The sequence below is a fragment of the Phreatobacter sp. genome, from assembly GCF_016793595.1.
Classification (GTDB): Bacteria; Pseudomonadota; Alphaproteobacteria; order Rhizobiales; family Phreatobacteraceae; genus Phreatobacter.
Map to the genome: position 1 here is coordinate 1 of NZ_JAEULY010000013.1, position 112,432 is coordinate 112,432.

At 67.5% G+C, this 112,432-nt stretch carries 100 protein-coding genes and 1 tRNA gene (1 of these 101 cut by a window edge); 49 read left to right on the forward strand and 52 right to left on the reverse strand.

Annotation, left to right across the window (positions count from 1 at the left end; all coding sequences use genetic code 11):
* Positions 1–183: 183 nt before the first annotated feature.
* Positions 184–1,530 carry a hydrolase gene (locus JNK84_RS13770; RefSeq protein WP_293424967.1) on the reverse strand — a complete coding sequence of 449 codons (1,347 nt, stop codon included), beginning with the start codon at positions 1,528–1,530 and terminating at the stop codon, positions 184–186.
* Positions 1,531–1,767: 237 nt separating this feature from the next.
* Here JNK84_RS13770 and JNK84_RS13775 point away from each other — a divergent pair, with 237 nt between their 5' ends.
* Positions 1,768–3,633 (forward strand): ABC transporter ATP-binding protein, encoded by a 1,866-nt coding sequence (locus tag JNK84_RS13775; RefSeq protein ID WP_293424968.1) that lies wholly within the window; start codon positions 1,768–1,770, stop codon positions 3,631–3,633.
* Positions 3,634–3,642: 9 nt separating this feature from the next.
* Here the strand turns inward: JNK84_RS13775 and JNK84_RS13780 are convergent, their stop codons facing one another.
* The 4 genes from JNK84_RS13780 to JNK84_RS13795 form a co-directional block, all read right to left on the reverse strand.
* Positions 3,643–4,965: a S1 family peptidase gene (locus tag JNK84_RS13780; protein WP_293424969.1), complete on the reverse strand. Its 1,323-nt coding sequence runs from the start codon at positions 4,963–4,965 to the stop codon at positions 3,643–3,645.
* Positions 4,966–5,058: 93 nt separating this feature from the next.
* Complete coding sequence (locus tag JNK84_RS13785; RefSeq protein ID WP_293424970.1) at positions 5,059–5,583, reverse strand: hypothetical protein; 525 nt, start codon at positions 5,581–5,583, stop codon at positions 5,059–5,061.
* A 62-nt stretch (positions 5,584–5,645) separates the two neighbouring features.
* Positions 5,646–5,861 carry a hypothetical protein gene (locus JNK84_RS13790; protein ID WP_293424971.1) on the reverse strand — a complete coding sequence of 72 codons (216 nt, stop codon included), beginning with the start codon at positions 5,859–5,861 and terminating at the stop codon, positions 5,646–5,648.
* Positions 5,862–6,067: 206 nt separating this feature from the next.
* The gene (locus JNK84_RS13795; protein WP_293424972.1) at positions 6,068–6,994 is read right to left on the reverse strand and encodes a hypothetical protein; all 927 of its coding nucleotides are present in this window, start codon (positions 6,992–6,994) and stop codon (positions 6,068–6,070) included.
* Positions 6,995–7,189: 195 nt separating this feature from the next.
* Here JNK84_RS13795 and JNK84_RS13800 point away from each other — a divergent pair, with 195 nt between their 5' ends.
* Positions 7,190–8,266 (forward strand): caspase family protein, encoded by a 1,077-nt coding sequence (locus tag JNK84_RS13800; protein WP_293424973.1) that lies wholly within the window; start codon positions 7,190–7,192, stop codon positions 8,264–8,266.
* A 64-nt stretch (positions 8,267–8,330) separates the two neighbouring features.
* On the opposite strand, the gene JNK84_RS13805 is transcribed toward JNK84_RS13800, so the two are convergent.
* Both JNK84_RS13805 and JNK84_RS13810 read right to left on the reverse strand, forming a co-directional pair.
* The gene (locus tag JNK84_RS13805) at positions 8,331–10,049 is read right to left on the reverse strand and encodes a caspase family protein (protein ID WP_293424974.1); all 1,719 of its coding nucleotides are present in this window, start codon (positions 10,047–10,049) and stop codon (positions 8,331–8,333) included.
* A gap of 96 nt (positions 10,050–10,145) precedes the next feature.
* Positions 10,146–10,439, reverse strand: coding sequence for a hypothetical protein (locus JNK84_RS13810; protein WP_293424975.1), 294 nt, complete (start codon positions 10,437–10,439; stop codon positions 10,146–10,148).
* Positions 10,440–10,727: 288 nt separating this feature from the next.
* On the opposite strand from JNK84_RS13810, the gene JNK84_RS13815 reads away from it, so the two are divergent.
* From JNK84_RS13815 to JNK84_RS13825, 3 genes are read left to right on the forward strand one after another with little or no spacing between them, the layout of a single operon-like run.
* Positions 10,728–12,515: a peptide ABC transporter substrate-binding protein gene (locus JNK84_RS13815; RefSeq protein WP_293424976.1), complete on the forward strand. Its 1,788-nt coding sequence runs from the start codon at positions 10,728–10,730 to the stop codon at positions 12,513–12,515.
* 53 nt (positions 12,516–12,568) lie between these two features.
* Positions 12,569–13,528, forward strand: a complete 960-nt coding sequence (locus tag JNK84_RS13820) for an ABC transporter permease (protein ID WP_293424977.1) — start codon at positions 12,569–12,571, stop codon at positions 13,526–13,528.
* Positions 13,494–14,438, forward strand: coding sequence for an ABC transporter permease (locus tag JNK84_RS13825; protein WP_293424978.1), 945 nt, complete (start codon positions 13,494–13,496; stop codon positions 14,436–14,438). The genes JNK84_RS13820 and JNK84_RS13825 overlap by 35 nt, the downstream gene beginning before the upstream one ends.
* Before the next feature lie 54 nt (positions 14,439–14,492).
* Here the strand turns inward: JNK84_RS13825 and JNK84_RS13830 are convergent, their stop codons facing one another.
* Positions 14,493–15,446 (reverse strand): SMP-30/gluconolactonase/LRE family protein, encoded by a 954-nt coding sequence (locus tag JNK84_RS13830; protein WP_293424979.1) that lies wholly within the window; start codon positions 15,444–15,446, stop codon positions 14,493–14,495.
* 148 nt (positions 15,447–15,594) lie between these two features.
* Positions 15,595–16,023, reverse strand: a complete 429-nt coding sequence (locus JNK84_RS13835; RefSeq protein ID WP_293424980.1) for a DUF1236 domain-containing protein — start codon at positions 16,021–16,023, stop codon at positions 15,595–15,597.
* A gap of 287 nt (positions 16,024–16,310) precedes the next feature.
* On the opposite strand from JNK84_RS13835, the gene JNK84_RS13840 reads away from it, so the two are divergent.
* From JNK84_RS13840 to JNK84_RS13865, 6 genes are all read left to right on the forward strand, one after another.
* Positions 16,311–17,075, forward strand: a complete 765-nt coding sequence (locus JNK84_RS13840) for an ABC transporter ATP-binding protein (protein ID WP_293424981.1) — start codon at positions 16,311–16,313, stop codon at positions 17,073–17,075.
* Positions 17,068–17,811 carry an ABC transporter ATP-binding protein gene (locus JNK84_RS13845; protein WP_293424982.1) on the forward strand — a complete coding sequence of 248 codons (744 nt, stop codon included), beginning with the start codon at positions 17,068–17,070 and terminating at the stop codon, positions 17,809–17,811. Before JNK84_RS13840 ends, JNK84_RS13845 begins: the two co-directional genes overlap by 8 nt.
* A 53-nt stretch (positions 17,812–17,864) precedes the next feature.
* Positions 17,865–19,091, forward strand: coding sequence for an ABC transporter substrate-binding protein (locus JNK84_RS13850; protein ID WP_441343246.1), 1,227 nt, complete (start codon positions 17,865–17,867; stop codon positions 19,089–19,091).
* A gap of 62 nt (positions 19,092–19,153) precedes the next feature.
* Complete coding sequence (locus JNK84_RS13855; protein ID WP_293424983.1) at positions 19,154–20,041, forward strand: branched-chain amino acid ABC transporter permease; 888 nt, start codon at positions 19,154–19,156, stop codon at positions 20,039–20,041.
* Positions 20,041–21,039, forward strand: coding sequence for a branched-chain amino acid ABC transporter permease (locus JNK84_RS13860; RefSeq protein WP_293424984.1), 999 nt, complete (start codon positions 20,041–20,043; stop codon positions 21,037–21,039). Before JNK84_RS13855 ends, JNK84_RS13860 begins: the two co-directional genes overlap by 1 nt.
* A gap of 198 nt (positions 21,040–21,237) precedes the next feature.
* Positions 21,238–23,586 (forward strand): OmpA family protein, encoded by a 2,349-nt coding sequence (locus JNK84_RS13865; protein ID WP_367272349.1) that lies wholly within the window; start codon positions 21,238–21,240, stop codon positions 23,584–23,586.
* A 51-nt stretch (positions 23,587–23,637) separates the two neighbouring features.
* On the opposite strand, the gene JNK84_RS13870 is transcribed toward JNK84_RS13865, so the two are convergent.
* The 5 genes from JNK84_RS13870 to JNK84_RS13890 all read right to left on the reverse strand — a co-directional run bounded on the left by JNK84_RS13870 (position 23,638) and on the right by JNK84_RS13890 (position 29,155).
* Positions 23,638–24,414: a hypothetical protein gene (locus JNK84_RS13870; protein WP_293424985.1), complete on the reverse strand. Its 777-nt coding sequence runs from the start codon at positions 24,412–24,414 to the stop codon at positions 23,638–23,640.
* 1 nt (position 24,415) lies between these two features.
* Positions 24,416–25,675, reverse strand: a complete 1,260-nt coding sequence (locus tag JNK84_RS13875; protein ID WP_293424986.1) for a glycosyltransferase family 2 protein — start codon at positions 25,673–25,675, stop codon at positions 24,416–24,418.
* Between the two features lie 15 nt (positions 25,676–25,690).
* Positions 25,691–27,892, reverse strand: a complete 2,202-nt coding sequence (locus JNK84_RS13880; RefSeq protein WP_293424987.1) for a bifunctional SDR family oxidoreductase/aminotransferase class I/II-fold pyridoxal phosphate-dependent enzyme — start codon at positions 27,890–27,892, stop codon at positions 25,691–25,693.
* A gap of 7 nt (positions 27,893–27,899) precedes the next feature.
* The gene (gene rfbF, locus JNK84_RS13885) at positions 27,900–28,706 is read right to left on the reverse strand and encodes a glucose-1-phosphate cytidylyltransferase (protein ID WP_293424988.1); all 807 of its coding nucleotides are present in this window, start codon (positions 28,704–28,706) and stop codon (positions 27,900–27,902) included.
* A gap of 83 nt (positions 28,707–28,789) precedes the next feature.
* Positions 28,790–29,155: a flagellar biosynthesis repressor FlbT gene (locus JNK84_RS13890; protein WP_293424989.1), complete on the reverse strand. Its 366-nt coding sequence runs from the start codon at positions 29,153–29,155 to the stop codon at positions 28,790–28,792.
* Between the two features lie 254 nt (positions 29,156–29,409).
* Here JNK84_RS13890 and JNK84_RS13895 point away from each other — a divergent pair, with 254 nt between their 5' ends.
* The 3 genes from JNK84_RS13895 to JNK84_RS13905 all read left to right on the forward strand — a co-directional run bounded on the left by JNK84_RS13895 (position 29,410) and on the right by JNK84_RS13905 (position 34,408).
* Entirely contained in the window at positions 29,410–30,513 is a 1,104-nt protein-coding gene (locus JNK84_RS13895; protein ID WP_293424990.1) for a flagellin N-terminal helical domain-containing protein, read from the forward strand.
* A 278-nt stretch (positions 30,514–30,791) separates the two neighbouring features.
* The gene (locus tag JNK84_RS13900; protein ID WP_293424991.1) at positions 30,792–31,895 is read left to right on the forward strand and encodes a flagellin N-terminal helical domain-containing protein; all 1,104 of its coding nucleotides are present in this window, start codon (positions 30,792–30,794) and stop codon (positions 31,893–31,895) included.
* A gap of 164 nt (positions 31,896–32,059) precedes the next feature.
* Positions 32,060–34,408, forward strand: coding sequence for an O-linked N-acetylglucosamine transferase, SPINDLY family protein (locus tag JNK84_RS13905; protein ID WP_293424992.1), 2,349 nt, complete (start codon positions 32,060–32,062; stop codon positions 34,406–34,408).
* Between the two features lie 71 nt (positions 34,409–34,479).
* On the opposite strand, the gene JNK84_RS13910 is transcribed toward JNK84_RS13905, so the two are convergent.
* The 4 genes from JNK84_RS13910 to JNK84_RS13925 form a co-directional block, all read right to left on the reverse strand.
* Positions 34,480–37,884 carry an error-prone DNA polymerase gene (locus JNK84_RS13910; protein WP_293424993.1) on the reverse strand — a complete coding sequence of 1,135 codons (3,405 nt, stop codon included), beginning with the start codon at positions 37,882–37,884 and terminating at the stop codon, positions 34,480–34,482.
* Between the two features lie 7 nt (positions 37,885–37,891).
* Positions 37,892–39,448, reverse strand: a complete 1,557-nt coding sequence (locus JNK84_RS13915) for a DUF6504 family protein (protein WP_293425069.1) — start codon at positions 39,446–39,448, stop codon at positions 37,892–37,894.
* Positions 39,336–40,151 carry a hypothetical protein gene (locus JNK84_RS13920; protein ID WP_293424994.1) on the reverse strand — a complete coding sequence of 272 codons (816 nt, stop codon included), beginning with the start codon at positions 40,149–40,151 and terminating at the stop codon, positions 39,336–39,338. The genes JNK84_RS13915 and JNK84_RS13920 overlap by 113 nt, the downstream gene beginning before the upstream one ends.
* Positions 40,152–40,286: 135 nt before the next feature.
* Positions 40,287–40,793, reverse strand: a complete 507-nt coding sequence (locus JNK84_RS13925; protein ID WP_293424995.1) for a winged helix-turn-helix transcriptional regulator — start codon at positions 40,791–40,793, stop codon at positions 40,287–40,289.
* Positions 40,794–40,901: 108 nt separating this feature from the next.
* Here JNK84_RS13925 and JNK84_RS13930 point away from each other — a divergent pair, with 108 nt between their 5' ends.
* On the forward strand, positions 40,902–41,474 hold the full coding sequence (locus JNK84_RS13930; protein ID WP_293424996.1) for a dihydrofolate reductase family protein: 573 nt from the start codon (positions 40,902–40,904) through the stop codon (positions 41,472–41,474).
* Between the two features lie 4 nt (positions 41,475–41,478).
* Complete coding sequence (locus JNK84_RS13935) at positions 41,479–42,138, forward strand: glutathione S-transferase family protein (protein ID WP_293424997.1); 660 nt, start codon at positions 41,479–41,481, stop codon at positions 42,136–42,138.
* On the opposite strand, the gene JNK84_RS13940 is transcribed toward JNK84_RS13935, so the two are convergent.
* Genes JNK84_RS13940 through JNK84_RS13950 form a run of 3 tightly spaced genes read right to left on the reverse strand, consistent with a single transcriptional unit; the run spans position 42,096 to position 48,827 of the window.
* The gene (locus JNK84_RS13940; RefSeq protein ID WP_293424998.1) at positions 42,096–42,551 is read right to left on the reverse strand and encodes an NUDIX hydrolase; all 456 of its coding nucleotides are present in this window, start codon (positions 42,549–42,551) and stop codon (positions 42,096–42,098) included. The two genes, JNK84_RS13935 and JNK84_RS13940, sit on opposite strands and share 43 nt — an antisense overlap.
* Before the next feature lie 52 nt (positions 42,552–42,603).
* Entirely contained in the window at positions 42,604–46,899 is a 4,296-nt protein-coding gene (locus JNK84_RS13945) for a translocation/assembly module TamB domain-containing protein (protein WP_293424999.1), read from the reverse strand.
* Positions 46,899–48,827, reverse strand: coding sequence for an autotransporter assembly complex protein TamA (locus JNK84_RS13950; RefSeq protein ID WP_293425000.1), 1,929 nt, complete (start codon positions 48,825–48,827; stop codon positions 46,899–46,901). The genes JNK84_RS13945 and JNK84_RS13950 overlap by 1 nt, the downstream gene beginning before the upstream one ends.
* A 244-nt stretch (positions 48,828–49,071) precedes the next feature.
* Between JNK84_RS13950 and JNK84_RS13955 the strand changes: the two genes are divergently transcribed.
* From JNK84_RS13955 to JNK84_RS13980, 6 genes are all read left to right on the forward strand, one after another.
* On the forward strand, positions 49,072–49,998 hold the full coding sequence (locus JNK84_RS13955) for an ABC transporter ATP-binding protein (protein WP_293425001.1): 927 nt from the start codon (positions 49,072–49,074) through the stop codon (positions 49,996–49,998).
* A 7-nt stretch (positions 49,999–50,005) separates the two neighbouring features.
* Positions 50,006–50,767: an ABC transporter permease gene (locus JNK84_RS13960; RefSeq protein ID WP_293425002.1), complete on the forward strand. Its 762-nt coding sequence runs from the start codon at positions 50,006–50,008 to the stop codon at positions 50,765–50,767.
* Positions 50,768–50,928: 161 nt separating this feature from the next.
* Positions 50,929–52,770: a S8 family peptidase gene (locus tag JNK84_RS13965; RefSeq protein ID WP_293425003.1), complete on the forward strand. Its 1,842-nt coding sequence runs from the start codon at positions 50,929–50,931 to the stop codon at positions 52,768–52,770.
* A 96-nt stretch (positions 52,771–52,866) separates the two neighbouring features.
* Positions 52,867–54,000, forward strand: coding sequence for a metallophosphoesterase family protein (locus tag JNK84_RS13970; RefSeq protein ID WP_293425004.1), 1,134 nt, complete (start codon positions 52,867–52,869; stop codon positions 53,998–54,000).
* On the forward strand, positions 53,997–56,621 hold the full coding sequence (locus JNK84_RS13975; RefSeq protein WP_293425005.1) for an AAA family ATPase: 2,625 nt from the start codon (positions 53,997–53,999) through the stop codon (positions 56,619–56,621). The genes JNK84_RS13970 and JNK84_RS13975 overlap by 4 nt, the downstream gene beginning before the upstream one ends.
* Before the next feature lie 127 nt (positions 56,622–56,748).
* Positions 56,749–59,001 (forward strand): heavy metal translocating P-type ATPase, encoded by a 2,253-nt coding sequence (locus JNK84_RS13980; protein ID WP_293425006.1) that lies wholly within the window; start codon positions 56,749–56,751, stop codon positions 58,999–59,001.
* A 15-nt stretch (positions 59,002–59,016) separates the two neighbouring features.
* Here JNK84_RS13980 and JNK84_RS13985 read toward each other — a convergent pair whose 3' ends face one another.
* Positions 59,017–59,844, reverse strand: a complete 828-nt coding sequence (locus JNK84_RS13985; protein ID WP_293425007.1) for a phosphodiesterase — start codon at positions 59,842–59,844, stop codon at positions 59,017–59,019.
* A 180-nt stretch (positions 59,845–60,024) separates the two neighbouring features.
* Here JNK84_RS13985 and JNK84_RS13990 point away from each other — a divergent pair, with 180 nt between their 5' ends.
* From JNK84_RS13990 to JNK84_RS14010, 5 genes are all read left to right on the forward strand, one after another.
* Positions 60,025–61,203: an ABC transporter ATP-binding protein gene (locus tag JNK84_RS13990; RefSeq protein ID WP_293425008.1), complete on the forward strand. Its 1,179-nt coding sequence runs from the start codon at positions 60,025–60,027 to the stop codon at positions 61,201–61,203.
* Positions 61,196–62,125: a carbohydrate ABC transporter permease gene (locus JNK84_RS13995; protein WP_293425009.1), complete on the forward strand. Its 930-nt coding sequence runs from the start codon at positions 61,196–61,198 to the stop codon at positions 62,123–62,125. Before JNK84_RS13990 ends, JNK84_RS13995 begins: the two co-directional genes overlap by 8 nt.
* Before the next feature lie 7 nt (positions 62,126–62,132).
* Positions 62,133–62,996, forward strand: a complete 864-nt coding sequence (locus JNK84_RS14000; RefSeq protein WP_293425010.1) for a carbohydrate ABC transporter permease — start codon at positions 62,133–62,135, stop codon at positions 62,994–62,996.
* 38 nt (positions 62,997–63,034) lie between these two features.
* Positions 63,035–64,309, forward strand: coding sequence for an ABC transporter substrate-binding protein (locus JNK84_RS14005; protein WP_293425011.1), 1,275 nt, complete (start codon positions 63,035–63,037; stop codon positions 64,307–64,309).
* 81 nt (positions 64,310–64,390) lie between these two features.
* Positions 64,391–65,692, forward strand: a complete 1,302-nt coding sequence (locus JNK84_RS14010) for an ABC transporter substrate-binding protein (protein ID WP_293425012.1) — start codon at positions 64,391–64,393, stop codon at positions 65,690–65,692.
* A 117-nt stretch (positions 65,693–65,809) separates the two neighbouring features.
* Here JNK84_RS14010 and hpaH read toward each other — a convergent pair whose 3' ends face one another.
* From hpaH to JNK84_RS14025, 3 genes are read right to left on the reverse strand one after another with little or no spacing between them, the layout of a single operon-like run.
* The gene (gene hpaH, locus JNK84_RS14015) at positions 65,810–66,592 is read right to left on the reverse strand and encodes a 2-oxo-hept-4-ene-1,7-dioate hydratase (RefSeq protein WP_293425013.1); all 783 of its coding nucleotides are present in this window, start codon (positions 66,590–66,592) and stop codon (positions 65,810–65,812) included.
* A gap of 31 nt (positions 66,593–66,623) precedes the next feature.
* Entirely contained in the window at positions 66,624–67,007 is a 384-nt protein-coding gene (locus JNK84_RS14020) for a carboxymuconolactone decarboxylase family protein (protein ID WP_293425014.1), read from the reverse strand.
* Between the two features lie 40 nt (positions 67,008–67,047).
* Positions 67,048–68,013 carry a Bug family tripartite tricarboxylate transporter substrate binding protein gene (locus JNK84_RS14025; protein ID WP_293425015.1) on the reverse strand — a complete coding sequence of 322 codons (966 nt, stop codon included), beginning with the start codon at positions 68,011–68,013 and terminating at the stop codon, positions 67,048–67,050.
* A 233-nt stretch (positions 68,014–68,246) separates the two neighbouring features.
* Here JNK84_RS14025 and JNK84_RS14030 point away from each other — a divergent pair, with 233 nt between their 5' ends.
* The 9 genes from JNK84_RS14030 to cnbZ all read left to right on the forward strand — a co-directional run bounded on the left by JNK84_RS14030 (position 68,247) and on the right by cnbZ (position 76,808).
* Complete coding sequence (locus tag JNK84_RS14030) at positions 68,247–69,071, forward strand: amidohydrolase family protein (protein WP_293425016.1); 825 nt, start codon at positions 68,247–68,249, stop codon at positions 69,069–69,071.
* Between the two features lie 13 nt (positions 69,072–69,084).
* Positions 69,085–69,771, forward strand: a complete 687-nt coding sequence (locus JNK84_RS14035; protein WP_293425017.1) for a GntR family transcriptional regulator — start codon at positions 69,085–69,087, stop codon at positions 69,769–69,771.
* 244 nt (positions 69,772–70,015) lie between these two features.
* Positions 70,016–71,218: an amino acid ABC transporter substrate-binding protein gene (locus JNK84_RS14040; RefSeq protein WP_293425018.1), complete on the forward strand. Its 1,203-nt coding sequence runs from the start codon at positions 70,016–70,018 to the stop codon at positions 71,216–71,218.
* A 12-nt stretch (positions 71,219–71,230) separates the two neighbouring features.
* Positions 71,231–72,103: a branched-chain amino acid ABC transporter permease gene (locus JNK84_RS14045; RefSeq protein ID WP_293425019.1), complete on the forward strand. Its 873-nt coding sequence runs from the start codon at positions 71,231–71,233 to the stop codon at positions 72,101–72,103.
* Positions 72,104–72,110: 7 nt separating this feature from the next.
* A complete protein-coding gene (locus JNK84_RS14050; protein ID WP_293425020.1) occupies positions 72,111–73,058 on the forward strand; it encodes a branched-chain amino acid ABC transporter permease in 948 nt (315 codons plus the stop codon).
* Positions 73,055–73,810, forward strand: coding sequence for an ABC transporter ATP-binding protein (locus JNK84_RS14055; RefSeq protein WP_293425021.1), 756 nt, complete (start codon positions 73,055–73,057; stop codon positions 73,808–73,810). Before JNK84_RS14050 ends, JNK84_RS14055 begins: the two co-directional genes overlap by 4 nt.
* A complete protein-coding gene (locus JNK84_RS14060; protein ID WP_293425022.1) occupies positions 73,807–74,523 on the forward strand; it encodes an ABC transporter ATP-binding protein in 717 nt (238 codons plus the stop codon). Before JNK84_RS14055 ends, JNK84_RS14060 begins: the two co-directional genes overlap by 4 nt.
* A gap of 17 nt (positions 74,524–74,540) precedes the next feature.
* Positions 74,541–76,004, forward strand: coding sequence for an aldehyde dehydrogenase family protein (locus JNK84_RS14065; protein WP_293425023.1), 1,464 nt, complete (start codon positions 74,541–74,543; stop codon positions 76,002–76,004).
* 54 nt (positions 76,005–76,058) lie between these two features.
* On the forward strand, positions 76,059–76,808 hold the full coding sequence (cnbZ, locus tag JNK84_RS14070) for a 2-amino-5-chloromuconate deaminase CnbZ (protein WP_293425024.1): 750 nt from the start codon (positions 76,059–76,061) through the stop codon (positions 76,806–76,808).
* Positions 76,809–76,814: 6 nt separating this feature from the next.
* Here the strand turns inward: cnbZ and JNK84_RS14075 are convergent, their stop codons facing one another.
* The 9 genes from JNK84_RS14075 to JNK84_RS14115 form a co-directional block, all read right to left on the reverse strand.
* The gene (locus JNK84_RS14075) at positions 76,815–77,720 is read right to left on the reverse strand and encodes a LysR family transcriptional regulator (protein WP_293425025.1); all 906 of its coding nucleotides are present in this window, start codon (positions 77,718–77,720) and stop codon (positions 76,815–76,817) included.
* 174 nt (positions 77,721–77,894) lie between these two features.
* Positions 77,895–79,286: an amidohydrolase family protein gene (locus JNK84_RS14080; RefSeq protein ID WP_293425026.1), complete on the reverse strand. Its 1,392-nt coding sequence runs from the start codon at positions 79,284–79,286 to the stop codon at positions 77,895–77,897.
* 59 nt (positions 79,287–79,345) lie between these two features.
* Positions 79,346–80,191, reverse strand: a complete 846-nt coding sequence (locus tag JNK84_RS14085; protein WP_293425027.1) for an ABC transporter substrate-binding protein — start codon at positions 80,189–80,191, stop codon at positions 79,346–79,348.
* Positions 80,192–80,272: 81 nt separating this feature from the next.
* The gene (locus tag JNK84_RS14090; protein ID WP_293425028.1) at positions 80,273–81,163 is read right to left on the reverse strand and encodes a polysaccharide deacetylase family protein; all 891 of its coding nucleotides are present in this window, start codon (positions 81,161–81,163) and stop codon (positions 80,273–80,275) included.
* Complete coding sequence (locus JNK84_RS14095) at positions 81,150–81,974, reverse strand: ABC transporter substrate-binding protein (RefSeq protein WP_293425029.1); 825 nt, start codon at positions 81,972–81,974, stop codon at positions 81,150–81,152. Before JNK84_RS14095 ends, JNK84_RS14090 begins: the two co-directional genes overlap by 14 nt.
* Before the next feature lie 61 nt (positions 81,975–82,035).
* The gene (locus JNK84_RS14100; RefSeq protein WP_293425030.1) at positions 82,036–82,827 is read right to left on the reverse strand and encodes an amino acid ABC transporter ATP-binding protein; all 792 of its coding nucleotides are present in this window, start codon (positions 82,825–82,827) and stop codon (positions 82,036–82,038) included.
* Positions 82,824–83,678, reverse strand: a complete 855-nt coding sequence (locus tag JNK84_RS14105; RefSeq protein WP_293425031.1) for an amino acid ABC transporter permease — start codon at positions 83,676–83,678, stop codon at positions 82,824–82,826. The genes JNK84_RS14100 and JNK84_RS14105 overlap by 4 nt, the downstream gene beginning before the upstream one ends.
* On the reverse strand, positions 83,675–84,649 hold the full coding sequence (locus JNK84_RS14110; RefSeq protein ID WP_293425032.1) for an N-carbamoyl-D-amino-acid hydrolase: 975 nt from the start codon (positions 84,647–84,649) through the stop codon (positions 83,675–83,677). Before JNK84_RS14110 ends, JNK84_RS14105 begins: the two co-directional genes overlap by 4 nt.
* A 264-nt stretch (positions 84,650–84,913) precedes the next feature.
* The gene (locus JNK84_RS14115; protein WP_293425033.1) at positions 84,914–85,798 is read right to left on the reverse strand and encodes a LysR family transcriptional regulator; all 885 of its coding nucleotides are present in this window, start codon (positions 85,796–85,798) and stop codon (positions 84,914–84,916) included.
* A 204-nt stretch (positions 85,799–86,002) separates the two neighbouring features.
* Here JNK84_RS14115 and JNK84_RS14120 point away from each other — a divergent pair, with 204 nt between their 5' ends.
* The 8 genes from JNK84_RS14120 (at position 86,003) to JNK84_RS14145 (ending at position 94,139) form a co-directional block, all read left to right on the forward strand.
* The gene (locus tag JNK84_RS14120; protein WP_293425034.1) at positions 86,003–87,589 is read left to right on the forward strand and encodes an ABC transporter substrate-binding protein; all 1,587 of its coding nucleotides are present in this window, start codon (positions 86,003–86,005) and stop codon (positions 87,587–87,589) included.
* 222 nt (positions 87,590–87,811) lie between these two features.
* Complete coding sequence (locus JNK84_RS23480) at positions 87,812–88,057, forward strand: YbaY family lipoprotein (RefSeq protein ID WP_367272350.1); 246 nt, start codon at positions 87,812–87,814, stop codon at positions 88,055–88,057.
* Positions 87,943–88,566, forward strand: a complete 624-nt coding sequence (locus JNK84_RS14125) for an META domain-containing protein (RefSeq protein WP_367272353.1) — start codon at positions 87,943–87,945, stop codon at positions 88,564–88,566. The genes JNK84_RS23480 and JNK84_RS14125 overlap by 115 nt, the downstream gene beginning before the upstream one ends.
* Positions 88,567–89,030: 464 nt before the next feature.
* The gene (locus JNK84_RS14130) at positions 89,031–89,447 is read left to right on the forward strand and encodes a hypothetical protein (RefSeq protein ID WP_293425036.1); all 417 of its coding nucleotides are present in this window, start codon (positions 89,031–89,033) and stop codon (positions 89,445–89,447) included.
* A gap of 455 nt (positions 89,448–89,902) precedes the next feature.
* The gene (locus tag JNK84_RS14135; RefSeq protein ID WP_293425037.1) at positions 89,903–90,190 is read left to right on the forward strand and encodes a hypothetical protein; all 288 of its coding nucleotides are present in this window, start codon (positions 89,903–89,905) and stop codon (positions 90,188–90,190) included.
* Positions 90,190–90,417, forward strand: coding sequence for a helix-turn-helix domain-containing protein (locus JNK84_RS23485; protein WP_367272351.1), 228 nt, complete (start codon positions 90,190–90,192; stop codon positions 90,415–90,417). Before JNK84_RS14135 ends, JNK84_RS23485 begins: the two co-directional genes overlap by 1 nt.
* A gap of 246 nt (positions 90,418–90,663) precedes the next feature.
* Positions 90,664–92,085: a terminase large subunit gene (locus tag JNK84_RS14140; protein WP_441343247.1), complete on the forward strand. Its 1,422-nt coding sequence runs from the start codon at positions 90,664–90,666 to the stop codon at positions 92,083–92,085.
* Positions 92,085–94,139, forward strand: coding sequence for a hypothetical protein (locus tag JNK84_RS14145; protein ID WP_293425039.1), 2,055 nt, complete (start codon positions 92,085–92,087; stop codon positions 94,137–94,139). The genes JNK84_RS14140 and JNK84_RS14145 overlap by 1 nt, the downstream gene beginning before the upstream one ends.
* 8 nt (positions 94,140–94,147) lie before the next feature.
* On the opposite strand, the gene JNK84_RS14150 is transcribed toward JNK84_RS14145, so the two are convergent.
* The 6 genes from JNK84_RS14150 to JNK84_RS23490 form a co-directional block, all read right to left on the reverse strand.
* A complete protein-coding gene (locus tag JNK84_RS14150; protein ID WP_293425040.1) occupies positions 94,148–94,504 on the reverse strand; it encodes a type II toxin-antitoxin system HicB family antitoxin in 357 nt (118 codons plus the stop codon).
* A 13-nt stretch (positions 94,505–94,517) separates the two neighbouring features.
* Positions 94,518–94,907: a type II toxin-antitoxin system death-on-curing family toxin gene (locus JNK84_RS14155; RefSeq protein WP_293425041.1), complete on the reverse strand. Its 390-nt coding sequence runs from the start codon at positions 94,905–94,907 to the stop codon at positions 94,518–94,520.
* On the reverse strand, positions 94,908–95,132 hold the full coding sequence (locus JNK84_RS14160; RefSeq protein ID WP_293425042.1) for an AbrB/MazE/SpoVT family DNA-binding domain-containing protein: 225 nt from the start codon (positions 95,130–95,132) through the stop codon (positions 94,908–94,910).
* Between the two features lie 167 nt (positions 95,133–95,299).
* The gene (locus JNK84_RS14165) at positions 95,300–95,887 is read right to left on the reverse strand and encodes a hypothetical protein (protein ID WP_293425043.1); all 588 of its coding nucleotides are present in this window, start codon (positions 95,885–95,887) and stop codon (positions 95,300–95,302) included.
* 4 nt (positions 95,888–95,891) lie between these two features.
* Positions 95,892–96,791, reverse strand: coding sequence for an AbiTii domain-containing protein (locus JNK84_RS14170; RefSeq protein WP_293425044.1), 900 nt, complete (start codon positions 96,789–96,791; stop codon positions 95,892–95,894).
* Between the two features lie 235 nt (positions 96,792–97,026).
* On the reverse strand, positions 97,027–97,419 hold the full coding sequence (locus tag JNK84_RS23490; protein ID WP_367272352.1) for a helix-turn-helix transcriptional regulator: 393 nt from the start codon (positions 97,417–97,419) through the stop codon (positions 97,027–97,029).
* A 362-nt stretch (positions 97,420–97,781) separates the two neighbouring features.
* Between JNK84_RS23490 and JNK84_RS14180 the strand changes: the two genes are divergently transcribed.
* Positions 97,782–98,399 (forward strand): hypothetical protein, encoded by a 618-nt coding sequence (locus JNK84_RS14180; protein WP_293425045.1) that lies wholly within the window; start codon positions 97,782–97,784, stop codon positions 98,397–98,399.
* 199 nt (positions 98,400–98,598) lie between these two features.
* The gene (locus JNK84_RS14185; RefSeq protein WP_293425046.1) at positions 98,599–99,684 is read left to right on the forward strand and encodes a tyrosine-type recombinase/integrase; all 1,086 of its coding nucleotides are present in this window, start codon (positions 98,599–98,601) and stop codon (positions 99,682–99,684) included.
* 10 nt (positions 99,685–99,694) lie between these two features.
* Here the strand turns inward: JNK84_RS14185 and JNK84_RS14190 are convergent.
* From JNK84_RS14190 to JNK84_RS14200, 3 genes are all read right to left on the reverse strand, one after another.
* Positions 99,695–99,771 (reverse strand) — tRNA-Arg (locus tag JNK84_RS14190).
* Positions 99,772–99,966: 195 nt separating this feature from the next.
* Positions 99,967–101,445 carry a sensor histidine kinase gene (locus JNK84_RS14195; protein ID WP_293425070.1) on the reverse strand — a complete coding sequence of 493 codons (1,479 nt, stop codon included), beginning with the start codon at positions 101,443–101,445 and terminating at the stop codon, positions 99,967–99,969.
* Positions 101,446–101,520: 75 nt separating this feature from the next.
* Positions 101,521–102,912, reverse strand: coding sequence for an FAD-dependent oxidoreductase (locus JNK84_RS14200; protein ID WP_293425047.1), 1,392 nt, complete (start codon positions 102,910–102,912; stop codon positions 101,521–101,523).
* A 191-nt stretch (positions 102,913–103,103) separates the two neighbouring features.
* Between JNK84_RS14200 and JNK84_RS14205 the strand changes: the two genes are divergently transcribed.
* Both JNK84_RS14205 and JNK84_RS14210 read left to right on the forward strand, forming a co-directional pair.
* The gene (locus tag JNK84_RS14205; protein ID WP_293425048.1) at positions 103,104–104,441 is read left to right on the forward strand and encodes an esterase-like activity of phytase family protein; all 1,338 of its coding nucleotides are present in this window, start codon (positions 103,104–103,106) and stop codon (positions 104,439–104,441) included.
* A gap of 153 nt (positions 104,442–104,594) precedes the next feature.
* Positions 104,595–104,885 (forward strand): DUF1330 domain-containing protein, encoded by a 291-nt coding sequence (locus JNK84_RS14210; protein ID WP_293425049.1) that lies wholly within the window; start codon positions 104,595–104,597, stop codon positions 104,883–104,885.
* An 18-nt stretch (positions 104,886–104,903) separates the two neighbouring features.
* On the opposite strand, the gene JNK84_RS14215 is transcribed toward JNK84_RS14210, so the two are convergent.
* The 9 genes from JNK84_RS14215 to phnG all read right to left on the reverse strand — a co-directional run bounded on the left by JNK84_RS14215 (position 104,904) and on the right by phnG (position 112,074).
* Positions 104,904–105,632, reverse strand: a complete 729-nt coding sequence (locus tag JNK84_RS14215; protein ID WP_293425050.1) for an FkbM family methyltransferase — start codon at positions 105,630–105,632, stop codon at positions 104,904–104,906.
* A 68-nt stretch (positions 105,633–105,700) separates the two neighbouring features.
* Positions 105,701–106,297, reverse strand: a complete 597-nt coding sequence (gene phnN, locus JNK84_RS14220) for a phosphonate metabolism protein/1,5-bisphosphokinase (PRPP-forming) PhnN (protein WP_293425051.1) — start codon at positions 106,295–106,297, stop codon at positions 105,701–105,703.
* 1 nt (position 106,298) lies between these two features.
* Positions 106,299–107,465, reverse strand: coding sequence for an alpha-D-ribose 1-methylphosphonate 5-triphosphate diphosphatase (locus JNK84_RS14225; RefSeq protein ID WP_293425052.1), 1,167 nt, complete (start codon positions 107,463–107,465; stop codon positions 106,299–106,301).
* Positions 107,466–107,485: 20 nt separating this feature from the next.
* Positions 107,486–108,208, reverse strand: coding sequence for a phosphonate C-P lyase system protein PhnL (phnL, locus tag JNK84_RS14230; RefSeq protein WP_293425053.1), 723 nt, complete (start codon positions 108,206–108,208; stop codon positions 107,486–107,488).
* An 8-nt stretch (positions 108,209–108,216) separates the two neighbouring features.
* Positions 108,217–108,993, reverse strand: coding sequence for a phosphonate C-P lyase system protein PhnK (gene phnK, locus JNK84_RS14235; RefSeq protein ID WP_293425054.1), 777 nt, complete (start codon positions 108,991–108,993; stop codon positions 108,217–108,219).
* Positions 108,990–109,895 carry an alpha-D-ribose 1-methylphosphonate 5-phosphate C-P-lyase PhnJ gene (locus JNK84_RS14240; RefSeq protein ID WP_293425055.1) on the reverse strand — a complete coding sequence of 302 codons (906 nt, stop codon included), beginning with the start codon at positions 109,893–109,895 and terminating at the stop codon, positions 108,990–108,992. Before JNK84_RS14240 ends, phnK begins: the two co-directional genes overlap by 4 nt.
* Before the next feature lie 5 nt (positions 109,896–109,900).
* A complete protein-coding gene (locus tag JNK84_RS14245; RefSeq protein ID WP_293425056.1) occupies positions 109,901–111,019 on the reverse strand; it encodes a carbon-phosphorus lyase complex subunit PhnI in 1,119 nt (372 codons plus the stop codon).
* A gap of 3 nt (positions 111,020–111,022) precedes the next feature.
* On the reverse strand, positions 111,023–111,613 hold the full coding sequence (gene phnH, locus JNK84_RS14250; RefSeq protein WP_293425057.1) for a phosphonate C-P lyase system protein PhnH: 591 nt from the start codon (positions 111,611–111,613) through the stop codon (positions 111,023–111,025).
* A complete protein-coding gene (gene phnG / locus JNK84_RS14255; protein WP_293425058.1) occupies positions 111,613–112,074 on the reverse strand; it encodes a phosphonate C-P lyase system protein PhnG in 462 nt (153 codons plus the stop codon). Before phnG ends, phnH begins: the two co-directional genes overlap by 1 nt.
* A 131-nt stretch (positions 112,075–112,205) precedes the next feature.
* On the opposite strand from phnG, the gene phnF reads away from it, so the two are divergent.
* On the forward strand, positions 112,206–112,432 hold the 5' portion of the coding sequence (phnF, locus tag JNK84_RS14260; RefSeq protein ID WP_293425059.1) for a phosphonate metabolism transcriptional regulator PhnF. The gene runs 493 nt beyond the window's last position; 227 of the gene's 720 nt are visible here — the first part of the coding sequence; the start codon lies at positions 112,206–112,208; the stop codon falls past the right edge of the window.

Consider the following 112,432-nt stretch of genomic DNA (forward strand, 5'->3'; position numbering starts at 1 on the left):
GCCTATGCCTCGGACTGCTACCTGACCCGCCGCTGGGTCGACGGCCCCTACGGCCCGGAGCGCCGCACCGTCCGCGTCTGCGAGTAATCGCTGACCACCGCCTCTCTCTCCTGACCTCCCGACTTCAAAGCCCCGGCCTCACCGCCGGGGCTCTTGTTTGGCCGGGCCGTTCTCGGCGGGCGCCTACCAGGTCAGTTCGGCGACCGCGATGCGGTTCTCGGCCGTCGGCACCGCGCGGGCCACCACGCGCTCCTCGTTGAACAAGCCTACGACTGCGCGGCCGATCTCCGCCGCGGGCAGGCGCAGCGTCGTCGTGGCGTCGGTCGCCACGCCGCGCGTCACGTCGCCTGCCTCCTTGCCGCCAAGCAGGACCACGTCGCGGGGAATGCCGAAATAGCCGCGCGGCCGGGTCATCAGGACCACGGCGCCAGCAGCGCGGTCGGCATCGCTGAGCGGCCGGGCCGGCCGCAGGTGGACGACCTCCGACGAGCGCGGAAAAGGCGAGCGGAAGATATGTGTGCGCGGGTGACCGGGCGCTTCCACCACGAATTCGAGCCAGTCCGTGGCTGAGACCGATACAGGCCCCCAGCGGCCATCCGGTCCGGTCGTCCGGCGGAGCAACGCCTCGCCCTGGCGGCCCGCCGTGTCCGGATGGACGCGGAAAACCTCGATCACGGCGTCGCCCAGCGGCCGGTTCGAGGGAATGCCGCCGGCATTACCGGTGACGAGACCGTCGAGCGCGACGATGCTTTCGGGCGCGACGGCGAGCGTCGCAGGCTCCGCGCCGACGATGAAGCGGTAGATTTCCCGGAAGGCGCGGGGGTGGAAGGCGACCTCCCTGTGGTCGAGCGGGCCGAGGCCGATATTGGTCGCGCCGCGCAGCGTCGGCCCCTCGGTGGTGATGCCTGTCGGCGTTCCCGGCCGGCCGACATAGCGTCCGTCGGCTTGCGCGAACTTGTCATTGCCCTCGCTGTAGAGCGTCAGGAAGGCGGTGCCCGGCACGATATCGGTGTCGCGACCGTTCAGCCGGCGCAGGAACGGCCCGCGCCCGTTGAACTCGCTGCCGGGATTGAACTCCCAGTCGAACACGCCGCGGTTGGGCGTCCCGCAGAGCACGGCGTGGCTCACCTGCCCCGCGCCGTCGCCAGTGACGAAATTGCGGATCGCATAGCCCCCGCGCGACGAGCCGACCAGCGCCACCTTCCCGGCGCCGGTGCGAGCAAGCGTCGAGCGAACGACGGCGGCCAGTTCGCGGAGCTGGTCCTCCGTGCCGGATCGTCCGGCCATGGGCACGGCGTCGTCGTTGCGGGACAGCGGATCGGTGAAGTTGAAGGCGACGAGCCGGTCGCGTGGCCAGCCATTGGCCTCGAAGCGCCAGAGCGTGGTCATCCAGAGCGCGGCATGGTCGCCGTTGCCGTGGACGAAGATGACCGGCGGAGGCCCGTCTGTCTGTGCCGCAGCCCGTCCGAACAGGGGCAGGGCGGGCAGTGCGGCGGCATATTGCAGTAGGCGGCGGCGGCTGACAGTCATCTGCGGCTCTTTCCCGGCCGGTTTCTTCCCGAAACGGATGGTCTGCCTCCCGGACCCGGCGGTCAAGGCGGCCATCGCGGCCAGATTCCGGCAGCAGGTGGTCGTGCCGCGCCGCAATGGGGTCGACGCGCGACCGCTATGGCGTCACATTGGCCGTCTAAACCGTCGCCATCCTGAGTCTTATTTCAGCCCAGCCGGAGTGCGCATGCGCCCCGGCCCTTTTTCCGTCCGGTCGCCATGTATCGCTATGTCGAAACCCGCCTCGATCCTGTCGCCCTGCCGCCTGCCGGCGGCCCGCCGCCGGGCCTGATCGCGTTTTACTGGTATTTCATCCGGCAGGCGAAATGGCTGTTCGCCGCCCTCTTCGTCATCGGCATGGTCGCGGCCGTGCTGGAAACGGCGATCCCCTATTTCATCGGCCGGCTGATGGCGATCCTGACGGAAACGCCCCGCGAGACGCTGTTCGCGACCGTCTGGCCGACCTTCGCCGCCATGCTGTTCGTGGTGCTGATCGCGCGCCCCTTCGTGCTGTTCCTCCAGCGGCTCGTGTCGAACCACGGCATATCAGCGCCGCTCAACACGCTGACGCGCTGGCAGAGCCACCATCACGTGGTGCGCCAGTCGCTGTCCTTCTTCCAGAACGACTTCGCCGGACGCATCGCCAACCACGTCATGCAGGCCGGCAGCGCGGTGCGCGAGACGGCGCTCGCCTCGATGCGTTCGGTGCTGCACATCCTGTTCTATGGCGTCGCGGCGACCGGGCTGATGATGGCGCAGGACTGGCGGCTGGCGCTGCCGATCTTCGCCTGGTTCTGCCTCTACGTGGTGCTGCTGACAGCCATGGTTCCGCGCATGCGCGAGCGCGCGCGCCACGCGTCGGCCAAGCGCTCGGCCGTCACCGGCAAGGTGGTCGACAGCTACACCAACATCCTCACCGTCAAGCTGTTCGCGCGGACCTCGGACGAGGACGGCTATGTGCGCGACAGCATGATGGAGCAGCACGCGGCCTTCATCGCCCAGCATCGGTTGAACACGCTGTTCACCGTCCTCCTGAACTCGCTCAACGCGGTGCTGCTGGCGACGACCGGCAGTCTCGCCGTGATCCTCTGGCAGGCCGGCACGGTGGAGATCGCGGCGGTCGCCATGGTGCTGCCGCTGACCATCCAGATCATCGCCATGTCGGGCTGGGTGGCGGCAGAGATCCAGGGCATTTTCGAGAATGTCGGCACCGTGCAGGAAAGCATGATGTCGATCGCCCGGCCGCTGACCATGCAGGACGAACCGGGGGCACGGCCTCTCGCGATCGGTGGAGGCGAGATCGCCTTCGATCGTGTCTCCTTCGGCTATGGCCGCACCGACATACCGGTCATCGACGACCTGTCGCTGAGGGTGAAGCCGGGCGAGAAGGTCGGACTCGTCGGCCGCTCGGGCGCCGGCAAGTCGACGCTGGTCAGCCTGATGCTGCGCTTCCACGATGCCGAGGCGGGGTCCATCGCCATCGACGGACAGGACGTACGCCACGTAACGCAGGAAAGCCTCAGGCAGGCGATTTCCGTGGTGACGCAGGATACCTCGTTGCTGCACCGCTCGATCCGCGACAACATCCTCTACGGGCGGATCGGCGCGAGCGAGGCCATGATGCAGGCGGCGGCCGAGAGGGCTCACGCCGCGTCGTTCATCGCCAACTTGCAGGACAATGCCGGCCGCAAGGGCTACGACGCCCATGTCGGCGAGCGCGGGGTCAAGCTTTCCGGTGGTCAGCGCCAGCGGATCGCGATTGCCCGTGTGATCCTGAAGGATGCGCCGATCCTCGTGCTGGACGAGGCGACCGCCGCGCTCGACAGCGAGGTGGAAGCGGCCATCCAGGACAATCTCGACGAACTGATGGAGGGCAAGACGGTGATCGCCATCGCCCACCGGCTCTCGACGCTCCAGATCATGGACCGGCTGGTCGTTCTCGATGCCGGCCGGATCGTCGAGGAGGGCACCCATGCCGAACTGATCGCGAAGGGCGGCCTCTATGCCGAACTCTGGGCGCGCCAGTCCGGCGGCTTCATCGTCGAACCTCGAGGCCTCGCCGCCGTCCGTCAGGCGGCCGAGTGAGCGCGGCGATCAGTTGATGCAGTCGAGCGGCAGGACCACCGGGAAGGCGTAGTCCTGCATGCTCGGCACGCGGCGCGTTTCGCCGGCGGCGACCTCGATCGCCTCGACATTGTGCGCCTTCAGGAAGCGCTGGATCGCCTCGCGGCTGACGGCGGTGCCGGCGCGTCCCATGAATTGCGGGTCGTTGGCGATGCCGACGACGAGGCCGTTCTGATCGTAGATCGGTGCGCCCCACGGTTCCTCGACCGGACCGCCCTGGAACTGGAAGCGTGTCGCCTCGCCGCGCGCGCCCGTGGCGGCCGTCACCGAGCTCTCGACCACCGTGACCTGTCCCAGCATCCGCCGCGCGGGATAGCCGACGACCACCAGCCGCTCGCCCGGCCGGACTGGCGCCTGCGCCGCGCGGAAGGGCGCGACGGGGCTGACGAGATCGGGAATGCGGTAGAGCGCGAGATCGTTCTCGGCATCATCCGCCACCCGCACCATGGCGATGCGCTGGCCGCCCTGCCGCGCCACCGATACGGCGGAACAGTTGCGGACGGTATGGAAGGTGGTCAGCACGTGGCCGGTCCGGCTGACATAGAAGCCGGTGCCGGAGGCGATTGCCTGTCCAGGTTGGGACCGTGCCGACAGGAGCAGCTCGGGCGTTGCGCAGAGATCGACATTGTTGCGATTATCGACGGCGCCGCCGGCAAACTGGATGCGCAGGTTGAACGAACAGCCCTGGTCCGCGGCAAGGCGCAGATGGAAGCGGCCGGCGGCGCGCAGCGTGCCGTTACCGAGGCGGTCCTGGCCCCAGTCGCCGCCGGAGACGGCTTGCGCGAACAGCCCGACCACGGTGGCCGGTCCCTGGTTGATGATCATCGTATCGGCTGAGCGCGGCGGTTGGGGCGGCGTCTGCTGCTGCTGGGGCGGCGTCTGAGGCTGCTGCGGTGCGCGCGGCGGCGTCTGGTTCTGCTGCCCCTGCTGCTGGGGCATGCGGGCGTTCTCGCCGTTGAACACCACCTCGGCGATGGAGCAGAGCTCGACCCGTCGCTTCTCCTCCTCGCGGCCGTTCTGGTAGATGACGCGGATATCCCACATGCAGCCACGGCCGCGCTCGGGGCGCAGTTCTCCACGCGCACCGGGCCGGATGGACGAACCGTTCAGGCGGTCCTGCCCCCAGTTATCGTCACTGACCGGCGAGGCGAAAAGGCGAGTGATCGCGCTGGTGTACTGATTGGCGACGTAGACGTCGGGATTGACGGTCGCCGTCTGGCTGACGGCTGTGCGCGGGCCGGCGAACATGGCGGCCAGCGCCGCGAGGATCACGAGGCAAAGCCGTAGGCGCATGGACTTCTGTTCAACCCGGGTCGCGATGAAACGGCCGGCAGTCTAGCTGCCGGCCGTTCCGCTGTCATCGTCGGTGGAGGCAGGCGCGAGGCCTCACATCCGGTTGCGGTCGTCGCTCCAGCCGGCGCGGATTTCGCGGCGCTGGGGCAGGACGGGAGCCGTCTCGGGCGAGCGGCGCTGCTGCTGGCCGTTCTGGATGATCTGCGCGGTGGCCTGCCAGAAGGCGGTGAGCGAGGCGCGGGCGGCGTTGGCCTCGCGGGTGGCGCAGCCCTGCTCGCCGAGGAAGGTTTTGGCGTCGGCGAGACCGAGGCGAACGGCCTCGGCCGTGCCCTCGACCTCGGCTTCGCGGCTGGCATTGTCGACGATCCGCTTGATCGCCTCGAAGGTCGGCATGGGCAGGAAGTCGCAGCGGCTGTCGTACCAGTAGCTGAAGCCGGCGAGGTAGGCTGCGCGGATGACGCGGGCATTCGGCTCGCGATGGTCGAAGCCCTGCTCGATCTGGTTCGAGACGATCGACTGGACGAGGTGGCCGTGCCGGTAGGGGCTGGCTTGCGAGGTGGCGGCGCCAGCGAGCGTGGCGGCGGCGACGGCGGCGAGAAGGGTGGCGAACTTCGTCATGACATGCTCCCGTTTGCTGGTGTTGGCGCTTGGCTGGCCGGTGATCCGACCTGAAGCGAGGTTTAGGCGACGATCCGGAGCCGCGGCATTGCGCGGGCTTGGGTCGGGTTGCGATGGGATGCGGGGCGGGCCGCGCGAATGCGGCGCTCGCCGGTCCAGCGGGCCGGCCCGAGCACGACGACGATCGTGCGGCGGCGGCTTTCCTGGAAGTGCAGCCAGATCAGGGTCGCCGCGAAGGTCGCGACGCCGAGAAGAGCGAGGACGAGGGTGATCTTCATGGACTTGCTCCCGTGGCGGCGGCCGTCGTTGCGGCCTGTCTCCGGTTTAGGCCGGGGCGGCGGGGAGGGGCATTGCTGACTGTTGCGGCGAGTTGAGCGGCCTTGGCGAGTTGAGCGGTCTTGGCGAGTTGAACGGTCTTGGCGACGAGAGAAGTTCCCGGCGCGTGGGCACCGGGGGCTTGCAGGGCCAAGCTCGTCGAGCTGCTTCAGGCCGCCTTCGGCTCGCGCACGACGTAGTCGCTGCCGCAATAGGCCAGCGCATTGGCGTGGCTCTTGGCGACGCGCGTCAGATTGGTCAGCAGTCGCGCCGTCTCCTCTTCGTCGAGCGGGGCTGCCGACGCACTGCCGCCGCGCGGGTCGAGGCGCGGCAGCACGGCCGGGTCGCGCACGACGATGGCGGTCAGGCGGAAGCGACCGGGGATCGGTTGCACCGGCTTCGGCTCCTTCATCAGGAGGATGCGCCCGCCTTCCACCACCGGCTCGAAGGGCGAGGGCAGCCAGCGCACGGCATCCTCGAAGGAAATGTCCCAGATGCGCGAACCCTGGATCGCGGGATCGCGCGAGAACATCACATAGACCTTGAGAGGCCGGTTGGCGTCCTCTGGCGGCAGGCCTTCGATGGCGAACAAGCCCTTGTGCCGACCGATTTCGAAGACCGGCGGCCCCGAAGGCGCCGCCGCCGCGCCCTCGAAGAAGCGGGTGGTGCCGTACTGTTCGATGGCGACATGCAGGCCGGAGGCCGAGGCCGGTGCATCCGGAGAGAATTCCTTGACCAGAGCCTTGTGCGTGCGGTCGAGCGCGTCGGGGTCGATGACCTCGGTCGTGTCGACGATCTTGCGGGCGAAGCCGAGAACGGGCGCCTCGAAGTCGATCGGGCGAAAGGCCTCGGCCGGAGCATCGTGCCTGCCCGCCGCGCCGCGCACGATGGCGATGCGCTTGTTGACGACCTCGGCGAGCTCACCGGCGACATCGGGCTCGCAGCCATAGTCGCCGCGCAGCATCTTGGAGAATTTGGAGGGGCCGTCGTCCGGTCCCCACAGACGCGTGGCGATCTCCGCGTTCGACTGCGGCAGGCGCAGCAACTCGCGGACGGCGAGCCATTTCAGGAACAGGTTGGGAATGGCGGTAGCCATGACGGAGCCTCGCTGGTTGGCAGGCGGAACTTCATGAAGCGAGAAAGCCCCATCCGGTGCTTGAAGGGAAGAGGCAAGGCAAGCCGTCTCAATCTCCTGCAACGCGTCGCAATTCCGATGGGTAAGGCTGTCGGCCACGCTCCCTCCCATGCGAACGGCATCGTGCCGCTCGGCCCAGCCTTCGGGAGACCTGACATGCGCAGCCGCTTCCCCCTGATCGCAGTCCTCGTCGCCCTCGTGTTCTGGGCGGGCACCGGCATCGCGAGCGCCGGCCAGCGCGTCGCCCTCGCCATCGGCGTGTCCGCCTATCAGTCAACGCCGCTGCCGAGCCCGGTGAAGGATGCAAGCGAGGTCGCCAATGCGCTGGCTTCGTTCGGCTTCGACGTGACGCTGGTGCGCGATCCCGATTCCGCACAGTTCAAGGCCGCGGTCGATGCCTTCGTCGCCAAGGCGCGCGGCGCTTCCGCCGCAGTGGTCTATTTCTCCGGCCACGGCATCCAGGTGAACGGCGAGGTCTATATGATGGCCTCCGACACCCGCCTCGACCGCCCCGACATCTTCCAGCGCGATGATTTCACGGTGAACGGCATCGTCGATCGCCTGCAGGCCGCAGGCGTCGACTTCAAGTTCGTCATCGTCGATGCCTGCCGCTCCAATCCCTTCCTGGAGGCGGGTGGCCGCTCGGCGCTCGCCGCCGCCAATGCCGGCCGTGCCGAGCGCCGCTCCCCGGCCACCAACACGCTGGTCAGCTTCTCCTCGGCCTCGGGTCAGAATTCGCAGGACTGGGGTACCTCCATCGGTCTCAGCCTCTACACGGCGGCGCTGCTCGACGTGATGAAGCGCAGCGACCGGATCGACGTGCGCGACCTCACCCAGCAGGCCCGCGTCGCCGTGCAGGATTACATCGCCCGGCAGGGTGGCAATGCGCAGATGCCGTGGGAGGGCTCGTCCCTGATGCGCGCCGTGCATCTCGAGCGCAATCACGCCGGCACCGTGACCGCCTATCGCCCGGATCGCCGCCAGTTCGCCGAGCGCGCCGATCCCGCTCCGCGCAGGGCCCCCGAGATCGCGCCGCAGGCCGATGCCGACCGGTCGCAGTCCGGGGAAGCACGGCGCGCCCGCCCGGACCAGTCGCGCCGCGGCGTTGCCGATGCCGGCGGCGACCTGAACTACGACGCTTCGCTCGACCGCGTCGCCGGCATGTTCACCGGCTCGAAGCCGCGCGGCCAGATGAACCGGCGGATGCGGGACATGGCGGCCGTCGAGGATTGACGGGTCGTCCGGGGTCAGCACGGAACGATGAAGGGGCTGCCTGCCGGGCGGCCCCTTCGCGCGCTTACCAGACCGGCGCCACCAGGCAGTAATCGCTGTTCTCGAGAACAGTCGTCAGGCGCGGGCAGGTCGTGAGCCGCCGATAGGCGGCAAGCCTGACCGATGTCGCCGGCTCGCTGCCTGACAGCCGGTCATGGCCGAGTGCTGTCGGCGTTACCGCGCCGAACCGTGCGGCCCCGGTCAGGCAATAGCCGGAGAAGGGGAAGGTCGCCGATCCGGCCGTGCATCCCGGCGCGCTGCGCGGCGCGAGTTCGGCGTCGCCGGCATAGGCGCCCGCCATGTCAATCTGAGCGGCGCCCGCGGTTCGTAGCCCATCGCCCAGCCAGTCCGGCCGGACCGGCGCGAGGCAGGCGCTGTCCGCCTCGAACACGGTGCCCTCCGGGCAGCGCAGGCCGGACCGGGGGCTCGCCTTCAGCGTCATGGCCGATGCGAGCGGCAGCGGTACGCGACCCGCATCCCAGATGGCGCCCAGCGGCTCGCCGCTCGTCATGCAGTAGATGCCGTCCACGACGCGCGTCCAGCCGGGAGGGCAGGGCTCGCCGTGCGGAACGCGCCAGAGCACGGCCTGATCCTTCGCGACCGGCCAGGAGACCGGGCTGGCGAGGTCCACCGGCGCCTCGCGCTGGCGCAGGAACAGGCCGGCGACGACGGCGGCGATCGCGATCACGCCGGCGACGATCGCGGCCAGCGGTACCCATTGCGACGCTGTCCTGCGGTCGGCTTCGCGCGCCGGCGCTGGCCCGAGCAGGCATTGCGGGCGCATCGCGACGCGCGGCATCGGAGCAGGCGGCGCGGGCAATGGCGGAGGCGCGGCGGCGGGAAGCGGATCGGCGACGGCGTCGTCGACAATGAGGGCCCGCGCGTTCTCCGGCGGCGGAGGCGGCTCGGCCGCCACCGGTTCGGGCAGCGGCGCAGCGGCGACGGGCTGCGGCGCTGCGGGAGCAGGAGCCATGGCGGGCGCCGGAGGCGGTTCCTCGGCCGGCTTCAGGACGACCGGGGCGATGGCGCCCTGCACGAACAGCGCGGGGCGCTGGGAATTGCCGGTCGCCTGCGCCACTTCGCGCGAGGTCGAGAAGAAGATCTCCTCGAGGCGGCGGTTCGGCTCGACGAGGTTGCGCACGAGCGCGCGCGCATAGGGACTGTGGTCGCCGTGGCCGTCGTCGGCGAGCTGGCCAGCGGCTGTGGAGAAGACGACAAGCGTGCCGTCCGGCAGATCCTTGATCGAGGCGAGGCCCTGCGTCATTCCGCCGCCGCTGTCGCGCACCGCGCTGTCGCGGCAGGCGTCGAGCACCACCACATTGGCGAGCGAATGGGAGCGTGCCAGCTCCTCGACGAGATAGTCGACCAGCACCGCGCCGCTCTTGAGGTAGCGGGTGTCGGGAATCTGCGCGTCGATGGGAACGAGATAGTTGCTGCCCAGGTGCTGGATGCCGTGGCCGGCGAAATAGAAGAAGCCGACGGCCTCTGGTCCGGCCTTCTCCAGCCGCTCGCCCAGCCGGACGATGGCGGTTTCCAGAACGGCCTTGCCGGCATCGATCACCAGTTCGGTGTCGAAGCCGAGGCTATCCAGCGCCTCGCCGATCAGGCGGGCGTCGCGCGCCGGATTCTCCAGCCGGCTCGTCCGGTAATTGCCGTTGCCGATGACGAGCGCCACCCGCGGCGTCGGCGGCGAGGCCGGCGCTGACCATTCGGTATCGTCGTCGCCGAAGAAGCGGGTCGCCATGCCCTCGGTCTTTCTGCCTTCCGCGCTTTTTCAAGGAAGGACAGCAGGATAGAGCGCAAGGGCAGCGCATTCAACGAGGGGGCGGCAGGTCTGCCGTCAAGCCTGGATGCGCTTGCAGTCCGGGCTCTGCCGGCCTTCTGCCGTGCCGAGGAAGCGAATCGGGCTGCGGCACAGGCGATGGGCGGCGCGGCCGCCGGACGCGACGCCGTGGCCGGTCTCGTCGCTAAGGAACTGGACCGGCTTGGCGATGACCGGAGCTGCGTGAACCTGGGTCGAGGCGGCGAAACCGGCAAACAGCATGACCAGCGAGAGAGCCGCCATCACGGCGCTGGCGCTGCGGACATCGATGCGGGCGATGCCGGTTTTGCGGAGGCTGGTGGTTCTGGTCATGGCCCGCTCGCGAATGGGGTGAGTGCGATGCGCCAAGGTCTAGTCCCGGCCGCGGACGGCGGGGATTGCTGCGGGTTGGGGCAGGTTGTGGGTGGTTTGCGGTCAGTTGCTCATCGCGCGGTCAGGGCGCGCGCGAGCCGCTGAAAACACCCTGTGTTCTGCGTTGGTTCCACGTTGACCTCGTACAAGGAAACTGCTCGGATCGCGCCTTCAATGCGCGACCCGGGGCCACAACCTTGGCGCGCGACAGAGTGGGGCGCCGGGCACGGCGTGCGAGGAGATCCGACAATGGATGAGAACAAGATCGGCAAACTGGTCGGCCAGGTGAAGGACGGCAAGCTGTCCCGTCGCTCGTTCATGACCCGTATGGCCGCCGTCGGCATCGGCGCGCCGACGGCCTGGCACATTCTCGACTTTCATGGCGTGGCGCGCGCCCAGTCGGCTTTTGCCTACAAGCCGACCAAGGCCGGCGGCGGCGGGCCGCTGAAGATACTGCTCTGGCAGGCGCCGACGCTGCTCAACCCGCATTTCGCCATCGGCACCAAGGACCAGGAAGGGTCCCGCGTGTTCTACGAGCCGCTGGCCGGCTGGGACAATGACGGGAACCTCGTACCGTTCCTGGCCGCCGAGATTCCGAGCCGCGAGAACGGCGGCGTCACGGCGGACGGCCTGTCGGTTACCTGGAAGCTGAAGCAGGGCGTGAAGTGGCACGACGGCAAGCCGTTCACGGCTGACGACTGCATCTTCACCTGGCAGTACGCCGCCGATCCGGCGACTGCCGCCACGTCGATCGGCACCTACCAGAACATCAAGGTCGAGAAGATCGACAATTTCACGATCAAGGTCGTGTTCGAGAAGGCGACGCCGTTCTGGGCCGATGCCTTCGTCGGCGCTGTCGGCATGGTGATCCCGAAGCACCTCTTCGAACAATACAAGGGCGCCGCTTCGCGCGATGCGCCAGTCAATCTCAAGCCGGTCGGCACCGGCGCCTACAGGTTCATCGACTTCAAGCCGGGCGACATCCTGCGCGGTGAGCGCAATCCCGAATATCACATTGCCAACCAGCCGCATTTCGACACGGTCGAGGTGAAGGGCGGCGGCGACGCGGTGTCGGCGGCGCGCGCGGTGATCCAGACCGGCGAATACGACTATGCCTGGAACATGCAGGTCGAGGACGAAATCCTCCTGCGCATGGAGCGCGGCGGCCGCGGCAAGGCGGTTCCCGTGCCGAGCGGCAATATCGAGTTCATCATCCTGAACACGACGGACCCGTGGACCGAGGTCGATGGCGAGCGCTCGAGCGTCAAGACCAAGCACCCAACGCTGACCGATCCGGCGGTGCGGCAGGCGATGAACCTGCTGATCGACCGTGAATCGGTGCAGAAGTTCATCTACGGTCGCGGCGGCAAGGCGACGGCCAACTTCGTCAATGCGCCGGCGCGCTTCACGTCGCCCAACATGAAATATGAATTCAACATCGAGAAGGCGAACCAGATCCTCGACAAGGCGGGCTGGGTGCGCGGCGCCGACGGCATTCGCGCCAAGGACGGCAAGAAGCTGAAATACGTCTACCAGACCTCGATCAACGCCCCGCGCCAGAAGAACCAGGCCATCGTCAAGCAGGCGGCCCAACGCGCCGGCATCGATCTGGAGCTGAAGTCGGTCACGGCCTCGGTCTATTTCTCGTCCGACGTGGCGAACCCGGACACCTACTCCAAGTTCTACTGCGACATGGAGATGTACACGACCACCATGCTCCAGCCGGACCCCGAGCGGTTCATGCTGCAGCTCGTGTCGTGGGAGATCGCCAACAAGGAGAACAAGTGGCAGGGGCGCAACATCTCCCGCTACTCGTCGAAGGAGGCCGACGACGCCTTCCGCGAGGCGCAGAACTCGCTCGACCCGGCCCGTCGCGCCGCGCTGTTCGTCCGCATGAACGACATCTTCTGCGGCGACAACATCCTCCTGCCGATCCTGGCGCGCACGCGCATGGCGGCATGCAGCAACAACCTCGTGGTCAATCCCAGCGGCTGGGACAACGACCTGTGGATGATCAACGCGTGGCATCGGCCCTGAGGCCTCGATGAGGACCTTCGGGTCCTCATCGTCGACACCGACGGACATCCACGATGGGTACCTATCTGATCCGGCGATTGCTGATCGCCATTCCGAGCCTCCTTGGCATCAGCATCGTGCTCTTCACGGTGCTGGCGCTGGCCCCCGGCGATCCCTTCGAGGAGATGGCCACCAACCCGAACATTCCTCCCGAGGTGCGCATGGCGCTTCGGGAGAAGTTCGGCATCGATGACCCGGTCTATGTCCGCTACATCCGCTGGCTGACCGCCATGGTGCAGGGCGACTGGGGCTTCTCCTTCGCCAGCCGCATCAACGTCGATACGCTGATCCTGCAGCGCCTGCCGGCGACCATCTTCGTGGTCGGCTCGTCGCAGATCCTGGCGCTGATGATCGCGCTACCGGTCGGCATCTATGCCGCGACGCGGCCCTATTCGATCTTCGACCAGATCGCCAACACCTTCGCCTTCATCGGCTTCTCCCTGCCGACCTTCTTCACCGGCCTCCTGTTCATCCTGGTCTTCTCGATCTGGCTGGACTGGCTGCCCTTCGTGTTCCGAACGGACATAGACGCGACCGGCTGGCGCTGGTTCTGGGAGCAGTTCAAGCAGGCGATCATGCCCGTGGCGGTTCTGGGCCTGTTCCAGGCTGCATCCTATACCCGCTACGTGCGCTCGGCCGTGCTGGACGTGATCCGCCTCGACTTCGTCACGACCGCCCGCGCCAAGGGCCTGAACGAACGCATCGTCGTCCTCAAGCACGTCGTCCGCAATGCGCTGATCCCGGTGGTGACGCTGGTGGCGCTGCAGATGCCGGCGGTGTTCGGCGGAGCCATCGTCACCGAGCAGATCTTCCGCATCCCCGGAATCGGCTCGCTGCTGATCAGTGCCATCCTCGCCAACGACACGCCGGTCATCATGGCGGTGACCTTCGTGTTCTCGTGTCTCGTCGTCCTGTTCAACCTGATTGCAGATCTCCTCTATGGCTGGCTCGACCCCCGCATCTCCTACCGCTGAGGCGGCGGTCGCCGTCGTCGACAGCCGGGACGTCCACATCTCGCCCTGGCTGGATGCGTGGCGCCGGTTCCGGCGGCACAAGCTGGCGCTCGTCTCCACGATCGTCCTGCTGGCGATCATCGTTGCCGTGGCAATCGGGCCCTGGCTCTGGCCGGTCTCGATCAACGACATCGACTTCACCGCCCGACTCCAGGGGCCGTCGCGCGCGCATCCGTTCGGCACCGACGATCTCGGGCAGGACCTGCTCGCCCGCATGATCTATGGCGGGCGCATCTCGCTCGCCGTCGGTCTCGCGGCCATGTTCGTGGCCATCGTCGTCGGCGTCATCATCGGGGCCATCGCGGGCGTCGCCCGCGGCAGCGTCGATGCGGCGCTGATGTGGGTCACCGACCTCTTCCTGTCGCTGCCGCAGCTGCCGCTGCTGCTGCTGGTCATCTACCTGTTCCGCGACTCGCTGAAGGGCCTGTTCGGCGTCGAGATGGGGGTGTTCATCCTCATCGTCATCGTCATCGGGGGCCTGCGCTGGATGCCGGTGGCACGGCTGGTGCGCGCGCAGTTTCTGTCGCTGCGCGAGAAGGAATTCGTCGAGGCTGCGCGGGCGCTGGGCGCAACGAAGTCGCGGCAGGTCGTGCGGCACATCCTGCCGAACGCGCTCGGGCCGGTGATCGTCGCGGCGACCATCGACGTCGCGGCCGCCATCATCGCGGAATCGACGCTGTCCTTCCTCGGTCTCGGCTTCCCGCCGGATATTCCGACCTGGGGGCGCCTGCTGTTCGACGCGAAGGATTTCCTGGACTACGCGCCACACTGGGCGCTGTTCCCGGGCGCTGCGATCTTCCTGACCGTGCTGGCGATCAACTTCATCGGCGACGGCCTGCGCGACACATTCGATCCGCGCAAGGTGATGTGATCCGGCCTGGATCGCTGCCGGCGGCCCGATGGCCGCCGGTCCTTCCCCCTCGAGTCAGCCGCCCGGGGCGCCCTGCGTGTTGACATAGAGCGCATAGAGGCTGCGCCCCGTCGCCATGAACAGGCGGTTGCGGTGCCGGCCGCCGAAACAGACATTGGCGCAGCGTTCGGGGAGGCGGATGCGGCCGATGGGCTTTCCGTCAGCCGCGAAGATCATCACGCCGTCGAGTTCCGGTGAGCCCATGCCCCAGCCGCACCACAGATTGCCGTCGATGTCGACGCGCAGGCCGTCCGGCGTGCCGCCGGGGCCGGCATCGATCAGGACCCGGCGGTCGGCGATGCCGCGCCCGTCCGGCGTCACATGCCAGGCGGAGATGAGGCGGTTGGGCGTGGCGCGGGATTCGACCAGGTAGAACGTCCTCTCGTCGGGCGAGAAGCAGAGCCCGTTCGGGCCCTTGATGTCGGTCGCGACCGCCGTGATCTTGCCCGTGGCCGGATCGACCCGATAGACGTTCTGCGGCAGTTCCGGTTCGGTGACCGTGCCCTCGTAGAAGCTCGTCAGGCCGAAGATCGGGTCGGTGAACCAGATCGAGCCGTCGGATTTCACGACGACGTCGTTCGGCGAGTTGAGGCGCTTGCCTTGGTAGCTGTCGGCGATGACGGTGATCGAGCCGTCATACTCGGTGCGAACTACCCGCCGGCCGCCATGCTCGCAGGTGACGAGCCGCCCCTGCCGGTCGCGGGTATTGCCGTTGGCCTTGTCGCTCGGCGAGCGGAACACCGACACTGCGCCCGTCTCCTCGTCCCAGCGCAGGACGCGGTTGTTAGGGATATCGCTGACGAGGAGGTAGCGCCCATCGCCGAACCAGACCGGCCCCTCGCCCCAGCGCAGGCCCGTGGCGAGCCGTTCGACGGCGGCGTTGAACAGGCGGTACTTCAGAAACCGCTCGTCGAGAATCTCGATGGACGGATCGGGATAGGTCGGGCTTGGTTCCCACACGGGCGGCATCCTCGAGGTTCGTTTCTCCCGTGGCCACTGTTCCGTGCGCTGATGCCACCGGCAAGTGCCGCCGCGCTCCGGCCTGCTCCGCGCAAACGAAAAGGGCGCCCCGAAGGACGCCCTCTCGCCAGGGCTCACCGATCAGTCGATGAACCCGTCAGTCGACGACCTGCACGATGCGACCGGTCTCGGGGTCGACCAGAACCGTGCGGTTGTTGATGATGGTGTAGCGATACTCGGTTGGGCCGTACTCGCTCGGCACCCGGTAATAGGTCACGCCTTGGCGCGGGAGCTGGCGGCCGACCACGACCTCGCCGTCATAGTCGTAGGAGCGATGCTGGTGGGTCACGACATATTCGCGGAAGCGCGGGCGGCTGGTCTCGGCGATGCCGCCGACCACCGCGCCGGCAACGCCGCCGACCGCTGCACCAACGGGACCGCCGACGATGGCGCCGCCGACGGCGCCGGTCGCGGCACCCGCGCCGACACCCGGCGGAATGCCCGGCTCACGGGTCTGCGCATTGACGGTCGAGGCGAAGGCGAGCGTGCCCGCAAGGGCGGTTGCCAACAGGAACTGACGCTTCATGACAAGGTCTCCTTGTGAAGTGGCAATGCCCTGACAACCCGCGCGGCGGGCCATTGTTCATCGCGTCCGATCACGCATGATGACGGCTTGCGACAACCGGCGCGGAGCTGGCCGGGCGGCGGCGCGCGACGGGAGAACGGCGATCTCCGGAACGGCCCTCCGTCGGAAGGGGGATGACATCTGGACTCTCTGTCGAAAAACATGAACGCCGCGTCATGTTTTTAGGTTGACGTTGACGCGACGCGCGTGCAGCAATGCGGCCCAACGCGGACAAAACGAAAAGTCGCATGGTGGGAACGTCGGACGACATCATCCTTCGGACGGAAGGACTGACCAAGGATTTCAAGGGGTTTACAGCGGTGAGCGAGGTCGATCTCGCGGTGCGCCGCGGGACCATCCACGCGCTGATCGGACCGAACGGCGCGGGCAAGACGACCTGTTTCAACCTGCTGACCAAGTTTCTCGATCCGAGCCGGGGCAAGATCACCTACAAGGGGCGGGACATCACGTCACAGAAGCCGGCCGAGGTCGCGCGCCTCGGCCTCGTGCGCTCGTTCCAGATATCGGCGGTGTTTCCTCACCTGACGGTCCTTGAGAACGTCCGCATCGCCCTGCAGCGCAAGCGCGGCGACAGCTTCGATTTCTGGGTTTCCGAGAGCGTGCTGAAGGCGCTCGACGGCGAGGCCATGCGCCTCGTGGAAGCGGTCGGCCTTGCCGACTTCGCCCAGCACGACGCCGTGGAACTGTCCTATGGCCGCAAGCGCGCGCTCGAGATCGCGACGACGCTGGCGCTCGATCCCGAGATGATGCTGCTCGACGAGCCGATGGCCGGCATGGGCCATGAGGATGTCGACCGCATCGCTGAGCTGATCAAGCGTGTTTCGGCCAACCGCACGATCCTGATGGTCGAGCACAATCTGTCGGTGGTCGCTTCGCTCTCCGACCAGATCACCGTCCTCGCCCGCGGCAAGGTGCTGGCCGAGGGCGACTACGCGACGGTGTCGAAGGACCCGCGCGTCATCGAAGCCTATATCGGAGCGGGTCATGGCTGAGGCGGTTCTCGACAAGGCCCCGGCCGCCGCCGTGGGCAAGGCCATGCTGTCGGTGCGCGATCTTCATGCGTGGTACGGCGAGTCCCATGTGCTCCACGGCATCAGCCTCGATGTCGCCGAAGGCGAGGTGATCACGCTGCTCGGCCGCAACGGCGCAGGCAAGACGACGACGCTCAAGTCGATCATGGGCATTATCGGCAAGCGCCGGGGCCAGGTGACCTATCAGGGACAGGAGACGATCTCGCTGTCCTCGCGCGCCATCGCGCGGCTCGGCATCGGCTACGTGCCGGAGGAGCGCGGCATCTTCTCCTCGCTGTCGGTGGAGGAGAATCTGATGCTTCCCCCCCGCGTGCGCGAGGGCGGGCTCAGCGTCGACCAGATCTACGAGCTGTTCCCCAATATCAAGGAGCGGCTGACCAGCCAGGGCACCAAGCTCTCGGGCGGCGAGCAGCAGATGCTGGCGATCGCCCGGATCCTGCGGACCGGCGCGAATTTCCTGCTGCTCGACGAGCCGACGGAAGGTCTCGCACCTGTGATCATCGAGCAGATCGGCCGGACCATCGCGCGGTTGAAGCGCGAGGGCTTCACGATCATTCTGGTCGAGCAGAACTTCCGCTTCGCGCAATCGGTCGCCGATCGCCATTACCTGGTCGAGCAGGGCCGTGTGGTGGACATGATCCCCAACGCCGAACTCGACCAGAACATCGACAAGCTCCACGCCCATCTCGGCGTCTGAGCTCTGCAACAACAAAAAAAGCTGACCAGACGGACCCATTGGAGGACCCAGCAATGTCTTACTTCCGTATGAACCGCCGCTCGCTCATGGCGGGCGCCGCAGCCACCGCATTCACCGCCCGCTCGATGGCGCAGGCCCAGCAGCCCGTGAACATCAAGATCGGCGTGCTCAACGACCGTTCCGGCCTCTATGCCGACCTGACCGGCGAGGGCTCGGCCCTGGCCGCGCGCATGGCCGTGGAGGATTTTGGTGCCGCCGCCAAGGGCCTCAATGTCCAGATCGTCTCGGCCGACCACCAGAACAAGCCTGACGTCGGCGCCAACATCGCCCGCCAGTGGTACGACAATGACGGCGTCGACGCGATCGCCGACGTGCCGACCTCCTCCGTGGCGCTGGCGGTGAACCAGATCACCCGCGAGAAGAACAAGATCCACCTCAATTCGGGCGCGGCGAGCTCCGACCTCACCGGCGCGCAGTGCTCGCCCAATACGGTCCACTGGACCTACGACACCTACGCCCTCGCGCAGGGCACCGGCGGCGCCATGGTGAAGGCCGGCGGCGACAGCTGGTTCTTCCTGACCGCCGATTACGCCTTCGGCCATGCGCTGGAGCGCGATACCTCCGCCGTGGTCACCAGGGCGGGCGGCCGCGTCGTCGGCGCGGTGCGCACACCGTTCCCGGGCACGGACTTCTCGTCCTTCCTGCTGCAGGCCCAGTCGTCCCGCGCCAAGGTTATCGGTCTCGCCAATGCCGGCGGCGACACGATCAACTCGATCAAGCAGGCGGCCGAGTTCGGCATCACCCAGGGTGGCCAGAAGCTCGCCGGCCTGCTGGTGTTCGTCACCGACGTGCACGCGCTCGGCCTGCAGACGGCGCAGGGCCTGATCCTCACCGAGTCCTTCTACTGGGATCTCAACGACGGCACCCGCGCCTTCTCGGAGCGCTTCGCGCGCCAGCGCGGCGGCAACAAGCCGACCATGGTGCAGGCCGGCGTCTATGGCGCGACGCTGCACTATCTCAAGGCCGCCGCCGCCACCAAGTCCCGTGACGCCACGGCCAACATGGCCTGGATGAAGGGCAACCAGACGGACGATCCGCTGTTCGGCAAGGGCACGATCCGCGCCGACGGCCGCAAGATGCACCCGGTCTACCTGTTCGAGGTCAAGAAGCCCTCGGAATCGAAGGGCCCGTGGGACTATTACAAGCTGATCGCGACGCTGCCGGCCGAAGAGGCCTTCCGGCCGCTTGCCGCCGGCAACTGCCCGATCGTTCGCGCCTGATGCATTGACGACAGGGGGCGCCGCCTGCGGCGCCCCCGCTTCGTTCAGGAACAGCCAGACCCATGTTCGAACTCCTCGGCATTCCGCCGCAAGCCCTGTTCGGCCAGTTGCTGCTCGGCCTCATCAACGGATCGTTCTACGCGATCCTGAGCCTTGGCCTTGCCGTCATCTTCGGCCTCCTGAACATCATCAACTTCACCCATGGCGCGCAGTACATGATGGGCGCCTTCATCGCCTGGATGCTGCTGAACTGGGCGGGTATCGGCTACTGGCCGGCGCTGGTCCTCGCGCCCGTGGTCGCCGGCGTCACCGGCGTGATCATCGAGCGGGTCTTCCTCAAGCGCCTTTATCATCTCGACCACCTCTACGGGCTGTTGCTGACCTTCGGTCTCGCGCTGATCATCCAGGGCCTGTTCCGCAACTATTTCGGCTCGTCGGGCCTGCCCTACCAGATTCCGGCCGAACTGCGCGGCGGCCAGAATCTCGGCTTCATGTTCCTGCCGAACTATCGCGGCTGGGTGGTGGTGGCCTCGCTGGTCGTCTGCCTCGCGACCTGGTTCATCATCGAGAAGACGAAGCTCGGCGCCTATCTGCGCGCCGCCACCGAGAACCCGACCCTGACCCAGGCGTTCGGCATCAACGTGCCGCTCCTGATCACGCTGACCTACGGGTTCGGCGTCGGCCTCGCCGCCTTCGCCGGCGTGCTCGCGGCGCCGATCTATTCGGTCAATCCGAACATGGGCGCCGACCTCATCATCGTCGTCTTCGCCGTGGTGGTCATCGGGGGCATGGGCTCGATCATGGGCGCCATCGTCACCGGCTTCGGCCTCGGGCTGATCGAGGGCCTGACCAAGGTCTTCTATCCGGAGGCGTCCGCCACCGTGATCTTCATCATCATGGCCATTGTGCTGCTCGTGAAGCCGGCCGGCCTGTTCGGGAGGACCGCCTGATGGCCGATATCGCCGCCACCGGCTCGCCGTCGATTGCCGCCTCGCCGAAGGCCGCCGCCGACAATGCCGCCCTGCACCGGATGATCTTCGTCGGCCTCGCGGCAACCCTGCTGGTGCTGCCGTTCATCCCGGTGATCGGCTATCCGTTCTTCCTGATGAAGGTGCTGTGCTTCGCGCTGTTCGCCTGCGCCTTCAACCTGATGCTCGGTTATGGCGGCCTCTTGTCCTTCGGCCATGCCGCCTATTTCGGGCTCGCCAGCTACGTCTCGGCCTATACCGCCAAGCACTGGGGTCTGACGCCGGAACTGTCGATCCTGCTGGGCACCGCCTCGGGCGCCGTGCTCGGCTTCGCTTTCGGCTCGCTCGCCATCCGCCGGCAGGGCATCTACTTCGCGATGATCACCCTGGCGCTGGCTCAGATGGTGTTCTTCTTCTCGCTGCAGACGCCGCGCTTCACCGGCGGCGAGGATGGCATCCAGGCGGTGCCGCGCAACAATCTGTTCGGCCTCATTCCGCTCGGCTCCGACACGGCGACCTACTATCTCGTCGCAGCCGTGTTTCTGGCCGGCGTGGCGCTGATCTATCGGGTCATTCACTCGCCTTTCGGGCAGGTGCTGAAGGCGATCCGCGACAACGAGGCCCGCGCCATCTCGCTCGGCTACCGGGTCAACCAGTACAAGCTCGCAGTCTTCGTCCTCTCGGCGACGCTCGCCGGCCTCGCGGGCTCGATGAAGGCCGTCGCGGTGCAGCTCGCATCGCTCACCGACGTCCACTGGTCGATGTCGGGCGAGGTGGTGCTGATGACCCTTGTCGGCGGCATGGGCACGGTGTTCGGCCCGATCATCGGTGCGGCCGTGATCATCTCGATGCAGAACTTCCTGGCCGGGCTCGGCGCCTGGGTTACGGTCGTTCAGGGCGTCATCTTCGTCGTCTGCGTCCTCATCTTCCGCGAGGGCATCGTCGGCGTCATCGCCAAGTGGATCAAGCGGCCGCTATAGTCTCCGTTGCCGGCGGCCGCGCTCACGCGGCTTGCCTGGAACTCCCAAAGATGAACAACGTTAAGGCAATTGCCTTGACGTGCCCTCCTGTCGTCGCGATTGCGCCGCCTTTGCAGGGTGCGATCATCGATAGCGCCGCGGCTTGTCCTTGACGTGGCCATAGTCAGGTCGCCGGACAGCGGCCAACCGGGAGTGAATATGATGAAACCGATGCGGAGCGCGCTGCTGGCGGGGACGATGCTTTCCGCATTGACCGCGGCTTGGCCGGCTCTTGTGCAGCCAGTCCTTGCGAGCGATCGCGATGGCAGGATCATCCTGGCTCAGGCCCAGCCGGATCCGCGCGACCCGCGCAACCGGCCCGGCAACCAGCAGGGCCGTCCGCAGGGTGCGCCGCCGCAGCAGGCAAGGCCGCCGGCCGCTCCTCCCCAGCAGGCGCGGCCGCCAGCCGCTCCGCCACCGATCCAGCAGACCCGCCCGCCGGCCGCTCCGCCCCCGCAGCAGGCGCGCCCGCCAGCCGCTCCGCCACCGATCCAGCAGACCCGCCCGCCGGTCCAGCCGACCGCGCCGCGTACCGTGCAGCCGCGCGGGCCGGACAGTCCGGTTCCCGGCCGTCCGGCCCAGACCGCGCCGCCCGCCGCGCCGCGGCAGGTTGCCCCGCCTGCGATCGGAAGGCCCCAGACGCCGCCGTCCGGCATCGACCAGCGCGGCGCCGGCCGACCGCCGCAGGCGCCGGGTCAGATCAATCAGCCGATCCGCCCACAGGCGTCGCCCCCGCCGATAACCCCGCCGCGCGGTGTTCCGCCGGCCACCGGGCAGGCCCCGCAGCGGCAGGACACGCCCGGCACCGCGACGCAGCAGCGCCCCGGCACGCCCGGAGCGATCCGGCCTCAGGACGGTCGCCCGCCCTTTGGTGGCGGCCAGCCGCCGGTCGGCCAGCGCCCGGGCATTCCCGGCCAGCCGGTTCAGCCGCCCGTCGCCAATCCGCAGGGCGTTCCGGGCCAGCCGCCGGTCGGCCAGCGCCCGGGCATTCCGGGTCAGCCGGTGCAGCCGCCCGTCGCCAATCCGCAGGGCGTTCCGGGTCAGCCGCCGGTCGGCCAGCGCCCGGGCATTCCGGGTCAGCCGGTGCAGCCGCTCGTCGCCAATCCGCAGGGCGTTCCGGGTCAGCCGCCGGTCGGCCAGCGCCCGGGCATTCCCGGCCAGCTGGTGCAGCCGCCCGTCGCCAATCCGCAGGGCGTTCCGGGTCAGCCGCCGGTCGGCCAGCGCCCGGGCATTCCGGGCCAGCCGGTGCAGCCGCCCGTCGCCAACCCGCAGGGCGTTCCGGGCCAACCCGGCTTCGGTCAGCGCCCCGGCCAGCCGCCCATGACTGTTCCGCCGGGCGCGGGCGGCCCGCCGCCGGTTGCCGGACCTCAGGGCGTGCCCGGCCAGCAGCCAGGGTTCGGCCAGCAGCCCGGCTTCGGTCAGCGTCCCGGCGGCCCGGGCCAGCCCGGCTTTGGCGGGCCGGGGCAGGGTGGTTTCTCCGGCGGTCAGCCGCCGAGCGGCCCGCCCGAGCGGCGCCAGGGTTCGCGCATCGGCCCGGCGGGCGCTGCGGCGCTCGGCGTGGGCGCCGGTCTTGTGGGCGGCTTCCTGCTCAGCCGCGGCGCGCGCGCCGAGAGAGTCGACGACATTCGCGGTTCTCGCCGTGAGGTCGATCAGGACGGCGTGAGGGTGATCTACGAGCCGGAGCGCACCATCATCCGCGACGGCGAGGGCACGTTCATCCGCCACGACGAGAACGCCCGCTTCCGCCAGCTCGGCGGCGACCTGCGCTCCGAGCAGCGCGGCAACGAGATGTACACGTTCTACGACCGGCCGGGCGGCGTGCGCGTCATCACGGTGACCGACGGGAGCGGCCAGCTGCTGCGCCGCATCCGTCGCTACCCTGACGGCCGCGAGGTGGTGATCATCGACAACTCGTTCCGGCCGATGCCGCGCACCTTCGAGGAACAGATCGTCGTCCTGCCGCCGCCGGAGATCCGCATCCCGCGCGAACGCTACGTGGTCGATGCCGACCAGGCCGACGAGGGCCTCATCTACGAGACCCTGACGGCTCCGCCGGTGCAGCGTCCGCCGCGCCGCTACACGCTGGACGAGGTGCGCTACAGCCCCTCGGTGCGCGCCTATACCCGCAGCGTCGACGTCGACACGATCAACTTCGCGACGGGTTCCTGGGAAGTCACGCCCGATCAGGCCCAGCGTCTGGCGACCATTGCGGCGGCGCTCGGCCGGGCGATCCAGGCGAATGCCAACGAGGTGTTCCTCATCGAAGGCCACACCGACGCGGTCGGCAACGATGTCGACAACCTGTCGCTGTCCGACCGGCGTGCCCAGTCGGTCGCGGCGATCCTGACGCAGAACTTCAATATCCCGCCGGAGAACCTGACGACGCAGGGCTATGGCGAGCAGTATCCGAAGGTGCAGACGCAGGGCGCGTCGCGGGAAAATCGCCGCGTCACCCTGCGCCGCGTCACCGAACTGCTCAACCAGCAGAACACGCAGGCGCCGCAGTAGCGACACGGGCATCCCGGCAAGCGACGGGCGCCTTCGGGCGCCCGTTTCGTTTCAGGGACGATGCAGATGCAGGCCGACCAGTGCCTGCTCGAAGCGGAAGCCGAGCGTGCCGTAGAGATTGACCACGCCGATATTGGCGGCGGAGATCACGGTCTCGGCGCGGGCGACGCCCTCCTCCTTCAGCACCTTCATCACTGCGATCCAGAGCGGATGGGCGAGAACGCCGAGTTGCGGACGCGTGCCGGCAAGGATCAGGTCGGCGACGCCTTGATTCACCCGAAAGGCCATGAAGGCGCCCGGCGCGCCGCCGGCATCTGCCACGAGCACGCGGGCGCCGCCGTTCAAGAGGCCCTCCATCCAGTCGATCTGTCGTCGGCGGTTGACCTCCTCGGGGATGGCCGGATCCTCGGCGAAGCGCCCGTAGCGGAAACTGTCCGCTGCCTGTTCGACCAGCGCATCGTGGTCGCGAGGCATGGCCTCGCGCAGCTTTATCCGCGCTACCCGCGGCGGCGGCTCGTAGCGCGCGACATTGCGGTAGCTCAGGCGGTAGGCGGTCTCGACATAGCGGAAGCCGGCAGCTTGCATGCGGCCGACGGCGCCGCGCCGCTCTGCATCAAGGCGGGTGGTGACGAGACCTGTGGCCCTTTCGGCACAAAGCGCGTCGAGATGCGCGAACAGGTCCGCGTCCAGCGCTGCGTCGCCGCCGGTCTCGATCGCCAGAGCCAGTTCGGTGATGTCGAGCGTCGGCCGTCCCAGCGCCTTTGCGTCCCACGGCGTTTCACGCAGGCGCATGTAGACGCCGGGAGCGGCCGCGATGTCCGCGGTCATGTCAGGGCGGGCAACGGCGGAAGGCGGCGGCGAGATCCACGACGATGTCGTCAGGCCCGAGCAGGCCGGGCGGGGGCGGCTGGAGCAGCGCGAAGGCCTTCGGCGTTGTGCTGGCCGCGCGCGGGTCGCGCCGCCGGATGACCGCCGCGCGGAGTTTGGGGGCGAGGCTTTCGAGCGTGTCGTCGGCAATGACGTCGTCGAGGACCACGAGGCCGCGAGCCTGCGTCTGCGCCTCGACGATGACAGCTTCGATGGCTGCCATGCCCGACACGACCGGCCGCATGTCGGGATGCATGCCGTCGCGACCGTAGGCGCGCATGCGCCTGTCGAGATGGTAGGCCGTGGTCCAGTTGCCGGCGCTGATGTGAAGGTTCGCCGCCACCGCCATCCGCTTCAGCGTGAAATCCTGCAGCCGAGGCAGCAGTTCGCTCATCGGCATGGCTGCCGGATCGTCAGGCGCGATGAAGGAGGCGAGGTATTCGAGGCCGCCACGGAAGCGATCCCAGCCGTCCATCGTTTCGCTGTTGCCCGTGTGATTGTTGGCCCCCTTGGAAATGGCCGTTACCCGCGCGAAGGGTTCGGGCGCGAACAGCACTTTGCCGACGTTCAGCGCCCGTGCGAGATGGGCGAAATAGTGAAAGACGAAGGTGTTGCCGGGTTCGAGGATGTCGGCCATCGCGTCGGTCCGGATGATGAACCATTCCGGGAAGGCGTGGTGCGTCATCAGGAAGTCGAGGCAGCGGGCATGTTCGCCGCGCGCGAACAGTTCGTCGCGCTCCATGCGGTAGAAGGTGCCCATCTCGGCATCGCCGCGCGTCTCGTCGATCAGCAGCCACGGTGCCTGCAGCATCACGATATCGGGCGAGGCGGCGAGACGCCTCAGATAGGCCTCGATCCTCTCAGGGATCAGCAGGTCGTCGTCGCCGACCCAGATGGCGAAAGAGCCGCGCGACTGGCGATAGGTGTAGAGGAAGTTGCCGTAGGCGCCGATGTTCTCGGTCTGCCGCACGGAGCGGATGCGGGCATCGGCCTTGGCCCAGCGTGCGATGATGTCCGGCGTCTCGTCGGTCGAGCAATTGTCCGAGACGAGAATCTCGAAATCGATGCCGCGCGCCGAGAAGGCGTCGAGGTGGTGCTTGAAGAACCGGTCGAGATAGCGCGCGCGATTGTAGGTCGGCAGCGCGATCGTCAGCAGCGGGCGCGCCGGCTCGGCGGCGGGTGAAATGTGCCGCGCCGTCGAGAGGGCCGCGCTCGGTGCCATGGCTTGTCCGTTCGGTCAGGCGGCGCGGCGGGCGTGCCGCGCCAGGATCGAGGTCAGCGAGCGGGAGACGCGCGCCGCGACGTCGCGGGTGACGTTGTAGCCGCTCGGCAGGTTGATGCCGGTCTGCGAGATCGCATAGGCGTTGGGGTTGCGGATCGCCGCATCACGCGCCGAAGGCTGGCTGCGGAAGGCCGGCTGCCAGCTCAGGGGATAGAAGAACGGCCGCGTGTCGATGCCGTCGGCGCCGAGTTCGGCCGCTACCTGCTGCTTCAGCAGGCGCAGGGACGGGTCGAGAACGGCGGTGACCATCCAGTAGCTGTTCAGCACATGCGCCGGCTCGGCGTTCAGCGTCAGGCCCGGCGTGTCGCCAAGTTCTTCCCTGTAGAAGCCGAAGATGTCGCGCTTCATGGCGATCAACTCATCCAGACGCTCCATCTGGGCGATGCCCATGGCCGCCTGCATCGCCGACATCCGGTACTTGAAGCCGATCTCCTCGGTGATCAGCGCACGGGAGGTCGGATGGCGGCCCTGGTCGCGCAGGATGTTAACCCGCTCGGCAATGGCGTCGTCGTCGGTTACCAGCATGCCGCCTTCGCCGGTCGTCACCGTCTTGGAGCCGTGGAAGGAGAAGACCGAGGCCTTGCCGAAGGAGCCGGCGGGCTTGCCGCGCCAGCGCGAGCCGATGGCCTCTGCCGCATCCTCGATCAGCACGATGCCGTGGTCGCGGGCGACGGCATCGAGCCGCGCCCAGTCGGGCATGCCGCCATAGAGATCGACGACGATGGCCGCCTTGGTCTGCGGCGTGATGGCGGCGGCAAGGCTTGCCGGCGACATGCACCAGGTCACCGGATCGATATCGCAGAAGACCGGCGTTGCGCCGACCTGGACGATCGGCGAGGCGGTGGCGACCCAGGTGCATTCCGGCACGATGATCTCGTCGCCGGGGCCGATATTTAGCGCTGCGAGGGCGAGATGGATGGCCGAGGTGCAATGGGCGAGCGAGATGGCGTGCTTGCGCCCGGTATGCTCGGCGACCATGGCCTCGAACCGGGTATTGTACTTGGCATGGTTCTCGAACCAGGCGGTGCGCGCCGCCTCCGCCACGAGTTCCACCTCGCGCGGCGAGATGGACGGACCAGCGACGGGAATGCGGGCCTGTTTGCCGCCGAAGGACGTCGCGTCGCGCGCGCCCTTCCAGCCGAGATCGGCATCGAGCCTGCCGCCGTCGATCAGCGCCTTCAGCCGTGCGAGGCGGATATAGCGAGGGCCGGTCAGATCCTCCGGCGTGGTGCGGCCGGCAAGGGCGGCGACCAGTTCCTTGGCGCCCGAGGCGGCCGTGTGCAGGAAACGGAAGTCCGGGAAGGCTTCCGCGAATTTCGTGAAATCGACACGATAGGAGCGGGGGTCGATCGTGTCACCCGCGCCATAGGTCACCTTCGAGCCCGGCACGGCTTCCGCCACGATGGTGGCGATGTCACGGACCAGATGGTTCTCGTCGCTTCGGCCGATATTGAAGGCCTCCCCCCGCACTTTGTCGGCGTCGGCGGCGAGGATCGCCGTGGCGGCGCGCGAGAGGTCGCGGCAGTGGAGCAGCGGTCGCCAGGCGAGACCCGAAGACAGGAGGCGCACCTCGCCGGTGGACAGCGCCGAGCAGACAAGGTTGTTCAGCACGAGGTCCACGCGCACGCGCGGCGACAGGCCATAGCAGGTGGCGTTGCGCATGAAGGTCGGCACGAAGCTCTCATCGGCGAGCGCCAGAAGACCGGCCTCGGACTCCACTTTGCTCGCCGCATAGGGCGTCAGCGGATTGACCAGCGCGGTCTCGTCCAGCAGCAGGTCGGGATTGCCGGCACCGTAGATCGAGCAGGACGAGGCGAAGACGAAGCGCGAGACGCCAGCGGCCTTGGCGGCCTTCGCCAGCGCGATGGTCGCGTCGCGGTTGATGGCGGCGGTCAACTCCGGGGCGAGGTCGCCCATCGGGTCGTTGGAAAGCGCGGCGAGGTGCAGGATCGCGTCGATGCCGGCAAGGTCAGCGGCAGTGACTTCGCGCACGTCCTTGAGGATGACCTGCGCCGGGTCGGCCGGCGTCATGCCCTCGGTGTTGCAAGGCAGGAAATAGCCGGTGTCGAGGCCGATGACCGTGTGGCCGGCCTCGGCGAGAACCTGCGTCGCGACCGACCCGACATACCCGGCGTGACCGGTGACGAGAACCTTCATGCTGCCCTCACGCCGCCGCTGCCGAACGGATCGGCTCGTCGTCCCACGTCTTCCACGGCGCCTTGCCGCTGTCCCACAGGCTCTGCAGCAGGCGCAGTTCGCGCAGCGTGTCGACGCATTGCCAGAAGCCATCATGGCGGTAGGCGCCGAGCCGGCCCTCGCGCGCGAGGCGCTCGTAAAGCGTGATCTCCAACGAGCCGGTGTCGCCGCCAACCGCGAGGCAGTCGAACACGCCCGGCTCGAAGACCGCGAAGCCGCCATTGATCCAACCCTCGCCGATCTGCGGCTTTTCGACGAAGCCGGCGACATCGTCGCCGTCGAAGCGGATACCGCCGAAGCGGGCAGGGGGACGGACGGCGGTGATGGTCGCGGTATGGCCGCGGGCGCGATGCTGGTCGATCACCGCCTGCACCGGCACGTTGGAGACGCCGTCGCCATAGGTGACGAGGAACGGCTGGCCGTCGAGATGCGGCTTCAGGCGCAGGATGCGGCCGCCGGTATTGGTGTCGAGGCCGGTATTGACGATGCGGACGCGCCAGTTGTCGAAGATTGGGCCCGACCGGGAGATCTTGCCGCGGCGCGTATCGACGGTGAGGTCGCCGGCCATCTGGATCTCGTCCAGGAAGAAGCGCTTGATGACATCGGCCTTGTAGCCGCCGGCAATGACGAAGTCGTCGAAGCCCTGCGCCGCATAGTGGCGCATGATGTGCCAGAGGATTGGCCGGCCGCCGATATCGACCATCGGCTTCGGCTTGGTGTCGGATTCCTCGGCGATGCGGGTGCCGCGACCGCCGGCGAGTATGACCACGCGCATGGACTGTTCCTGGCCGTTATATCGGCCGGAGCATGGCCATTTATGGTAAACGAGCGGTAAAGATCGCCCAACCGGCAGTGGCCTCACGGGCGCGTGGCAGACGCGCGCTGGTGAGCGAGCGCCAGTTCCATCAGCGCCGTCTCGCGCGCGACCAGCAGGCTGGCATGTCTCAGGGCGAGGCCGAAATCCTCGTCCATGATCGCGAACTGCATGGCGAGAACGATCGGCCGCGCGCTCGGCATGGCCTGGAGGATCGCCTCGACGCGCGCCGCGAGATCGGCATGGCTGATCGCGTCGAAGCCGTTCAGCAGCATTTCCTGGACCAGCCAGGCGATGGATTTGCCGACCGTATCGATCTCCTCGGCGCGCAGCAGCAGGCCGAGCTCCAGGCCTTCGCCGGGCTCCCGGACGACCGCATCGGCGCTGCCGGGCAGGATCACGTCGGACATGGTGGGCGCCTCGAATGTGTTGCGAAATCCTTTATGTAAGTAATTTGTCAAGGTTAATATTTGGTAAATTAAGTATTGTTTCCATTGTATTCACCATCAATACGAAGATGGAAAATCGCGCCCAAGAAAAAAGCATTTCTTAAATGGCGGCGGCCAAAGTCGGCGAGCCTTCGAGAACTGAAGGCCCTCCCAGGAACGGGAGGCGTCATCGACCACCCCTCAGAAGCAGGGGTCCCTAGGAAAGGGTACTAAACATGTCCGACATCACCATTTCGCGTGGCGTCCGTTCGAACCTGCTTTCGCTGCAGAACATCGCTTCGCAGCGCGAGACGATCCAGGGCCGTCTGGCCTCGGGCAAGAAGGTCAACTCGGCCCTCGACAACCCGACCAACTTCTTCACGGCCGCTTCGCTGAACTCGCGCGCCAACGATCTGGGCTCGCTGCTGGACTCCATGTCCAACGGCATCAAGACGCTGGAAGCTGCCGATAACGGCCTGAAGTCGATCACGAAGACGGTCGAGTCGCTGCAGTCGTCGATCCGTCAGGCCCGTCAGGACAAGTCCTGGCAGGGCGCGAGCTACGCCTTCACCGCCACGAGCGGCACCGGCGACATCGCCTTCACCGGCGGTGCGGTCGGCACCACGGCCGTCACGGTTTCGGTCGCTGCCAACGCTTCGGTCGATGACGTCGTCGCCTCGATCAACGGCAACTCCTCGCTGACCAACAAGGTCCGCGCCTCGAACGACAACGGCAAGCTGCGCGTCGAAAACCTCTCGACGAGCGACCTGACCGTCGCCGACACCGCCGTCGCCACCACCGGCACGGGCGGCACGATCGGCGGCAACACCGTCCGCGCCGACCTGGTCAAGCAGTTCAACGACCTGCGCCAGCAGCTCGACCGGACGTCGGAAGATGCCTCCTTCAACGGCATCAACCTGCTCCGTGGCGATGCCCTCAGCATCACCTTCAACGAGACGGGTTCCTCCTCGCTCACCATCCAGTCCAAGGATGGCAAGTCGATCAACTCGACCAATCTCGGCATCGATGCCCAGGCGACCTCGGTGGCCGACAGCGACTCCGGCCTGGACGCGGTGCTCGGCAAGCTCTCGACGGCGCTCGGCTCGCTCCGCTCGCAGTCGTCGTCCTTCGGTTCCAACCTCTCCATGGTGCAGAACCGTCAGGACTTCACGAAGTCGATGATGAACACGCTGAAGGGCGGCGCGGACAACCTCGTCCTGGCCGACCAGAACGAGGAAGGCGCCAACCTGCTCGCGCTCAACACCCGCGCGCAGCTCGCCACCTCCGCCCTGTCCTTCGCCTCGCAGGGCGACCAGCAGGTTCTGCAGTTCCTCCGCTGATCCAACAGCGGAACGTTTAGACCACCAAGACTTGGGGCGGCCTTCGGGCCGCCCTTTTTCGTTGGTCGCGGGGTTCGCGACCGGTCGCGCGAGGAGCGCAAAGCATTAAGGAAAACGGCGTCTTGCCGAGCATGGTAAAATTCTGATTGCCGTATGGGCTTTGTTAACGATGTCGGGAGCAGGATCACCCCGCCTTCAAGAACAGAAGGCCCTCCCAGGATGTGGAGGCGTACCGGCCACCCCTCAGAAGCAGGGGTCCCTAGGAGAGGGTAGTATTCATGTCTGACATCACCATTTCGCGTGGCGTCCGTTCGAACCTCCTTGCCCTGCAGAACATTGCGTCGTCTCGCGAGACGATCCAGGGCCGCCTGGCCTCGGGCAAGAAGGTCAATTCGGCCCTCGACAACCCCACCAACTTCTTCACCTCCGCCGCGCTGAACTCGCGCGCCAACGATCTGGGCTCGCTGCTGGACTCCATGTCCAACGGCATCAAGACGCTGGAAGCCGCCGATAACGGCCTCAAGTCGATCACCCGCACGGTCGAGTCGCTGCAGTCGTCGATCCGTCAGGCCCGTCAGGACAAGTCCTGGCAGGGCGCGAGCTACGCCTTCACCGCCACGACCGGCACGGGCGACATCGTCTTCACCGGCGGCGCGGTCGGCACCACGGCCGTCACGGTCTCGATCGCCGCCAGCGCCGATGTCGATGCGGTTGTCGCGCAGATCAACGGCAACTCGTCCCTGACCGGCAAGGTTCGCGCCTCGAACGACAACGGCAAGCTGCGCGTCGAGAACCTTTCGACGAGCGACCTGACCGTCACCGACACCGCTGTCGCCACCACCGGCACGGGCGGCACGATCGGCGGCAATACCGTCCGCTCCGACATGATCCGCCAGTTCAACGACCTGCGCCAGCAGCTCGACCGCACCGCGGAAGATGCCTCCTTCAACGGCATCAACCTGCTTCGCGGCGATGCCCTGGCGATCACGTTCAACGAGACGGGTTCCTCCTCGCTCACCATCCAGTCCAAGGATGGCAAGCCGATCAACTCGACCAATCTCGGGATCGATCAGCAGCAGACCTCGGTGGCCGACAGCGACACCAGCCTGGACGCGGTGCTCGGCGAACTCTCGACGGCGCTCTCCTCGCTCCGTTCGCAGTCGTCGGCTTTCGGTTCCAACCTCTCCATGGTGCAGAACCGCCAGGACTTCACGAAGACGATGATGAACACGCTGAAGGGTGGCGCGGACAACCTCGTCCTGGCCGACCAGAACGAGGAAGGCGCCAACCTGCTCGCGCTCAACACCCGCGCGCAGCTTGCGACCTCGGCCCTGTCCTTCGCCTCGCAGGGCGACCAGCAGGTTCTCCAGTTCCTCCGCTGATATCGCGGCAGACGAAAGACCATCGGGAAGGGCGGCCCTCGGGCCGCCCTTTGCCGTTTCCGGGGCCCCGTTAGAGCGGCGTTAACCATCTGCGGCAAGAGTGCGTTAACGGCCAGCCGCGTCCCGCCGGGGCGCGGCCGGCGACGCCTTGCTGGAGATGACGCATGGCAACGTCCCTCGAATGGACCCGACCGCTCGACGAGCGCAGCCGCCGTCACGCGGTCGACCATGCGACGCGCTCGGCCGAGCACGCGCTGATCCGCGGCGAGGCCTCCATTGCCCTGCGCATCGCGCGCCAGCTGGTCCTGGCCATGCCCGGAGATCGTGCCCACAGGGACCTCCTGGACCGCGCCACGGCGGCGCGCGACGCGGCGAGCGATGCCATCGCCTGCGGCACCGGCAGCGCGGATCCCGAGACCGTCAACCAGGTGGCCGCCGCGCATCTCGCACTCGGCGAGGTCGCCACCGCCGCCAGCCTCTGGCTCGGCCTCGCCCGTGCCGACACGTCGCGGCTCGACGCCTTCGTCAGCTTCGCCTGGTGCATGGCGCGCGCCGGCAATTTCGAGAGCGCGGCGCAGATCGTCCGCCATGTTTCCGGTCTCGTCAGCCATGCCAAGATCGATGCCGTCGGCATGATGATCGCGCTTGCCGGCGGCGATCACGATGCCGCTTTGGCCCATGCCCGCGCCGCCATCGGTCGCGACGCGCAGGCCTATGCCTGGCTGCCGCTCGGCGCGGTGTTCCAGAATGCGGGCGTCGTGAACGCGGCCGCGCTCTCGCTCGGACTGCGGCTCGACGACCTCAGCGCGACGCTGCATCTCTACGAGATCGGGCAGGCGATCCAGACCGGCCGCAATGACGATGCCATCCGCGGCGCCGACGAGGTTCTCTCGACGGTTCCGGACGATCGCTGGGCGGCCATGTTCAAGATCATGGCGCTGGTGGCCAAGGACGACAAGGTCGGGGCGGTGCAGGCGCAGGCGGCTCTCGCCGCCGCCAGCGGCGCGCGGCTCGACATCCTGACCCGGCTCGTCGACCTGCTGTTCGAGATATCGGCGCATCAGCACGTGGTCGATCTCGGCGAGATGGTGCGGGAGCGGCTGCCGAACCAGTATTCGCTCATGTCCACGATCGCCCATTCGGCCGCGCATGTGGCGGAGATGGATCTCGCCGACGAGATGATGGCGCAGTTGCAGCCGCTCAGCGCGACGATCGGCAGAACCGGTCTGTCGCCCTTCATCGTCATGACCATGTCGGACGATCTGGCGGTGCAGCGGGCGGCCGCCGAGCGGCGCGCGCTCATCCTGCCGGGGCCGGAGGCTCCGCTGTCGGCGCCGCTACCGAAGCCGCCGGGCGAGGGGCGGCTGCGCATCGGCTATTTCTCCAACGATTTCCACAATCACGCGACGATGAAACTGCTGACCGAAGTGCTGGAATGCACTGATCGCCAGCGTTTCGAACTGGTGGCCTATTCCTACGATTCCGCGCCCGAGGATGCCGAACGCGCCCGGGTGCGCGCGGCCTTCGACCGGTTCGAGAACGTCGCGCCGCTCCACGAGGGACAGATCGCCGAGAAGGTCAGGCAGGACGGCGTTCACGTCCTCGTCGACCTGAAGGGCTATACGGGTGGCTCGCGCCTCGGCCTGCTGAAATATCGCGCCGCGCCCATCCAGGTGAACTGGCTCGGCTATCCCGGCACCTACGGCATGGCCGAATCCGACTACATCATCGCCGACCGGTTCATCATCCCCGCGGGCGCGGAGGGCGGCTATTCGGAGGCGGTGGTCCGCCTGCCCGACTGCTACCAGCCGAACAGGCGCAGCCGCGACGTGGTGGACATTCCGACGCGCGAGATGGTCGGCTTGCCCGAGAATGCCTTCGTCTTCGCTTCGTTCAACCATGTCTACAAGGTCGGCGGCGCGCTGTTCGCCGCATGGATGGACATCCTGAAGGCGGTGCCAGGCTCCGTGCTCTGGCTTCTGTCGCGCGACAGTTCCATCAGCGAGAGGCTGCGCGCGCGCGCCGAGGCGCATGGCGTCGATCCGGCCCGTCTCATCTTCGGGCCGGTCATGGACAATGACCGCCACCTCGCGCGCTACGGGCTTGTCGATCTTGCGCTCGATACCTTCCCTGTCGGTTCGCACACGACGGCGAGCGACGCTCTGTGGATGGGCGCGCCGCTGCTGGCGCTGGCGGGAGAATCCTTCATCTCGCGCGTCTCTGGCAGCGTCGTGAAGGCCGCCGGCATGGATCATCTCGTCGCCACCTCGATGGACGAGTACAAGGCCAAGGCCATAGCGCTCGGCAACGACGCGGGCACGGCGCGGGCGCTGCGGGAGACGCTGGTCCGGACGCGCGACAGCGTTCCGCTGTTCGATCCCGCCCGTTTCGCCGTGCATCTCGGCTCGGCCTACGAGACCATGGTCGAGATCTGGCGGCGCGGCGAGAGCCCGCGGACCTTTGACGTGGCGCCGATCGGCGCGGAACGGACCCAGCGGGCGCTTGCCGGCTGACCTCCGGCACCGGAGCATTTCGAGCGAAGCGAATGCCGGTTCGCGTGAAGAAAATGCGATAGGCGACAGCCTCAGTGGAAGTCGCGCGACTTTGGCAGGATGCGGACATTGCGCGGGTGATGCGGTCCGCGTGGATATTGCGGATGCAGGATCTCGTCGGCGCGCGCGACCTCGATCCGCGCCTCGTGATCCGCTGACAGGCGCTTCAGCTCGGCGGTGCGGTCGGTGACAGTCTCGGCCATCAGGTGGGCGACATCCTCCGGGCTCTTCTGGATGAAGCCTTCCACCACCATCAGCCGCGAGCCCATGACCGCGGCGCGCAAGGCCTCGAACTTCCGCGACCACAGAAGCACGTTGGCAATGCCGGTCTCGTCCTCCAGCGTGATGAAGATGGCATTGCCCTTGCCCGGTCGCTGGCGCACCAGCACGACGCCGGCGACCTTCGCCCAGCGCTTGTCCGGGCTGGCTGCGGCCTCTCTGCAGGTCAGCACGCCTTCGCTGCGGAAAGTCTCGCGCAGAAACTGCATCGGGTGGCCCTTCAGCGAAAGACTCACCGTCTGGTAATCGGCGGCGACATGTTCCGAAAGCGGCATGGCCGGCAGGTGGGCGTCGGCCTCGGCGGCAAGTTCGCGCGCCTCGGCGGCGGCGAAGAGCGGCAGCGGCTTGTCGTCCGGCAGACGGCGCACGGCCCAAAGCGCGTCGCGCCGGTCGAGCCCGATGGAGCGGAAGGCGTCGGCATCGGCGAGCAGATGCAGTGCGCGGACCGGCAAATGCGTGCGCATCCTGAGCGTCTCGATATCGGCGAAGCCGCCGCTGCGCGCGGCGACCAGCGCCTGCGCCCAGTCGTCGTGAAAGCCGTCGACCTGCCGGAAGCCGAGGCGCAGCGTCAGTTCGCCCTTGGCGTTGCGTTCCAGCCTGTTGTCTTTCCCGCTGGCATTGATGTCGACGGGCCGCACCTCGACGTCGTACTCGCGGGCGTCGCGGACGATCTGCGCCGGCGCATAGAAGCCCATGGGTTGCGAATTCAGGAGCGCGCAGGCGAAGACCGCGGGATGCAGGCATTTGATCCACGAGGAGACGTAGACGAGCTTGGCGAAGGAGGCGGCGTGGCTCTCCGGGAAGCCGTAGCTGCCGAAACCCTCGATCTGCCGGTAGCAACGCTCGGCGAAGCTTTTCTCGTAGCCGCGCCGGACCATGCCATCGATCATCTTATGCTTGAACAGATGGATGGTGCCGTCATTGCGGAAGGTCGCCATGGCCTTGCGCAAGCCGTTCGCCTCGTCGTCTGTAAACTTGGCCGCGACCATGGCGAGCTTCATCGCCTGTTCCTGAAAGAGCGGGACGCCCAAAGTCTTGCCGAGCACGCTGTGGAGCTCATCGGGTAGGCCATGCTCGGGCGATGGCTCGGGAAACTCGACTTTCTCCACCCCGCTCCGCCGTCTCAGATAAGGATGGACCATGTCGCCCTCGATGGGGCCAGGCCGGACGATCGCCACCTGGATGACGAGGTCGTAAAATTTCCTCGGCTTCAGTCGTGGCAGCATGTTGATCTGGGCGCGGCTCTCGACCTGGAAGACGCCGATCGAGTCGCCCTTGCAGAGCATGTCGTAGACCGGTTTCGCCGCTTCCTCGTCGTCCGGCACAGTGGCGAGGTCGTATTCCTTGCCCTCATGCAGCCGGATCAGGTCAAAGGCCTTGCGGATGCAGGTGAGCATGCCGAGCGCCAGCACGTCGACCTTCATCAGCTCCAGCGCGTCGATGTCGTCCTTGTCCCATTCGATGAAGGTGCGATCGACCATGGCGGCATTGCCGATGGGCACCGTCTCATCCAGCCGCCCGCGCGAGAGCACGAAGCCGCCGACATGCTGGGAGAGGTGGCGTGGAAAGCCGAGAAGCCGGTCCGCGAGATCGACCGCGCGACGGATCACCGGGTTCATCGGGTCGAGGCCAGCGGAGCGGATATAGTTGTCGCCGATTTCCGTGCCCCAACTGCCCCAGACCATGCCGGCGAGCCGCGCGGTCACGTCCTCTGTCAGGCCCATCACCTTGCCGACCTCGCGGATGGCGCTGCGGGGGCGGTAGCTGATGACGGTGGCGGCGATGCCGGCGCGCTCGCGGCCGTAGCGCCGGTAGATATGCTGGATGATCTCCTCGCGCCGCTCGTGCTCGAAATCGACGTCGATGTCGGGCGGCTCGCGCCGCTCGGTCGAAATGAAGCGGGCGAAGAGCACGTCGTGTTCGTTCGGGTCTACCGCCGTGATGCCGAGTGCATAGCAGACGGCGGAATTGGCAGCCGAACCGCGGCCCTGGCAGAGGATGCCCTTGTCCTCGGCGACGCGCACGATGTCGACGATGGTGAGAAAGTAGCGGGCATAGTCGCGCTCGGCGATCAGCCTGAACTCGGCTGCGATGAGCGTCCTCACCTTGTCGGGAATGCCGGCGGGATAGCGCTTCTCGGCGCGCTCCCAGGTGAGATGCTCCAGATAGGCCTGTGGCGTCCAGCCGGGTGGCACGGGCTCTTCCGGATATTCGTATTTCAGCTCGCCAAGACCGAACTCGACGCGGTGGAGCAGATGCTGAGTCTCCTCGATCGCCTCGGGGCAGTCGACGAACAGCCTGATCATTTCGCGCGGCGATTTCAGGTGGCGCTCGGCATTGGCCTCCAGAATCCGGCCCGCGGCCTCGATCGTCACGCCCTCGCGGATGCAGGTGATGACATCCTGCAGGTCGCGCTGGCCGGGCGCGTGATAGAGCACGTCGTTGACGGCGATGAGCGGAACGCGGGCGGCGTCGGCGATGCGCTTCAGTCCGGCGAGCCGACGGCGGTCGTCACCCCGGCGCGCCATGGCTGCACCGAGCCAGAGTGAACCATCGGCCACGTCGTTCAGCCGCTCGAGCACCGCCGACAGGTCTGCCGTCGTTTCGCCGGGCATGACGATCATCAGGAGGTGGCGCGCATCGGCGAGGAGATCGTCGAGCTTGAGGATGCATTCGCCCTTCCTGCCGCGCCGGTTGCCGACCGTGAGCAGCCGGCAGATGCGCGCCCAGCCCTGCCGGTTGGCGGGATAGGCGATGATATCAGGTGTGCCGTCGCAGAAGACGAAGCGCGTGCCGACCGCTAGACGGAAGGACGTCGCCACCGCCTTGATCGCAGCCTGCGCCAGGCCGAGGCGCGCCGCCGCGTCGTTCTCGACAAAGACGAACTCGCCGGGCCCGGAGCCTTCGCGTACCTTGTCCGGCGGGATGAGGCCCTCCGCGCGCACCTGCTTCAGGAAGCTGTAGGCGCGCACGACGCCGGCTACCGTGTTGCGGTCTGCGATGCCGATGCCGGCATGGCCGAGAGCGAGCGCGGTCAGCACGAGGTCGCGGGCGTGCGACGCGCCGCGCAGGAACGAAAAATTGCTCGCCGTCGCCAGTTCCGCATAGGCGAGAGCAGGGACGTTGGCATTGGCCGGCGGGTGTAGAGGCTCGGTCATCGCCGTCTCACGCGAACAGGCCGTGCAGGAACCAGCGCGGATGCTCCGCCTCGCGACCGTAGAGGCCGTCGCGGTAGATCCAGAAGCGCCGACCCTCGCTATCCTCGACGCGGTAATAGTCGCGGGTGAAGGCGGCCGGTCCGTCGCGCCACCATTCAGCGGCGATGCGCTCAGGTCCCTCGGCGTGGGCGATCTGGTGTGTCGCGCGCCGCCAGCGGAAGGTGATCGGCGGGCCGTCGGGCACCTCGGCCAGCGTCTCGACGGCTTGCGGCGGGTCGAAGATCTGCAAGGGCCGTTCAAGTGGCGGAAGGTCGCCGGGGCGCGGCCATGCCGGCCCGGCGTCGAGCGCCGGCACGAAGGCCTCGGAGCGTTCGGGCACGTGCGAGTTCAGGGATGCGAAGCGCAGCACGCCGGCGCGGCCGAACCGCGCTGCGAGGCGGTCGATCAGGGCGGCCGTGTCCTCGTCCGCCTGTTCGTGACCATCGAGGCTCGCCTGCACCGTCGCGAAGGGCTCGGCATGGACCACGGCAAGGCGGATCAGGTCGAAGCCGAAGCCGGGATCGATGGGGTCGGCGAGGGCGTCGATCCGCTCCCGGAACAGCCGCTGCAGCGCCGGAGCCTCGCGCAGTGGCCGACCGGCCTCGACTGCGATGCGCCTGACGGCGCCGTCGGTCCGGAAGAAGCTCGCCTCGAACCGGCGGCCGCCCTCGCCGCGCTGTTCCAGAAGAAGGCCGACCCGCCCCGCCAGCAGGGAGAGCGTCGCCAGCATGTCCTCTTCGCGGCCGATGGGTTCGGCGAAGCGGCGTTCGACCAGATAGGGCGGCGGCGCGCGGCGGGGGGCGATGCGCCGGTCTTCTCGGCCGATGAGACGGGCGAGCCGCGTCGTCAGCGCTTCTCCGAACCGCGCGGAGAGGAGTTCGGACGGGCGGTCGACGAGATCGCCGATGGTCTTGAGCCCGGCGCGCGTCAGGGCGAGGGTGGCTTCGGCTCCCGCTTCCAACGCGGCGACGGGCAGCGGCCGGGCCGCATCAGCCTCGCCGCCGGGCGGCACGATGGCGGCCGCGCCGAAGCGCGCATTCGTCCGCGCCGCCTCGGGCGTGCCGGCAATGGCCGAGCGGACGGTGAGGCCGATGCCCTCGATCCGGGCGTGCAGATCGGTGCGCAGAGTCTTTTCGCCCCCGAACAGATGGGCGCAGCCGGTGATGTCGAGCACGAGGCCGTTCGGCTCGTCGAGCGCCACGAGCGGCGTATAACGGTCGCAGGTGTCGGCCAGCCGGCCGAGAAAGGCGCGGTCGGCGGCGGGATCATGTTCGACCGCGACGAGATCGGGCAGACGCGCGCGGGCATCCGCCAGCGCGAGGCCGGGCGACAGCCCCAGCGCGAAGGCCCGCCGGTCGATGGCGGCGAGACGCAGCGCCCCGCGCGTCTTCTCGGTGAGGACGAGGGCGGCGTCATCCGGCCCTGCGGAGGCCGACGACCTCTCCGGCCTCGACGGGTTTGCCGACCGGCGCAGCCTTTCGGCCGGCAGGAACGGCATCCAGACGGCGAGATAGCGGCGATCCATCGCGGAAGCGGCATTGGTCACGGTCCCACTCCACCAGACATTGCCGCGGGGGGAGGCCCGCACGATGGCGCAACAGGGTGATCGAAAAGACGGCATGGCCGGGCGCGCCGGCCTCCAGCGGACGCGAGGGCGCAGCGCGCACCTCCCAGCGCGAGGCGGCGGCGCTCGGTGCAGGTTCCGCGCCGATCCGCACTATCAGCACGGTGACGCCGGTTTCGCTCGATGTCAGCGACAGGCGGCGCGAGGCGGTGAGATCGAGGACCTTCGGCTCGCCCCAGAATTCCACGACGACTGCACCGAGGATGCCCGCGCGCGCCGCGTCCCGGGCTGCCCTGACAGCGGCGGCCGCATCGTCCGCGCGGACCAGCACGATACGGCCGGGATCGAGCCCGAGGCTCGCAAGGCCTGGCCCGTGCGGTCGGCCGAACTCGACATCCACCATGCGCTGGCGCACCCAGACGAGGCGGGCGGCAGGGGCGGCGCGCATGGCCAGTGCAAGGGCGAAGCCCGTCGCCGCCGGGCCATCGGAGGGGCTCGCGGCGAAGACTTCGTGGATGGCGCCGAGCGTCAGCCCACCGCCGAGTGGCCCGTCGAGGGACGCAAGGCCGAGTGGGAAATGCGGCAACGCCGAGGGCATCGCTCTTGGCTCGATGCGCGCGAGAGCGTCCTTCAGCGCCGCGAGTGTGTCGGGGCGTGCTGTCATTATGTTCCTATTTTGTTCCTACGAGACTTGAGAGTCAACAAGCCGTGGAATCGATGGTGGAGAAACGGGATCAGCAACGGAGACGTGGCCGGCAGCGGCCAGATCGCCGCCTTGGTCAACAGCGCTGGAAAGAGCTCAGGCCGTCGCCCCGGCCGCCTTCCGCGCCACCACGCCCTCGTAGGCTGTCTGCAGTTCCGCGAAGACCGAGCGCTCCGGCTTCGGCGCACCGAGATGCTGATGGCGCAGCTCCTCCATGAAGGCCGCCCACAGCGGTGGGCCCCCCTGTTCCAGCAGCTCCGCGCGGATCGACAGTTCCTCGGACACCGGCATGTGCCGGCGGCCCCATGCGGCCATCTGGGCCAGCAGCGGCACAAGCTGGATGGCCGGTTCGGTCAGGCTGTAGATTGCCTTCTGCTTGTGACTGGGGTCGTCGCGCTTCGACAGGAGGCCTCTTTCGACCAGCCGCCTCAATCGGTCGGCGAGGATGTTGGAGGCGATGCCTTCTTCGGAATGAGCCATCAGCTCGCGGAAATGCCGCCGGTTCCCGAACATCAGGTCGCGGATGACGATGAGGCTCCAGCGGTCGCCGAGTACTTCCAGCGTGAGATTGATCGGGCAGCCCGAGCGGTTGGCGGTTTCCATCATCGAAATCATTACCTTCAGATAAAACCGCTTGCAATATAAAATCAGTATGACTAAGTCGAAACCGATTTCGATTTGCAAGTGGTATTGATGGCAAGGAGGTCGCGGATGCCTCAGGTGGTTCTGTCGGTGTTCACCAGTCTCGACGGTTTCTATGCCGGGCCGAACGGCGAGTTCATCCCGCCGGAATGGTCTGATGACATGGAAGCCTGGGCCGGCGCGGCCATGGCGCAGTCCAGCCATTTCATCTACGGCCGGGTCAATTTCGCCTTCAACAAGGCATTCTGGTCCGAGGCGGAGACCAATCCGGACAGCCCCGCCGCCGAACACGCCTATGCGAAAGAGATGAACGCCAAGCCGAAAACGGTCTTCTCCCGGACATTGACGGGCGATCCCGGCTGGAACGCCGTCGTGAGCGACGACCCCGCCGCCCGCGTCGCTGAGTTGAAGGCGAGCGTGGACAAAGACATTTTCATCTTCGGCAGCGGCAATCTCGTGAAGAGCTTCGTCGCGCTGGACCTGATCGACGAATACCGCATCCTGCTGACGCCGTCCGTCCAGGGCTCGGGCATGAGACTGTTCGGCGACAGCGCGCCGAACCTGCCGCTGACCCTCGTCGAGGCGCGCGGCCTCGATACCGGCGCCGTGCTGCTGCGCCACCGGCGCAAGCGGGAGGTCTGAGACGATGAACCTGACATTCTACGGGCATCCCTTTTCATCCTACTGCCAGAAGGCGCTGATCGCGCTCTACGAGAACGACACGCCGTTCGACTTCCGCGTCCTCGGTCTCGAAGATCGCGCGGCCGGCGAGGAACTCGCCGCGCTCTGGCCTATGAAGCGCTTCCCGGTCCTTGTGGATGGCGGCCGGGCCGTCATCGAAAGCAGCATCATCATCGAACACCTGGCGCTGCATCATCCTGGCCCGGTGCGGCTGATCCCGAACGATCCGAAGGCGGCTCTGGAGGTGCGGTTCCTCGACCGCTTTTTCGACAATTACGTCATGACGCCACAGCAGAAGCTGGTCTTCGACGTGCTTCGGCTGGAGACGGAGCGCGATGCACGCGGCGTCGCCGACGCCCGGGCGATGCTGGAGGCGGCCTATCGCTGGCTGGAGAACCACATGGTCGACCGGCAATGGGCAGCCGGGGATGCGTTTACCCTCGCCGACTGCGCGGCGGCACCCGCGCTGTTCTATGCCGACTGGAGCCATGCCATCGACGACCGCTTTCCGCTCGTGAAGGCCTATCGTGCGCGGCTCAATGCGCGCCCTTCATTCGCGAAGGCGATCGACGGCGGGCGGCCCTATCGCCACTTCTTCCCGCTGGGAGCGCCGGATCGGGACTGATCGCCCGTCTGCGTCCACCGGGCCAACGGCAGGACATGGTCACGGCTCAGCGGGGCGAGCGGCAACGATCGATCGCGCGGGTCGATCCAGACCGCCTCGGCGATTTCCGCAGCGGGGGCGATGGTCGTCGGCGCCCCGACGGCGAAAACATCGGCTTCGACGCGATGATTCGCCTCATTGGCGGCAGGGGCCGAGAACTGGCCAAGATGGGCGAAGCTCTCCTCGTGCCAGAGACCGCCCAGCTCCTCCGCCAGTTCCCGCGCCAGCGCCTGCCGTGGAGTCTCGCCGGGCTCAATCTTGCCGCCGGCCTGCATGAAGAACGGGGTCCCTTGCTTGCGGACCACGAGCGTCTGACCCTCATCGTTTACGATGAGCGCGGCCGCGATGCGAATGACGTGATGAGAATCGTCCATGCGGCGGAGACTACTCCGGCCGCCACAGGCCGGCAGGCCTGTCAGCGCATGGTCAATACTCGATCTCGGCGCCGATGCCCGCTGCCGCCCGCCCGTCCGCGCCGATCTCGGTCTGGATGCGGATGCGGCGAGTCAGGTCGATGTCGACGCCCACCGCGCTCGCTTCCGGCTTCGCGCCGGCCCTGACGCCGATGCGGACGCGGTCGTTGATCGCCCGCGATGCGCCGACCGCCGGGCCGCTGGCGCCGGTGGTCACGTCGAGATTGTCGACGCCCAGCGCCCGGCGCGTCGCCTCGAACGTATCCGGCCCGCCGCGTCCGGACAGGGTGGCGATGGCCTGTGCCAGCTGCACGGCCTGGAACGGCGACAGGCCCGCTGCGGCGCGCTGGAACAGCAGGCGCGACAGCACCTCGTCCTGCGGCAGCGCGGGGACCGACGATAGGGCGAATTCCGGCTGGGTCGCCCGGCCGCTGACCGTCACCGTGGCGGTGACGTCGGTGGCGCGGGTCTCGGCGACGAAATCGAGGTCGGGGATCAGGTCGCCGCCACCGAAAGTGACGCGGCCACGGGTGAAGTCGAGCCTTTGGGTCAGCAGCGACAGGCGGCCGCGCCGCAGCTCGAAGGCGCCGTTGGCGCGCATGTCGGCGGTGGTGCCGGTGAGGCGAAGCTGGCCGCCGAGTTCGGCATCCATGCCCCGGCCGCGGACGAAGACCCGGCCGGGCGCGTCCAGTGTCACGTCCAGCGTCGCGTTGAAGACCGGCTGCCGGCGGCCGCGGGCGGCCTCGGCACGCTGGCGGGCGATCTGCGCCAGCCTTGCCCGTGTCTGCTCGGGAGCGTTGACATGGCGGGCGTCGCGCAGCGGCTCGGCGGTGGAGGGCAGGCGGTCGGGGATGCGCACCTCGATGGTCGTGACGTCCATGCGGCCGGAGAGGCGCGGCGCGGTCGCCAGCGGGCCGGACACTGCGAGGTTCAGGCTCGCGATCATGCTGACGATGTCGCTGGAGACGAGTTCGGCATTGCTGGCCGCGATGCGCAGGTCCGCCGGAAAGCCGCGGTTCGGATCGGCATTGACCCGGCCCGACACTGAAATCGTCCCGCCGTTCTTGGCGCGGGCAGTCAGCCGTTCGATGGCGATGTCGTTGCCGCGTCCGGTGACGCGGCCCTCGATGGCGGTCAGCGTCACACCCTGCAACGGGTCGGCGAACGAGCCGCCGGAAAGGGTGGCGGACCCCTGGATGTCGGGGCTGGCGCGGGTGCCGCGCAGCGCACCGTCAATGGCGACGCGGCCGGCGACACGGCGGCCGGAACCGGCGAGCTGGGCATTGGCGAGCGCCGCGTCCAGCGTGCCGCGGGCTCGCAGATCGAAGGCCCCTGACGGACCGATGGGCGCGGAACCGCTGATTTCGAGGGCGATGGCGCGTCCGCCGGCGATCTTGGCATCGACGGTCGCGCGCTGGCCCTGCAACGCACCACGCGCGGTGATGTCGAGGGCCGGCACGCCGGAATTGCGGGTGGCCGGCGCGGAGAGCCCGCGCAGCGTCACCTCGTAAGGACCCTGCGGTGTCGCAGCCGGGCCGCGCAGGGTGGCGCGGGCGTCGAGCGTGCCGCGAAGCCCCGTTCCCGGCGCGAGGATGTCGAGAGCGGCGAGCGGCACGCGCCGCGCCGCGACCTGCGCGTCGAGGTCCGCGCCGAGCTTGCCGGACACCTCGACCTCGCCGCCCTGAAGGCCGACGACGAGGCGTTGGGTGCGGATCGAGGAACCTTCGAGAAGCAACGTCGCGGGCTGGGTCAGGGCAATGCGCGCGCCGGAGCGGGTGGCGCTGAACGAGGCGAGGTCGAGCCGATGCGGGGTGCCGGGCACGAGTCGGCCTGCTGTCGCCAGCGCGAAGCCGCGCGCATTGGCGGTCAGGTTCAGGTCGGTCGCGCCCGAGGTGCCGCTGGCGCGGAAGTTGATGCGCTCGATGGTCTCGCCGCCGGCGACGAGCCGGTCCACGGTCGCCTCGCCGTTCAGCACCGGGCGGCCGTAAAGGTCGTCGCCGGACAGATTGGCGCGCAGGAAATTGAGCCGCGCGGGACCCGCAACGATGCGCTGCGCGTCGCCCTCGACGACGACGCGCTGGCGGCCGTTCGCGGCGTCCGCCGTGATTGCGGCCCGCAGGCTGCCCGAGAGACGGGTCAGGGTCAGCGGCGACAGGTCGTCGAGATTGCCGGCGGTGATCGCCAGCCTGCCGGTCGCGAGATTGCCGGGCGCGATCTGGCCCTGCCCCTCGGCCGAAACCGAGCCGAGGCGGAACGACAGCCTTTCCAGCGACCAGATGCCCCCGGAACGCGCCTGTGCGGCCAGGTCCGCCAGCAGCGGCTTGCCATCGACATCGCCGCTGCCGGTCAGAGCGATGTTTGGCGTGCTTGCCACGGTGCGGGCTGTCAGTGCCAAACGGAGATCGCGGATCGGGCGGTTCTGGGCACGCACGTCTGGCGCCGCGACGGTCAGCGACACGTCGGGGTCGAGCGCGTCACCGAAGACGTGAGCGTCGGCGCGCGCCGCGCCGGCGAGCTGGCCATCGATCTGCCGAAGGTCGGGCAAGCTCAGGTTGGCGCGCAGGTCGAGGCGCCCGTTGCCCATGCCGCCGTTGAGGGTCGCGGCGATGTGCTGGCCACGCAGGCTTACGGCCTCCAGTGTCATGGCCTCGCGCTGGCGCGTCACCGCGCCGGCCAGAACAAGCTGCCGTCCGGCGAGGCGATCCGCGACCGGATGCCCAAGGACGAGTTCGGTGAGACGCCCGTCCAGCACGGCGCGCATCTGCGACACCGAAGGATCGCCCGTCACCACTGCCTCGACGAAGCCGCGTCCGGCGAGCGGCCGGCCGGCGAGGCGCGACAGCGCCTGCAGGCGGAAAATCTCGGCGCGCACCTGCCCGTCGAGCAGTTTCGCGCCGGTGCGGCCGGTGAAGGCGAGCTTCAGGTTCGGCGTGGTGGCGGAGAGATCGGAGACGCTGGTGATGGCCTCGTCATCGACGCCGGCGCGCAGGTTTAGCGCGATGCGCTCGCCCAGCGCCTCGGAGAGGCCCTCGTCGGCGAGCTTCAGCCCGTCCACGCGGCCGTCCAGCGCGATGCGGTAGCGCTGGTTGCCTTCGGTGACCGGTTCCGCCGACAGGGTGGCATTCACCGCTCCCAACCGGACGGCGGGGCTTGCGAGACCGCGCAGGTCGAGCCGGCCATCGACGCGGGGCGCCGCGACCGGTCCGCGCGCCGTCGCATCGAAGACGAGCGTTTCGAGGCGCGTCTCGCCGCGCGCCGTTGCGCCGCCCTCGTTGCGAAGTGCGCGGGCCGTCGCCCGGACATTGATGGTGCGATCAGCTGTGAGATGGCCGCCGAGCACCAGTTCGGCGAGCTGTGATCCCAGCCGGAAGTTCTCGATGGCGTAGCCGCCGTCGTCGCCGAAGACGAGATGACCGTCGATGGTCGTGTCGCCGGCGAAGACCGCGCCGACCGCCGGGGGCAGCAGTTTCTCGATGCGCGAGGTGAGCTTCAGGCCGAGGCGGCGGATCTGGTTGTCGCGCGAGAGGATCGCGTCGCCCCGTGCATTGATGTCAGTGCCTGCGTCGAACACGATCCGGCCGCGCCAGTCGTCGAGGCGGCCCGCGCCGGCAAGATCCAGCTTCACCGCCGGCTGTCCGGGAATGTCGGCAATGCGCGCGACGATGCCGCCTGCCGGCTCGTCATGCTGGAGCGACAGGTCGAGCTGCTGCGTCGACGGAACGAAGGTCAGCTTCAGCGCGGAGAGGCCCGGCTGGTCGAGCCGGCGCACCTCGAAGTTTGCACTCAGCCCTTCGGCCGGCGGACCGAGGGATGCAGTGCCGGAAGCCGAGAAACGCGCCGCGACGCCGATGACCGGCTCACCGAGGACGAGTTCGCCGAGCGCCAGTTTGCCGATCTCGACCTTCAGCGGCAGTTCGGGAAGCAGAGGGCCGTCCGCCGCCGGCGGTGGCGCGTTCGGATCGGGCAAGGGCTTGCGCAGGAATTCGACGCGGCCGATCTCCAGATTTTGGATTTCCAGCCGGCGCGACAGCAGGGCGAGGCGACGCCAGACGAGGCGGATCGTGTCGATCCGGAGATAGACGCCCTGCGCATCCGCGACCGTGACGTTTCGGATCACGGCGTCGGACGACAGCGGGCCGTCGACCGCGCCGATGGAGACCTGCGAGCCCGGCGAGGAGATCATCCGCGAGATGAAACCCGCGAGAACGCCCTGATCCTCCTGCGCATGCAGCGCGGGGCCGCGCCACAGAAGGCCGAAGCCGATGCCGGCGAGGACAAGGATGAGGAGGGCGTATCGCAGCTTCTTCATCAGAACGCCTGCCCGATGCTGACATAGAAGGCCCAGGGCTTCTCGCCCTGGCGGCGCGCGAGCGGCACGGCCACGTCGAACCGGATGGGGCCGACCGCCGTATAATAGCGAAGGCCGAGGCCGGCCGCGTAGCGCATCGGGGCCGAGCCGTTCGGGAACGAACCGGAATAGGCCTGGCCCATGTCGAAGAAGGGCACCACTCCGATCGTGTCGGTGATCTTGATGCGCGCCTCGATCGAGGCCTCGAACAGGCTCATGCCGCCTATGACGTTGCCGAAAGCGTCGCGGGGGCCGAGGCTCTTGTATTCAAAGCCACGCACCGAGCCGCCGCCACCGGCATAGAAGCGCCGTGCCGCCGGAATGGCCGACAGGGTGCCGCCGAGGATCGAGCCGAAGGCGACGCGGCCGGCGAGGATGTAGCGGGCGGCCTCGTCGAGCGAGTAGTAGTAGGACGCCTGCACGCGGCCGATGGCGAAGAACTGCGGCGCATCGCCGAAGCCGTGATAGGGCGTGAAGGACGCATTGACGCGGATGCCGCGCGTCGGGTCGAGCGGCCGGTCGGTGGTGTCGTAAGTCAGGCCCAGCGGCAGACCGACCAGGCCGTACTGGAAGCGGCCGAGCGGATCGACGGAACGGCCGACCTCGCCCTCGATGCCGCCGCGCACGGAGAAACTGTCCGAGAAGCGGTGGCGGATGGCGACCGTCGCGTTGCCGAGTTCGCTCGTATAGTTCGGCGTCAGTTCGCGCTGGACATAGACATCCGCGAGCAGGTCGTTGCGCGTGCCCCACAGCGCCGGCTTCAGGAACGAGGCAGACAGGCGTCCGCCGATATCGTTGGGGTCGAAGCCGCGCCGGCTGCTGCCGCCGAAGAAGTTCTGCTGCCCGGTGAAATAGAACAGGTCCGCGTCGAGGCGCAGTCGTTCCGCGCCGCCGAACAGGTTGCGGTGCATCCAGTAGGCTTTCAGCGCCGGACCGTCGACGGTCGAATAGCGCACAGAGCCGCCGAGCACGCGCGGCAGGCGTTCGGTCACCTCGACATCGAGCGGCAGGTTGCCGTCGGTGTCGAGCGTCTCGCTCTCGCGGATGCGCGCGCCCCCGAGCGCCTCGATGCGCGTCACCGAGCGGCGGATGTCGGCAATGGCGCGGCGGGAATAGGGGTCGCCGCGCTGGGCGTAGATGAACGAACGCACGACGGCGGGATCGACGTTGCGCGTGCCGGAGACGCCGATGCCGCCGATGCCAGCCTTGGCGCCGGGATCGACGACGAAGGTCAGGTTCACGCTGCGGGTCGCATGGTCGATGACCGGCACGCGCCGGCCGACCTTGACGAAGGGATGACTGAGATCGCGGAAATGGTCAGCGAGTTCGGCCGCGGCGGCGAGCACGCTGGCGGTGCGGGCGGGTTCGCCCGGTTTCAGCGTCACGACACGGGGCGGCAGGACTGCGTGCGAAAAGGGCAGCTGCGAGCGGCCGTCCATGACCTCGACACGGCTGAACCTGTACATCGGGCCGGGGATCACCTCGATGCCGACCGGCACGAGGGCGCGCCCGCGAAATCCGTCGAGCCCTGAGCGCAGGCCGCTCACGGTCGGCCGTTCGATGGTGAGCGTGTTGCCGCCGACGCGGATGATGACGCGGGCGGCGTAATAGCCCGAGCCCCAGAGGGCATCGACGATGCGCGGCAGGTCCGCCTCGGCGCGGCGCATCAGCTCGTCGCCGTTCTGGGGCGCCTCGTTGCGCAGGCGGTAGAGGAGGGAGACGTCCCGGACGGCCTGTTCGGCATCCTTGTCGGAGCCAAGGCCGGTGACCTCGAACTGATAGGCGAGCGCCTGCGCCGTCACGGCCGGTGGCTTTTCGGAGAACCAGCCGAAGGGGTCGAAAGCCCGGGCAGGGCTCGTCGCGCCGGCGACAAGTGCGCCGACGATCATCCCTATACCGACACGGGAGATTGTCTTCCCGTCAGCCACCATTCCCGACCTTTCGGACGCAATACGAGGACGAAACCCGGAGAAAACGAGGCAACAGGCCGATATCGCGAGGCTCCATCCTGCCGGCACATTAGCCGGACAGGGCACCGCTCGTCGACCTTACCACCGGAGGGGCGGACGCCCCGGAACACTGTTGCCAACCACCCCCTCCCTGCGGGCGGGTCAAGCCTCTATGTTCCGCACCATGACTAGCATCATTAAGGTTTCCAAACTCTCAAAGCGCTACGCCACCGGCTTCTCGGCGCTGAAGGATGTCAGCCTCGACATCCGCAAGGGCGAGATCTTCGCGCTGCTCGGCCCGAACGGGGCGGGCAAGACGACGCTGATCTCGACCATCTGCGGCATCGTCCGCCCAACGGAAGGGCAGATCACCGTCGGCGGGCACGACATCATCCGCGACTACCGCGCGGCGCGCTCGATGATCGGGCTGGTGCCGCAGGAGCTGACCACCGATTCGTTCGAATCGGTCTGGGCCACCACGTCCTTCTCGCGCGGCCTGTTCGGCAAGGGCCCGAAGCCCGCGCTGATCGAGCGAATCCTGAAAGATCTGTCGCTGTGGGACAAGAAGGACGCCAAGATCATGACGCTCTCGGGCGGTATGAAGCGGCGCGTCATGATCGCCAAGGCGCTGTCGCACGAGCCGGACATCCTGTTCCTCGACGAGCCGACCGCAGGCGTCGATGTCGAGTTGCGCCGCGACATGTGGCAGCTCGTGCGCCGTCTTCGCGACGAGGGCGCGACCATCATCCTGACGACGCACTACATCGAGGAGGCGCAGGAGATGGCCGACCGGGTCGGCGTCATCTCGAAGGGCGAGATCATCCTGGTCGAGGACAAGGCCGAGCTGATGCGCAAGCTCGGGCGCAAGCAGCTCACCATCCAGCTCCAGTCGAAGCTCGATGTTATTCCGGATGCGCTTTCGGCCTACGGGCTGGAACTGGCCGGCGAGGGCGCCGAGCTCGTCTACACCTACGACACGCAGGCCGAGCGCACCGGCATCACCGCCCTCCTTCAGGCGCTGGCCGAGGCCGGCATCCGCCTGAGGGACCTCCAGACGCGGCAGAGTTCGCTGGAGGACATTTTCGTCACGCTCGTCAGCGACAGGCATTGAGGCGGCCATGAACTTCCACGCGATCAAGGCCATCTACCTGTTCGAGATGGCGCGCACCTGGCGCACGCTCTGGCAGAGCATCGTGTCGCCGGTGATCTCCACCTCGCTCTATTTCGTCGTGTTCGGCGCGGCCATCGGCTCGCGGATGACCGAGATCGGCGGCGTGCCCTATGGCGCCTTCATCGTGCCGGGACTGATCATGCTGTCGCTGCTGACGCAGAGCATCTCGAACGCCTCGTTCGGCATCTACTTCCCGCGCTTCGTCGGCACGATCTACGAGGTGCTGTCAGCGCCGGTCTCGCATTTCGAGATCGTCACGGCCTATGTCGGTGCTGCCGCCACCAAGTCGATCATTCTCGGCCTGATCATCCTTGCTACCGCTGGCCTGTTTGTGCCGCTGAGGATCGAGCACCCGGTCTGGATGCTGGCCTTCCTGGTGCTGACCGCCGTGACCTTCAGCCTGTTCGGCTTCATCATCGGCATCTGGGCCGGCAATTTCGAGCAGCTGCAGTTCGTGCCGATGCTGGTGGTGACGCCGCTGACCTTCCTTGGCGGCAGCTTCTATTCGATCGATATGCTGCCGCCCTTCTGGCAGACGGTCAGCCTGTTCAATCCGGTCGTCTATCTCGTCAGCGGTTTCCGCTGGAGCTTCTACGGCGTCGCGGACGTGAGCATCGGGGTCAGCCTCGCCATGACGCTGGTCTTCCTGGCACTCTGCCTCGCGATCACCGAATGGATTTTCCGCACCGGCTATCGCCTGAAGAACTGACCGGACAGCTTTCGTGACGCGAAAGCCGGCCGAAGCCGCACGATTGTACCGCCCGCCGCGATTCCGCCATTGCCGTGAAACATGGCGACGGTGATAACGGTGCGGGCCGGAAACAGACGGCCGATAGGCAGGCACCTTCGTTCAAGGCTTCGGAGCTGACGATGACGGCCAGGCGGACGGGCAGGAATCTGGTGGCGGGCGTTCTGGCGGCGGTGCTGGGCGCAGGGCCGCTCCTGACGCTCGACGCGCAGCCGGCCCTCGCGCAGTTCGACATCGGCGCGGGCATCCGCGCCCTCGGCGGGTTGAGCGGCGGAGGCGGCGGCGCCGCGGCGCGGCCGGGGCAGCAGCAGAGGCGACCCACCGCGACCGTTCCCCAATCCGGCCGGCGCGGCACCGCCAACGTGCGGCCACAGCGCGGGCAGCGCCCCGTCGAGACCGAGCAGCAGACCCAGCAGGGCGGATTGCCGGCCGCGCTCGGCGTGCTCGCGCCCGTTGCGATCGGCGCCATCGGTGGCGGAGCGCTCGCGCGCGTGCCCGGCATTCCCGGTGGCGGCGGCCGCGGCATCATTCCCCCGGGTATTCCCGGCATTCCGGGCATCCCCGGCGGCGGTGGCGGTGGCGGCGGGCGCAACGCGATCATCGGAGCCGCCGCAGCGGCCATCGCCGTGCCGGCCATCCTCTCCATCATCGAGAATGCCCGCGCCAATGCCGACGCGGGCGGCGGTGCCGTTTCCAACGAGCCACCCGGCCTGCCGCCGCGCAACGAGCGCCGCTTCGTCGCAGGCGAAGTGCTGTTCATCATGGCGCCCGACGCGCCCAGGGATGCGGTGCGCCGCGTTGTCCGCCGCTTCAACCTGACGCTGATCGAGGAGGTGCGCTCGGAGATGCTCGGCACCTCGCTCTACCGCTACCGGGTGCCGAACCGCCTCACCGTTCCCGCCGCGATCCGCGCCATGCAGGCCGAGGCCGGCGTCGCCTATGTGCAGCCGAACTATGCCTTCGACCGTCCTGAATTCCGCTTCAAGTTGGAAAGCGCCAGCAATGCGCGGGCGAACGGCCAGCGGCTGCAATATGTCGTCGATGCCCTGCGCCTGACCGAAGCGCATCAGATCGCGCGCGGTGAACGGGTCGCCATTGCGGTGATCGATTCCGGCGTCGATGCCAACCATCCGGAACTGCGTGGTCGCATTGTGCAGAGCTACGACGCGGTCGGCGGCCAGTTCCGCGCCCACGAGCACGGCACCGGCATGGTCGGCGCCATCGTCGCCAACAACCAGCTGCTCGGCGTCTCGCCGCGCGCCGATATCTACGCCGTCCGCGCCTTCGCGCCGGGCCAGACCAACGGCTCGACCGGTACCAGCTTCCACATCATCAAGGCGATGGATTGGGCTATCCGCAGCGGCGCACGCGTCATCAACATGAGCTTCGCCGGCCCGCGCGACCCGATGATCGCCCGCGCGATCCAGGTCGCCGCCGACCGCCGCATCGCCATGGTCGCGGCCATGGGCAACGGCGGGCCGGACGCCCCGATCGCCTATCCGGCGGCGGATCCGAACGTCATCGCGGTGACCGCCACCGACCAGGAGGGCCGGCTCTTCGCCGCCGCGACGCAGGGCGATCATGTCGCCGTCGCCGCGCCGGGTGTCGAGATTCTGCTGCCAGCGCCGCGCGGCGGCTACCAGATCTCGTCGGGCACCTCGGTCGCGGCCGCCCATGTCAGCGGCGTCGCGGCGCTGATCATCGAGCGCAATCCGGAGATCGATCCGGCGACCCTCCGCCGCATCCTCACGGCCACTGCCCGGCAGGGGCAGACGCCCGACCCGAAGCTCGGCGCGGGCGTTGCCGACCCTCTGCTGGCGTTGACGACGCCAGTGCCGGCCGCGCCGGTCGCTCCGGCGCCGTCCGACGTGCCCATGGCGACGGCGCCGCCCCTCCAGCCGGGATCGCGCGCCGAGACACCGGCCCCGGTGCCGGCGCCCGCCCCGGCGACGGTCAGCCGGTAGGGCTCCGCCGACCGCAATCTGCCGTCTCGCGCGACATGCCTCGTGTCGCTATCCTGGCCCGCCCGGTGCATCGGGGGCGGGGGCAGTCACGGGGCGATGGTCAGGTTCATTCACAGCAGCGACCTGCATCTGGGCAAGCGCTTCGGCAATCTGCCGGAGGATCTGCGCGGACGCCTGCGCGAGGCGCGCCACGCGGTGATCGACCGGCTCGCCGCGCGCGCCCGCGAGCATGGAGCGACGGCGGTGCTCCTGGCGGGCGACACGTTCGACACTGAAACGCCGGCTCCCGACGTGCGGCGGCAGGCGCTGGCGGCGATGCGCCATCACGCGCCGCTGCGCTGGATCGTGTTGCCCGGCAACCATGATTCGCTGCAGGCCTCCGAGCTCTGGCGCGTCCTGCGTGCCGAGGCGCCTGACAACGTGATCCTCGCGACCGATCCCGCCCCGCTCGCGCTGGAGCCAGGCGTCGCGGTCCTGCCCGCGCCCTGCACGACGCGGCGGCCGGGCCGCGATCTCAGCGCATGGATGGACGCGGCTGCTACCGGCGAGACCATCCGCATCGGGCTCGCCCATGGCGCGATCAGGCAATTCTCCGAGGAGGCTGCCGCATCGGACGTGATCGCGCCGGACCGGGCGGGACGCGCCGGCCTCGACTATCTCGCGCTCGGCGACTGGCACGGCGGCGTCGCGGTCGACGAGCGCACGCGCTACAGCGGTACGCCCGAGCCCGACCGCTTCAAGCACGACGAGCCCGGTTGCGCGTTGCTCGTTGCAATCGCGGCACGCGGGGCAAAGCCCGAGGTGACACCGGTGGAGACCAGCTCCTTCGACTGGCGGACGGTGCCGCTGCACCTTCTTCCCGCCGACGACGGCGCGGCCATGCTGCCGGCGCTCCTGCCGCCGGGACCGCGGCGGCGGCAGACCCTGCTGCGCGTCGCCGCCACGGGACGGACGACGATTGCCGCGCGGGCCGCGCTTCAGGCGGCGGTCGCCGAAGTGGCTCCTGAATTCGCGCTGCTCGACCTTGTTTCGGAAGACCTCGCCACCGAGATCGAGAGCGACGACCTCGACCTGATCGACCGAGCGGGCGCGCTGCGGCAGGCCGCGGAGACGCTGCGCGCCGAGAGCCTCGACGTGGCGCGTTCCGCCGCTGAGCGGGAGATCGCGCGGGCGGCGCTGATCCGGTTGTTCTCCTTCGCCCAAGGGGCTGCATCGGGGGCCGCATCGTGAAGATCACGGCCCTGCGGCTGCACAATGTCCGGCGCTTTGCCGGGCGCGGCGTCGCCATCGAGGGGATCGACGATGGCGTCAACGTGCTCAGCGCGGCGAACGAGCACGGCAAATCAACCAGTTTCGAGGCGCTGCAGGCGCTGTTCTTCCAGTCCCATTCCGGGGCGGGCAAGGAAGTGAAGCGCCTTCAGCCCTATAGCGGCGGCAATCCGCTGGTCGAGGCGGACATCGTCATGCCCGAGGGGCGCTTCCGGCTCACCAAGCAGTTCATCGGCGGGAAGCGCGCGACGGTCACCGAGCTTGGCAGCGGCCGCCTCGTCGCGCAGCAGGACGAAGCGGAGCAGTTCATCGCCGAGTTGGTGCGGGGCGGCGCCTCCGGGCCGGCGGGTCTGCTCTGGGTGCGGCAGGGTGTGACCGGCATCGAAGAGCGAAGCCGGAGCGACGAGGAGGGCGAGCGGCGGGTGCGCGAGAGCCTGCTGACCTCCGTGCAGGGCGAAGTGGAGGCGGTCACCGGCGGCCGACGCATGTCGGCGATCATGGAGGCCTGCACCGAGGAACTGGGGCACATCGCGACGCCGACGCTGCGGCCGAAAGCAGGCGGCCCCTATGCGGCGGCCGTGGACGAACTGGAACGTCTCCGGGCGGCCGAGGCGAAGCTGAAGCGCGAGGTCGACGATTTGCGGACGGCGCTCGACCGGCGGGCCGAGGCCGCAAGGCGGCTTGCCGAGCTGGAAGCAGCCGACGAGATCGCCGCCCGGCGCGCGGCGGTGACCAGGGCCGAGGCCGCCATCCAGCAGGCGAGAAGCCATGGCGAGGCGCTGAGGACGCGCGAGGCCGAGGCGGCACTTGCGAAGTCGCGCTTCGATGCTGCGGAGAAGGAGCTGGCCGACTATCGCGCGTTCCTTGCGCGGGTCCGGACACTGGGGAGTGAGTTCGCCGACGCGGCGCAGCGGCGCGATGCCTTGCGCGGCCGGCGCGCCGAATGTCAGGCGACAATCGACGCCGCAGCGGCGGAGGCAAAGCTCGCCGAGGCGGAACAGCGCGAGGCGAGCAGCCTGCTCGCCCGGCTGGATGCGGCGATGCGGGCGCGACAGGCGGCGGAAATCCTGCAAGGCCGGCGTGATCGCCTCGCCCAGGCGGAAGCGTTGCGCCGGACGCTGGAGGCTGCCGAGGCGGCACTGGCCCTCGTCGTTCTGCCGGCGGACGCCGTCGACCGGCTGCAGAAGCTGGAGATCGATATCGCGCGGCTGCGTGCGGCGGAGGCGGCAAGCCTGCCTTCGGTGCGGATCGACTATGACGAAGGCGTCGCGCCTTCCGTGCTCGCCGATGGAGCGCCGCTGGCCGGGGGCGAAGATCGGAGCGTCGCGGATAGGCTCATGCTGACCTTGCCGGGCATCGGCGCGATGACGCTTCGCTCGAACCGCAAGGCGGGCGAGGGCGAAGCGCTGGCGAAGGCCGAGGCGAAGCGGAGCGAGCTGCTCGCCTCGATCGGTGTGGCGGATCTCGTGGCGGCGCAGCGTCGGCAGGCAGAGGCGCGGACCAAGGCGGGTGAGGCGGAGCGCCTGCGCATCCAGCTCGACCATCTGGCGCCCGAGGGATTGCCGGGGCTGCGGGAGGAGATTGCCCGGCTGGAGGCGGCCGCGCCCGAGGCGATCGAGGTCAAGGGCGATCCCGACGCGGCGCGCGAGGCCCTTGCCCGCGCCGACCGGCGTGTCGCGACGGCCCGCAATGCCGAGCGCGAGGCCGGCCCGGCCCTGAGCCGCGTCCACGAAGCGGCGACGGAAGTGGAGGCGTCCTTTGCGTCGATGAGCGGCGAGATGAGCCGGCTCGACGCGCTGCTCGGACTCGAACCGGACAGGGCTGGCCGCGAGCACGATCTTGCCGCGGTGCAGGCGGAGCGGCAGGCCACGTTCGAAATTCTGGACCGTGAGGTTGCGGCCTTGCGCGAACGCGCGCCGGATCTGTCATCGGTCGAGGCGGCGCTCCAGCGGGCGAGGTCCGCCGAGAGCGCGGCGACCGGGGAGGCGGGCAGACTGCGCGAGGTGCTTGCCGGGCTGAACGGCCAGATACGCACGCAGTCGGACGAAGCGGTGGAGGAGACCTGGCAGGAAGCGAAGGAGGCGCTCGAGGTGGCCGAGGCGCGGGTCGGGGCCTTCGAGACCGAAACGGCCGTATTGAACCGGCTGAAGACCGCATTGCAGGATTCACGTTCGGCGGCGCGCGATCTCTATCTCCAGCCGGTCCTCACCGAATTGCGGCCGCTGCTCGAAATGCTGTTCGACGACGTCGCTGTCACCTTCGACGAGAAGACGCTGTTGCCGCAGGCGATCAGCCGCAACGGGCAGAAGGAAGATATCGACCGACTGAGCGGTGGCATGCGCGAGCAGCTGTCGATTCTGACGCGGCTGGCCTTCGCGCGCCTGCTCGCGCGCGACGGGCGCGCGGCGCCTGTCATCCTCGACGACGCGCTGGTCTATTCCGACGACGACCGCATCGAGACGATGTTCGACGCCCTGCACAGGCAGGCGCGGGACCAGCAGATCATCGTCTTTTCCTGCCGGCAGCGGGCCTTTTCCAGGCTCGGCGGCAACGTGCTGCATATGGTGGACTGGCAGCCGTGAGGCCGGCATCGGCTACCCGGCAGAAAGATCGGCCGAGGGCTTGATCCTCTAGTGGCTGGAGGATGTACGGACCTGTCATCGGGTCGCCGTTTCGCGGCTGATCATGCTTGCAGGCGAGGCCATTTCGATGACGCAGAACCAGGAAATCACCCGATTTCGTGTCGGCGGCATGGACTGCGCGTCCTGCGCGGCGAAGATCGAAACCGCGGTCGGCCGGCTGCCGGGCGTCGATGCCGTGGCGGTGTCCGTGATGGCGGGCTCGCTGGCGGTGACGCATGACGGTTCGGTCGCCAGGGATACGGTCGAGCGGCAGGTGAAGGCGCTCGGCTATTCGGTCGGACCCGTGGGTGGCTCCAAGGAGCGGCCGGCGGTGGATCATGATCACGCGGGCCAAGATCACGCGGGCCAAGATCGTGCGGGCCAAGATCATGCGCGTCGCGACCACACTGACCATTCCCACGACCATGCCGGCGGCACGCACGACCATTCCGGCCATTCCCATCTCGATCTCGGCGACGGCCCGTGGTGGAAGAGCCGCAAGGCGCTCCTGACGATGGGATGCGGTCTGGCTCTGGCCGCCGCCTGGCTGACCGGGCAGGTGGTGCCGGCCATAGGGCACTGGGCTTTCGTCGCCGCCATGGCAGCCGGTCTCATTCCCATCGCGCGGCGCGCCCTTGCTGCGGCGCTCGCCGGCATGCCCTTCACGATCGAGACGCTGATGACCATCGCGGCCGTTGGTGCGGTGTTCATCGGCGCGGCCGAGGAGGCGGCGGCCGTCGTCTTCCTGTTCCTCGTCGGTGAGCTGCTGGAAGGCGTCGCAGCGGGTCGAGCCCGCGCGAGCATCCGCGGTCTCACCGCCCTCGTTCCGAAGAACGCCATCGTCGAGGAGAACGGCGCGACGCGCGAGGTGCCGGCCGAGACGCTGCAGCCGGGCGTGGTGATCCTCGTGCGGCCGGGCGACCGGATCGCGGCGGATGGTGAGGTGGTCGACGGCGAGAGCGCGGTGGACGAGGCCCCGGTCACCGGCGAGAGCGTGCCGAAGCGCAAGCAGAAGGGCGATGCCGTTTTCGCCGGCACGATCAACGCCGACGCGGTGCTGCGCGTGCGCGTTACGGCGGCGGCCGAGGACAACACCATCGCGCGCGTCGTCAAGCTGGTCGAGGAGGCGCAGGAGAGCAAGGCGCCGACCGAGCGCTTCATCGATCGCTTCTCGCGCTACTACACGCCGGCCGTGCTGGTCGTCGGCGCGCTCGTTGCGATCATTCCTCCGCTGTTTCTCGGCGGCGTCTGGTCGGAGTGGATCTACAAGGGCCTCGCGGTCCTGTTGATCGGCTGCCCCTGTGCGCTGGTCATCTCGACGCCTGCCGCCATCGCGGCTGGCCTTGCGACCGGCGCGCGGCGCGGCCTCCTGATGAAGGGCGGCGCGGTGCTGGAAGGCCTGCGCAACGTTACCACGGTGGCGCTCGACAAGACCGGCACGCTCACCGAGGGCAAGCCGGTGGTGACCGACATTGTCGGTTTCGGCATTGGCGAGGCGGAGGTGCTGTCACTGGCGGCGGCCATCGAGACGGGGTCCAGCCATCCGCTGGCGCTTGCCATTCTGGCGCGTGCCAAGGCCGACGCGGTGCCGGTTCTGCCGGCAAGCGAGGCGAAGGCGGTGGCCGGCAAGGGGGTCGTCGGCAATGTCGGCGGGCGCTCTGTGTTCCTTGCCTCGCCAAAGGCTGCGGAGGAAGCCTCGCCGCTGACGGCAGAGCAGACCGCGCGCATTTCGGGCTTCAACGACGAGGGCAAGACAGTGTCGGTGCTGCTTGTGGATGGTCGGCCCGTCGGTCTTCTCGCGATCCGCGACGAGCCGCGCGCCGATGCGGTCGCGGGTCTCAAGGCGCTGGCCGACGCCGGTATCAAGGCGGTGATGCTGACCGGCGACAACGAGCGCACCGCGCGCGCCATCGGCGGCAAGCTCGGCATCGCGGTGCGCGCCGGTCTCCTGCCCGAGGACAAGCAGCGCATCGTGCGCGAGCTTCAGCAGCAGGGGCAGGTTGTCGCCAAGGTCGGCGACGGCATCAACGATGCGCCGGCTCTGGCGGCCGCCGATATCGGCATCGCCATGGGCGGCGGCACCGATGTCGCGCTGGAGACGGCGGATGCCGCCGTCCTGCACGGACGCGTCGCCGACATTGCCGGCATGATCGACCTGTCCGGTCGGGTGATGCGCAACATCACGCAGAACATCGTCATCGCGCTCGGGCTGAAGGCGGTGTTCCTGGTCACCACCATCGCCGGCATCACCGGCCTCTGGCCGGCGATCCTCGCCGATACCGGCGCGACCGTGCTGGTCACGCTCAATGCGCTGCGGCTGCTGGCGGTGCGTTCCTCGTAAGGGGACGCGCTGCCCTCACGCCGCGCCGGGATAGTCGGGATCGCGCAGGAACGGATAGGGGCCCGGGGCTTTCTCGACATAGACGGTGTGGGTCACCAGTCCCGTGCCTTCGATCCACTTGTGCAGATGGAAGGCGGCGGGCTCGAAGTTGAAGTGCGGTGGCATCGTGTCTGTCAGGTCCAGGACTACCTGATGCGCGACGCTCGGGGCGACCATGGCCAGCGTGCCGGCGAACAGCGTCTGGATGGGCCGGTGATGGTGGCCGGCGAGGATGCGGACGATCTGCGGATTGCGCCTGACGATGGCCTCGAACTCGGATGCGCCCTCGATCAGGTTGATGCGGTCCATGTGATGCAGGCCGCAGGCGAAGGCCGGGTGGTGCATGGCGACGATGGTCGGCTTGGCGCTGTCCTCGGCGAGCTTTTGCTCCAGCCAGCCGAGCCGCTCGGCGCAGAGCCGGCCGGCGCCTGATTTCGGCAGCACCGTGTCGAGGCCGATCATCCGGACGGGGCCGAGGTCGGTCGCCCACTGGGCGAAGCTCGGCTCGTCGGAGAGGCCAGGATAGTCGGCCAGCACCTGTTTCAGGTTCTCGCGACGGTCGTGGTTGCCGGGGATCAGCCAGACGGGCATCGGCAGCCGGGAGAGCATGCGCTTCAGGTTTTCGTACTCGGCGATGAGGCCGTTGTCGGTGAGGTCTCCGGTGATCAGCACGAGATCGGGCTGCGGGTCGAGTGCCAGCACCGCGTCGATGGCGCGTTCGGTCAGCATGTTGGTCTCGGCCGTGCGGTAGGCGGGCAGGCCGACCGGGCGGACGTGCAGGTCGGTGAGATGGGCGATGAGCATGGCAATCCTCGTCAGGGTTCGCCGGCTGCCTAGTGCCCGCTCATGACAGCCGGACGACGACGGCGGGCGCGCCTGCGCCGTCATGTCGATGTCGCGCAACGGTCTGCGAATTGTCATGTGATTGTTGCCGATCTGTCGTCGAAGCCACGTAACCGGACCCCATCAGGGAGTTCGGGATTCATGGCAGGCATTGTCCTCGACCGGATCGAAAAGGCGTTTGGTGAGACGCGCGTGCTGAAGGGCGTGTCGTTGGCCTTCGACGCGGGCGCCTTCGTGTCGCTGGTCGGCCCGTCGGGCTGCGGCAAGACCACGCTGCTGCGCATCATCGCGGGACTGGAGCGTGCCGATACCGGTGCTGTCTCCATCGCCGGGCGCGACGTGACGGGCCTGCGCGCGGCAGACCGCGACGTCGCAATGGTGTTCCAGAACTACGCGCTCTATCCGCACATGACGGTGGAGCAGAACATTGCGCTGCCGCTGGTCATGCGCCGCCTGTCGGCGATCGAGCGAGCACCGTTTCTTGGCCGCCTCGTATCCGGCACGGGCGAGCGCCGCGCCGCGATCAAGGCGGAGGTCACGGAGGCCGCAAAACTCCTCTCCATCGATCACCTGATGCAGCGCCGTCCCGGCCAGCTCTCCGGCGGCCAGCGTCAGCGCGTCGCGCTCGGGCGCGCCATCGTCCGCCACCCCAAGGCCTTCCTGATGGACGAGCCGCTGTCGAACCTCGATGCGGCTTTGCGCCACGACATGCGGCGCGAGCTTGTCGACCTGCACAAGCGCGTCGGCGTGACCACGGTCTATGTCACCCACGACCAGGCCGAGGCGATGACCATGTCGGACCGCGTCGCGGTCATGCTCGGCGGCAACGTGTTGCAGTTCGGTTCGCCGCGCGAGGTCTACGAGCAGCCCGCCACCATCGACGTTGCGCAATTCATCGGCTCGCCACGCATCAACATCCTGCCCGGCGAGGCTGGTGCGGAAGGGCGCATATCGGTTGCCGGTGTGCCGGTCGATGCGGTGGCGCCACGCACCGCGGGCAAGCTCGATATAGGCGTCCGCCCTGAACACCTCGCTATTGCCGACGAAGGCATTGCCATTGTCGTGCGCCATGTCGAGTTCCTCGGCGCCGAAATTCTCGTCTATGCCCGCGACACGCGCGCCGGCACGCACCTGACCGTGCGGCTCGATCCGCAAGCGTGGGAGGGTGCGCCGTCCCACGAAACGCTGACCGTCGCACCGCAGCCGGGCCGGTTGCTAGCCTTCGACGCTGCGGGAAACCGGGTCGGCCTGATTGGCACGGAAACAGCCGCGCAGGTGCAGGCGCATGTGCCCACGCGCCGGGTGCCGCGCTATGTCTGACGCAGCCCTGCCTGCATCGCTCGCGCCTTCATCGACGTCTGAGCGCGCCGGCCATGGCGAGGCCTTTGCCGCATGGCTGCTGACGCTGCCGGCCATCCTCGCCTTCGTGCTGATGCTGCTGGTGCCGACGCTCGCGGTCGTCGCCATCGCCTTCACCGATTACGAGCTCGGCGCGCCGGCGCTCCGCACCATCGGCCTCGCCAATTTCGCCGAGCTGATGGAGGATCGCGGCTTCGTCACCTCGTTCCGCAACACCGCCTTCTTCGTCGCGGTGACGACGCCGGTCTCGATCATCGGCGGGCTCATGCTGGCGCTGCTGATCGAGAGCGGCACACGCGGCCGCGCCTTCTTCCGCGCCGTGTTCTTCCTGCCGGTCGTGTCGCTGATGGTCGCGATGGCGACCGCCTTCCAGTACATGTTCCACCCGACCATCGGACCTGTGAACGCAGCGCTGCGGGCGCTTGGGCTCGTCGGCCCGAACTGGCTCGGCTCTTCCGACAGCGTCATGTGGACGCTCGCCATCATCGGCGTCTGGGAGCAGGTCGGCTTCAACATGGTGCTGTTCCTGGCGGGGCTCACCGCCATTCCGCGCGACCTCTACGCGGCGGCGGAGGTGGACGGCGTGCGCTCGGCATGGTCGCGGTTCTGGACCGTGACCTGGCCGCTGCTCGGCCCCACCAGCCTGTTCGTGCTGACCATCACCATGATCCGCTCGCTGCGCGTCTTCGACATCGTCGCGACGCTGACGCAGGGCGGGCCGAACAAGGCCTCCGAGGTGCTGCTCTACACCATGTACACGGAGGGCTTCACCTTCTTCCGCATGGGCTATTCGGCCGCGATCACCGTGGTGTTCCTGCTCGTCGTGGTCGTCCTCATGCTGCTCCAGACGCGCGTCCTCGACCGGCGCGTCCATTACGGGTGAGACGGTCATGAACCCCGGATCCCAAATGCCCGGCTCGCACGACCGCAGCCTTGCCGCCGACCTGCCGCGCCTCGTACTCCTGAGCGTGCTCGGCCTCCTGTTCCTGATGCCCTATATCTGGATGGTGTCGGTGTCGCTGAAGCCGCTGGACGAGGTCTGGCGCGCGTCGATGTCGCTGATCCCCGAGACCTTCGCCATCGACAAGAATTATGGTCGCGTGTTCCGCGAGGTGCCGATCGGCCGCTACCTCCTCAACGGCGCCATCGTCTGCTTCGGCATCCTCGTCTTCCAACTCGCCTTCGCCCTGCCGGCCGGTTACGCGCTGGCGAAGCTCAATTTCCGAGGTCGCGAGACGCTGTTCGCCTTCGTGATGCTCGGCCTGCTGATCCCCGCCCACGTGCCGGCGATCCCGCTCTACATCGCCTTCGCGCAGACCGGCATCCTCAACACCTACGCCGCGCTGATCGCGCCCTCGACCATCTCGGTCTTCGCCATCTTCATGTTCCGCCAGTTCTTCCGCGCCATGCCGGACGAACTGATCCAGGCGGCGCGCATGGACGGGCTCGGGGAATGGTCGATCGTCTGGCGCATCATCGTGCCCAACGCCTGGCCGGCCGCGACTGCCTTCGCGATCTTCTCGGTCGTCGCCCACTGGAACGACCTGTTCTGGCCGCTCATCGCCGTCTCCGGCAAGGGCGAGCTCGCGACCCCCGCGCTCGGCGTCATCTACTTCCGCACCGAGGAGGCCGGCGACGATTTCGGCGCGCTGATGGCCGCCGCGACCATCACCACCATCCCGCTGGTGGCGGCCTTCCTCCTCGCCCAGCGCCGCTTCATCGAAGGCATCACCATGACCGGCCTCAAGGGTTGAGGCCGGTCGTTCGCTCGCATCCGCGTCCGGAGATCGTCATGACTTTCTGCCTCACCCGCCGCACCGCGCTTGCCGGCGCCGCTGCGAGCCTCGCGGCTCCGCGCCTCGCCTTTGCGGCTCCGGTCGAGATCGAGGCGCATTACGCCATGCCGGCGGTCTACAAGGATGTGAAGGAGGCTATCGCGCGCGCCTTCATGGCCGCCAATCCCGACGTGAAGGTCACCTGGCGCCAGCCGACTGCGAGCTATGACGAGGCCACGCAGCTCGTGCTGCGCGAGGCGGTCACCGGCCGCCAGCCGGACCTCACCTTCCAGGGTCTGAACCGCCTGCGCGTCGTCGCCGAGCGCGACCTTGCCGTCGATATCGCGCCGCTGCTCAAGGCCGAGGGCGAGTCCGTGAAGTTCGGCTACACGCCCGAACTGCTCGGCCTCGGGCAGGCGGGGGGCATTCAGGCCGGACTCGCCTTTGCGACCTCCAACCCCATCGTCTTCATCAATGCCGACCTGTTCCGCCGCGCCGGCCTCGATCCGGACAGGAAGCTGACGACCTGGGACGAGCATATCGAGGCGTCGAAGCGCATCTCCGCCCTCGGCGGCGGTATCCACGGCTCCTACTACCGCTGGCAGGGCGACTGGATCTATTCGGCGCTGCTCTTCGGTTTCGGCGGCACGATGATGGACGCGGCCGAGCGCGATATCGGCTTCGCCGGTCCCGAGGGCCGCGCTTCGCTCACCGTGCTCGACCGCCTCGTGCGGCAGGGCGGCATGCCCGCGCTGTCGGGCGAGGCGGGCGCACAGGCCTTCGCCGCCGGCAAGGTCGGCATGTACTACTGGTCGACCGCCTTCCTGCGGCAGGCGATGAACTCGCTCGGCCAGAACTTCAAGCTGGCGACGTGGGAGTTCCCGCTCGGCGACAAGGCCCGCGGCCGCCTGCCGACCGGCGGCGCTGCCGGCATGATCCTCGCGAAGGATCCGGCCAAGCAGCAGGCCGCCTACCGGTTTCTGCGCTATGCCACCGGTCCCGAGGGCTGCGCGACCATGGTCAAGGGCACGGGCTATGTGCCGGTGAACCAGATCGCGGCCGACGATCCGCGCCTCCTCGGCGACTTCTACCGCGACAATCCGCTGTTCATGACCGGCGTCCGGCAGATGTCGGTCATGGTGCCCTGGTATGCTTTCCCCGGCGCCAATGGCGTGCGCATCACCTCCGTCATCACCGACAACGTCTCGCGCGTCGTCGAGCAGAAGGCCTCCGTCGAGACCGCGCTCGCCGATATGGCGCGCGAGGTAACGCGTCTCCTGCCGCGCGCCTGATCCGTTCATGCCCCGCCGCGCCGGAAGGGGCCGGACGGCGGGGACCATGCAGAACCTTCCAGCCCCGGAACCGAGGTTGTCATGTCCACCAAACTGACCCGCCGCTCGACGCTCGGCCTGATGGCCGGCGCGGCGACCATCGCCATGCCGAACGTCGTGCGCGCGCAGACCATCGAGATTGTCGCGCACTATTCGATGCCGCCGATCTTCAAGGCTGCGCAGGAGGCCATCGCCGAGGCCTTCAACAAGAAGAACGACAAGGTGAAGGTCACCTATGTCAACCCGACGCCGAACTACGAGGACGGCGCGCAGCTCATTCTGCGGCAGGCGACCACCGGCGGTCTGCCGGACGTGTCGTTCCAGGGCCTCAACCGCCTGCGCCTCTTTGCCGAGCGCGGCATCGCCGCCGATCTGAAGCCCTTCCTCGACCGCGAGGGCGATGTCGCAAAGCTCGGCTATTCGAAGCCGATCCTCGGCCTCGGCTTCCACGGCGGCGTGCAGTGCGGCCTTGCCTTCGCGACCTCGAATCCGATCAGCTATCTCAATGGCGATCTCCTCAAGAAGGTCGGCTCCAGCGCCGAAGCGTTCCCGAAGAACTGGGACGAGGTCATAGCGCTGTCGGCCAGGATCGCCGCGCTCGGCGACGGCAATACCGGCATGTTCTTCCGCTGGCCGGGCGACGACTGGATGTTCTCGGCGCTGCTCTACGGCTTCGGTGGCCGCATGCTGACCGAAGATGAGACCAGGGTTGCCTTCGACGGACCCGAGGGTCTCGCGGCGGTGAAGCTGCTCGACCGCATGGTCAAGGAAGGCAAGATGCCGAATTTCGGCGCCTCGGCCACCGCGACCGCCGACCTGCAGGCTTTCGGCGCCGGCAAGATGGGCGTGATGTTCCGCACTACCGCGCAGGTGCGGCAGATCTCCGGCATGGTCGGCCGCAATTTCGAGCTTCAGACCACGACGCTGCCGGTGATCGATCCCGTCAAAGGTCGCCTGCCGACCGGCGGCGCGGGCCTGATGATGACTGCCAAGGATCCGGCCCGTCAGGCCGCTGCCTGGGAGTTCATCAAGTTCGCGTCCTCGGCCGAGGGCACGACGATCATGGCCAGCAATACCGGCTACGTGCCGTGCAACCAGCTCGCCATCGACGACCCGATCTATCTCGGCGAGTTCTACAAGGCGAACCCGCTGTTCCAGGCGGCGACGAAGCAGGTGCACCTGATGATCCCGTGGTACGCCTTCCCGGGCCAGAACTCGGTGCGCGTGACGCAGGTCATGGTCGACAATCTTGCCCGCATCGCCGAGCAGAAGGCGAGCCCGGAAGAGGTCGTGCGCGACATGGCGCGCGAGGTGACCCGTCTTATCCCGCGCCGGCAGGGCTGACGCCTTCAAACAGAAAAGCGCCGGTCCGGGCCGGCGCTTTGCTTTTAGGGCGCCATAGTTGTGTCGTGTTTTCTTTGCGCGAACCGGTGCCCACTTCGCTTGAAGACGCTGCAGGTATCAGACGAACTGGACGGAGACGCTGCCGAGCGGGCCGAAATCGGCATGGAGCGTATCGCCCTTCGCGGCCCAGACCGGGCGCGTGAACGAACCGGACAGCATGAGGTGGCCGGGCTCCAGCACGGTGCCGAAGCGGCCGACCTTGTTGGCGAGCCAGGCGATGGCCATGGCCGGGTGGCCGAGCACGCCGGCGGCAATCCCGGTCTCCTCGATCTCCGCGTTGCGATAGAAGATCGCGCCGACCCAGCGCAGGTCCACCGCGTCCGGCCGGACAGGACGGCCGCCCAGAACGATGCCGGCGGCGGCGCCGTTGTCGGCGACGGTATCAGTGATCTTGCGCGGGTTCTGAACGCGCGCGTCGATGATCTCGATGGAAGGCACCACCCATTCGGTAGCGCGCAGCACGTCGACGAGGCCGATGCCCGGACCTTTCAGCGGCTCTTTCAGGATGAAGGTCAGTTCCGGCTCGACGCGCGGCACGCAATAGTCCTCGAAGCGGACCCTGGCGCCGTCGTTCAGCAGCATGGAATCGAGGAGGTGGCCGTAGTCAGGCTCGTCGATCTGTGAGGAGGCCTGCATCGCCTTGGAGGTGAGGCCGATCTTGTGGCCGATCAGGCGTGCGCCTTTCGCGATCTTCATCTCGGTGACCAGCGAGGAGATGGCGTAGGAGTCCTCGATCTGGATATCCGGATAGGTCTTCGAGAGCTGCAGCGCAGGCGTGCGCCTTTCCTCGGCGGCGATGAGGATTTCGGCCGCCTTGCGGCGGTCGGTGTCGGATAGCATGGGCTTTGATCCTTGGATCGGAGGAGGGCGGTCAGGCCTTGTCCGGGAACAGCCCGGACAGGACCTCGCCGGCGAGGTTGAAGGCGGCGACGCCACGGAACAGCGCGGCGATGGCGGCCGCGGCGTGCAGTTCATCGAGCGTCGCGCCGGCCTTGATGGCCGCCTTGGCGTGGTTGTTGGCGGCCTCGGAGGTCTGGGTCAGCAGGATGGCGAAGGCCATGAGCTGAACGGTCTTCTGGTCCAGCGCATCGGGGGTCAGCGCCGCGATACGCCAGTCCTCGATGGCCGCGACCACTTCCGGCGCGACATTCATGCCGAGCTTCAGCCGCTTGGCGATGCGCGGCGGCGTGAAGCCGATCATGTCCTCGTAGCGCTTTTCAAGCTCGGCGAGGGTGGGGAGATCCTTGCTGGGCATGGGCAGGCGATCCTTCTCTTTCCGGTGCCGGGCCGCGACGTCACTGGGGGGTGAGGCCGGCGGCCCGGACGATGCCCGACCACTTGTCAGCCTCGGACTTGAGGTAGGTGCCGAAGGCCGGACCGAAGACCGTGCCGGGCTCGGCGCCGAGTTCGGCGAAGCGGGCGACGATGGCCGGCTCCTTGAGAACGGCGGTGGTCGTGTCGACCAGAACCTTCATTACCGCGGGCGGCGTTGCGGCCGGCGCGACGAGGCCGAACCAGGCGGAAGCCTCGAAGCCGGCGACGCCCGCCTCCGCCATGGTCGGCAGTTCGGGATAGAGCGACGAACGGGCAGCGCCGGCCACCGCGATCGCGCGGATCTTGCCGCCGGCGACCTGCGGCCGGATGGCCGGCATGTTGTCGAACATGAAGGGGATGTGGCCGGCGACGAGATCGTTCATCGCCGGGGCCGCGCCGCGATAGGGCACGTGGATGATGTTGATGCCGGCGAGCGACTTGAACAGTTCGCCAGCGAGATGATTGGTGGAACCGGCGCCCGAGGAGCCGAAATGCAGCTTGCCCGGCTCGGACTTGGCGAGGGCGATCAGTTCGGCGACCGAATTGGCGCGCACCTGTGGGTTGACCGCCAGCACGATCGGCACCGAGGCGGTCAGCGCGACGGGCGCGAAGTCCTTCAGCGGATCAAAGTTCATCCGCTGGAACAGCGAGGGGTTGATGGCGAGCGGGCCGGGGGCGGCGAGCAGCAGCGTGTAGCCGTCGGCATCAGCGCGGGCGACAGCCTCGGCGCCGACATTGCCGCCGGCGCCGCCGCGATTCTCGACCACGACGGGCTGCTTCCAGATCTCCGACAGGCGTTGCGCCACGATGCGCGCGATCACGTCATTGGAGCCGCCGGCAGGGAACGGCACCACGATGCGGACGGTACGCTCCGGAAATGCCGCGACGGGCGCAGCGGCGAAGGCGAGAGCGGTCAGCCCGGCGACAGCGGACAAAAGACGGGTCATGCTTCCTCCAAATAATAATCGATTATTTTATGATTATCGATTATTCTCTGCCATGCTGGACCGGAGCGGTCAACCGCGCGGCAGCGAACGGGATGGCGCAGCGCCCATGCGCCAGGAAGTCTCAAGCGGCTCGAGGCAGGACGGGACGAAGCATGGCATTGCAAGGAAACGAAGCGCGGCAGCCGCCGCCCTGCACGGGGCCGGATCGCCATCCGCACAGGCCGTCCTTCGTCATGCCTAAGGGCGCATGCGACACGCATGTCCACGTCTTCGGTCCGGCCGCGCAGTTCCCGTTCAGTCCGGCGCGCAGCTATACGCCGGAGGACTGCACCTACGACGACCTCGTCGCGCTGCACGACGTGCTGGGCATCGATCGCGTGGTGATCGTCCACGGCGGCGCCCACGGCACGGACAATGCGGCGACACTCGCGGCGCTCGCGCGCGCGCCCGCGCGCATGCGAGGCGTCGCGGTCATCCCCTCGGGCCTGCCGCGCGCGACGCTGGAGGATATGCACCGGCGCGGCATGCGCGGCTGCCGCATGTCCACGGTGGTCAGCGGCGGCGCCTCCTTCGACCATCTGGGACGGCTCGCCGAGGAGACGCGCGACCTTGGCTGGCATCTGGTGCTCCATTTCCACAAGGCCGGCGAACTGCTCGACGTGGAAACCGCGCTCGTCGCCTCCGGCCGTCCTTTCGTGCTCGACCATCTCGCGCGGATCACGGCGGCCGAGGGCGTGGACTCAAAACCCTTCCAGGCCGTGCTGCGACTGCTCGATACGGATCGCTGCTGGGTCAAGCTCGCCAGCCTCTACCGCCTGTCCTCGGACCCCTATCCGCACAGGGACATGCTGCCGCTGATCCATCGCGTGGTCGAGCACAGGCCGGACCGGATCCTGTGGGGCAGCAACTGGCCGCACCCGATCTGCCCGGTGCCGATGCCGAACGACGGCGACCTCGTCGATCTCATCCCCCTGTGGATTCCCGACGCGGATCATCGCAGGCTCGCACTGGTGGACAATCCCGCGATGCTCTACGGATTCGATCCCGTCGATGGTTGAGAACCATGGCCCGATGAGCCTTCGCGAGACCCCCGCATCACCGTCCGCGGCCACGTTGTCGACGACGCTCGCCGAGCGCCTGCGCAGCGCGATTATGCGCGGCGAACTCGTGCCGGGCTCCAAGCTGGTGCTGGATCGCATTCGCGCGAGCTACGGCGTCAGCCTCAGTCCCTTGCGCGAAGCGTTGTGGCGACTGGAAAGCGAGGGGCTCGTTCAGGCCGAGGACCAGCGCGGCTATCGCGTGGCGCCGGTCTCCGCCGACAACCTGTCCGAGGTCATCCGGTTGCGTGTCGAACTGGAGAGCATGGCGGCGCGCGAGGCTATCCTGCACGGCGACGCTGCCTGGGAGGGACGCATCCTCTCGTCGCTGCATCAGCTGAACCGCTCCCGGCGCGGGCAGCGTTCGCCGGAGGAACAGGAGGAATGGGAGCAACGCCACCGCGCCTTCCATGCCGAACTGATCTCGGCCTGCCGCATGCCCATGCTGCAGCAGTTCTGCGAGACGCTGCATGACCAGAGCGACCGTTACCGGCGCATCTTCCTGAAGGATCACGAGCCCGACCGCGACGTGCCGGCCGAACACGCGGCGATCGCCGACGCCATGATCGGGCGCCGAGCCGACGACGCGGCACGCATGCTGCGCGACCATATCGAGCGGACCGGGCGTAACATCCAGGTCGCGCTGCGCGGGCCCGGCTGAACGCGTCCGGTATCGGCGTGACGGGATCCGTCGCCTTTTCTTTTGTTGCGCCAGATCACCCCTCTGGAACCCATTGATGCCGCAGGCGGCGTGATCGCGACATTTCCGGCAACAGGCTGGCGGGTGTTCTCAATTCGGCAACGCTATATCCTCAAAATTGAACTTCCGAGGTCGGACGGTCGGCTGTCACTGTTCGTTCATTAGCATCGCTCGTGGAGGCGGTGGCAAAAAGGGGAACAGGATCATGGATCGTCGTACGCTGCTCGGCGGGTTGTCCGCTGCCGCCGCCCTCACGCCCGGCTTCGCGCTCGGTCAGGCGACCAATGAAATCCGCATCGGCGCGCCGCTGCCGCTGACCGGCCCGCTGGCTCCCGAGGGGCGCAAGCAGAAGCGCGGCTACGATCTCTGGGCCGCGCAGGTGACCAAGGAAGGCGGCGTCGATGTCGGCGGCCGCAAGCTTCCGGTCCGCATCATCTATTCCGACTACCAGTCCGCGACGCCGCGCGGCGTGCAGGCCTGCGAGTTTCTGGTCAACCAGGAAAAGGCGCACTTCCTGTTCTCGCCCTTCGGTTCGGGCGCGGCGAAAGCCGGCTCGGCCATCGCCGAGCGCTACAAGATCCCGATGATCGCGCCGACCGCCTCGTCGGTCGAAGTTTACGATCAGGGCTTCAAATATCTGTTTGGCACCTTCACGCCGAATTCGACGCTGACCGAGCCGCTGGCGAAGCTCGTCACCGAGAAGGCGCCGGACGTGAAGAAGGTCGCGATCTTCTCGCGCAACGACCTGCTGCCGCTCTCCCTCGCCAACGAGATGCGCAAGTCGTCGGCCGCCCGCAACCTCAGCGTCGTCTATGACGAGAAATTCGCCATCGGCACGCTCGACTTCGCGGCGGCGCTGACCCAGATGCGCGCGGCGGCCCCCGACTGGGTTTTCGTCGGCGGCTACATCAACGATCTCGTTCAGGTGCGCTCGCAGATGCGCGATCTCGGCATGAAGCCGAAGGTGCTGACGATGATCGCCGGCCCTGCCTACGAGGAATATATCCAGGCGCTCAAGGCAGCCGCCGAGAACGTCTCCAGCGCCGCATGGTGGCATCCCTCCGTTCGCTACGAGGGCGAGGATCTGTTCCGCTCGACCGCCAATTATGTCGAGGTCTTCAAGGCCGCCTATAACGGCGAGACGCCCGACTATGCCGAGGCTTCGGCATCCTCGGCCGGCGCGATTCTTCAACTCGCCCTGAAGAAGGCCGGCACGCTGGAAGGCCCGGCGGTGCGCGACGCGCTCGCCTCGCTGAACGTCCGCACCTTCTGGGGACCGGTCCATTTCGGCCCGACCGGCCAGATCGACAGCCTGACCCCGCCGGTGTTCCAGATTCAGGGCGGCAAGGCCGTCGTGCTGGTGCCGGACGAGATCAAGCAGGGCGAATTCCGCTTCGGCATCGCCTGACGTCCTGATCCAATGAGCGCTTCCCTTCTCGCGCAGGTCCTCGCCAACGGACTCCTGCTCGGCGGCCTCTATGCCGCCGTTGCAGCAGGGTTCTCGCTGGTCTGGGGCGTGCTGAACGTCGTGAACATGCTGCACGGCTCCGCCATCGTCCTCGGCTCCTACGCGGCCTGGTTCGCCTCGGCCCGGTTCGGGATCAATCCGTTCCTGTCGGCCATCGTCGTCGGCCCCGCCATCGGCCTCATCGGCTGGGCGGTGCAGCGTTTCGTCATCCAGCGGGTGATCACCGCGCCGGTGCTGATCACGCTGGTGCTGACCTTCGCCCTCGATCTGATCCTCAACAACGGCATGATCAACGCCTTCTCCGCCGACTACCGCAAGGTGCCGCCGGTGACCGGAACTCTCATCAGCTTCGGCCCCATCGGCCTGCCGATGGACCGCGTTCTCGCGGCCGTGGCCGGCGTCGCGGTGACGCTCGCCGTCCATGCCTATCTCAACAGTTCACGCCTCGGCCGCGCCATCGTCGCCGTCCGCATGGACCGTGAAACCTCGATGCTGATGGGCGTGAAGGTCGAGCACATCTACGCCGTCACCTTCGGCCTCGGCCTCGCGCTCGCCGGCATCGCCGGCTGCCTGATGGCGGTGGTCTTCCCGATCTCGCCGCTGAACAGCTCCGGCTATCTCGGCATCGCCTTCGTCGCCTGCGTGCTGGGCGGCCTCGGCAGCATCGTCGGCGCGATCGTCGGCGGCATCGTTCTCGGCGTGGTGGAGAGCTTCGGCGCCATCTTCGTCGGCCCGGAATACAGCGTCACGGTCGCCGCCGTGCTGCTCATCGCCATGCTGCTGCTGCGCCCGCAAGGGTTGCTCGGCCGCGCCGGCTACGAGTGAGCGCGCCATGAAGACCCTGTCCTCCTCGCCCTGGATCGGCCCCGTCCTCGCCCTCGCCGGCGGCGTCATCCTCGCCTTCGGCCTGCCGGCGCTCGTCGGCGACCAGGCCTATCTCCTCAGGCTTGCGACCCAGCTCGCCTTGCTGATCACGCTCGCCATCGCGTGGAACCTCGTCGGCGGCTTCACCGGCTATCCGTCCTTCGCGACGGCTGCCTTCTTCGGCCTCGGCGCCTATGCCATCGCGGTGGCGCAACAGGCCGGATGGCCGGTCTGGAGCGGCTTCCTGCTGGCGGCGGTGCTGTCGGCGCTGCTCGCGGCGCCCTTCGGCTTCGCCATTCTCAGGCTGCGCGGCCACTATTTCGCGATCGCCAGCCTGATGCTGGTGACCATCCTGAAGGAGGTCACGACCGGCTGGTCCGATCTCACTGGCGGCGGCATGGGCATCAACCTGCCCGGAGCCGGCGGTAATCCCACCGCCATCGCGACGGTCGCGCTGGAGACCATGGTCATCCTCGCCGCGGCCGCACTGGCGCTGTCGATGGTCGTCGCCAAGGGCCGCCTCGGCTTCGGCCTCGCCTGCATTCGCATGAACGAGACGGCCGCCATGGGCGCGGGCATCGACGCGCCGCGCCTGAAGACCATCGCCTTCACTCTGTCGGCGGCGATCTGCGGCCTTGCCGGCGCGACCTATGCCCGCTGGATCGGCTATATCGACCCTTCCGACGTCTATGACGTGATGTGGTCGGTGCGCCCGATCATCGCCGCGCTGATCGGTGGCGTCGGCACGGTGTTCGGCCCGGTCGTCGGCTCGATCGTCTACATGGCCTTCGAAGAGCTCATGTGGCGCAACCTGCTGACGTTCGGCACGGGAGCGCTCGGCGTCCTGATCGCCCTGCTGGTGCTGCTGCTGCCGGCCGGCATCATCCCCGGCATCCTGCGCAGGAGGGCGTCATGACCGAGGCTCCCCTGCTCAGGCTGGAAAACCTCTCCAAGCGCTTCGGCGGCCTCAAGGCGGTCAGCGATGTCAGCCTCACCTTCGGCGAGGGCGAGATCGTCGGCCTGATCGGCTCCAACGGCGCCGGCAAGACGACGCTCGTCAATCTCGTCACCGGCCATCTGAAGCCGACGGCCGGGCGCGTCACCTTCGCCGGTCGTGACGTGACGGGGGCTCCGCCCTATCGTCTGGCAAGGCTCGGCCTGCTGCGCACCTTTCAGGTCGTGCAGCCCTTCGCGCAGCTTCCCGCCCGCGACAATGTCGCGGCGGCGGCGCTGTTCGCGGGTGCGGCCGGCGACATGGCCGCCGCCAGGCGCGCGGCCGATCAGGCGCTCGAGCGGCTGGGCATTTCCCACGTCGCCGATCGTCTGCCGACGCAGGTGACGCTGGCCGAGCGCAAGCGGCTGGAGCTCGCCAAGTCGCTCGCGGCGAAGCCGAAGATGCTGTTCCTCGACGAGGTCAATGCCGGGCTCAATTCGGCGGAGATCGACGGCGTGCTCGACATGATCCGCTCGATCGCCGCCGAGGGCGTCACCATCGTCGTGATCGAGCATCTCATGAAGGTCGTCCGCGGCCTCTGCACGCGCCTCGTGGTGCTGCATCAGGGCGCGCTGCTGGCGGACGGACCCACCGACGCCGTGGCGCGCGATCCCAAGGTTGTCGACGCCTATCTCGGCAAGCGCGGCGCGGCCATGCTGGAGGCGGCACGATGACCGGCCTGACCATCAACGGCGTGACCGCCGGCTATGGCGACGTGACGGTTCTGCAGGACGTCGCCTTCGACGTGGCCGCGCCTGGCATCACCGCCGTCATCGGCTCGAACGGCGCGGGCAAGACGACGCTCCTGCGCGCGCTCTCCGGCCTCATCAAGCCGAATGCCGGGCGCATCGCGCTCGGTGGCATCGAGCTGGCCGGACTGGCGCCGGACGCCTTCGTCGCCACCGGCATCGCCCATGTGCCGGAAGGCCGCCGCCTGTTCGCGGGCATGACGGTGGAAGACAATCTGATGATGGGCGCCTTCTCGCGCCGCCTGCCGGCATCAGTGCTGCGCGAGGAACTGGATGCGGTCTACGCGCTGTTTCCGCGTCTCGCGGAGCGGCGCAAGCAGGACGCGGTCTCCATGTCCGGCGGTGAGCAGCAGATGTGCGCCATCGGCCGCGGGCTGATGGCTAAGCCGAAGGTGATGCTGATCGACGAACTGTCGCTCGGCCTCGCGCCGGTCGCGGTCGATGTGCTCGTCGACGCGCTGACGCGGCTCGCGGCCGACGGCCTCGGCCTGCTCGTCGTCGAGCAGGATGTCGCCGTCGCTTTCGACCTTGCCAGCCAGATCGTGGTGCTCGACCGCGGCCGCGTCACGCGAACCGGGCCGAGCGCATCGGTGGCCGCCGACCCGGCCGTGCGCGCCGCCTATCTCGGCGAAGCCTGATCTCCATCGAGACCATCATGACCCAGACCACCATCGAGACCATCCGCTCGCCCTATGACGGTTCGCCGGTCGGCGAGATGCCTGTCGCGGATGCCGCCGCGGTCGAGGCCGCCATCGTCGCGGCGGAGCGTGGCTATCAGGTCATGCGCAAGCTGCCGCGCTTTGCCCGCGCCGACATTCTGGCGCGTGCCGCCGACATCCTGCGCCGCCGTCGTGACGAGGTCGTCCGTATCATCGCGGCGGAGGCCGGCAAGCCACTCTATGACGCGCGCGGCGAGGTCGCCCGCTCGCTGTTCAACCTGACCAATGCCGCAGCTGAGGCCCGTCGCTTCGGTGGCCATGAAGTGCCGCTCGACATGGATGCGGGCGTCTTCGAGTACCAGACGACCACGGCGAGCGGCGCGAAGCTCGATCTGTCCAGGGCCGATCCCGACCAGCTCGCGGCGATCCGCCGCCGCGTCGGCATCGCCCGGCGCTTTCCGATCGGGCCGATCCTCGCCATCGCGCCGTTCAATTTTCCGCTCAACCTCGTGCTGCACAAGGTCGCCCCCGCGCTTGCCGTCGGCAATTCCGTGGTGCTGAAACCTGCGCCGCAGACGCCGCTGACCTCGGTCCTTCTCGCCGAGATCCTCGCCGAAGCCGGCCTGCCGGAGGGGGCGCTGTCGGTGGTCCACTGCCCGGTGCCGCTGGCCGAGGCCATGGTGCGCGACGACCGCTTCGCCATGGTGACCTTCACCGGCTCGGCCAAGGTCGGCTGGCACATCAAAGCCATTGCCGGCCGGAAGAAGGTGGCGCTCGAACTCGGCGGCAACGGCGCGGTCGTCGTCTGCGCCGATGCCGACCTCGATCTTGCGGCGGCGCGCTGCGTGCGTGGCGGCGTGGTCTATGGCGGCCAGTACTGCATCGGTGTCCAGCGCATCCTGGTTGAGCGGCCGGTGTACCAGACCTTCCTCGACAAGCTCCTGGACAAGGTCCGCGCCTGCCGCGTCGGCAATCCCATGGAGGAGGGCGTCGATGTCGGCCCCGTCATCGACGAGGGCTCGGCGAAGCGTATCGAGAGCTGGATCAATGAGGCCAAAGCCGCCGGCGCCAAGGCCGAGATCGGAGGCGACCGCGACCGCGCGGTGATCCAGCCCTGCGTGCTCACGGGCACGCGCGCGGGCATGAAGGTCGAGGACGAGGAGATCTTCGGGCCCGTGCTGACGGTCAACCCGTTCGACACGTTCGAGGAAGCGGTCACCCGGGCCAATGACAGCAAGTACGGCCTTCAGGGCGGCATCTTCACCCGCGACGTGACGCGCGCCTTCCGGGCGATCGAGGATTGGGATGTCGGCGGCCTGATGGTCAACGACGTGCCGATCTATCGCCTCGACAACATGCCGTTCGGCGGCTGGAAGGAGTCGGGTCTCGGGCGGGAGGGAACCCTCTACGCCATGGAAGACATGACCGACATCAAGCATCTCGTGATCAACTACGCCTGACGCAGGGCAGGCGGTTCCCACCATCGTTTCGACTTCTCAAGGAAGGGCCATTCCATGGCTGACGTCATCGATTTCGCCGCCGGCGGCTACCGGTTCATCAAGGGCGTGTCGCAATATTCCGCCGGCGTTGCCGCGCAGCCGGGCTACCGGCTGGAGCGCGTGCGCTTCGCCGAGCCCGTGCCGCTGGCCGAGGGCTTCGCCCGCATCGCCGAGGTGATCAAGGCGGCCGGCCGGCCGCTCACGGCCTTCGCCGCCTGCGAACTGCGCTCGCCGGCGCCGTTCACGGAGGAAGGCTTCATCGCCTTCAACGCCATCTATATCGAGACGCTGAAGCAATGGGGCCTGTTCGAGGGCGGCCTCAACCCGGTGGCCCGCAGCAATGTCTGTCCGGAGATCGCGCCGCCGCCGGTGCCGAGCTTCCACGCCTTCGCCTTCACGGTCGAGGACGCGGGCGCGGCTCCGTCCTTCGTCGTCGCCGGTTCGGGCGAGGCGCCCGAAGGCCATGCGAAGTATCAGGACCACATCGTCAATCGCGGCGACCTGTCGACCGAGGGTCTGCGCGGCAAGGCCCGCTTCGTGCTCGCCGAGATGGAACGGCGCGCGGGTCTGCTCGGCTTCGGCTGGAAGGACACGACGGCCGTTCAGCTCTACACGGTCCATGATGTGCATCCCTTCCTTGCGGAGGAGATCGTCCGTCGCGGGGCGGCGCGCAACGGCCTCACCTGGCACTTCAACCGTCCGCCGGTGCAGGAGCTCGAATATGAGATGGACTGCCGCGGCATCCCGGTCGAGCGGGTGATCTGACGCCGCTCACGCGGCGGTGGCGCGAGCCTCGGCGACCTTGCGCAGGTCGCCGAGAAAGGCCGAGACCGCCACTGGCAGGCGGCGGCCGCCGAGCACCATGACATCGATGGAGGCGGAGCGCAGCTGCGGCTCCGTCAGGCTGATCGCCGCAAGTTCGCCCGCCGCGACTTCCTGCTTGCACGACAATCCCGTGATGAGAGCGACGCCCAGCCCCGCGCGCGCGAACGAGCGCAGCCCGTCGATGCTGTTGGTGACAAGCGCCGGGTTCATCGTCAGGCGCTCGATGCGACAGCATTCCTCGACCAGCGCGCGGATGCCGAACGAGGTGATCGGCAGGGCGACTGGATAGTTGAACACATCGCGCAGCGAGACGCGCGGCGGGATCGTCAGCGGATGGCCCGGCAGGCAGATGGCGCGAACGTCGTCGTCGAGCTGGAACAGGAAATCGACCTGCGGATCAGGGCGGGCATTGAAGGCGATGCCGATATCGGCATCGCCGCTGCGGACGGCGGCCACGACATCGGCCGTGCCCATGACCAGAAGCTCGAACGAAATATCCGGGTGGACCGCCCGGAACGTCGCGATCGCCTCCAGCAGGTAGTTGGATACGATCCCCTCGACCACGACCAGCTTGACGGCGCCGCGTTCAAGACCGCGCAGCGCGGCAAGTTCCGAACGGGCGCGCTCGGCGTCCATCATCACCAGCTGGGCGTGCAGGGCATAGATTTCGCCGGCCTCGGTCAGCCGCATGCCACGCGTATGGCGCTCGAACAGCGGCATGCCGACCTGATGCTCGAGCTGCTGGATCTGGCGACTGAGGGCGGAAGGGGCGACGCGCAGCCGGTCCGATGCACCCCGGATCGAGCCGGCCCGGACCACCTCGTGAAAATATCGCAGCTGCGTGAAATCCACTGACCGCCGACCCTTCTCCAGAACGCCGGACAGCCTCCCCGGATTGCCGGCGGCAGACAACCCTTCGGACCGAATGGCTATTGCCCGTCACGACGATGAGTCGGGCGGGCGCATGGACTTCGGGCAGGCTCTTGCCGCAGGCGCCACTGCTTCACCGAGGGGCCATTGCCCCGTTCAGCCGAGCCATTGCAACTCGCCGGCCGGCGGCGCGATGTCGGGATTGGCGGCGATCATCCGTTCCCAGACACGCCGTGTCACAGCCTCCGCCTCGCGGACCAGCGCCGGCTCGTCGATGGTCAGGACTTTCCGGTCGCGCATCAGGAACTCGCCGTCCGTCATCACGGAATGGACCGTGCCGGGATGACCGTAGTGGACGACGTTAGATACGAGCCGGATGAGCGGGCGAAGCGCCGGCGCCGACAGGTCGATGAAGGTGAGATCGGCCTTCTTGCCGACTTCGACCGAGCCGATCTCGTGGCCCGCATCGACCGAACCCGCCGCAAGCCGCGTCACCGAGTCGAGGACCTGCTGTGGCGATGGATCTACGCCGCCCTCGACCTCGCGGCCTCGGCCCGTGCGGTGGACGATGGAGCCGAAGGCCATGGCCTGGAACATGTCCTCGCTCATGTTGTCGGTGCCGAAGACGACCTTCACTCCGGCATCGCGGATCTGGCCGATCCGCACCTTGTGGAAATTGCGGCGGGAGATGCTGGCCGGCGTATGCGCCATCTGCACGCCTTTCGAGGCCAGCAGGCGGATGTCGCTCTCGGTGCAGAAGGTCCAGTGCGCGGCGACGAGATCGGGATCGAGAAAGCCCTCGCGGTCGAGATATTCGGCCGAAGTCAGGCCGTGGGCGGCCTTCACGGCCGCGACCTCTCCGGGGCTCTGCGAGAGATGCACAGTGCGCGTGAGGCCGTGCTTCGCCGCGAGATCGAGCACGGAGCGCAGCATGGCCGGCGAGCAATTGTCGGGCGCGTGGGCGGCCGCCTGGCAGCGGACGCGGTCGCCATGGGAGCCGTGGAAGCCTTCGATCAGCGCATTGGCGCGGTCGAGGAAGGCGGCGCCGAAAGCTTCGTCCGGCGTGTAGTCGCCGTGCCGGATCTTGCGTGTGTCGATATCGGCGCAGCTTTCGGTCAGCCAGAGCCGCATGCCGGTCGCCGCCATGGCCGGCGCATAGGTCGTGACATGGCGGAACGGGTCGACCAGTGTGGTCGTGCCGGAGCGGATGGCTTCCAGGCAGCCGAGCTGGGCGATGACCGAGCGTTCCTCGCCGCTCATCGCGTAGGAGATCGGCGTCATGTAGCGATAGATCGCCTCGCCCGGCCAGTCCTCGATCGTGCCGCGCAGCGCCAGCAGGACGGTGTGGGTGTGGGCGTTGATGAAACCGGGGAAAACGGCAAGGCCCCGGGCATCGAAACGCTCGTGGCGCGGGTAGTCGCGCTCCAGATTGGTGGTCGGGCCCACCGCAGCGATGCGGTTGCCGGTCACAGCGACGGCGGCATCGGGCAGGATCGCGCGAGCGTCGTCGCAGGTGGCGACGATGGCATTGGTGATCAGGACATCCATGGCGGCCCGCCGGGAATGAGGAGCGGGACGCGGCAGTGCCGCGTCCCGCGAGCTTCGGATCAGGGCTGACCGGCGTCGATCTCGGCGCGCTCCAGCGCCTGCGCCTCAAGACCGTGCTTCTTCAGCAGGGTCATGTAGGTGCCATCGGCGATCAGCCTGTTGAGCGCGGCCGCCACCGCGTCGCGCAGAACGGTGGAGTCCTTCGGGAAGGCGAGGCCGGACATGTTGCGGCCGATCGGCGTGCCGATGCGCTTGAAGGCGCCCTGTTCCTGCTGGCTGAGATAGACCACGTATTCCGCGCCGAGGACTGCGGCCTGCACGCGGTTCTGGCGCAGGTCGGTGCGGGTGGCGGTGGCGCCTTCCGAACCGATGACGTTGATCGCGGGGCGGCCCTGCGCGACGCAGTTCGCCTGGCTCCAGGCCTGCAGCGTCGGGAAATAGGCGGTCGTGCGTGGGGTCGAGATCGACTTGCCGCAGAGGTCGGTCGGCTGGTTGAGGTCGCCCGCCTGCGCGGCGAGCGCGAAGATCTGCGGCCCGGTCGAGACGTAATCGACGAAGGTCAGCCGGTCGCGGCGCGAGGGCAGGTCGGTCATCGACGAGCCCGAGAAATCGATGCGGTTGGTGGTCAGCGCCGGGATCAGCTGGGCGAAGGCCATTTCCTCCCACTGGATGCGCAGGCCGAGCACCTTGGCGATCTCGGTGACGAGGTCGACGTTGAAGCCGCGGCGCTCGTTGGTCGCCGGGTCCTTGTAGGCCATCGGCGGGTAGGTCGCCTCGATGCCGATGCGCACGACGCCGGCGGTGCGGATGGCGTCGGGCAGCGGGATCGCAGCCTGCTGCGCCGAAGCGGAGGTGGAAAGCAGCGCGGCGAAGCCGGCTGCGAGAAGGGCGGTGCGGAAAGTCATGGTTCTTGTCCCCTGTGGCTTGCAACTGTCGTTCGGCGGCGTGTCCGGTCGCCCATCGTCACGCGACGGGCGACCTGTCCTTCACGCGGCCTTGGCGGCCTGCGCCTCGCAGGACGCGAAATGGCCGGCGATCTCCCGGCCGGTGCCGATCCAGACGTCGCCGTAGCTCTTCACATGCTCGATGAACTCGCGCAGCAGCTTGAGGCGCATCGGCCGGCCCGAGACCTGCGGATGCAGGACGGTGGTGATCAGCCCGCCCCAGTCGCGCGTCTCGGCGAGTTCGTCCTTCCAGATCGACAGGACATGCTCGCGCGGAAACAGCGGACGCGGCGAGTAGCGGTGGGTGAGGCCGTACATCCAGTCGTCGAAGGTCATGGTCGCGGGAAGCTCGATGACGCCCGGCGTGCCGTCGGCGAGAAGCTGGCGGTAAGGGCGCACATCGTCGCGCCACGAGGACGAGTAGAGGAAGCCATGCTTCTTCAGAAGCACGCGCAGTTCCTCGCAGCTCTCGCCGAGCGGCGCGCGATAGCCGACGGGAACGACGCCGAGGCGACGCTTGAGGCTGTCGAGACCCTTGTCCATTTCCTCGACGATATGAGGCGCGCCGGGGTCCGGCATCAGGTGGTGGAAGCCGTGATGGCCGACCTCGTGGCCATCCTTCAGGATCGCCTCGCACATGGCGGTGTGGGCCTCGATGGCCCAGCCGGTGATGAAGAAGGTCGCCTTCAGCTCCTGATCGCGCAGCATTTCCAGCAGCTTCGGCACGCCGACGCGAGCTTCGAAGCCGCCATAGGACATGGTGACGAGCCGCTCGTAGTGGTTCGGGTCCTTGGCCGTCCACGCGGATTCCGCGTCGACGTCGAAAGACAGGAACATCGCGGCCTTGTTGCCCTTCGGCCAGGGATAGACAGGCGAGAGCGGCGCGCGGTTGGCGGGCAGCAGCGGCAGGGCGTCGAGATTAGCGACCGGCATTGATGGTGATCTCCGTGAGTTCGGACGGCTGCAGCTGCCACTTGGCGAGAAGCTGCTTGTAGGTGCCGTCGGCGATGAGCTCCTTCAGCGCCCTGACGATGGCCTGGCGCAGTTCCTCCGCCTCCTTGGCGGTGGCGATGCCCATCAGCGTGAAGCGCGTCGGCTCGCCGACGAGGGCGAAGGTGTTGGGCTCGAGGCCCATGATGTAGGGCAGCGTCTCCGAGCCCTGCATGGCGGCGTCGATGCGGCCCTGCCGAAGCTGGGTGCGGGCGTCGGCCGAGCCCTCGGTGCCGACGATGCGGATTTCGGGGCGGCCCCTGGCGACGCATTCTGCATCCGAGAAGGCCTTGATCTCGCCGGGCAGCGAGGTGCGGCGCGAGGCGCCGACCGTGCGGCCGCACAGGGCCTCGCGGTTCGGAAACTCGCTCGCGCGCGAGTGCTGGACGAAGAACTGGGTCCCTGAGCGGATGTAGTTGATGAAGGTCGCCGTTTCCTGACGGGCGGGCAGGTCGCTCATGCCGGAGAGGATGATGTCGACGCGCCCCGTTCGCACCGCCGAGAGCATCTGCTCGAAACTCGTCTCCTGCCATTGCATGCGGACGCCGAGCCTGGCGGCGATGGCATTGCCGAGCTCGATGTCGAAGCCGGTCAGCTCGTTGGTCTGCGGGTTCTTCATCTCCAGCGGCGGATAGTTCGGCACCACGGCTGCGATGATCGATCCGCGCTGGCGGATGGAGGCGGGCAGTTCCTGCGCGGCGGCCACGGCTGCGGTGAGGGTTAGCGCCGCCGAGAGAAGCAGTCTTGTCAGCATGGGTGGGCTCCGGGTCTCTGGAAGGGCGGCCGGTTGCTCCGGCTCTGGAGGAAAGCGTGGATCAGGCGAGCACCGCCGCGATGAAGGCGCTGGTGCGTGCCTCGGTCGGCGCGCCGAGCACCTGGCTTGCCGGGCCCGTCTCGACGATGGCGCCGTGGTCCATGAACACGACGCGGTCGGCGACCTCGCGGGCGAAGCCCAGTTCGTGGGTCACGACGATCATGGTCATGCCGGAGGCGGCGAGCTCGCGCATGACCGCCAGCACCTCGCCGACCAGTTCGGGATCGAGCGCGGAGGTCGGCTCGTCGAAGAGCATGACCTTTGGCTTCATCGCGAGCGCGCGGGCAATGGCGACGCGCTGCTGCTGCCCACCCGACAGGTTGGCGGGGTAGGAATTGGCCTTCTCGGCGAGTCCGACGCGCTTCAGCAGCGCATGGGCCTCCTCGATCGCTTCGCGCTTCGAGCGGCCGCGAACCTGGATCGGCCCCTCGATGATGTTCTCGAGCGCGGTCAGATGCGGGAAGAGGTTGAAGCGCTGGAACACCATGCCGGTGGCGAGCCGCTGGCGGGCGATCTCGCTCTCCGGCAGGTGGTAGAGCTTGTCGCCATCGATCCGGAAGCCGGCGAGCTCGCCATCGACCCAGATGGCACCCCGATCGATCTGGGCGAGCTGGTTGATGCAGCGGAGCAGCGTGGTCTTGCCGGAGCCGGAGGCGCCAATGATGCAGACCACCTCGCCGGAGGCGACGTCGAGCGAGACGCCGCCGACCGCCTTGAACGAGCCGAAGCTCTTGTGGACGTCGCGGATCGAGACGATGGGGCGGAGGCCGGTGGCGGAAGGGATGTTGGTCATCGGCCCACTCCCGCGCCGCGTCCGTAGTGACGCTCCAGCAGCATCTGCAAGGGGGTCAGGATCGAGACCACGGCGAGATACCAGATGGCTGCGACGATCAGCAGTTCGATGACCCGCGAGTTGGCGTAGTAGATATTCTGCGCGTTGTGCAGGATTTCCGAGAACTGGATGATGCTGGCGAGCGAGGTCAGCTTAACCATGCCGATGGTCTCGTTGCCGAGCGGCGGGATGATCACGCGCATGGCCTGCGGGAAGACGATGCGGCGCAGCGCCTTCAGGCGGGTCATGCCGATCGACTTCGCCGCCTCGTACTGGCCGACATCGACCGAGAGCATGCCGGCGCGGACCACCTCGGACGTATAGGCGCCCTGGTTGATGCCGAGGCCGAGCAGGGCCGCGACGGCGGGCGTCATCACATCGACCGTGCGGGCGCTCCAGACGCCGGGAATGCCGATGGTCGGGAAGATCAGCGCGAGGTTGAACCAGAGCAGAAGCTGGAGGATGACCGGCGTGCCGCGGAACAGCCACGCATAGCCCATGGCGACGCTTTTCAGCACCGGGTTCGGCGACATCCGCATGATGGCGGTGACGACGCCGAGGATGATGCCCAGCGACATGGCGCCGATGGTCATCAGGATGGTGTTGGCGAGCCCTTCGAGGATGGCGCGCGCGGTGAGGAACTGGCCGACGAAGGCCCATTCGATCTGGCCGACCGCGAAGGCGCGGGCGAGGGCGGCCAGAACGACGAGGATGGCGGCGACCGCGATCCAGCGGCCCCAGTAGCGCTCGGCGACGATGGAATGGCCGGAAATGTCCGGCAGGGCGGCGGTGCTGGCGGCGGACTGGCTCATGCGCTGCGCCTCTCTTCCGTCGAGACTGCGGGCTTCGGGGGCAGGGTCGCGCCGACCTGATCAATGATGGCGCCGTAATATTGCGGCCGGCGGTGTGCAGCGAAGTTGAACATCTTTTCCTTGCCCTGTCGGCAGGCATCGAGATCACAGTCGGCGACGATAACCTCGTCACCGAGCGTCGTTGCCTGTGCAACGACCGTGCCGTTGGGGTCGACGATGCAGGAGCCGCCGATGAGGCCGGAGCCGTCCTCGTTGCCGGCTTTCGCGACCGAGACGGCCCAGCAGGCGTTCATGTAGGCATTGGCCTGAACGGCGAGCGTCGAGTGGAAGGTCCGGATGGCCTCGTTCTCGGCCGTGCCGCCGTTCGGGTCATAGGCGGCGGAATTGTAGCCCATCAGCATGAGCTCAACGCCCTGCAGACCGTAGCAGCGCCAGGCCTCCGGCCAGCGGCGGTCGTTGCAGACGAGCATGCCGAGCACCGGCTCATGCCAGGCCTTCGGGCCCCAGAAGGCGGGGAAGCCGAGATCGCCATATTCGAAGTAGCGCTTCTCGAGCTGCTGGAACCGGTCGCCCGCGCGCGGCTCAACCGAACCGGGCAGGTGAATCTTGCGGTATTTGCCGAGAACCGCGCCGTCCGGCCCGACGGTGATCGAGGTGTTGAAGTGGCGTCCGCCGGCGAGCTCGCCATAGCCGACATAGAAGCCGACCCGCCGCTCGGCGGCGCGATCGAACAGCGCCTGCACAGCCGGGTTCGGCATGGCCGGTTCGAAGTAGCCATCGACATCCTGGGGCTGCAGCAGCCAGCGCGGGAAGAAGGTGGTGAAGGCGAGCTCGGGAAACACAACGAGCTGCGCGCCATCGTCCGCCGCGCGGTCGAGCAGCGCGATCATCCGCGCCAGGATCGCCGAACGCTCATCGGCACGCTGGTTGGGGCCCATCTGGGCGGCGGCAATGCGCAAGGTGCGGGGCATGACGGGCGTTTCCGGACTTCGGACTGGCGGTACTCGCGAGCACCGCCGGGCGTGTGGCTTTGAAGCCCCGACTGTCACGCGGCGGGGCCGGCCCGACAATGCTCTGCTCTATGATTTCTTGGGCATGTCTATTTGTTGGGCAAATGGATCATCTGATAGTACGGGCCTTTCGGTGGCCGCCGGCGCCGCCGGTTCTGTGGGATTCCGCGCGGCCGGCCGCGAAATGGCGAAACGGTTGCGTCTCGTTGATGCGCGGCGAATGCCTCAGCGCTCCGCAAGCGCGGCCCGGACCTCGCGCAGAAACACTTCGGCGAGGCGCGAGAGCGGCCGGGTGCGCGAGCGCACCACATAGGCCTTCACGGGTGTCACCGGCTCGAAGGGGATGACGACGAGGCCCTGTTTGCCACTCGCCTCGGGCGAGAAGGGGTCGACGATCGTCGCGCCGATCTGGCTCGCGGCGAGCACGCAGGCGGTGTGGCAGTAGCGGACCTCGACGACCGACTGGAACGGCGTGCCCGTCGCCTCGAAGGCGCCACGCACCATGGTGCCGAGCCGCGTGCCCCGCTCCAGCGCGATGAACGGCCGGTCGGCAAGGTCGGCTGGCGTCACGACCGATCGCGATGCCAGCGGGTGCCCGGCCGCCACGACGCAGACCATCCGGCTCTCGTGGACCGACTCGGTGACCAGCGCCGGGTGATCGCCGATGCCGAGGACGAAGCCGAGCTCCGAAACGCCTGTCTCGACATTCTCTGTCACGTCCTCCAGCCGGCGCACGTCGAAGGCGACCCGCACTTTCGGCCGCTTGGCGAGGAACCGCTGAAGCGCGACCGGGATCGCGCCATAGCCGAGCGGTGGCGTGGCTATGATGCGGATCTGCCCGGCCTTGTTCTCGCGCAGGTCCTGGACCCTCGATTCGAGCGCCGCGTGCATGGAGAAGATCGGCTCGGAATCCTGGTAGAGCGTGCGCGCCTCCTGCGTCGGGAACAGCCGGTTGTTGATGCGCTCGAACAGCGGGAAGCCCAGCTGGTCCTCGAGATGCTTGATGGCGTTGGAGACGGCCGGCTGCGACAGGCCGAGCTCGCGCGCAGCGCCCACCGTCGTCTCGCAGCGGATCACAGCGCGGAGGAGTTGAAGCTGACGCAGGTTCATATGGGCCACGCAAATAGAATGCCCCGAAAACAAGGGCGCAAGCAAATAGTGTGCTGAGTTGGCGACTCCCGTCGGAAGCCTCGTTCGCCGCCTGATTTTCACCAGCCGCAGGGCTCCGCACATCTGCCAGTCACTGCATCGCATTGCCGCGCTTTGCCCCCCGGGGTCATGATCGCCGTGACCGCTGAAGATCAGGAGCCGATGATGATGTTGTCCCGTCGCCAGACCTTTGCTGCCGCTGCTGCCGCGATCGCCGCGCCGCGACTGGCCCTCGGACAGTCGCAGGACCGTCCGCTCCGGTTCGTGGTCAATGTCGGTCTTCAGAACCTCGATCCGATCTCCAGCCCTTCCTTCGTCACCCGCAATTTCGGCTATCTGGTCTTCGATACGCTGGTGTCGCTCGATGGCAGCGGCCGCTATCGCCCGCAGATGCTGGAGGGATGGGATGTCAGCGCCGACAAGCTGTCCTGGACATTCCGGCTGCGCGACGGCCTGGCCTTCCACGACGGCGCGCCGGTCACCTCCGAGGATGTCATCGCTTCGCTGAAGCGCTGGGGCGCGCGCGATTCCATCGGGCGCCGGCTGATGGCGGCAACGGCGGAACTCGTGCCCGACGGGCCGAAGGGCTTCAAGCTGCGGCTGTCGCGTCCGTTCGGCGGTGTCATCGAGGCGCTGGGCAAGCCGTCGGTGCATGTGCCGATGATCATGCCCGCGCGCATCGCCAATGCCACGCCGCCGACCCAGCAGGTCTCCGAGATCGTCGGTTCCGGGCCCTATATGTTCCAGCGCAGCGAATGGGTGCCCGGCGACAAGGCAACCTTCCGGCGCAACGAGAAATATGTGCCGCGGAGCGAGCCGGCGGACGGTCTCGCCGGCGGCAAGATCGCGAAGATCGACCGGGTCGAGATGCTGACCCTTCCCGATATCGCGGTGCGCTATGCGGCGCTGACCCGCGGCGAGGTCGACTATCTCGAATATGCGCCAGTGGACCTGATCCCGCGCATGCGCCGCGACCGCAACCTGACCTTCGCCAAGGCCAGCGGCCGGGCCGAGCTGATCTATGCGGTGTCGATCAACCACTTCCAGCCGCCCATGGACAATGTGCTGGTGCGCCGCGCGCTCCAGCAATGCCTCGACCGCGTGGAAGTGCTCGGCGGCGCCGGGTTCGGCGGCGATCTCGGCCGGCCCGACTGTACCTCGATGCTGATGTGCGGCGCGCCTTATGAGAGCAATGCCGGCGCCGACATCATCGGCAACCCCAGCATCGACAAGGCCAAGGCGCTGCTGGCCGAGGCTGGCTACAAGAACGAGAAGATCGTTCTGCTGCATCCGCTCGACAGCCCGCTGCTCAACCCATATGGCAGCGTGCTGATCGACCGGATGAAGCGCGCGGGCTTCAACGTCGACGTGCAGGGCCTGGAATGGTCGGCCATCGCCCAGCGCTGGGTGCAGCGCAATCCGCTCGACTCCGGTGGCTGGAGCGTCATCCCGGTGGTCTATACCGGTTTCGACATGTCCGACCCCTTGTCGAATATGGGCATCGGCTTCAACTGCACGGGCAACCAGCCGTGGGGCTACTGCGACAGCAAGATGTCTCCGGTGCTCGAGCAGTTCGAGGCGGAGAGCGATCCGGCGAAGCGCAAGGCGCTTGCGGCCGAGCTCCAGAAGCTCGCCACCGAGGCGGCGACATTCCCGATCGCCGGCCAGTTCCAGAGTCCGGCCGTCTGGCGCTCTGAACTGAAGGGCGTCATCGATTTCGGCTTCCCGGTGATCTGGAACATCGAGCGCTGACGCGCGGGCAGCACCGCCAGCTCTGGCCTGTTCCGCTGCCCTCGCGGCGGCGGAGGGGCGCGGCGGCATCTCCGGCTTTCGCCGCCGGCGGCTCGGGGCGGGATCGTCGCGGCTGCCGGTGGCTGCTTCATCGCGCGTTCAGCCGTCTCCCGGCATTGCCGTGTCGAGGGATGAGTTCGCACCCTATCCCCGGGGTGTTTCTCGCCGGTTCGAGGATCGATCATGACGCAATGGCGCTGGATTGCGGCGGGTTTCGCCGGGCTCGCTCTGGGACTGAACGCGGCGGCCGCCATGGCCGAGACGCGAACCCTGAGCGGCATGGTCATCTATCGCGAGCGCATTGCCTTGCCGCCATCGGCCGTGGTGGAGGTCAAGCTTGTCGATATTTCGCTCGCCGACGCGCCGTCGCGAACCATTGCCGAGATGAAAAAACCGGCCCGGGCCAGGTTCCGATACCCTACCAGCTGACGTTCGATGCAGCCCAAATCCAGCCGCGGCACAGCTATGCCCTGCAGGCGCGCATCACGGTCAACGGCCAGCTCTGGTTCATCACCACCACGCGCCATGCGGTGTTCACGGGTGGGGCCGACAGCACCGAGATCCTCGTCCAGCGCGTCGGCAATACGGGGGCCGTTTCCCCAGCCGCCCCGGCAGGGCGCTGGCTGGCCGAAAACATCGACGGCGGCGGCGTGATCGACCGGCTTCAGACCGTGCTGGAGATTGCCGAGGACGGCGCCGTCTCGGGGTCGGGAGGCTGCAACCGCATGGCCGGCAGGGCGACCATTGCTGGCGACCTGATTTCGTTCGGAGCGATCGCCAGCACCAACATGGCCTGCGTGCCGGCGGCCATGAATCAGGAGCAGAAGTTTTTCGCGGCCCTGCGCCGGGTGCAACGCTGGAGCTTCCATGCCGCCATGCAGAAGCTCACGCTGCTGGACGCAGACGGCAGGTCGGCCGTGGTTTTCAGTCGCATGTGACGGCGGGCTTTCGCCGCGAGGATGCGGTGCCCATGGGTTCGCGGGGCCTCGAAAAAGGTCGCCGTGCCATTTTATGTGGATGTCATGCGCATCAGGACCGGCTGGGCGGGCAAGATGACTAGCTAAGCGCTTGAAAAGAATGGCGCGCCCGAAAGGATTCGAACCTCTGACCCCCAGATTCGTAGGCTTGGGCAGAGCGTTGGATTCTTTTCGGTTCTCAGCAAACCGAGGCAGTTTCCGCCCCTGACGCATCAACGGGTTAGGGAGGTGTTTGCAAACCATCCGCCGGACCCCGGAAGCGATACCGCCGACGCCCGGGCAAGGGGCATCGGCGGCAGGATGGTGATCGCAGAGCGCACTCGAAACGCTCGTGAGGCAGAATATGCAAATGCGATTCACATCGCAAGCCTGTTCCGCTTCGCTACCCTCGACCACGCTCTCCCTGGGTTTGCGGGAGCAACGCGATGAACGACTTCGATTGGGATGCCCTGTCGCCTGACGAAAGCGTGCTTCATCACCAGCCCCGCACGGCGGTGTACGAAAACCCGAATGGCATGGTGGTGATCCGCCAAGATGGCGATTTCCTCTTCGCCGAGGATCAGATCGTCATCGTCGCTCCGGGAAACCTGTCGGCGCTCATCGAGGCGCTGAGCCGCCATTCGCCGGCTGTCCAGACAGATGGACACGGCGATCGGTCTTCACGCGCTCTCACCGCGGCCGAGCGGAAGCGTCTTCAGCGCGAGCGCGAGCGTCACAGTGTCACGAAGCCTGTCACGCCCGCCGTGACATGCCGTGACCTTAGCAAGATTCTTGAAGCTCCGGTCGCCCCGGTCGGCTCGGACCTTTTCGACAACAGGAGGAAGGTTTCCGCGCCTGGCTGAGAGCGTCGCTGCCCGGCGCATGCCGGCAAGTCGCGCAAACGGTCCTGGGCGCTCCGATGAGGGGTCTGCTCGGAGGCTCCCGCCCTCATCGGATGTTCATGGCCTGCCGCGCGGATCAGCGGCGGTTCTTGGCCGGCTTCACCCTGTCGCGGGCTTCCAGTCCTGATTGAAGCTGTGGGGTTTCCCGGACCCCTTGAACAAAACCGGGGATGCCCCGCCGGCTCTTACGCGCGAATGCGGTTCCGACGGCCCGACTGGGTGATGCGCCCTGAGGGATATCTGCGCCATCGATACCCCTTTGCTGGCCCGGTTCTTGGGCGGGGGAGCGGCTGGCCCCCGTCATCGGGCAGCGCAGGTAAACGGGGCGAGAAGCATCCCTCCCGGTCCGCAGCCCTCCAGGGATGGAGGGGGAGGTAGCGGAAGCGGAACTATGCCCAGATCGATGGAGACCTGAGATGTCCTATGCCACGGAAGAAATGAACGAGCGCTGGACGCAGCATGCGGAAGACGGTGCTCGTGCCCTGGCGGACGAAGTGTTCCTGATCGCGCCTCCGCCTTGGCCCGTCGACTTTCGGTCCACCGCGGCAGCGAAGGTCGCTGCCATCGTCGATCAGACATTGGGGCGCCTCGCATCCTCGGTCGGTCAAGCTGCCATCGACCGAGTTCGCGCAGCCGCAACGGCAGCTCTAACGGCGCGTTTGGATGAGCTGTCGCGCCAAGCCGGCGGCGGAGGCGTGCAGTGATGCGCGAGGCAACTGCTGCCCGTCTCATTAACCTTGAGCGTGCCCGCGAGCGCTTGTGGGGCGCTAAGAGCATCGCGGATTTCGCAGGCGTCAGCGAGGCCACCGTTTATCGGTGGGCAAGTCTCGGTGGCTGCCCGATCTCCAAGCCGCGCGGCCGCTACATGGCCATGAGAACCGAGCTCGATCGTTGGCTGCGAAATTCCGAGTCGACGAATGCTCAAACTTGAACAGGTTTGCAAAGTTTCGGGTTGAGACGAGGCGAGGCTGAATCCGGCACATAATTCGGATGCTCCGCTGGCTCCGCAAAGCACCCATCGAAACGAAGTCCGGCCTCGCTGCGCCCGAAGATTGGCTGCTTGAGCTGTTTGGCGTCTCGGCTGTCACCAGTGTCGGCGTCACTGCTTCAACAGCTCTCACGGTGCCGGCGGTCGCCAGCGCTGTCCGCATCATTTCCGAGGCCGCCGCATCGCTCGGTGCCACGGTCATGGAGAGGCAGCCGGCAGGTCCGTACGGTGTACCTCCAGGTCGGCAAGGGTTCGCGGAAGACGAGCCTCGCCGCGGCGCTGGCGCTGCTGCACACGTTCGGCCCGGAGAAGGTGCCGGCCGGACAGAACTTCGTCGCCGCGGCGGACCGCAACCAAGCGCGCATCGCCTTCGAGGAGGCGATGTCGATTGTGGATGCGACGGAAGCTCTCGCCAAGAGCGCTCGCCCGATAGATTCCAAGAACCGCTTGATCCATCTGAAGACCAGCTCGCGCTTTGAGGCTGTGTCGTCGGACGGCAAAAAGAAGCACGGCGCGACGCCGAATTTCGTTTTGGTCGACGAGCTTTGGGCTCACGCCAAGGCCGATCTCTGGCACGCCATGCGCACCGGCGCGACGAAGGTTGCCGGCTCGCTCTTGGTGGTCGCGACGACCGCCGGCCGCGGCAACGAGAGCCCAGACTTTCCAATCTACGAGTATGCCAAGAAGGTACAGTCCGGCGAGATCGTCGATCCGACCTTCCTACCGATCGTCTTCGAGGCGAGCCGTGACGAGCCGTGGGATGACGAGGCAACATGGTCCAAGGTTCTGCCGGGCCTTGCCTACGGCTACCCGGACCTCGCTTCGCTGCGGCAGATGGCGGCCGAGGCCCGCGAGCGGCCCGGTGATCGGGCGGCCTTCGAGCAGTTCTTCCTCGGCATCCGTCAGGACAATTCGCTTTCGCCCTTCGTCGACATGCACGTGTACGACAAGGGCGCGCGGCCGATCCCCGATGGCATCGACAACATGCCGGCATGGCTCGCTGTGGACATGTCGACGACGACGGACCTGTCTGTCGTGCTGGCCTGCGTGAAGCCCCACGGTTGCGACGACTTCATTTTGTTGCCGTTCTGTTTTGTGCCGGCGGACAATCTGCGGGCGCGCGCCGACCGCGACGGTGTGCCTTATCCTGAATGGGCGGCGAAGGGCTTCATCACCTCCACACCCGGCAACGTCATAGACCCACGCGCTGTTGAGGCTTGTGTCCGCAGCCTTTGCGATCGCTTCGAAGTTCGCGAGATCAACTTCGATCCTGCCTATGCGCAGGCGGTCATGGGCCCGCTCACCGATGACGGATTCCCGACCGCCACGATGCGGCAAGGCTGGCTGACACAGGCACCGGCGCTGAATGTGCTCGAAGGCCTGATCCTGTCTGAGAAGATCGTCCACGCCGGCCATCCGGTTCTGCGCTGGTGCTTCGAGAACGTCGCGATCCACACGGACAGCGCCGGCAACCGAACCATGCACAAAGGCAAGTCACGCGACCGCATCGATGGCGCAGTCGCAACCTGGATGGCGGTCTCCCGCGCCGCGCGCGAAGAACAATCGCCCTACGAGCGGAATGACTTTGTCGAGAACTGGAGCAGTTTCTGATGGCGGAGGATCGTGAACAGCTGGTCGTCGACCTGATCGCCCGGGTTTCCGAATTTGAGCGCAACATGCGGCGCGCCGAGGGCGTAGGGACTGGCAGCTTTTCAAAGCTGCGACAGGAGTCAGCTCGCGCGACTCAGGCGATGGAACAGGATTTTCAGCGCTCGACCGGCCGCATCAATCAGTTGCTCGACACGACCAGAGGCCATGCCGCCTCGTTCGCGAAGGGCCTTCTTTCTTCGCTGGCGGTGCCGCTTACGGGTGCTGGTGTGTTGGCCACGCTCGGCAAGATCAAGAACGAACTCCTCGAAATGGACCGGCTGGCGAAGGCCAGCGGCCTGTCCATCACACAGGCGGCGGGCCTACGAAATCTAGGCACGGCAACTGGTGTCAGCGGCGCCGCCATTGGGTCGGGCCTTGAAGGCATCGCCGGCAAGATCGCCGAGGCGGCGCGTGAGGAGACCGAATTCGGCAAGCTGCTCGAAGCCAACGGCATCAAGCTCAAGGACCGCCACGGCCAAGTCATCTCGACAAACGAAGCGCTGAACCATGCGGCTCGCCTGATCGCAAATGCCGCGAACGAGAGCGACAAGATCAAGATCGCCGAGATTCTCGGCCTGTCGAAAGAGTGGGTCCCGCTTCTTGAGCGCGGCGCCGACGCCTTCCGCGCGCAACGCGCCGAGCAGGAACGGGGAGTGCAGGGGCTGGAGGAGGCGGTCAAGAAGGCAAAGGCCTTCGATGAGGCGTGGAATTCGGCATGGGGCAACTTCCAGGTCGCCTCGAAAGTGGCCCTTCTGGATGTCGGCCGCGGCCTTGGGTACCTCGCCGAGCAGGTCTTCAGTTTCGTCAAGGGCTTAAACGAACTCCGAACCTTCACGGTTGAGCAGGGCCCCGGCACGGGCATCCGACTTGAAACGCCGATCCCTGGCCTGACCAACAATCGCGGCGAGCTGCTGCCAAATTTTGCCCCGCCTGCTCCACGCAATCGCCCCACCTCTGCGGATGCCGGCACGCCCAACCTTGGCCCCCGCACGATCATCCCGCCCTCGGGTGGTGGAGGGGGAGGTGGCGGCGCTAGCGAGACGGACACCGCTGAGAAGCGGCTTCAGTCCTACACGGATAGTATCGCCCGGCAGACGGCGGTGCTGGAGGCGCAGATTGCCACGTTTGGCCGGAGCAACGCCGAGAAGCGAGCTGCCGAGGAACTGGCGCGCGCCGCCGTCGACCTAAATCGTCTCGACGCATCGACGCGGCAAACGATGACGGCCAAGCTGATGGAGCAGGTGCAGGCATCCGAGCAGGCGCGGCAGCGGTTGGAGGACCTCAACAAGGCGCAGGAGCGCACCAATCAGGTCTCCGATGCCAACAAGGAGTTCTTCGGCTCGATCTTCAAAGGCGCCGCCACGGGCAAACTCGGCGTCGATGGTCTGACCTCGGCGCTCGATAGGCTCCAGACGCGCATGCTGGATATGGCCTTCGATCAGTTCTGGGAAAGCATGTTCCCCAAAAACCGCGGCGCCGGCGGCATGGGATTCGGTGGCTTGGGGCTGGGCCTGCCCAACCTACTCGGTGAGATGGCCGGCTTGTTCGGTTTCATGCCTGCGATGGCAGATGGCGGTCGGATCAACGGGCCGGGCACGGGGCGTTCGGATTCCATCCTCGCGCGCGTCTCCAACGGTGAGTTCATAACCAACGCTGCGGCGACGGCGCGACACTTGCCGCTGCTGGAGGCCATCAACGGTAACCGCGTTCCGCGGTTCGCCGAGGGCGGTTTGGTGCCGCCCCAGGTACCAGCCTCGCTCGCGATGCCGTCCGCGCCGGAGTTTGGCGGCAGCGCGATGGGGCGACCGCAAGTCAACGTGAACGTCGTCAACAACACGCCTGCCAGGGTGCATACGCAGCAAGACACCGGCGGCAACATCACGCTGACCATAGAGGAAGTGAAAGACCAGATCGCGGGCGGCATCGCCGCGGATTTGACCAGGAAACGAGGACCGGTCGGCTCCGCGATCACATCGTCCTTCGGCATCCCGCAGAACGGCGGGCTCATAGGTTGAGAACGGCGTTACGCGGCGACGGCGGCCGGCGCGTAACGCTCTGCGGCTTCCGACAAGGCCTCCTCGCCCCACTGGTTCAGGCTCTTGCCGGCCAGCTCAGCGGCGAGGGCGGCCCTAGCATGAACGGCTGGATCGATGCGGAGCATCAGATTCCCTGAGTAGGGTTTCTGAGGACTCTTGCCGATCTTGGCGCAGGTTTCGATGTAGTCGTCCACCGCTTCGTGGAAGGCCTTCTTCAAATCAGCCACCGTGTCAGCATGAAAGCCAACACCGTCGCGAACCCCAGCGATCCGGCCGAAGAAAATCTCGTCGTCGGCATCGAACTCAACGCGCGCGGTATAGCCATTATAGGTCATGACGCTCATGGCTTCACTCCGATCAAATGCCGGGCGACAGGCGCGCGCGTATCCATGCCGCCATCGCCTCCTCCGTCACTGTGCCCTCGCCAAGGGCCAGCCATTGCAGTACAGCTTCGGCGTCGGTCATTTGCAGGCTGAAGCCGTTCAGATCGAGAAAAAGTTCGGTGACGACCAGCGAAGCGCGCTTGTTGCCATCGATAAAGGCATGGTTCCGCGCGATGCCATAGGCATAGGCGGCGGCCATGTCCGCGATGTCTGGGTTCCCATAGGCGAGCAGGTTCTGCGGCCTTGCCAGAGCGGAATCCAACAAGCCCTCGTCCCGCAAGCCAGGCGAGCCACCGTGCTCGGTCAACTGCTCTTCATGCAGCGCCAGCACAACAGATTTGAGAACCCAGACAGGAAGGTCCATTTACTTCGCAAGCTCCCGAAGTGCGTTCCGGCGCTTCTTCATGATCCGGCGAGCGGCTTCCATCTGAGCCTCGAACTCGGGCTGATATGGCGTAAGCCGAGCGCCACCGGGAGATTGGGTCAGATAGACCGTGTCCCCGATATCGAGGTTCATGCGGTCAAGCTGTTCCTTCGGCAGGACAAGACCCTTGGAATTGCCGATCCGGGTAAGTTTGAGCGCAACCATGTTCCGGCCCTCCTTGGCCTCGCTGTAATTACAGCAGTTAGAACATGGGGGAGGAAGGCGGGATTGTCAATCAGGGCTTCAGGTAACCGTGTCCCGTGAGCCAGTCCTTCAGGATGCGGTCACCTGCGCCCCGCCGCATTCTGTCAACCGATCTGCAGCGTTCGCATCTAGGGTCGCAGCCGCCCCTCTGCGATGATGCTGTCCATATACCAGCGGCGATGGAAGGAACCGACGTCTTCCATCTGCTTGCCCATCACGCCGAGCAGGCCGCCGGACCATGTGTCGAAAACGCGAGCGCCATCGAGATTGTAGACGTTCTCCGGCATCGTCCTGATCGTATAGAGCGGGTTCTCGGTCCCGTAATCTCGGCCGAGCTGCTGGAAATAGACCCCTTCGATCATGAACCTAGCCTGACCGCGGTAGGCGAGATGCACGCGGCTGAACTGCATCGACCTAAGCGCACTGGCGGTCTGCATCAGCACGCGTGCGACATCAGTCATGCTCGCTTCGCCGCTGATCGAACGCAGATCCACGACGAGCGTGGACGGGTCGATGCCCCAGCGGGCGTAGGCGTAGGTCGTCACCTTGGAATTGCGCGGGTCTTGTGCCAAGAGAGAGGCGACCGGTGCCTGAATCAGCGCCCAGTTCAAACCGAAGGCTGTGGCTGCGAGGGCCACGACGGTGAACACCAGCCACGGCAGCTTGGTTGCCAGGAAGGTTCGACGCTTCGGCGGCGGTGATTGGACGATGATCATCCAATCAGCCTGCGCCGATAAGGGAATCGATCGCAGCCTTTACAGCACCGCTAAGAAGCCCACCCGTCCCTCCGAGAATTGCGGTGCGGATTTTCTCCCAGTTCTTGCGCAGCGCGCTTTCATCGGGACTGGCCTTCTCATGCTCGGAACTGATTGCGTCCGCGGCGCCACCGACAACGGTACGATCAGCGCCTTCGGCAGCCAAATCATCCAAGTATTTTAGCACGTTGCCAACTAACTGCCGCGATTGCGCAAGGTCAATGTTTCCGCCGGCGATATTGCCGATCGTGTTTTCGTTTCCGATTGATCCCGTCAGGCTGCCGATTGTGCCGATGTTGATGTTGGTCACGCGCGCCTCCGCTGCAATTGCTTTTTCCCTTGCCGAGAAACTTATCCCGTTACCAATGATGCCTTCTCGCTCCATGGAAGCAGCCCAATCCAACGCCTTGTCTCGTACCTTATCTACAATTCCGATGAGGCTGCCTCGCGCGACTTCGACAACCATTTCAGACCAGGCTACCTCGGAGTTCTTATTCAGTGCGTTTTTTGTGTAGTCAGACATGGGATAGTGGAACGAGTTTGCGTCCTTCTGTTCCACTAGGTCGATAATCGTTCCGATAGCTTGGCTACAATGAACTGTTGAGACCGCGCGCGAGACCTTCGGGTTCGCAATTACTATAGGTATCCAGCCACGATATGGGTTCCAAGCGCGCGACGTTCCATGAAGGATTCGATACTCGGGAAGGTCATCCTTCTTGTATCCCTCTAGCTCCTTTGAAACCCATTCTTCGATCTGATCCATCTTAAGTTTGACTGCCGCAAGCTTCATTTGGCGCAGCAACGTATCTACGCGGACATTCTGATCGATTGCACCTTGCTGAATTTCTTCGATCAGACTCGGCATATTCAAAATCCCGTTCGGATGGCCCGCGTGGACTAGGGGCGGGGCTCTCCGGATGTTCTGCTGCAATCTGCGCAACTGCCGACTGAAAAGCAAAACCCCGCGTAGGCGGGGTTTGCTTCGCGGCCTCGTTCGGCTCTGGCTCGTGTCATTGCCCTAAGGCGGACTACAGCTCTGGCGCTGGTCGAGAAAACCGGCTCGCGCGATTTGCTGAAAATCACTGATCCGGGGGCGGTCGTCAATCCTCTGTGCGGACCTTCCGCACCACGACTTTCACGGGCTTCGTCGGCGGCATGTCGTGGACTGCGACGACGGTCCGGATCGTGCGGTCCGCTTCGACTGGCTCGCCTGTGTCGCCAACTTGGCCACTTACGCCGGCCTTCGTCCGCACGCCAGGCTGGCCGCCGTTCGTGAACTCGACACCGGCCGCTTCGAGGGCTGATTGGATCGCCAAGAGGTTGTTCGGATTAGGTGTCCGCCGTGCCTTCTCGAAATCCACAATTGTGTTGCGCGAGACATTTGCCGCCTTCGCCAGGGCGGCTTGGTCCATGTCGACCAATCCGCGAGCGGCTCGACATTGAGAAGGCGAAATCGACATTTTGCCCAACGTTGCGCATAAAGTTGACTTCATGCGCGATATTGCGCATGGTGCGCAATGTTTAGCATGTAGCTAAAGCCCTAGCAAAGGAGACTGTCATGACTTGTCAAACCTGGAATGGCCCTGGCCGGTATGAACTCCTCGACGGTCGGTTTTGTTGGGTCGACCGGTATTCAGAGGGCGAGGCGTCTTATGGCGGTCACTGGCTCGGGGCCTGGTTTGGGGCAAGGGCTCTCGGCCGCCCTGACATGGCGGCACGGGCAGAAGCGATCGACGCCATTCTCACTCCTCGCGCCGTGCCGGTGCAGATCGCGGCCTAGCAATCACAGGCGATGTCGCAGTATGCCAGCACGCTGGCATTGACGTGTTTGCCGGCTCGCTGGCATACTGTGCTCATGAGCACCAAATCACGCCGAGACGAAACCCGTGGCCTCAACGAGGCTGGCAAACAGCTATTCGGTGACGGCGCTTTGCGCGCCGCCACCGAGCTCGATGAAAGGCGAGTGCGCCTGCTCATCGAATGGGGCGCGGTGCGTCCTACGATCGGGGGCAAAGGCGTCGTCCGCCAGTGGGCCCGTTCCACCGTCCTTCGCATGTCTCGGATCGCTGCCGTTCATGCCCTAGGCTTGGGCTTGCGCGTTTCGCACACGGTGATCGCTATGTGCCCGGCTGATGCCGATGCCGAATACTTGGTCGACGAGGCGAGCGACGCGATCCTTACGATTCGCGAAGGCACATTGATGACCTTTTCCGCGCCCTGGACCGGTCATGCTCCAGTGCTGTTCGGGCGGCTGAATCACGATCGCTCCAAGCTCTTGTCCGCCAACGCGATTGATCTCGCCGCACCTCTGCCGTTCGATCTCGGGTCGCTTGTACTCACGCCGGTGAGCAAGCGGGAGCACTCGGCATGGCGCAACTACCAGGTTCCGGGAATCTCGGTCACGACCGTCAATCTATCGCGTGCCTGCCGCGTCTCAGTGGATCGCCTCAAGGCTATCGGACACGCGGACTGAGCGATGGCACGTCGCTCTCCCGCGTTCACACAAGCCGACGTAACTCGTCTCATTAAGGGCGCGTTAGCCGCTGGCGTGACGCTGGAACGGATTGCAGGTGTCAAGACCACGAAAGAGGGTCCGGTGCTTATGTTCGGTGCTCCGGGTGAAGCGTCGAGAGGGGCCGATAAGGACGCGCTGGATACTTGGAGGCGCGAGCATGGTTCGGGCTAGACTTCAGGGTATCAACCCGGTGCGAAAGCGCCTCGCCGATGGCACCGTGCGCCTTTACCACTACCACCGTGCTACTGGCCGCCCCTTGAGCGGCAAGCCGGGTTCGCCCGAGTTCCTGCGCGATTATGCCGACGCCGAAAAGTCCATGCTCGATCGTCTCGCCGGCACGTTCAACGGTCTGGTGCGCGACTACACGTTGTCGCCTGAGTTCGGGAAACTGCGAGAGAGCACGCAGCGAGAATACAAGCGCATGCTCTCCAAGGCCGAACTGAAGTTCGGCGATATGCCGCTCGCTGCTATGGAAGATCCCCGTGTGCGCCAGGATTTCATGTCCTGGCGCGGCACGATCGCCAAGGCGTCGGGCGAGCGGGAGGCCGACAACCGCCTAAGCGTCATATCCGCGATGCTGACCTGGGCGAAGGAGAACGGGCAGGTCTTTAGCAATCACATCGCGGGCTTTCGTCGCCTGCACAGCGTCGATCGTTCAGACCTGATTTGGTTACCCGAGCACATCCACGCCTTCATGGCCGTGGCGCCGGTCGAGCTGCAGCGTGCGCTCATTCTCGCTCTGCACACCGGCCAGCGGCAGGGCGACCTTCTACGCCTCGCCTGGGGCAACTATGACGGCTCGCTGATCTCCCTTCGGCAAGGGAAGACCGGCCGCAAGGTAGAAATCCCCTGCACCAAGGCACTGCGGAAGATGCTGGATGGCCTCGAACGCAACGCGGCCGTCGTTCTCGCCACAAAGACGAACCGGCCGTGGAAGCCCCGCTACTTCAAGGCGCAATGGGAGGCAGCGTCAAAGAAGGCGAACATCGCGCATCTGCACTTCCACGACCTTCGGGGGACCGCCGTAACCATGCTCGCGGAGGCCGGCTGCACCACGCCTCAGATCGCCGCCATTACCGGCCACTCACTCAAGACCGTGACGGCGATCCTCGACAAGTACCTTGCCCGCACCCGCGTTCTCGCGGGCGAGGCCGTGACCCTCTTCGAGAACGCAAAGAGCACCAAGTTTGCAAACCGTCTGCAAACCAGGAACCCGAAGCCCGCAAAGGGAGACGCTAAGTGATTGAAAAGAATGGCGCGCCCGAAAGGATTCGAACCTCTGACCCCCAGATTCGTAGTCTGGTGCTCTATCCAGCTGAGCTACGGGCGCGCGCCGCTTCGGCTGTGCGCCAGGCGCCTGCCGAATGGAGGCGGTCGGATACGCTGTTTCGGATCACATTGCAAGTGCCGCCGGCGACCTCGCGCAATTGTCCTGTGAACCCGCATTCCGCGAACCGCGCATCCCGTTGATGTCGCGAGGTCGCGGCGGACACAGGCGGCGGCAGCCACCGCCGGGCGGCGGGCGTCAGGCGCGCCTGCGCTGCTGCTTGCGGATGGCCGCGAGATCGATGGGGCGGTCTGGAATCGCGATTCGGAAGGTCGCGCCCAGCGTGCCGTCGGCAAGGGCCACCGAGCCGCCATGAGCGCGGATCAGTTCCGAGGCGATGGCGAGGCCAAGGCCGCTGCCGCCGGGCCGTGTCGAGCTCTGGAAGGCCTCGAAGAGGTGCTGGCGCGCCCGGTCCGGCACGCCCGGTCCGGTATCGGACACCTCGATCACCGCGACGGCTCCCTCGCGCCGGCCGACGATGCGAATCTGGTCGCGGCCGGGATCGTTCGGCGCGCGCGCCTCGAGCGCCTGATGGGCATTGCGGACGAGGTTGAGCAGCACGCGGAACAGCTGGTCGGTGTCGGCGTCGACCATCACGTCGCGCTCGACCGCGTTGATGAAGGCGATCCGCGCATCCAGGCCGAGACCCATCGTGTCGCGAACCTCGTCGGCAAGCGCCGACAGATCGACCATGCGGCGCTGGGGGGCGGCCTCGTGCGCGCGCCCGTAGGAGAGCGTCGCCTGGCAGAAGGCGATGGCGCGGTCGAGAGCCTGGATCATCTTGGGCGCGAATTTCTGCACGGTCGGGTCGGGCACGTTCGCCAGTCTGTCCGAGAAAAGCTGGGCGGAGGCCAGCAGGTTGCGCAGGTCGTGATTGATCTTGGAGACGGCGAGGCCGAGGGCCGCGAGGCGCGACTTCTGGGCCAGCATGTCGTGGAGCGAATGCTGCATCGACTGCAGCTCGTATTCGGCGAGGCCGATCTCGTCCTTGCGCCCGGTCGGCACGACCGCGTGGCTCAGGTCCTCGGGGTTCCCGCGGAAGGCGATCATCGTGTCGGTGAGGCGCCGCATCGGCCTGACGAACAAGAGATGCAGCGTCAGATAGACCAGCCCCGCCGTCAGCGCCGAGATGAACAGCGAGACGGCGAGGATGGCCTTGGAGAAGCCGGCCATGGCGCGCCTGAGCGGCGTCTCGTCCATCACGATCTCGACGAAGTCGCCAGCGCGCCGGGCATTGCCCATGACGCGCATCGTGCGGCCCTCGCGCGCGAACAAGGTCGCGAAGGCCTCGGGAATGGAGCGGAACAGGGTCTGGTCGCGCATGTCGATGGTCACATCGACCTGCGGCATCTCCTCCGAAGCGGCGAGCAGGCGCCGGGCCGGGCCGGTCTTGAGCGCCACGGCCTGCGCGCCGGCGCTGTCGAGCAACTCGCGCACGAGCGCCTCGGGCACCATGCCGCTCGGGGCCGCCTCCAGGACGAGCGCGGCTGTCCGGCCGGCCGCGATGCGGTCGTCGAGCCAGGTATTGCGGAAGTTCGCGACAGCGGGAACGTAGATCAGGATTTCGGCGACGAGGACGAACAGGACCGTCAGGATCAGCAGTTTGCCGGAGAGGCCGACACCGCGCGAGGGAACGGGAGCCGCCTCGTCCAGCGCCCGGCGCTGCGCGGCATCCATCGCGGGGGAAGAACCATTGTTGGACGTACGATCGGCCATCTAGTCCCCGGTGGGACGCACTCTACTGGGGTTGTGTCAGCCGAGGCGGCGGAACAGGCCGATGATGCGCCTGATCCGCGGATTCGACAAACTGGCCAGCAGATAGCTTCCCGCTGCCCGTTTGCCCACATCCGAAAGCGATGGATGGGGCAATATCATGGCAGCAAGATCCTGGACGTGAAGGCCCTTGCCCACGGCAAGCGCGAACGGGGCGATCAGGTCGCCGGCATCGGGTGCGGCGATGGCGCAGCCGAGAACCTGCCCCTTTCCCGAGACGATCAGCCTGATATGGCCCGATGTGCGTCCTGTGGCGACCCCGGAGGCTGTTTCGGACAGTGGCCAGCGCAGGACGCGGATGCCCGACCGGCGATGGCGGTCGGAGGGGCCGGAAAGCCCGACGCTGGCGATTTGCGGCTCGGTCTGCGTGCTGCTGGCAATGGCGGCGGCCGGCAGCCTGACCGGCCGGCGGAGCAGGCAGTTCTGCGCCACCAGCGCACCGTGCCAGGCCGAAACCTCGTCGGGGGCCTCGGGCGCTCTGGCGCGGCCGAGCGCGAAGACCCGCCGGTTGGCGGTCATGAGTCCGGCATCCGCTTCCACGCGCCCCGGCGTCGCAGCGGCCCCCGCCTTGCCGAGATCAAGGCCCTCCACGGCCGCCTGCCGCCCGGTGACGAACAGGAGATGCGAGACGGCGAGCATGCCGTCCTCGCCGTTCCTTCGTGCGCTGACCCTCAGGTCGCCTGATGTGCCTTCGATGCGGGTCAGGCTGGTATGCTCATGCACGGCGATGCCGGCGGCATCGATCCGCTGGCGCACGGCGAGCGCGAGCTCGGGGTCCTGTTCGGCGAGGATCGTGCCCTGTTCGAACAGGATCACCTCCGCGTCGAAGCGCCGGAAGGCCTGGGCGAGGGCGGTTCCCTCGCTTCCGCCGCCGACAATGGCGATCCGCGACGGGCGATCGGCAAGGTCGAAGACGGTATCCGTGGTCAGCGCCATGGCGGGGTCGAGGCCGACAATGGCGGGCAGGGTGGCGCGCGAACCGGTCGCCAGAACGAAGCGCCGCGCCTCGACCGTCGTGCCGCCGACATCGAGCGCGCGCGCTGACAGGAAGCTGGCGGGTCCGTCGAGTACCCGGATGCCGAGCGCGGCGAGGCGGGCGGGAGACCGCTCCGCCGCGAGATGGGCGCGGATGCGGCGGACATGGGCGATGGCGCCGCCGAAATCCGGCCGCCCCGCCCCGTCGAGAGCCGATGCGATCCTGCCCTGGGCCGCCGCGGCGAAGGCGGCGAGCTCCGTCGCGAACGAGTGCCGGGCGGTCCGGTCCGTCACGACGGCGACAGGAACAGCGGCGAGCGCACAGGCGCTGGCCACGACAATGCCGCCGGGCTCGTCCCCGATCACGCAGACATCGACTGACAGACGATCGCTCACCCGGCCCCTCCCGTACCGGTTGCACTATTCCGTTTCCATATGCGCGGTGTCGAGAGCGGCAGCGCATGACAGGCGGCGAAGGGACGCACCCGCCCGGTGCATTGTCACCGGGCCGTCACGGGAACGAGACGCCGGCGTCATGCTGGTCCCGCAGGGAACGGGCGTTCGTTCTCACTCACGGAAGCACCATCATGCGCGCTCTCCTCGTCGCGGCAGCCCTGATTGCCGCAAGTCCCGCTCTCGCCGACGCCGAATTTCCGGCGACGCTCGCCGGCCATGCCATCCTGCCGGCGGAAACGCTGATCGCGCCGCCGGCCGATGCTCCCGCCGACCTGCAGATTTCCGGCAAGTTCACGGAAGCCGCGCGCACCGACGGCATCGGCACGGTCATGGGCCGCTCCGCCGGCCGTCCGACCGGCATTTCCCTGCCGTTCCGCGGCCAGCCGGTGCAGGGCCATTCCGGCATCAGGCGCATGGCGGACGGCAGCTACTGGATCCTCACGGACAACGGCTTCGGCAATAAGCGCAACTCGCCCGACGCCATGCTGTTCTTGAACCGCTACCGCATCGATTTCGAGAAGGGCACGTTCGAGCGCCTCCAGACGGTGTTCCTGTCCGACCCGGACAAGAAACTGCCGTTCCGCATCGTCCATGAGGGCACCGAGCGCCGCTACCTGACCGGTGCCGATCTCGACACCGAGAGCTTCCAGATCATCGGCGACAAGATCTGGATCGGCGAGGAGTTCGGTCCCTATCTGATCCGCGCCGACATGACCGGCAAGATCGAGGCGATCTTCGAGACCGTGGTCGATGGCCAGGTCGTGCGCTCGCCCGATCATCCGGCCGTGACGACGCCGAACGCGCCGGGCGGCGCCGTCGAGTTCCGTGTCCGCCGCTCCAAGGGCTTCGAGGGCATGGCCGCCTCGCCGGATGGCCGCTTCCTCTACCCGCTGCTGGAAGGCGCGCTCTATGATCCCGCCACGCGCGGCCTGGAGCAGGTCGACGGCCGCGAGTACTTGCGCATCCTGGAATTCGACGTGCAGGCCGGCCGTTACACCGGCCGCCACTGGAAGTACGTGCTCGACGCCAACGGCCTGTCGATCGGCGACTTCAACATGATCAACGCCACGACCGGCCTGATCATCGAGCGCGACGACAATGAGGGCGTGCCCGAGCGTGCCTGCCCGGCCGGCCAGCGCGCCGAGAACTGCTTCCACGCCCTGCCGCGCATCAAGCGCGTCTGGAAGATCGAGATGACCGACGCCAATGCCGGCGGCCCCGTCCGCAAGATCGGTTTCATCGACCTCCTGAAGATTCGCGATCCGAACAACCGCTCGCGCGTGCCGCTGTCGGGCGGGCACTTCCAGTTCCCGTTCTTCACCATCGAGAACGTCGACATCGTCGATGCCGACCACATCATCGTCGGCAATGACAACAACCTGCCGTTCTCCTCCAGCCGCGACCCGAACAAGGCCGACGGCAACGAGATGGTGCTGCTGCGCGTGTCCGAGTTCCTGCGCGCCCGCTGATAGTCGGCAACACGTCACGGAAAAGCCCGGTCCCTTGGACCGGGCTTTTCTATTGGGCTGGAGGGGTCACGCGTGCGGCGACCGGCGCCTCGGCCTGACGTCTCGCCAAAACTTCCGTATAGTGGCGAGAGCCAAGCGGAGGGTTTGAAGACGATGGCCAAAGCCTATTGGGTCGCCACCTATCGTTCGGTCTCCAATCCTGATGCGCTGGCTGCCTACGCCGCGCTCGCGGGCCCGGCGATCCTTGCCGCCGGCGGACGCTTCATCGTGCGGGGAATGCCTGCCCACACCTACGAGGCAGGACTTCAGCAGCGCACCGTGGTCATCGAGTTCGACTCGGTGGAGCATGCCAAGGCGGCGCACGACAGCCCGGCATATCAGGCTGCTTTCGCTGCGCTGGCCGGCGGAGCGGAGCGCGACATCCGGATCGTTGAAGGCGCGTGAGCCGCGTCCGACGGCGCTCTACGAGGCGGCGGTATCGCGCTTCGTCATGCGGCTGACATTCTTCCGCACGGCGAAGATGCGGCCCCAGGCATCGCCCTTGAGATCCTGCCGGTAGCCTTTGTAGCCGAGCAGGTCGTCCCACGGATATTCCTCGTCGTGGAGCATGTCGAAATCGGTCGCCAGCGTCGTGCGGATCTGCTCGCGGTTCTTGCGGTTCTGGAACTCCAGCAGGATCAGCGAGGTCCTCGACAGGTCGAGATGGGCGAGCACCTCGCCTTCGCCGCCCTCGATGTCGAGCTTCACGATGTCCGGAGAGGGCAGGCTCCCCGGATCGACCACGTCGACCTCGTAGGTCTCGACCAGCGCGTCCTCGACGAAGGTGTCGCCGGCATAGGCGGCAAGGCCGGATTCGCCATCGCCCGCGAAGCGGCTGCGGAAGGTCGCCCTGGTCGCACCGCCCGGAAACAGCGCCGCGTTGACGATGGCGATGTCGCTCCGACCGCTGGTATTCTGCTTGAGGAATTCGAAAGTGCCGGGATGTGGCTCGAAGGATCGCACGCGGCTGTCCGGCCAGCGCGCCGAGGCCCAGAGCGCGAAGGAGCCGACATTGGCGCCGATGTCGAGGATGTCGAGCCCCGTGCCGTCGTAGCCGGCCTCGTATTCGCCCTCCAGCACGTGCTGGATCGCGCCCAGCATCGGTTCGGGGCAGACGAGGGACATGGGAATGCGGGCGATGAAGCTATTCACGGGGCAGGCTCCTTTGCGGGGCGCCATCTGACCCATGATCGCGATGGCGCGCAATGGCCGCGCCGGTATCAGGATGCGATGCGCCTGCCCGCCGGGGCGGTGACGACCGCGAGCAGGCGGCTCGCAGCGCCCTCGACATCCGTATCATTGACGATCACCACGTCGGGTTCGACCGGCGCCGTGACACGTCTGTCCGCTCGGCTCGATGCGTCGCCGTCACTGGCCCGCGACCGGCCGGCAATGCGCGCGCGCAGCACGTCGGCGGGGGCGGTGATCTCGATGACGGTGACGTCGGCGTAGCGCCGCCGCGCGGCGGCGACGATCTCGCGCGAGACATTGGACAGCACGGTGCGGCCTTCGTGCAGCGCATGGTCGATGGCCGCCGGGATGCCGTAGCTATGGCCGTGCGCGGACCATGCCAGCGCGAAGCCGCCCGCCTTCGCGATCGCCGCGAAAGTCTCGGCATCCGCCTCGACATTGTCCTCGGCCGGCGAAGGCGGCCGGGTGACGATGCGGCGCGGGAACAGGTAGGCCTCGTCGCCTGCCAGCCGCTGGCGCACATGGCCGATGAGCGTGTCCTTGCCGGCGCCGCTCGGGCCGACCACGAGGATCAGCCGCCCTGGCCCGATGGCGGCTGGCACCGTCGATGCGCCGGCCTCGCTCATGTCAGGCGATCCGCGTGCCGGTGCGCCAGACCTGCCGGACGACCGGTTGCGCGCCGACCATGGCGACGCGCACGAGGTCGCCGCGCTTGCCGACCGCGATCTCGCCCCTGTCGGTCATGCCGGTCGCGATCGCGGGCGTCAGGGTGACAGTGCGCAGCGCGCCGGGCAGGCCGCCCATGGCCGGCACGTCGCGCAGGCCGAAGGCGCCCTGGATGAGGCTGATCGGCACGTAGTCGGAGGAGAGGATATCGAGCACGCCGGCCTCGGCGAGTTCCACCGCCGAGACGTTGCCGGAATGCGAGCCGCCGCGCACCACGTTGGGCGCGCCCATCAGCACGGAGATGCCGGCAGCGTGCGAAGCGCGCGCAGCTTCCACCGTGGTCGGGAACTCGGCGATGGAGACCCGGTCGGCGACGGATTCGGCGACATGGTCCTCCAGCGTGTCGTCGTGGCTCGCCAGCGCGATGCCGGCCTTGTGGGCCAGGGCCACGAGGCCGCGCTTGTTCGGCTCGCCGATCTCGTCGGCGCGGGCACGGCGGTTGGCGAAGAGCTGATCGAGGTCCTTCTCGGACAATCCGGTCTTGCCGCGATAATAGGTGCGCAGCTTTTCCTCGTCGCGGAACTGACGCTGGCCGGGCGTGTGGTCCATCAGCGACATCAGGCGCACGTCGAAGCGGCCGAGATAATCCTGCGCCTCCTCGACCACGCCGCGCGATGGAATCTCGCAGCGCAGATGCGTGTGATGGTCGGCGCGCAGCAATCCCGTATCCTTGGCCTTCTCGATGGCTTCCGAGAGATCCAAGAGGCCGTCCGCCGTCGTCGGGCGGTCGTCGTCCGAGCCGATGCGCAGGCTGTCGAAGACGGTGGTGATGCCGGACGAGGCGATCTGCGCGTCATAGGCGAAGACGGCCGAGAGCGGGTCCCAGTGCACCTTCGGGCGCGGCTGGTAGTGCGGCTCCAGGTGGTCCGTGTGCAGTTCCACGAGGCCGGGGATCAAGAGGTCGTCGCCGATGTCGATGGCGTCGGCGCGCTGCGCGCCTTCATCGATGGCCGTGATCATGCCGTCCTCGATCACGACGGTTGCGGCGACCTCGCGGTCGGCGAGGATCACATGGCGGGAAAAGAGCCTGATGGAGCCGAAATCGGCGTGTTCGGGGCGGGCGGTCATGGGGGTCCTTCAGTCGCGCGTCATGCGGCGCGGGAGGCGAAGCGGGTCACGTCGACGATGCGGGTCGCGACACGCTCGCGCACGTCGTCGTCGTGGAAGATGCCGACGATGGCCGTGCGGTTTCGTTTCTTGGTTTCGATCAGTTCGACCACCGCTGCGCGATTCTTCGCGTCGAGGGAAGCGGTCGGCTCGTCCAGCAGCAGGATCGGGTGGTCGGCGATGAAGCCGCGCGCGATGTTGACCCGCTGCTGCTCGCCGCCGGAAAAGGTGGCGGGGGGAAGCGACCACAGCCGCTCCGGCACATTGAGCAGCGTCAGCAGCCTGCGCGCGCGCCCCTCGGCCTCATCGGCTGCGATGCCGAAGGCGGTGGCGGCCTCGATGACCACTGCGAGCGCGGGCACGCGCGGGATGACGCGCAGGAACTGCGAGACATAGCCGATGGTGGTGCGGCGCAGGCTCAGCATGCGCCGCGGCTCGGCGGTTGCGACATCGACGATCCCGCCGCCCTTGGCGACGACGCGGATCGCGCCGGCATCGGTGCGGTAATTGCCGTAGATCATCTTCAGGATCGACGACTTGCCTGCGCCCGAGGGGCCGCCGAGCACCACGCATTCACCGGCCGCGACATCAAGCGTGATGCCCTCGACGACGGGAATGGCGAGCCCGCCCTGCAGGTGCATGGTGAAGCTCTTGGCGAGATTGTCGATCGCGAGGGCCGGCTGGGCGAGGACAGGCTTTGTCATTGGTCCTCTCACGGCTGCAGGATCGAGGAGACGAGGAGCTGCGTATAGGGCTCGCGCGGATCGTCCAGTACCTGGTCGGTGAGGCCGGTCTCGATGGCGCGACCGTCCTTCATCACGAGAATGCGGTGGGACAAGAGCCGCGCCACGGCGAGATCGTGGGTGACGACGATGGCCGCGAGGCCGAGATCGGTGACGAGGCCGCGCATGAGATCGAGCAGGCGCGCCTGCACGGAGACATCGAGGCCGCCGGTCGGCTCGTCCATGAAAACGAGGCGCGGCGAGGTCACAAGGTTTCGGGCGATCTGCAGGCGCTGGCGCATGCCGCCGGAATAGGCGGTGGGCCGATCGTCGATGCGGGTGCGGTCGATCTCGACACGCTCCAGCCAGGTCTCGGCCTCGTCGCGGATGCGGCCGTAGTGCCGCCAACCGACTGCCATCAGCCGCTCGCCGACATTGGCGCCCGCCGAAACGCCCATACGCAGCCCGAGTTCGGCATGCTGGTGGACGAAGCCCCAGTCGGTACGAAACAGGAAGCGCCGCTCGGCCTCGGTGAGCGCGAGGATGTCGCGGGTGACGCCGTCGCGCATGCGATAGAGGACGCGGCCGTCGGTCGGCTCCAACTGGCCGGAGAGTAGCTTCAGCAGCGTCGACTTGCCGGAGCCGGATTCACCGACCACGGCCAGCACTTCGCCGGCATAGAGCTCGAAGCCGATATCGCGGCAGCCGAGACGGGAACCGTAGAATTTTGTGACGGCTTCGGCGGTGAGAAGGGGCTGGTCGATCATGCCGCGCTCCCCGCAATCGCGGCCGGCGCCTCGCCCAGCAGGTCGCCGCGATGGCCCTCGGCCCGGCGCTCCTCGCAATGGTCGGTGTCCGAGCAGACGAACATGCGGCCGCCGGCATCGTCGGTGATCACCTCGTCGAGATAGGTGTGCGTCGCGCCACAGAGCGCGCAGGCATGGTCGAACTTGGTCGCCTCGAAGGGATGGTCCTCGAAGTCGAGCGACACGACGGACGTATGCGGCGGCACCGCATAGATGCGCTTCTCGCGGCCGGCGCCGAACAATTGCAGCGCGGCGCAGTCGTCCATCTTCGGATTGTCGAATTTCGGCGTCGGCGAAGGGTCCATCACATAGCGGCCTTCCACCTTCACCGGATAGGCGTAGGTGGTGGCGATATGGCCGTGGGTGGCGATGTCCTCGTAGAGCTTCACATGCATGAGGCCGTAATCCTCCAGCGCGTGCATGACGCGCGTCTCGGTCTCGCGCGGTTCGAGGAAGCGCAGCGGCTCGGGGATCGGCACCTGATAGACGAGGACCTGATTCCCGGTCAGCGCCTTTTCGGGGATGCGGTGGCGAGTCTGGATGATGGTCGCGTCGGCGGTTCGGGTCGTCGTCTCCACGCCCGAGGTCTTCTCGAAGAACTTGCGGATCGAGACGGCGTTGGTCGTGTCGTCGGCGCCCTGATCGATCACCTTCAGGCGGTCGTCAGCGCCGAGGATCGCGGCGGTGACCTGCACGCCCCCCGTGCCCCAGCCGTAGGGCATGGGCATTTCGCGCGAGGCGAAAGGCACCTGATAGCCGGGAATGGCAATGGCCTTCAGGATGGCGCGGCGGATCATCCGCTTCGTCTGCTCGTCGAGATAGGCGAAGTTGTAGGCGGCGGGCTGGGTGGTGGTTGTGGTCATGGCAGTCATTCCGCGGCCTCCGGCAGGGCTTGGCGATCGTTGCCAGCGGGGTTCTGCCGTTCCGCGATTTCCCGGCGCATCTGCCGGATCAGCGCGAGTTCGGCCTGGAAATCGACGTAATGCGGCAGCTTGAGGTGCTCGACGAAGCCGGTCGCCTGCACATTGTCGGAGTGCATCAGCACGAATTCCTCGTCCTGCGCCGGGGCCTTGGCCTCCTCGCCGAGCTCGCGGGCGCGAAGGGAGCGGTCGACCAGCGCCATGGCCATGGTCCGCCGCTCGCAATGGCCGAAGGCGAGGCCGTAGCCGCGGGTGAAGCGCGGCGGCTCGGTGGCCGAGCCCTTGAACTGGTTGATCATCTGGCACTCGGTCAGTTCGATCGTGCCGAGCGGCACGGCGAAGCCGGCATCCTCCGCGACGAATTCCAACTCCACCTCGCCGAGCCTGATCTCGCCGGCGAAAGGATGGGTGCGACCGAAGCCACGCTGGGTCGAGTAGCCGAGCGCCAGCAGGAAGCCCTCATCGCCGCGCGCGAGGTTTTGCAGGCGCAGGTCGCGGTCGGCCGGCAGGTCGAGCGGTTCGCGGGTGAGGTCGCCGACGGGGGCGTCGGGATCGCCCGGCGGATTGCGCTCGATCAGGTCGTCATTGCCGAGCAGGTCGGTGACGCGCGGCATCGGCGTATCGTCGGCCGGAGCCGTCGCCGGATCGGGGATATCGGCGCCCGCCTCCAGCAGGAAGTCGATCAGGCGATGGGTGTAGTCGAAGGTCGGACCCAGCACCTGCCCGCCCGGAATGTCCTTGAAGGCGGCGGAGACGCGGCGGGCAACCAGCATCGCGCCCGTGTCGACCGGCTCGCTCGCGCCGAAGCGCGGCAGGGTGGTGCGAAAGGCGCGAACGAGGAAGGCGGCCTCGACCAGATCGCCGCGCGCCTGCTTGATGGCGAGCGCCGCGAGGTCGCGATCATAGAGCGAGCCCTCGGTCATCACCCGGTCAACAGCGAGGGTGAGCTGTTCGCGGACCTGCGCGGGCGCGACCTCCGGCACGGCGGGGTCGCCGCGCCGCTTGGTCGCCAGCAGCCGGTGGGCATTGTCGATGGCGCGCTCGCCGCCTTTCACCGCCACATACATGGGTCAGGCGCTCCGGATGCGGGTGGTGCGGGGCAGGGCGGCCACTGCGTCGGGGCCGGCGAGGATCAGGTCGACGCCGCGCGGGAACAGTGCGTGATTGGCTGCGAGACGCGTCACGATGTCGGCAGGCAGGCCGGAGGCGGCGAGAGTGGTTTCGCCCTTGATGCCGGGACCGGTCAGCGTCAGCGCCGGCCCGGCCGTCAGGCTCTCCACCTGCAGGATCAGTGTGGTCGAGCGGTCGGGATAGGTGTCGGTGCCGAGGGCGAAGTCGGCGAAGTCCGGTACTGACACGGGATCGGCGATGATAGCGAAGCTCGCCTGCGACGGTGCCGCTGCGATCCGGGCTCCGGTGTGGAAGGCGATGTAGCGCGCAACGTCCGCGTTGACCGCCAGCGGCGCGTCGAGGAACAGCGACGTCTCGTAGTCGGCGAGCGTCAGCGCGACGGCGGCGGCGACCGGCGAGAGCGGCGCAGGAGCATCGGCAAGACATGCGACCGGCAGGACCGCGCCGGGGCGGGCGAGCGCGTTCATCACCGCGCGGAAGGCGCGCTGTGCTTCATGAACCGGGTCGGCAAAGGCGAGGGCGACGGCCATCAATTGTCTCCCCTGACCATGGTGAAGAAGTCGACGCGGGTCGCGGCGGCGCGCGTCTTTGCGAGGGTGGCTTCGGCCGCGAGGCGGGCACGGACCGGCGCGAACACGTTTTCCGCCGCCTCGCGCGTCGACGGCGCCTGCCAGAGCGCGTCGGCCAGCGCCGCGAGGCGCGCCTTGTCGCGGTCGCGACCGAGGACATGGCCGAAGCCCGTCTCGCCCGTTGCGAGCGACACGGCGGCGCGGGTCACCGTGGCCTCGCCGAGATTGAACGGCGCGCCGTCACCGCCGATGCGCCCGCGAACCATGACGAGGCCGATCTCCGGCGCACGCAACATTCTGATGCCGGGGCCTGCGAGGGCTTCCAGCGGGGCGAGTTCGGCGGCCGTCGCCCGTGCCGCGAGGGCCATGAAGACTTGGCGGTCGGCTTTGGCCGGACTGGTTTCGGGTGGAGCGTTCGTCATGATTGGTATATTCATCTAGACGATTACGGTTTTATGACAACCGGGACGGGCTGACAAGACCTGCCGGTTGGCGATAGAGCAGCAGGAGACCTATCGACGGAGGCCGTGACAGGCGGATGACGGGAGAAGCGATGCTCGCGCGGGGCCGGGGGGTGACCGTCTGGCGGCAGATCGCCGAGGCGATCGAGGCGGAGATTGCCGGTGGCGGCCTGCCGCCCGGCGCGCGCCTGCCGACCGAGACCGCGCTGTCGCTGCGATTCGGCGTCAACCGGCACACCGTCCGGCAGGCGGTGAAGTCGCTGGTCGACAAGGGGCTGGTGCGGGTCGCGCAGGGCTCGGGCACCTATGTCGAGGCCAA

Excerpts from the sequence above, each read along its gene's own strand:
- JNK84_RS13770 (WP_293424967.1), bottom strand. The coding sequence starts at position 1,530 with ATGACTGTCAGCCGCCGCCGCCTACTGCAATATGCCGCCGCACTGCCC.
- JNK84_RS13775 (WP_293424968.1), top strand. The coding sequence starts at position 1,768 with ATGTATCGCTATGTCGAAACCCGCCTCGATCCTGTCGCCCTGCCGCCT.
- JNK84_RS13780 (WP_293424969.1), bottom strand. The coding sequence starts at position 4,965 with ATGCGCCTACGGCTTTGCCTCGTGATCCTCGCGGCGCTGGCCGCCATG.
- JNK84_RS13785 (WP_293424970.1), bottom strand. The coding sequence starts at position 5,583 with ATGACGAAGTTCGCCACCCTTCTCGCCGCCGTCGCCGCCGCCACGCTC.
- JNK84_RS13790 (WP_293424971.1), bottom strand. The coding sequence starts at position 5,861 with ATGAAGATCACCCTCGTCCTCGCTCTTCTCGGCGTCGCGACCTTCGCG.
- JNK84_RS13795 (WP_293424972.1), bottom strand. The coding sequence starts at position 6,994 with ATGGCTACCGCCATTCCCAACCTGTTCCTGAAATGGCTCGCCGTCCGC.
- JNK84_RS13800 (WP_293424973.1), top strand. The coding sequence starts at position 7,190 with ATGCGCAGCCGCTTCCCCCTGATCGCAGTCCTCGTCGCCCTCGTGTTC.
- JNK84_RS13805 (WP_293424974.1), bottom strand. The coding sequence starts at position 10,049 with ATGGCGACCCGCTTCTTCGGCGACGACGATACCGAATGGTCAGCGCCG.
- JNK84_RS13810 (WP_293424975.1), bottom strand. The coding sequence starts at position 10,439 with ATGACCAGAACCACCAGCCTCCGCAAAACCGGCATCGCCCGCATCGAT.
- JNK84_RS13815 (WP_293424976.1), top strand. The coding sequence starts at position 10,728 with ATGGATGAGAACAAGATCGGCAAACTGGTCGGCCAGGTGAAGGACGGC.
- JNK84_RS13820 (WP_293424977.1), top strand. The coding sequence starts at position 12,569 with ATGGGTACCTATCTGATCCGGCGATTGCTGATCGCCATTCCGAGCCTC.
- JNK84_RS13825 (WP_293424978.1), top strand. The coding sequence starts at position 13,494 with ATGGCTGGCTCGACCCCCGCATCTCCTACCGCTGAGGCGGCGGTCGCC.
- JNK84_RS13830 (WP_293424979.1), bottom strand. The coding sequence starts at position 15,446 with ATGCCGCCCGTGTGGGAACCAAGCCCGACCTATCCCGATCCGTCCATC.
- JNK84_RS13835 (WP_293424980.1), bottom strand. The coding sequence starts at position 16,023 with ATGAAGCGTCAGTTCCTGTTGGCAACCGCCCTTGCGGGCACGCTCGCC.
- JNK84_RS13840 (WP_293424981.1), top strand. The coding sequence starts at position 16,311 with ATGGTGGGAACGTCGGACGACATCATCCTTCGGACGGAAGGACTGACC.
- JNK84_RS13845 (WP_293424982.1), top strand. The coding sequence starts at position 17,068 with ATGGCTGAGGCGGTTCTCGACAAGGCCCCGGCCGCCGCCGTGGGCAAG.
- JNK84_RS13850 (WP_441343246.1), top strand. The coding sequence starts at position 17,865 with ATGTCTTACTTCCGTATGAACCGCCGCTCGCTCATGGCGGGCGCCGCA.
- JNK84_RS13855 (WP_293424983.1), top strand. The coding sequence starts at position 19,154 with ATGTTCGAACTCCTCGGCATTCCGCCGCAAGCCCTGTTCGGCCAGTTG.
- JNK84_RS13860 (WP_293424984.1), top strand. The coding sequence starts at position 20,041 with ATGGCCGATATCGCCGCCACCGGCTCGCCGTCGATTGCCGCCTCGCCG.
- JNK84_RS13865 (WP_367272349.1), top strand. The coding sequence starts at position 21,238 with ATGATGAAACCGATGCGGAGCGCGCTGCTGGCGGGGACGATGCTTTCC.
- JNK84_RS13870 (WP_293424985.1), bottom strand. The coding sequence starts at position 24,414 with ATGACCGCGGACATCGCGGCCGCTCCCGGCGTCTACATGCGCCTGCGT.
- JNK84_RS13875 (WP_293424986.1), bottom strand. The coding sequence starts at position 25,675 with ATGGCACCGAGCGCGGCCCTCTCGACGGCGCGGCACATTTCACCCGCC.
- JNK84_RS13880 (WP_293424987.1), bottom strand. The coding sequence starts at position 27,892 with ATGAAGGTTCTCGTCACCGGTCACGCCGGGTATGTCGGGTCGGTCGCG.
- rfbF (WP_293424988.1), bottom strand. The coding sequence starts at position 28,706 with ATGCGCGTGGTCATACTCGCCGGCGGTCGCGGCACCCGCATCGCCGAG.
- JNK84_RS13890 (WP_293424989.1), bottom strand. The coding sequence starts at position 29,155 with ATGTCCGACGTGATCCTGCCCGGCAGCGCCGATGCGGTCGTCCGGGAG.
- JNK84_RS13895 (WP_293424990.1), top strand. The coding sequence starts at position 29,410 with ATGTCCGACATCACCATTTCGCGTGGCGTCCGTTCGAACCTGCTTTCG.
- JNK84_RS13900 (WP_293424991.1), top strand. The coding sequence starts at position 30,792 with ATGTCTGACATCACCATTTCGCGTGGCGTCCGTTCGAACCTCCTTGCC.
- JNK84_RS13905 (WP_293424992.1), top strand. The coding sequence starts at position 32,060 with ATGGCAACGTCCCTCGAATGGACCCGACCGCTCGACGAGCGCAGCCGC.
- JNK84_RS13910 (WP_293424993.1), bottom strand. The coding sequence starts at position 37,884 with ATGACCGAGCCTCTACACCCGCCGGCCAATGCCAACGTCCCTGCTCTC.
- JNK84_RS13915 (WP_293425069.1), bottom strand. The coding sequence starts at position 39,448 with ATGGATCGCCGCTATCTCGCCGTCTGGATGCCGTTCCTGCCGGCCGAA.
- JNK84_RS13920 (WP_293424994.1), bottom strand. The coding sequence starts at position 40,151 with ATGACAGCACGCCCCGACACACTCGCGGCGCTGAAGGACGCTCTCGCG.
- JNK84_RS13925 (WP_293424995.1), bottom strand. The coding sequence starts at position 40,793 with ATGGAAACCGCCAACCGCTCGGGCTGCCCGATCAATCTCACGCTGGAA.
- JNK84_RS13930 (WP_293424996.1), top strand. The coding sequence starts at position 40,902 with ATGCCTCAGGTGGTTCTGTCGGTGTTCACCAGTCTCGACGGTTTCTAT.
- JNK84_RS13935 (WP_293424997.1), top strand. The coding sequence starts at position 41,479 with ATGAACCTGACATTCTACGGGCATCCCTTTTCATCCTACTGCCAGAAG.
- JNK84_RS13940 (WP_293424998.1), bottom strand. The coding sequence starts at position 42,551 with ATGGACGATTCTCATCACGTCATTCGCATCGCGGCCGCGCTCATCGTA.
- JNK84_RS13945 (WP_293424999.1), bottom strand. The coding sequence starts at position 46,899 with ATGAAGAAGCTGCGATACGCCCTCCTCATCCTTGTCCTCGCCGGCATC.
- JNK84_RS13950 (WP_293425000.1), bottom strand. The coding sequence starts at position 48,827 with ATGATCGTCGGCGCACTTGTCGCCGGCGCGACGAGCCCTGCCCGGGCT.
- JNK84_RS13955 (WP_293425001.1), top strand. The coding sequence starts at position 49,072 with ATGACTAGCATCATTAAGGTTTCCAAACTCTCAAAGCGCTACGCCACC.
- JNK84_RS13960 (WP_293425002.1), top strand. The coding sequence starts at position 50,006 with ATGAACTTCCACGCGATCAAGGCCATCTACCTGTTCGAGATGGCGCGC.
- JNK84_RS13965 (WP_293425003.1), top strand. The coding sequence starts at position 50,929 with ATGACGGCCAGGCGGACGGGCAGGAATCTGGTGGCGGGCGTTCTGGCG.
- JNK84_RS13970 (WP_293425004.1), top strand. The coding sequence starts at position 52,867 with ATGGTCAGGTTCATTCACAGCAGCGACCTGCATCTGGGCAAGCGCTTC.
- JNK84_RS13980 (WP_293425006.1), top strand. The coding sequence starts at position 56,749 with ATGACGCAGAACCAGGAAATCACCCGATTTCGTGTCGGCGGCATGGAC.
- JNK84_RS13985 (WP_293425007.1), bottom strand. The coding sequence starts at position 59,844 with ATGCTCATCGCCCATCTCACCGACCTGCACGTCCGCCCGGTCGGCCTG.
- JNK84_RS13990 (WP_293425008.1), top strand. The coding sequence starts at position 60,025 with ATGGCAGGCATTGTCCTCGACCGGATCGAAAAGGCGTTTGGTGAGACG.
- JNK84_RS13995 (WP_293425009.1), top strand. The coding sequence starts at position 61,196 with ATGTCTGACGCAGCCCTGCCTGCATCGCTCGCGCCTTCATCGACGTCT.
- JNK84_RS14000 (WP_293425010.1), top strand. The coding sequence starts at position 62,133 with ATGAACCCCGGATCCCAAATGCCCGGCTCGCACGACCGCAGCCTTGCC.
- JNK84_RS14005 (WP_293425011.1), top strand. The coding sequence starts at position 63,035 with ATGACTTTCTGCCTCACCCGCCGCACCGCGCTTGCCGGCGCCGCTGCG.
- JNK84_RS14010 (WP_293425012.1), top strand. The coding sequence starts at position 64,391 with ATGTCCACCAAACTGACCCGCCGCTCGACGCTCGGCCTGATGGCCGGC.
- hpaH (WP_293425013.1), bottom strand. The coding sequence starts at position 66,592 with ATGCTATCCGACACCGACCGCCGCAAGGCGGCCGAAATCCTCATCGCC.
- JNK84_RS14020 (WP_293425014.1), bottom strand. The coding sequence starts at position 67,007 with ATGCCCAGCAAGGATCTCCCCACCCTCGCCGAGCTTGAAAAGCGCTAC.
- JNK84_RS14025 (WP_293425015.1), bottom strand. The coding sequence starts at position 68,013 with ATGACCCGTCTTTTGTCCGCTGTCGCCGGGCTGACCGCTCTCGCCTTC.
- JNK84_RS14030 (WP_293425016.1), top strand. The coding sequence starts at position 68,247 with ATGCCTAAGGGCGCATGCGACACGCATGTCCACGTCTTCGGTCCGGCC.
- JNK84_RS14035 (WP_293425017.1), top strand. The coding sequence starts at position 69,085 with ATGAGCCTTCGCGAGACCCCCGCATCACCGTCCGCGGCCACGTTGTCG.
- JNK84_RS14040 (WP_293425018.1), top strand. The coding sequence starts at position 70,016 with ATGGATCGTCGTACGCTGCTCGGCGGGTTGTCCGCTGCCGCCGCCCTC.
- JNK84_RS14045 (WP_293425019.1), top strand. The coding sequence starts at position 71,231 with ATGAGCGCTTCCCTTCTCGCGCAGGTCCTCGCCAACGGACTCCTGCTC.
- JNK84_RS14050 (WP_293425020.1), top strand. The coding sequence starts at position 72,111 with ATGAAGACCCTGTCCTCCTCGCCCTGGATCGGCCCCGTCCTCGCCCTC.
- JNK84_RS14055 (WP_293425021.1), top strand. The coding sequence starts at position 73,055 with ATGACCGAGGCTCCCCTGCTCAGGCTGGAAAACCTCTCCAAGCGCTTC.
- JNK84_RS14060 (WP_293425022.1), top strand. The coding sequence starts at position 73,807 with ATGACCGGCCTGACCATCAACGGCGTGACCGCCGGCTATGGCGACGTG.
- JNK84_RS14065 (WP_293425023.1), top strand. The coding sequence starts at position 74,541 with ATGACCCAGACCACCATCGAGACCATCCGCTCGCCCTATGACGGTTCG.
- cnbZ (WP_293425024.1), top strand. The coding sequence starts at position 76,059 with ATGGCTGACGTCATCGATTTCGCCGCCGGCGGCTACCGGTTCATCAAG.
- JNK84_RS14080 (WP_293425026.1), bottom strand. The coding sequence starts at position 79,286 with ATGGATGTCCTGATCACCAATGCCATCGTCGCCACCTGCGACGACGCT.
- JNK84_RS14085 (WP_293425027.1), bottom strand. The coding sequence starts at position 80,191 with ATGACTTTCCGCACCGCCCTTCTCGCAGCCGGCTTCGCCGCGCTGCTT.
- JNK84_RS14090 (WP_293425028.1), bottom strand. The coding sequence starts at position 81,163 with ATGCCGGTCGCTAATCTCGACGCCCTGCCGCTGCTGCCCGCCAACCGC.
- JNK84_RS14095 (WP_293425029.1), bottom strand. The coding sequence starts at position 81,974 with ATGCTGACAAGACTGCTTCTCTCGGCGGCGCTAACCCTCACCGCAGCC.
- JNK84_RS14100 (WP_293425030.1), bottom strand. The coding sequence starts at position 82,827 with ATGACCAACATCCCTTCCGCCACCGGCCTCCGCCCCATCGTCTCGATC.
- JNK84_RS14105 (WP_293425031.1), bottom strand. The coding sequence starts at position 83,678 with ATGAGCCAGTCCGCCGCCAGCACCGCCGCCCTGCCGGACATTTCCGGC.
- JNK84_RS14110 (WP_293425032.1), bottom strand. The coding sequence starts at position 84,649 with ATGCCCCGCACCTTGCGCATTGCCGCCGCCCAGATGGGCCCCAACCAG.
- JNK84_RS14115 (WP_293425033.1), bottom strand. The coding sequence starts at position 85,798 with ATGAACCTGCGTCAGCTTCAACTCCTCCGCGCTGTGATCCGCTGCGAG.
- JNK84_RS14120 (WP_293425034.1), top strand. The coding sequence starts at position 86,003 with ATGATGTTGTCCCGTCGCCAGACCTTTGCTGCCGCTGCTGCCGCGATC.
- JNK84_RS23480 (WP_367272350.1), top strand. The coding sequence starts at position 87,812 with ATGACGCAATGGCGCTGGATTGCGGCGGGTTTCGCCGGGCTCGCTCTG.
- JNK84_RS14130 (WP_293425036.1), top strand. The coding sequence starts at position 89,031 with ATGAACGACTTCGATTGGGATGCCCTGTCGCCTGACGAAAGCGTGCTT.
- JNK84_RS14135 (WP_293425037.1), top strand. The coding sequence starts at position 89,903 with ATGTCCTATGCCACGGAAGAAATGAACGAGCGCTGGACGCAGCATGCG.
- JNK84_RS23485 (WP_367272351.1), top strand. The coding sequence starts at position 90,190 with ATGCGCGAGGCAACTGCTGCCCGTCTCATTAACCTTGAGCGTGCCCGC.
- JNK84_RS14145 (WP_293425039.1), top strand. The coding sequence starts at position 92,085 with ATGGCGGAGGATCGTGAACAGCTGGTCGTCGACCTGATCGCCCGGGTT.
- JNK84_RS14150 (WP_293425040.1), bottom strand. The coding sequence starts at position 94,504 with ATGAGCGTCATGACCTATAATGGCTATACCGCGCGCGTTGAGTTCGAT.
- JNK84_RS14155 (WP_293425041.1), bottom strand. The coding sequence starts at position 94,907 with ATGGACCTTCCTGTCTGGGTTCTCAAATCTGTTGTGCTGGCGCTGCAT.
- JNK84_RS14160 (WP_293425042.1), bottom strand. The coding sequence starts at position 95,132 with ATGGTTGCGCTCAAACTTACCCGGATCGGCAATTCCAAGGGTCTTGTC.
- JNK84_RS14165 (WP_293425043.1), bottom strand. The coding sequence starts at position 95,887 with ATGATCATCGTCCAATCACCGCCGCCGAAGCGTCGAACCTTCCTGGCA.
- JNK84_RS14170 (WP_293425044.1), bottom strand. The coding sequence starts at position 96,791 with ATGCCGAGTCTGATCGAAGAAATTCAGCAAGGTGCAATCGATCAGAAT.
- JNK84_RS23490 (WP_367272352.1), bottom strand. The coding sequence starts at position 97,419 with ATGAAGTCAACTTTATGCGCAACGTTGGGCAAAATGTCGATTTCGCCT.
- JNK84_RS14180 (WP_293425045.1), top strand. The coding sequence starts at position 97,782 with ATGAGCACCAAATCACGCCGAGACGAAACCCGTGGCCTCAACGAGGCT.
- JNK84_RS14185 (WP_293425046.1), top strand. The coding sequence starts at position 98,599 with ATGGTTCGGGCTAGACTTCAGGGTATCAACCCGGTGCGAAAGCGCCTC.
- JNK84_RS14195 (WP_293425070.1), bottom strand. The coding sequence starts at position 101,445 with ATGGATGCCGCGCAGCGCCGGGCGCTGGACGAGGCGGCTCCCGTTCCC.
- JNK84_RS14205 (WP_293425048.1), top strand. The coding sequence starts at position 103,104 with ATGCGCGCTCTCCTCGTCGCGGCAGCCCTGATTGCCGCAAGTCCCGCT.
- JNK84_RS14210 (WP_293425049.1), top strand. The coding sequence starts at position 104,595 with ATGGCCAAAGCCTATTGGGTCGCCACCTATCGTTCGGTCTCCAATCCT.
- phnN (WP_293425051.1), bottom strand. The coding sequence starts at position 106,297 with ATGAGCGAGGCCGGCGCATCGACGGTGCCAGCCGCCATCGGGCCAGGG.
- JNK84_RS14225 (WP_293425052.1), bottom strand. The coding sequence starts at position 107,465 with ATGACCGCCCGCCCCGAACACGCCGATTTCGGCTCCATCAGGCTCTTT.
- phnL (WP_293425053.1), bottom strand. The coding sequence starts at position 108,208 with ATGACAAAGCCTGTCCTCGCCCAGCCGGCCCTCGCGATCGACAATCTC.
- phnK (WP_293425054.1), bottom strand. The coding sequence starts at position 108,993 with ATGATCGACCAGCCCCTTCTCACCGCCGAAGCCGTCACAAAATTCTAC.
- JNK84_RS14240 (WP_293425055.1), bottom strand. The coding sequence starts at position 109,895 with ATGACCACAACCACCACCCAGCCCGCCGCCTACAACTTCGCCTATCTC.
- JNK84_RS14245 (WP_293425056.1), bottom strand. The coding sequence starts at position 111,019 with ATGTATGTGGCGGTGAAAGGCGGCGAGCGCGCCATCGACAATGCCCAC.
- phnH (WP_293425057.1), bottom strand. The coding sequence starts at position 111,613 with ATGGCCGTCGCCCTCGCCTTTGCCGACCCGGTTCATGAAGCACAGCGC.
- phnG (WP_293425058.1), bottom strand. The coding sequence starts at position 112,074 with ATGACGAACGCTCCACCCGAAACCAGTCCGGCCAAAGCCGACCGCCAA.